The organism is Streptomyces sp. 1114.5, from assembly GCF_003635085.1.
GTDB lineage: Bacteria > Actinomycetota > Actinomycetes > Streptomycetales > Streptomycetaceae > Kitasatospora.
Genome location: NZ_RBXE01000001.1, coordinates 3933312 through 4048654, shown reverse-complemented (window position 1 = coordinate 4048654; position 115343 = coordinate 3933312). Strand labels below are relative to the sequence as shown.

At 71.7% G+C, this 115343-nt stretch carries 94 protein-coding genes and 1 pseudogene (2 of these 95 cut by a window edge); 35 read left to right on the top strand and 60 right to left on the bottom strand.

The window, feature by feature from the left end; all coding sequences use genetic code 11:
• The 3 genes from BX285_RS18145 to BX285_RS18135 all read left to right on the top strand — a co-directional run.
• On the top strand, window positions 1-465 hold the final stretch of the coding sequence (locus BX285_RS18145; RefSeq protein WP_121175700.1) for an FtsX-like permease family protein. It extends 2277 nt beyond the left edge of the window; the window shows 465 of its 2742 coding nt (coding positions 2278-2742); its start codon lies off the left edge, out of view; it ends in the stop codon at window positions 463-465.
• A gap of 271 nt (window positions 466-736) precedes the next feature.
• Complete coding sequence (locus tag BX285_RS18140) at window positions 737-1072, top strand: BlaI/MecI/CopY family transcriptional regulator (RefSeq protein WP_259470728.1); 336 nt, start codon at window positions 737-739, stop codon at window positions 1070-1072.
• Window positions 1069-1974, top strand: a complete 906-nt coding sequence (locus BX285_RS18135) for a M56 family metallopeptidase (RefSeq protein WP_121175698.1) — start codon at window positions 1069-1071, stop codon at window positions 1972-1974. The genes BX285_RS18140 and BX285_RS18135 overlap by 4 nt, the downstream gene beginning before the upstream one ends.
• Window positions 1975-2069: 95 nt before the next feature.
• On the opposite strand, the gene BX285_RS18130 is transcribed toward BX285_RS18135, so the two are convergent.
• Window positions 2070-3155, bottom strand: a complete 1086-nt coding sequence (locus tag BX285_RS18130) for an NlpC/P60 family protein (RefSeq protein ID WP_097238930.1) — start codon at window positions 3153-3155, stop codon at window positions 2070-2072.
• Between the two features lie 406 nt (window positions 3156-3561).
• Between BX285_RS18130 and BX285_RS18125 the strand changes: the two genes are divergently transcribed.
• The 3 genes from BX285_RS18125 to meaB are packed head-to-tail and all read left to right on the top strand — an operon-like array spanning window position 3562 to window position 8642.
• On the top strand, window positions 3562-5442 hold the full coding sequence (locus BX285_RS18125) for a methylmalonyl-CoA mutase subunit beta (RefSeq protein WP_121175697.1): 1881 nt from the start codon (window positions 3562-3564) through the stop codon (window positions 5440-5442).
• Complete coding sequence (gene scpA, locus BX285_RS18120; protein WP_121175696.1) at window positions 5439-7643, top strand: methylmalonyl-CoA mutase; 2205 nt, start codon at window positions 5439-5441, stop codon at window positions 7641-7643. Before BX285_RS18125 ends, scpA begins: the two co-directional genes overlap by 4 nt.
• A 12-nt stretch (window positions 7644-7655) precedes the next feature.
• The gene (meaB, locus tag BX285_RS18115) at window positions 7656-8642 is read left to right on the top strand and encodes a methylmalonyl Co-A mutase-associated GTPase MeaB (RefSeq protein ID WP_121175695.1); all 987 of its coding nucleotides are present in this window, start codon (window positions 7656-7658) and stop codon (window positions 8640-8642) included.
• Between the two features lie 204 nt (window positions 8643-8846).
• On the opposite strand, the gene BX285_RS18110 is transcribed toward meaB, so the two are convergent.
• The 4 genes from BX285_RS18110 to BX285_RS18095 all read right to left on the bottom strand — a co-directional run bounded on the left by BX285_RS18110 (window position 8847) and on the right by BX285_RS18095 (window position 11257).
• On the bottom strand, window positions 8847-9377 hold the full coding sequence (locus BX285_RS18110) for a GNAT family N-acetyltransferase (RefSeq protein ID WP_183107095.1): 531 nt from the start codon (window positions 9375-9377) through the stop codon (window positions 8847-8849).
• Entirely contained in the window at window positions 9374-9853 is a 480-nt protein-coding gene (locus BX285_RS38465; RefSeq protein ID WP_259470569.1) for a hypothetical protein, read from the bottom strand. Before BX285_RS38465 ends, BX285_RS18110 begins: the two co-directional genes overlap by 4 nt.
• 325 nt (window positions 9854-10178) lie before the next feature.
• On the bottom strand, window positions 10179-10748 hold the full coding sequence (locus tag BX285_RS18100; RefSeq protein ID WP_310794219.1) for a hypothetical protein: 570 nt from the start codon (window positions 10746-10748) through the stop codon (window positions 10179-10181).
• A gap of 83 nt (window positions 10749-10831) precedes the next feature.
• The gene (locus BX285_RS18095) at window positions 10832-11257 is read right to left on the bottom strand and encodes a hypothetical protein (protein ID WP_259470568.1); all 426 of its coding nucleotides are present in this window, start codon (window positions 11255-11257) and stop codon (window positions 10832-10834) included.
• Between the two features lie 211 nt (window positions 11258-11468).
• Here BX285_RS18095 and BX285_RS18090 point away from each other — a divergent pair, with 211 nt between their 5' ends.
• The gene (locus BX285_RS18090; protein ID WP_121174976.1) at window positions 11469-12710 is read left to right on the top strand and encodes an IS4 family transposase; all 1242 of its coding nucleotides are present in this window, start codon (window positions 11469-11471) and stop codon (window positions 12708-12710) included.
• A 197-nt stretch (window positions 12711-12907) separates the two neighbouring features.
• Here BX285_RS18090 and BX285_RS18085 read toward each other — a convergent pair whose 3' ends face one another.
• From BX285_RS18085 to BX285_RS18065, 5 genes are all read right to left on the bottom strand, one after another.
• Window positions 12908-13861, bottom strand: a complete 954-nt coding sequence (locus BX285_RS18085; RefSeq protein ID WP_121175694.1) for an IS481 family transposase — start codon at window positions 13859-13861, stop codon at window positions 12908-12910.
• Between the two features lie 484 nt (window positions 13862-14345).
• Window positions 14346-15194 (bottom strand): helix-turn-helix transcriptional regulator, encoded by an 849-nt coding sequence (locus tag BX285_RS18080; RefSeq protein WP_121175693.1) that lies wholly within the window; start codon window positions 15192-15194, stop codon window positions 14346-14348.
• Window positions 15195-15203: 9 nt separating this feature from the next.
• Window positions 15204-15404: a DUF6879 family protein gene (locus BX285_RS18075; protein ID WP_183107093.1), complete on the bottom strand. Its 201-nt coding sequence runs from the start codon at window positions 15402-15404 to the stop codon at window positions 15204-15206.
• Window positions 15405-15492: 88 nt separating this feature from the next.
• Entirely contained in the window at window positions 15493-16344 is an 852-nt protein-coding gene (locus BX285_RS18070) for a polysaccharide deacetylase family protein (protein ID WP_097238922.1), read from the bottom strand.
• 166 nt (window positions 16345-16510) lie between these two features.
• A complete protein-coding gene (locus BX285_RS18065; protein WP_097238921.1) occupies window positions 16511-17113 on the bottom strand; it encodes a superoxide dismutase in 603 nt (200 codons plus the stop codon).
• A gap of 260 nt (window positions 17114-17373) precedes the next feature.
• Here BX285_RS18065 and BX285_RS18060 point away from each other — a divergent pair, with 260 nt between their 5' ends.
• Complete coding sequence (locus BX285_RS18060; protein WP_121175692.1) at window positions 17374-19632, top strand: M9 family metallopeptidase; 2259 nt, start codon at window positions 17374-17376, stop codon at window positions 19630-19632.
• A gap of 94 nt (window positions 19633-19726) precedes the next feature.
• Here BX285_RS18060 and BX285_RS18055 read toward each other — a convergent pair whose 3' ends face one another.
• Window positions 19727-21724 carry an ABC transporter ATP-binding protein gene (locus tag BX285_RS18055; RefSeq protein ID WP_259470567.1) on the bottom strand — a complete coding sequence of 666 codons (1998 nt, stop codon included), beginning with the start codon at window positions 21722-21724 and terminating at the stop codon, window positions 19727-19729.
• Window positions 21725-22068: 344 nt separating this feature from the next.
• On the opposite strand from BX285_RS18055, the gene BX285_RS18050 reads away from it, so the two are divergent.
• On the top strand, window positions 22069-22617 hold the full coding sequence (locus BX285_RS18050) for a hypothetical protein (protein ID WP_121175691.1): 549 nt from the start codon (window positions 22069-22071) through the stop codon (window positions 22615-22617).
• Between the two features lie 58 nt (window positions 22618-22675).
• Here BX285_RS18050 and BX285_RS18045 read toward each other — a convergent pair whose 3' ends face one another.
• On the bottom strand, window positions 22676-25114 hold the full coding sequence (locus BX285_RS18045; RefSeq protein WP_121175690.1) for an ABC transporter permease: 2439 nt from the start codon (window positions 25112-25114) through the stop codon (window positions 22676-22678).
• Complete coding sequence (locus BX285_RS18040) at window positions 25111-25845, bottom strand: ABC transporter ATP-binding protein (RefSeq protein ID WP_097238917.1); 735 nt, start codon at window positions 25843-25845, stop codon at window positions 25111-25113. The genes BX285_RS18045 and BX285_RS18040 overlap by 4 nt, the downstream gene beginning before the upstream one ends.
• 225 nt (window positions 25846-26070) lie before the next feature.
• Between BX285_RS18040 and BX285_RS37365 the strand changes: the two genes are divergently transcribed.
• Together BX285_RS37365 and BX285_RS18030 are read left to right on the top strand one after the other, a co-directional pair.
• Window positions 26071-27315, top strand: coding sequence for a sensor histidine kinase (locus tag BX285_RS37365; protein ID WP_183107092.1), 1245 nt, complete (start codon window positions 26071-26073; stop codon window positions 27313-27315).
• Window positions 27312-28043 carry a response regulator transcription factor gene (locus BX285_RS18030; protein ID WP_121175689.1) on the top strand — a complete coding sequence of 244 codons (732 nt, stop codon included), beginning with the start codon at window positions 27312-27314 and terminating at the stop codon, window positions 28041-28043. Before BX285_RS37365 ends, BX285_RS18030 begins: the two co-directional genes overlap by 4 nt.
• Window positions 28044-28104: 61 nt before the next feature.
• Here BX285_RS18030 and katG read toward each other — a convergent pair whose 3' ends face one another.
• Window positions 28105-30321 (bottom strand): catalase/peroxidase HPI, encoded by a 2217-nt coding sequence (katG, locus tag BX285_RS18025; protein WP_121175688.1) that lies wholly within the window; start codon window positions 30319-30321, stop codon window positions 28105-28107.
• Between the two features lie 213 nt (window positions 30322-30534).
• Here katG and BX285_RS18020 point away from each other — a divergent pair, with 213 nt between their 5' ends.
• Complete coding sequence (locus BX285_RS18020; RefSeq protein WP_121175687.1) at window positions 30535-30948, top strand: Fur family transcriptional regulator; 414 nt, start codon at window positions 30535-30537, stop codon at window positions 30946-30948.
• 15 nt (window positions 30949-30963) lie between these two features.
• Here the strand turns inward: BX285_RS18020 and BX285_RS18015 are convergent, their stop codons facing one another.
• From BX285_RS18015 to stsA, 6 genes are all read right to left on the bottom strand, one after another.
• Complete coding sequence (locus BX285_RS18015; protein ID WP_259470566.1) at window positions 30964-31845, bottom strand: ABC transporter permease; 882 nt, start codon at window positions 31843-31845, stop codon at window positions 30964-30966.
• Window positions 31835-32779, bottom strand: coding sequence for an ABC transporter ATP-binding protein (locus tag BX285_RS18010; RefSeq protein WP_121175686.1), 945 nt, complete (start codon window positions 32777-32779; stop codon window positions 31835-31837). The genes BX285_RS18015 and BX285_RS18010 overlap by 11 nt, the downstream gene beginning before the upstream one ends.
• Window positions 32776-33702 carry a S24/S26 family peptidase gene (locus BX285_RS18005; protein WP_121175685.1) on the bottom strand — a complete coding sequence of 309 codons (927 nt, stop codon included), beginning with the start codon at window positions 33700-33702 and terminating at the stop codon, window positions 32776-32778. Before BX285_RS18005 ends, BX285_RS18010 begins: the two co-directional genes overlap by 4 nt.
• Window positions 33686-33976 (bottom strand): PqqD family protein, encoded by a 291-nt coding sequence (locus BX285_RS18000; protein ID WP_097238910.1) that lies wholly within the window; start codon window positions 33974-33976, stop codon window positions 33686-33688. Before BX285_RS18000 ends, BX285_RS18005 begins: the two co-directional genes overlap by 17 nt.
• A 12-nt stretch (window positions 33977-33988) precedes the next feature.
• The gene (stsB, locus tag BX285_RS17995; protein ID WP_121175684.1) at window positions 33989-35410 is read right to left on the bottom strand and encodes a StsB family radical SAM/SPASM domain sactipeptide maturase; all 1422 of its coding nucleotides are present in this window, start codon (window positions 35408-35410) and stop codon (window positions 33989-33991) included.
• A 168-nt stretch (window positions 35411-35578) separates the two neighbouring features.
• Window positions 35579-35698 (bottom strand): StsA family sactipeptide RiPP, encoded by a 120-nt coding sequence (gene stsA / locus BX285_RS39495; RefSeq protein ID WP_373560528.1) that lies wholly within the window; start codon window positions 35696-35698, stop codon window positions 35579-35581.
• Window positions 35699-36003: 305 nt separating this feature from the next.
• Between stsA and BX285_RS17990 the strand changes: the two genes are divergently transcribed.
• From BX285_RS17990 to BX285_RS17980, 3 genes are all read left to right on the top strand, one after another.
• The gene (locus tag BX285_RS17990) at window positions 36004-36435 is read left to right on the top strand and encodes a helix-turn-helix domain-containing protein (protein WP_097238908.1); all 432 of its coding nucleotides are present in this window, start codon (window positions 36004-36006) and stop codon (window positions 36433-36435) included.
• An 85-nt stretch (window positions 36436-36520) separates the two neighbouring features.
• Entirely contained in the window at window positions 36521-37186 is a 666-nt protein-coding gene (locus BX285_RS17985) for an ImmA/IrrE family metallo-endopeptidase (RefSeq protein WP_183107091.1), read from the top strand.
• Entirely contained in the window at window positions 37183-38418 is a 1236-nt protein-coding gene (locus tag BX285_RS17980) for an MAB_1171c family putative transporter (protein WP_121175683.1), read from the top strand. Before BX285_RS17985 ends, BX285_RS17980 begins: the two co-directional genes overlap by 4 nt.
• A 4-nt stretch (window positions 38419-38422) precedes the next feature.
• Here the strand turns inward: BX285_RS17980 and BX285_RS17975 are convergent, their stop codons facing one another.
• The gene (locus BX285_RS17975) at window positions 38423-39733 is read right to left on the bottom strand and encodes a cytochrome P450 (protein ID WP_259470565.1); all 1311 of its coding nucleotides are present in this window, start codon (window positions 39731-39733) and stop codon (window positions 38423-38425) included.
• An 88-nt stretch (window positions 39734-39821) separates the two neighbouring features.
• Between BX285_RS17975 and BX285_RS17970 the strand changes: the two genes are divergently transcribed.
• Window positions 39822-42644, top strand: a complete 2823-nt coding sequence (locus BX285_RS17970) for a tetratricopeptide repeat protein (protein WP_147465186.1) — start codon at window positions 39822-39824, stop codon at window positions 42642-42644.
• A gap of 9 nt (window positions 42645-42653) precedes the next feature.
• Here the strand turns inward: BX285_RS17970 and BX285_RS17965 are convergent, their stop codons facing one another.
• Both BX285_RS17965 and BX285_RS17960 read right to left on the bottom strand, forming a co-directional pair.
• The gene (locus BX285_RS17965; protein WP_121175681.1) at window positions 42654-43493 is read right to left on the bottom strand and encodes a helix-turn-helix transcriptional regulator; all 840 of its coding nucleotides are present in this window, start codon (window positions 43491-43493) and stop codon (window positions 42654-42656) included.
• An 82-nt stretch (window positions 43494-43575) separates the two neighbouring features.
• On the bottom strand, window positions 43576-44355 hold the full coding sequence (locus BX285_RS17960; RefSeq protein WP_121175680.1) for an SDR family NAD(P)-dependent oxidoreductase: 780 nt from the start codon (window positions 44353-44355) through the stop codon (window positions 43576-43578).
• On the opposite strand from BX285_RS17960, the gene BX285_RS17955 reads away from it, so the two are divergent.
• The gene (locus tag BX285_RS17955) at window positions 44240-45211 is read left to right on the top strand and encodes an NAD(P)-binding domain-containing protein (protein ID WP_310794218.1); all 972 of its coding nucleotides are present in this window, start codon (window positions 44240-44242) and stop codon (window positions 45209-45211) included. The two genes, BX285_RS17960 and BX285_RS17955, sit on opposite strands and share 116 nt — an antisense overlap.
• A gap of 70 nt (window positions 45212-45281) precedes the next feature.
• On the opposite strand, the gene galK is transcribed toward BX285_RS17955, so the two are convergent.
• Together galK and galT are read right to left on the bottom strand one after the other, a co-directional pair.
• Window positions 45282-46472: a galactokinase gene (galK, locus tag BX285_RS17950; RefSeq protein WP_121175679.1), complete on the bottom strand. Its 1191-nt coding sequence runs from the start codon at window positions 46470-46472 to the stop codon at window positions 45282-45284.
• Entirely contained in the window at window positions 46469-47620 is a 1152-nt protein-coding gene (gene galT, locus BX285_RS17945) for a galactose-1-phosphate uridylyltransferase (protein ID WP_121175678.1), read from the bottom strand. Before galT ends, galK begins: the two co-directional genes overlap by 4 nt.
• 138 nt (window positions 47621-47758) lie before the next feature.
• Here galT and BX285_RS17940 point away from each other — a divergent pair, with 138 nt between their 5' ends.
• Complete coding sequence (locus BX285_RS17940; protein ID WP_121175677.1) at window positions 47759-48568, top strand: DeoR/GlpR family DNA-binding transcription regulator; 810 nt, start codon at window positions 47759-47761, stop codon at window positions 48566-48568.
• Here the strand turns inward: BX285_RS17940 and BX285_RS17935 are convergent.
• The 6 genes from BX285_RS17935 to BX285_RS17910 form a co-directional block, all read right to left on the bottom strand.
• Window positions 48554-49735 carry a LacI family DNA-binding transcriptional regulator gene (locus BX285_RS17935; RefSeq protein ID WP_121175676.1) on the bottom strand — a complete coding sequence of 394 codons (1182 nt, stop codon included), beginning with the start codon at window positions 49733-49735 and terminating at the stop codon, window positions 48554-48556. The two genes, BX285_RS17940 and BX285_RS17935, sit on opposite strands and share 15 nt — an antisense overlap.
• Before the next feature lie 85 nt (window positions 49736-49820).
• On the bottom strand, window positions 49821-51593 hold the full coding sequence (locus BX285_RS17930; RefSeq protein WP_121177612.1) for a glycoside hydrolase family 36 protein: 1773 nt from the start codon (window positions 51591-51593) through the stop codon (window positions 49821-49823).
• Between the two features lie 5 nt (window positions 51594-51598).
• Window positions 51599-52426 (bottom strand): carbohydrate ABC transporter permease, encoded by an 828-nt coding sequence (locus tag BX285_RS17925; RefSeq protein ID WP_121175675.1) that lies wholly within the window; start codon window positions 52424-52426, stop codon window positions 51599-51601.
• A complete protein-coding gene (locus BX285_RS17920) occupies window positions 52423-53394 on the bottom strand; it encodes a carbohydrate ABC transporter permease (protein ID WP_121175674.1) in 972 nt (323 codons plus the stop codon). Before BX285_RS17920 ends, BX285_RS17925 begins: the two co-directional genes overlap by 4 nt.
• On the bottom strand, window positions 53391-54734 hold the full coding sequence (locus tag BX285_RS17915; RefSeq protein ID WP_121175673.1) for an extracellular solute-binding protein: 1344 nt from the start codon (window positions 54732-54734) through the stop codon (window positions 53391-53393). Before BX285_RS17915 ends, BX285_RS17920 begins: the two co-directional genes overlap by 4 nt.
• Before the next feature lie 354 nt (window positions 54735-55088).
• Window positions 55089-56000: a S41 family peptidase gene (locus BX285_RS17910; RefSeq protein WP_121175672.1), complete on the bottom strand. Its 912-nt coding sequence runs from the start codon at window positions 55998-56000 to the stop codon at window positions 55089-55091.
• A gap of 57 nt (window positions 56001-56057) precedes the next feature.
• On the opposite strand from BX285_RS17910, the gene BX285_RS17905 reads away from it, so the two are divergent.
• Window positions 56058-56564, top strand: coding sequence for a winged helix-turn-helix domain-containing protein (locus BX285_RS17905; protein ID WP_257032883.1), 507 nt, complete (start codon window positions 56058-56060; stop codon window positions 56562-56564).
• Window positions 56565-56624: 60 nt separating this feature from the next.
• Here BX285_RS17905 and BX285_RS17900 read toward each other — a convergent pair.
• The 3 genes and pseudogenes from BX285_RS17900 to BX285_RS17890 form a co-directional block, all read right to left on the bottom strand.
• Window positions 56625-57044: pseudogene (locus BX285_RS17900) on the bottom strand (amino acid ABC transporter substrate-binding protein); the annotation flags it as partial.
• A 23-nt stretch (window positions 57045-57067) separates the two neighbouring features.
• Entirely contained in the window at window positions 57068-58441 is a 1374-nt protein-coding gene (gene lysA / locus BX285_RS17895; RefSeq protein WP_121175671.1) for a diaminopimelate decarboxylase, read from the bottom strand.
• 37 nt (window positions 58442-58478) lie between these two features.
• On the bottom strand, window positions 58479-58673 hold the full coding sequence (locus BX285_RS17890) for a hypothetical protein (protein WP_121175670.1): 195 nt from the start codon (window positions 58671-58673) through the stop codon (window positions 58479-58481).
• Between the two features lie 464 nt (window positions 58674-59137).
• Here BX285_RS17890 and BX285_RS17885 point away from each other — a divergent pair, with 464 nt between their 5' ends.
• Together BX285_RS17885 and BX285_RS17880 are read left to right on the top strand one after the other, a co-directional pair.
• Window positions 59138-59623: a universal stress protein gene (locus BX285_RS17885; RefSeq protein ID WP_097238891.1), complete on the top strand. Its 486-nt coding sequence runs from the start codon at window positions 59138-59140 to the stop codon at window positions 59621-59623.
• 403 nt (window positions 59624-60026) lie between these two features.
• The gene (locus BX285_RS17880) at window positions 60027-60503 is read left to right on the top strand and encodes a hypothetical protein (protein WP_121175669.1); all 477 of its coding nucleotides are present in this window, start codon (window positions 60027-60029) and stop codon (window positions 60501-60503) included.
• A 58-nt stretch (window positions 60504-60561) separates the two neighbouring features.
• On the opposite strand, the gene BX285_RS17870 is transcribed toward BX285_RS17880, so the two are convergent.
• The 7 genes from BX285_RS17870 to BX285_RS17840 form a co-directional block, all read right to left on the bottom strand.
• Window positions 60562-64383 carry an ATP-binding protein gene (locus BX285_RS17870; protein ID WP_121175668.1) on the bottom strand — a complete coding sequence of 1274 codons (3822 nt, stop codon included), beginning with the start codon at window positions 64381-64383 and terminating at the stop codon, window positions 60562-60564.
• Between the two features lie 51 nt (window positions 64384-64434).
• Window positions 64435-64890, bottom strand: coding sequence for a hypothetical protein (locus BX285_RS17865; protein ID WP_121175667.1), 456 nt, complete (start codon window positions 64888-64890; stop codon window positions 64435-64437).
• 152 nt (window positions 64891-65042) lie between these two features.
• Complete coding sequence (locus BX285_RS17860) at window positions 65043-66380, bottom strand: NarK/NasA family nitrate transporter (protein WP_121175666.1); 1338 nt, start codon at window positions 66378-66380, stop codon at window positions 65043-65045.
• Window positions 66377-66736, bottom strand: coding sequence for a nitrite reductase small subunit NirD (nirD, locus tag BX285_RS17855; RefSeq protein WP_121175665.1), 360 nt, complete (start codon window positions 66734-66736; stop codon window positions 66377-66379). The genes BX285_RS17860 and nirD overlap by 4 nt, the downstream gene beginning before the upstream one ends.
• Window positions 66733-69288 carry a nitrite reductase large subunit NirB gene (gene nirB / locus BX285_RS17850; protein ID WP_183107184.1) on the bottom strand — a complete coding sequence of 852 codons (2556 nt, stop codon included), beginning with the start codon at window positions 69286-69288 and terminating at the stop codon, window positions 66733-66735. Before nirB ends, nirD begins: the two co-directional genes overlap by 4 nt.
• A 47-nt stretch (window positions 69289-69335) precedes the next feature.
• A complete protein-coding gene (locus tag BX285_RS17845; RefSeq protein WP_121175663.1) occupies window positions 69336-70580 on the bottom strand; it encodes an NAD(P)/FAD-dependent oxidoreductase in 1245 nt (414 codons plus the stop codon).
• The gene (locus tag BX285_RS17840) at window positions 70577-72730 is read right to left on the bottom strand and encodes a molybdopterin oxidoreductase family protein (RefSeq protein WP_121177608.1); all 2154 of its coding nucleotides are present in this window, start codon (window positions 72728-72730) and stop codon (window positions 70577-70579) included. The genes BX285_RS17845 and BX285_RS17840 overlap by 4 nt, the downstream gene beginning before the upstream one ends.
• A 192-nt stretch (window positions 72731-72922) precedes the next feature.
• Between BX285_RS17840 and BX285_RS17835 the strand changes: the two genes are divergently transcribed.
• Together BX285_RS17835 and BX285_RS17830 are read left to right on the top strand one after the other, a co-directional pair.
• Window positions 72923-74047: a uroporphyrinogen-III synthase gene (locus BX285_RS17835; protein ID WP_097238884.1), complete on the top strand. Its 1125-nt coding sequence runs from the start codon at window positions 72923-72925 to the stop codon at window positions 74045-74047.
• A complete protein-coding gene (locus tag BX285_RS17830; RefSeq protein WP_121175662.1) occupies window positions 74047-74742 on the top strand; it encodes a sirohydrochlorin chelatase in 696 nt (231 codons plus the stop codon). Before BX285_RS17835 ends, BX285_RS17830 begins: the two co-directional genes overlap by 1 nt.
• 6 nt (window positions 74743-74748) lie before the next feature.
• On the opposite strand, the gene BX285_RS17825 is transcribed toward BX285_RS17830, so the two are convergent.
• Window positions 74749-74946: a DUF397 domain-containing protein gene (locus BX285_RS17825; protein WP_121175661.1), complete on the bottom strand. Its 198-nt coding sequence runs from the start codon at window positions 74944-74946 to the stop codon at window positions 74749-74751.
• Between the two features lie 13 nt (window positions 74947-74959).
• Window positions 74960-75811, bottom strand: coding sequence for a helix-turn-helix transcriptional regulator (locus BX285_RS17820; RefSeq protein WP_121175660.1), 852 nt, complete (start codon window positions 75809-75811; stop codon window positions 74960-74962).
• 151 nt (window positions 75812-75962) lie between these two features.
• On the opposite strand from BX285_RS17820, the gene BX285_RS17815 reads away from it, so the two are divergent.
• From BX285_RS17815 to BX285_RS17795, 5 genes are all read left to right on the top strand, one after another.
• Complete coding sequence (locus BX285_RS17815; RefSeq protein ID WP_259470564.1) at window positions 75963-76316, top strand: hypothetical protein; 354 nt, start codon at window positions 75963-75965, stop codon at window positions 76314-76316.
• A gap of 175 nt (window positions 76317-76491) precedes the next feature.
• Window positions 76492-76905: a peptidase inhibitor family I36 protein gene (locus BX285_RS17810; protein WP_121175659.1), complete on the top strand. Its 414-nt coding sequence runs from the start codon at window positions 76492-76494 to the stop codon at window positions 76903-76905.
• Window positions 76906-77122: 217 nt separating this feature from the next.
• Window positions 77123-77440, top strand: coding sequence for a type VII secretion target (locus BX285_RS17805; RefSeq protein WP_121175658.1), 318 nt, complete (start codon window positions 77123-77125; stop codon window positions 77438-77440).
• Window positions 77440-78768 carry a hypothetical protein gene (locus BX285_RS17800; protein ID WP_121175657.1) on the top strand — a complete coding sequence of 443 codons (1329 nt, stop codon included), beginning with the start codon at window positions 77440-77442 and terminating at the stop codon, window positions 78766-78768. Before BX285_RS17805 ends, BX285_RS17800 begins: the two co-directional genes overlap by 1 nt.
• Before the next feature lie 163 nt (window positions 78769-78931).
• Window positions 78932-79282: a hypothetical protein gene (locus BX285_RS17795; protein WP_147465185.1), complete on the top strand. Its 351-nt coding sequence runs from the start codon at window positions 78932-78934 to the stop codon at window positions 79280-79282.
• 51 nt (window positions 79283-79333) lie between these two features.
• Here BX285_RS17795 and BX285_RS17790 read toward each other — a convergent pair whose 3' ends face one another.
• From BX285_RS17790 to BX285_RS17760, 7 genes are all read right to left on the bottom strand, one after another.
• Window positions 79334-80266, bottom strand: coding sequence for a hypothetical protein (locus tag BX285_RS17790; RefSeq protein WP_121175655.1), 933 nt, complete (start codon window positions 80264-80266; stop codon window positions 79334-79336).
• A gap of 607 nt (window positions 80267-80873) precedes the next feature.
• A complete protein-coding gene (locus BX285_RS17785) occupies window positions 80874-81278 on the bottom strand; it encodes a hypothetical protein (RefSeq protein ID WP_121175654.1) in 405 nt (134 codons plus the stop codon).
• A complete protein-coding gene (locus BX285_RS39490; RefSeq protein ID WP_398900974.1) occupies window positions 81263-81709 on the bottom strand; it encodes a hypothetical protein in 447 nt (148 codons plus the stop codon). Before BX285_RS39490 ends, BX285_RS17785 begins: the two co-directional genes overlap by 16 nt.
• 45 nt (window positions 81710-81754) lie before the next feature.
• Complete coding sequence (locus BX285_RS36855) at window positions 81755-82345, bottom strand: hypothetical protein (protein WP_147465184.1); 591 nt, start codon at window positions 82343-82345, stop codon at window positions 81755-81757.
• Window positions 82346-82963: 618 nt separating this feature from the next.
• Window positions 82964-83368, bottom strand: a complete 405-nt coding sequence (locus BX285_RS17770; RefSeq protein ID WP_045932145.1) for a type II toxin-antitoxin system VapC family toxin — start codon at window positions 83366-83368, stop codon at window positions 82964-82966.
• A gap of 9 nt (window positions 83369-83377) precedes the next feature.
• Window positions 83378-83575, bottom strand: coding sequence for a hypothetical protein (locus BX285_RS17765; protein WP_121175651.1), 198 nt, complete (start codon window positions 83573-83575; stop codon window positions 83378-83380).
• A 649-nt stretch (window positions 83576-84224) separates the two neighbouring features.
• On the bottom strand, window positions 84225-84611 hold the full coding sequence (locus tag BX285_RS17760; RefSeq protein ID WP_259470563.1) for a winged helix-turn-helix domain-containing protein: 387 nt from the start codon (window positions 84609-84611) through the stop codon (window positions 84225-84227).
• Between the two features lie 328 nt (window positions 84612-84939).
• On the opposite strand from BX285_RS17760, the gene BX285_RS17755 reads away from it, so the two are divergent.
• The 3 genes from BX285_RS17755 to BX285_RS17745 are packed head-to-tail and all read left to right on the top strand — an operon-like array spanning window position 84940 to window position 88105.
• Window positions 84940-86616 carry a replication initiator gene (locus BX285_RS17755; protein WP_183107090.1) on the top strand — a complete coding sequence of 559 codons (1677 nt, stop codon included), beginning with the start codon at window positions 84940-84942 and terminating at the stop codon, window positions 86614-86616.
• Complete coding sequence (locus BX285_RS17750) at window positions 86613-86798, top strand: helix-turn-helix domain-containing protein (RefSeq protein WP_121175649.1); 186 nt, start codon at window positions 86613-86615, stop codon at window positions 86796-86798. Before BX285_RS17755 ends, BX285_RS17750 begins: the two co-directional genes overlap by 4 nt.
• The gene (locus tag BX285_RS17745; RefSeq protein WP_121175648.1) at window positions 86798-88105 is read left to right on the top strand and encodes a site-specific integrase; all 1308 of its coding nucleotides are present in this window, start codon (window positions 86798-86800) and stop codon (window positions 88103-88105) included. Before BX285_RS17750 ends, BX285_RS17745 begins: the two co-directional genes overlap by 1 nt.
• Before the next feature lie 78 nt (window positions 88106-88183).
• Here the strand turns inward: BX285_RS17745 and BX285_RS17740 are convergent, their stop codons facing one another.
• The 3 genes from BX285_RS17740 to BX285_RS38460 form a co-directional block, all read right to left on the bottom strand.
• Entirely contained in the window at window positions 88184-88306 is a 123-nt protein-coding gene (locus BX285_RS17740) for an Imm1 family immunity protein (RefSeq protein WP_398900972.1), read from the bottom strand.
• A gap of 111 nt (window positions 88307-88417) precedes the next feature.
• Complete coding sequence (locus BX285_RS36850; protein WP_147465183.1) at window positions 88418-88831, bottom strand: hypothetical protein; 414 nt, start codon at window positions 88829-88831, stop codon at window positions 88418-88420.
• Window positions 88832-88901: 70 nt separating this feature from the next.
• Window positions 88902-96992 (bottom strand): RHS repeat-associated core domain-containing protein, encoded by an 8091-nt coding sequence (locus tag BX285_RS38460; RefSeq protein ID WP_259470727.1) that lies wholly within the window; start codon window positions 96990-96992, stop codon window positions 88902-88904.
• A gap of 602 nt (window positions 96993-97594) precedes the next feature.
• Between BX285_RS38460 and BX285_RS17730 the strand changes: the two genes are divergently transcribed.
• Window positions 97595-101173: an RICIN domain-containing protein gene (locus BX285_RS17730; RefSeq protein ID WP_121175646.1), complete on the top strand. Its 3579-nt coding sequence runs from the start codon at window positions 97595-97597 to the stop codon at window positions 101171-101173.
• A 107-nt stretch (window positions 101174-101280) separates the two neighbouring features.
• Here the strand turns inward: BX285_RS17730 and BX285_RS17725 are convergent, their stop codons facing one another.
• The gene (locus tag BX285_RS17725) at window positions 101281-102891 is read right to left on the bottom strand and encodes a metallophosphoesterase family protein (protein WP_147465182.1); all 1611 of its coding nucleotides are present in this window, start codon (window positions 102889-102891) and stop codon (window positions 101281-101283) included.
• A 291-nt stretch (window positions 102892-103182) separates the two neighbouring features.
• Here BX285_RS17725 and BX285_RS39235 point away from each other — a divergent pair, with 291 nt between their 5' ends.
• A complete protein-coding gene (locus BX285_RS39235) occupies window positions 103183-103899 on the top strand; it encodes a transglycosylase family protein (protein WP_121175644.1) in 717 nt (238 codons plus the stop codon).
• A gap of 147 nt (window positions 103900-104046) precedes the next feature.
• Here the strand turns inward: BX285_RS39235 and BX285_RS17715 are convergent, their stop codons facing one another.
• The 3 genes from BX285_RS17715 to BX285_RS17705 all read right to left on the bottom strand — a co-directional run bounded on the left by BX285_RS17715 (window position 104047) and on the right by BX285_RS17705 (window position 108637).
• Window positions 104047-106008 (bottom strand): APC family permease, encoded by a 1962-nt coding sequence (locus BX285_RS17715; RefSeq protein ID WP_259470726.1) that lies wholly within the window; start codon window positions 106006-106008, stop codon window positions 104047-104049.
• Window positions 106009-106312: 304 nt separating this feature from the next.
• Window positions 106313-108028: a multicopper oxidase family protein gene (locus BX285_RS17710; protein WP_121175642.1), complete on the bottom strand. Its 1716-nt coding sequence runs from the start codon at window positions 108026-108028 to the stop codon at window positions 106313-106315.
• A 108-nt stretch (window positions 108029-108136) separates the two neighbouring features.
• Window positions 108137-108637, bottom strand: coding sequence for a hypothetical protein (locus BX285_RS17705; RefSeq protein ID WP_121175641.1), 501 nt, complete (start codon window positions 108635-108637; stop codon window positions 108137-108139).
• Between the two features lie 253 nt (window positions 108638-108890).
• Here BX285_RS17705 and BX285_RS17700 point away from each other — a divergent pair, with 253 nt between their 5' ends.
• The gene (locus BX285_RS17700; protein ID WP_259470562.1) at window positions 108891-111320 is read left to right on the top strand and encodes a collagenase; all 2430 of its coding nucleotides are present in this window, start codon (window positions 108891-108893) and stop codon (window positions 111318-111320) included.
• A 75-nt stretch (window positions 111321-111395) separates the two neighbouring features.
• On the opposite strand, the gene BX285_RS17695 is transcribed toward BX285_RS17700, so the two are convergent.
• Window positions 111396-112049, bottom strand: a complete 654-nt coding sequence (locus tag BX285_RS17695) for a LysR substrate-binding domain-containing protein (protein ID WP_121175639.1) — start codon at window positions 112047-112049, stop codon at window positions 111396-111398.
• Between the two features lie 35 nt (window positions 112050-112084).
• Between BX285_RS17695 and BX285_RS17690 the strand changes: the two genes are divergently transcribed.
• Window positions 112085-112687, top strand: coding sequence for a hypothetical protein (locus BX285_RS17690; RefSeq protein WP_121175638.1), 603 nt, complete (start codon window positions 112085-112087; stop codon window positions 112685-112687).
• 204 nt (window positions 112688-112891) lie between these two features.
• Here BX285_RS17690 and aspA read toward each other — a convergent pair whose 3' ends face one another.
• Together aspA and BX285_RS17680 are read right to left on the bottom strand one after the other, a co-directional pair.
• Complete coding sequence (gene aspA, locus BX285_RS17685) at window positions 112892-114301, bottom strand: aspartate ammonia-lyase (RefSeq protein ID WP_097238866.1); 1410 nt, start codon at window positions 114299-114301, stop codon at window positions 112892-112894.
• A 46-nt stretch (window positions 114302-114347) separates the two neighbouring features.
• Window positions 114348-115343 carry the 3' portion of an asparaginase gene (locus BX285_RS17680; RefSeq protein ID WP_121175637.1) on the bottom strand. Its footprint extends 21 nt past the window's final position, so the window shows 996 of its 1017 coding nt (coding positions 22-1017); its start codon lies off the right edge, out of view; it ends in the stop codon at window positions 114348-114350.

Below are 115343 nucleotides of genomic sequence, written 5' to 3'. Positions count from 1 at the left end.
CGCGCCGAGGCGGCCACGATCCGGGTCGACCGCTTCTCCACCCTGGACATCGAACGCGGCTACCAGCCGAAGAGCGACGCCCTCACCCTGGCGCTCACCGGCTTCGCCGGGCTGGTCGTGCTCGGCGCGGCCGGGATCGCCACCGGCCTCGCCGCCGCCGACTCCCGGCAGGACCAGGCCACCCTGGCCGCCGTCGGCGCACCGCCGCGGATCCGGCGGACCATGGCGGGCCTGCAGTGCGCACTGATCGCCCTGCTCGGGGCGCTGCTCGGGGCGGCCAACGGGTTCGTGCCGGCGGTGGGGCTGCTCAAGTCCCGGGCCAGCGGGTTCGGCGCCCGGCCGGCGATGATCACCGCGCCGTGGGGCGAGCTGCTGCTGGTCGTGCTGGTGCTGCCGGTGGTGGCGGGGCTGCTGGCGGCGCTGTTCACCAAGTCCCGGATCCCGCTGGGGCGGCGGCTGTCCTGAGCGCTGGTCGGACACTGTTCGATCACTCCCTGACATCACCGGACACCACGTGGACACCGAACGGAACACGCCGGGCGTCCGCCTCCGCAGGCCGGAGGCGGGCGCCCGGCGCTCGCCGTACCATGGGCGGCGCTCCGGCGGGCAGAGGACGCGCCGGTTCGTAGGCTCAGTAGGTTCAGCGGTCCGTAGGGTCAGCGGTTCGTAGGGTCAGCGGTTCGGCAAGGGAGACAAGGCGGTGCTACGGGGGTTCGGCGACCTGGAGGCCGAGATCATGGACCGGCTCTGGTCCTGGGGCCGGCCGGCCACGGTGCGCGAGGTGGTGGACGACCTGCAGCAGCAGCGGGCGGTCGCGTACACCACCGTCACCACGGTCGCCGACATCCTGCACACCAAGGGCTGGCTGCGCCGCGACAAGGTCGGCCGCGCCTGGGTGTACGAACCGACCTGCACCCGCGAGGAGTACACCGCCCGGCTGATGCACCAGGCCCTGGACACCACCTCCGACCGGGCCGGAGCACTGCTCCGGTTCATCGACCGGATCAGCGAGGACGAGGCCACCGCCCTGCTCGCCGCCCTCGAACAGGTGAAGGCCCGGGACGCGCAGTGACCCTCGCGCTGCTCCTGCTCTACCTGGTGGCGGCCGGCGTCCTGCTGCCCCGCCGGCTGGCCGGCTCCGCGCGGTTGCAGGCCCGCCCGGCGGCGGGCGCGGCGCTCTGGCTCGCGCTGATGGCCTCGTTCACCGTGGCTGCGGCGCTCACGGCGCACCACGCGCTGGAGCCCTTCGCCCACGAGCCGGCCGGGCTGCTCGGTCTGCTCCCGCACGCCGAGCCGGCCGGGCCCGTCCTCCCGCACACCCACGACTGGTGGCTCCTGACCGCCGCCGGCGCCGCGGTCGCCGTCCTGGTGGCCGCCGTCGGCCTGCGCACCGGGCGGGCCCGGCGGCGGCACCGGGCGATGCTCGACCTGGTCGCCGTACGGGACGGGCGCTGGGGCGCGCTGGTGCTGGAGCACGCGCACCCGACCGTCTACTGCCTGCCCGGGCGGCGCGCCCGGGTCGTCCTGTCGAGCGGGGCACTGCGGCTGCTGGACGAACGGCAGCTCGCCGCAGCCGTCGCCCACGAACACGGGCACATCCGGGGACGCCACCACCTGTTCCGGCTGCCGGCGGACACCTTCGCGCTGCTCCTCGGGCCGCTGCCGCTGGCCCGCACGGGGCGCTCGGAGGTGGCGCTGCTGCTGGAGATGGCCGCCGACGACGCGGCGCTGGCCCGGGTGTCGCGGGGCGAACTCGCCTCGGCGCTCTGCAGCTTGGCGACCTTCGGGGCCTCGCCCGCTCCGGCCGGCGAGGCACCCGGGGAGGCGCTCGCCGCGGCCTCCACCGGAACGCTGGCCCGGGTGCGTCGGCTGGCCCGCCCGGGCGGCGGCCGTCGGCGGCAACGCGCCTGGCAGTTCGGCCTGTTGGCGCTGCCGGTGCTGCCGTACCTGCTGGCCTGCGCACCACACCCGTAATGCACCACACCCGTAACGCACCACACCCGTAACGCACCGCAGCCGTAGCGGGGCCGGACCGGACCGCCATGGATGCGGGCGCGGACGGGCGCCGGTCAGGCCGGGCGGACGGCGCCCTTGTACGGCATCACCGAGATCGGCAGCACCTCGATGTTCTTGCCGGTGCGCGGCGCGTGGATCATCTTGCCGTCGCCGATGTACAGCCCGACGTGGTGGATGTCGTCGTAGAAGAAGACGAGGTCGCCGGGCTGGAGGTTGGCGCGGTCGACGTGCGGGCCGTCGTTCCACTGGTCCTGGGACATCCGGGAGATCCTGACGCCCGCCGCCTTGTACGCCATGCTGGTGAGGCCGGAGCAGTCGAAGCTGTCGGGGCCGGTCCTGCTCCAGCCGTACGGCTTGCCGAGCTGGGCCTGGGCGAAGGCGATGATGGTCGCGGCCCGGCCGCTCGCGGCCGGCACCGGGGCGCCCGGGTCGGGGCGGTCGGCGGAGCGGGAGGCCCGGTCGGCCGCGGCGGCTGCGGCGGCCTGCTTGGCCTCGGCCTTGGCCTTCTCCGCGGACTGCTGGGCGTTGATCTTGGCGCGGTCCTCGGCGCTGAGCTTGTTGAGCATCTCCTGCGACTTGGCCAGCTTGGTCTGGATGTCGTTCTTCTGCTCCGCCAGCTGCTTGCCGACCGAGTCGAGCGCGGCCAGGGTCGCGGTGGCCTCGGCGCGGTCCTGGTCGAGCCTGCGCTGCTCGTCCTGGGCCTGCTTGAGCAGGCCCGCCTGGGTCTCGGAGACCTGGTTCTGCACCGCGGCGCGCTCCAGGTAGCCGGCCGGGTCGGAGTCGAGCATCAGCTGGACGGACGGGTCGATGCCGTTGTTGCGGTACTGGTCGGCGGCGACCGAACCGAGCCGGGTGCGCAGCTCGTTCATCGCCTCCTGTCCGCGGACGACCTTCTCCTGGATCCGGTTGGCCTCGCCCTGGAGGTTCTGCTGCTTGGCCTGGAAGCCGTTGAAGCGCTCGATCGCCTGCTCGGCCTCCTCGTTGAGCTGGTCCACCTGCTCTTTGACGGAGGCGAGGGTCGGCGTGGGCTCGGCGTGGGCGGTGCCGGAGGCGAGGACCGCGCCACCGGCCGCCATGGCCGTGGTGAGGACCGCCATGCGGGCCCGGCTCGGGGGGCTGGGCTTGCGGCGCTTTCCCATGGGCGGTCGGCTCTCCTTCGGGGGAATTCCGCAGAGGCCGGGGACGGCTTCGCGGGGGGCCGGGGCAGGCGAAGGCAGGCAGGACCGACAACGGGGGGATGCCGCCCCGCCCACCTTCTTCGAAGTAACTTAATAGATGAGTGGCATGGTTCCGCAATCCCCCTGATCATGGCTTTACGGGCCATGACGGGGCGGATCGCCTTCCGCCTCAACGATGTTGACTACGGACACCGCCGGGGTTCCGGTTCAACCGCCGTCCGCACCCCGCCGGACCCGCCGACCGCCGCCCGGGGCACCGCCCGCGACACCGTCTGCCGCACGGAGTGCCAAGGCCCTGCCAAATCGAGGGAAACGTCACACGCGCCTCCCCTCCTGCGGCTCTGCGAACGGGCGCTAACCTGCGGACATGAAGGTCCCGCCCGAAGGGCTCCCCCTCGCCGCCGAGTTTCCGGCCGCGCACCGTGAGCAGTGGCAGCAGCTCGTGCAGGGCGTGCTGCGCAAGTCCGGTGCCCAGCCCGAGGACGGCGCCGCCGCCGAGCAGGTACTCGCCACGACCCTCCAGGACGGGCTCGCCGCCCGGCCGCTGTACACCGCCGAGGACACCGCGGTCGACCCCGGGTACCCGGGCTTCCCGCCCTTCGTCCGCGGCGGCCGCCCCCAGGGCTCGGCCGTCGCCGGCTGGGACGTACGCCAGCGGCACACCGACCCGGACCGGCAGCGCACCAACGAGGCCGTCCTGGCCGACCTGGAGAACGGCGTCGGCTCGCTCTGGCTGGAACTCGGCGGCGAGGGCCTGCCGGTGGACGCCCTGCCCGAGGCGCTGACCGGGGTGTACCTGGACCTGGCCGCCGTGGCGCTCGACGCCGGACCCGAATTCACCGACGCCGCCGAGCAGTTGTTCAAGCTCTACGAGCAGCGCGAGGTCTCCCCCGGCGCGGCCGCCGGCAACCTCGGCGCCGACCCGCTGGGCCTGCAGGCGCGCACCGGCGACACCGCCCGCACCGACGCCCTGCTCGCCGAGGCCACTGCCCTGGCCGCCCGCTGCGCCGCCGGCTACCCCGGCGTCCGGGCGCTGACCGTCGACGCCCTGCCGTACCACGAGGCCGGCGCCTCCCCCGCCCAGGAACTCGGCTGCTCGCTCGCCACCGGCGTCGCCTACCTGCGCGCGCTCACCGCGGCCGGACTCTCCGTGGACGCCGCACTCGGCCAGCTGGAGTTCCGCTACGCGGCCGACGCCGACCAGTTCCTGACGATCGCCAAGTTCCGTGCCGCGCGCCGCCTCTGGGCCCGCGTCGCCGAGGTGTCCGGCGCCTCCGGCAAGGCCTCGGCGCAGCGTCAGCACGCCGTCACCTCCCGGGTGATGATGACCGCCCGCGACCCGTGGGTGAACATGCTGCGCACCACCATCGCCTGCCTGGCCGCCGGGGTCGGCGGCGCCGACGCCGTCACCGTGCTGCCCTTCGACAGCGCGCTCGGCCTGCCCGACGCCTTCGCCCGCCGGATCGCCCGCAACACCCAGTCGATCCTGCTGGAGGAGTCCCACCTGGCCCGGGTGGTCGACCCGGCCGGCGGCTCCTGGTACGTCGAGCAGCTGGGCGAGGAGCTGGCGCAGGCCGCCTGGGCCTGGTTCCAGGAGATCGAGCGGGCCGGCGGACAGCAGGCCGCCCTCGGGTCCGGACTGGTCGGCGAGCGGATCGCCGCCACCTGGGCCGAGCGCTCCGTCAAGCTCGCCAAGCGGCGCGAACCCGTCACCGGTGTCAGCGAGTTCCCGCACCTCGACGAGCAGCCGCTGGTCCGCGAGGCCGCGCCGGCCGGGCGCACGGGCGGCCTGCCGCAGGTGCGCCGCGCCGAGGCCTACGAGGCGTTGCGGGACCGCTCCGACGCCCTCCTCGCCGCCACCGGGCAGCGGCCGAAGCTGTTCCTGGCCTCGATCGGCACCGCCGCCGCGCACACCGCGCGCACCACCTTCGCGGCCAACCTGTTCCAGGCGGGCGGCATCGCGACGGCCTCGACCGAGTCCGTCGATCCGGCCGCGTTCGCCGAGGCGTTCCGCGCCTCCGGCGCCACCGTCGCCTGTCTCTGCTCCAGCGACGCCCTGTACGGCGAGCACGCCCCGGCCGTCGCCGCGGCCCTGCGGGCGGCCGGCGCCCGGCGGGTGCTGCTGGCCGGTCGGCTCGGCGAACTGCCGGACGGCGTCGACCAGTTCATCCACGCGGGCGGGGACGCGGTCGCGACCCTGACCGGTCTGCTCAACCTGATCACCGACGAGAGCGAGGCGGCCCGATGATCCCCGACTTCACCGGAATCGGGCTGGACGGCGGCACCCGCGGACCGGTCACCGACGCCCAGTGGCAGGCCGCCTGGCGGGAGTCCACCGGCAAGGACGTCGACGAGCAGGTCTGGGACACCCCCGAGGGCATCGGCGTCAAGCCGCTGTACACCGCGGCCGACCTCGCCGGGCTGGACTTCCTGGAGACCTACCCCGGGATCGCCCCGTACCTGCGCGGGCCGTACCCGACCATGTACGTCAACCAGCCGTGGACCGTCCGCCAGTACGCGGGCTTCTCCACCGCCGAGGAGTCCAACGCCTTCTACCGCCGCAACCTCGCGGCCGGCCAGAAGGGCCTCTCCGTCGCCTTCGACCTGCCGACCCACCGCGGCTACGACAGCGACCACCCGCGCGTCACCGGGGACGTCGGCATGGCGGGCGTCGCCATCGACTCGATCTACGACATGCGCCAGCTCTTCGACGGCATCCCGCTCGACCGGATGTCGGTGTCGATGACCATGAACGGCGCCGTGCTGCCCGTCCTGGCGCTGTACATCGTCGCCGCCGAGGAACAGGGCGTGCCCGCCGAGAAGCTGGCCGGGACCATCCAGAACGACATCCTCAAGGAGTTCATGGTCCGCAACACCTACATCTACCCGCCGCAGCCGTCGATGCGGATCATCTCGGACATCTTCGCGTACACCTCGCAGAAGATGCCCCGGTACAACTCGATCTCCATCTCCGGCTACCACATCCAGGAGGCCGGTGCCACGGCCGACCTGGAGCTGGCCTACACCCTCGCCGACGGGGTCGAGTACCTGCGCGCGGGCCTGGACGTGGGCCTGGACGTGGACGCCTTCGCGCCGCGGCTGTCGTTCTTCTGGGCGATCGGCATGAACTTCTTCATGGAGGTCGCCAAGCTGCGCGCCGCCCGGCTGCTCTGGGCCAAGCTGGTCAAGCAGTTCGACCCGAAGAACGCCAAGTCGCTGTCGCTGCGCACCCATTCGCAGACCTCCGGCTGGTCCCTCACCGCTCAGGACGTGTTCAACAACGTCACCCGCACCTGTGTGGAGGCGATGGCCGCCACCCAGGGCCACACCCAGTCGCTGCACACCAACGCCCTCGACGAGGCGCTCGCGCTGCCCACCGACTTCTCCGCGCGCATCGCCCGCAACACCCAGCTGCTGCTGCAGCAGGAGTCCGGCACCTGCCGGGTCATCGACCCGTGGGGCGGCTCTGCCTACGTCGAGAAGCTGACCAACGACCTGGCGGCCCGCGCCTGGCAGCACATCCAGGAGGTCGAGGCGGCCGGCGGCATGGCCAAGGCCATCGACGCCGGCATCCCCAAGATGCGCGTCGAGGAGGCCGCCGCCCGCACCCAGGCGCGCATCGACTCCGGCCGCCAGCCGGTCATCGGCGTCAACAAGTACCGGGTGGAGAGCGACGAGCAGATCGACGTGCTCAAGGTCGACAACTCCTCGGTGCGGGCCCGGCAGATCGAGAAGCTGCGCCGACTGCGCGAGGAGCGCGACGAGGCCGTCTGCCAGGACGCCCTGCGCGCCCTGACGGCCGCCGCCGAGGCCGGCCCGCAGCGCGACGGCTCCCTCGACGGCAACCTGCTGCACCTAGCCGTCAACGCGGCCCGGGCCATGGCCACCGTCGGCGAGATCTCCGACGCCCTGGAGAAGGTGTACGGCCGTCACTCCGGCCAGATCCGTACCATCTCCGGTGTGTACCGAGACGAAGCGGGCCCCTCGGCCTCCCTCCAGCGCACCCGCGACCTGGTCGAGCAGTTCGAGCAGGCCGAAGGCCGCCGACCGCGCATCCTCGTCGCCAAGATGGGCCAGGACGGCCACGACCGCGGCCAGAAGGTCATCGCCACCGCCTTCGCCGACCTCGGCTTCACCGTGGACGTCGGCCCGCTGTTCCAGACCCCGGCCGAGGTCGCCCGCCAGGCCGTCGAGGCCGACGTGCACATCGTCGGCGTCTCCTCGCTGGCCGCCGGACACCTCACCCTGGTGCCCGCGCTGCGCGCCGAACTCGCCGCGGCCGGGCGGGAGGACATCACCATCGTGGTCGGCGGAGTCATCCCCCCGCAGGACTTCGACGCCCTGTTCGAGGCGGGCGCGGCGGCGGTCTTCCCGCCCGGGACGGTCATCCCGGACGCGGCGTACGACCTGCTGAAGTCCCTGGCGGCCGACCTCGGCCACGAGCTGTAGGTCTTCGATCGCATGCCTCCTCGGACGATCGACCTCGACAGCTACGCGACGGGCGTGCTGGACGGCTCGCGCGCCTGGATCGCGCGCGCCGTCACCCTCGTCGAATCCACCCGGCCCGACCACCGCGCACTCGCGCAGCAACTGCTCCAGCGGCTGCTGCCGCACGCGGGCGGGGCGGTCCGGGTCGGCATCACCGGGGTGCCGGGTGTCGGCAAGTCGACCTTCATCGACTCCTTCGGCACCATGCTGACGGGGCTGGGGCATCGCGTCGCCGTCCTCGCCGTCGACCCGACGTCCAGCCGGACGGGCGGCTCCATCCTGGGCGACAAGACCCGGATGGAGCGCCTGGCCGTCGACCCTGCCGCTTTCGTCCGGCCGTCCCCGACCTCGGGGACGCTGGGCGGAGTCGCCAAGGCCACCCGGGAATCCATGGTGGTCATGGAAGCGGCCGGCTACGACGTCGTGCTGATCGAGACGGTGGGCGTCGGCCAGTCCGAGACCGCCGTCGCCGGAATGGTCGACACCTTCCTGCTGCTCAGCCTCGCCCGCACCGGCGACCAGTTGCAGGGCATCAAGAAGGGCGTCCTGGAACTGGCCGACGTCATCGCCGTCAACAAGGCCGACGGCCCGCACGAACGCGACGCCAAAGCCGCCGCCCGCGAACTCGCCGGCGCCCTAAGGCTGTTGCAGGCCCCGGACGCCGCCTGGACCCCGCCGGTGCTGACCTGCAGCGGCCGCGACGGCGCCGGGCTCGACGTGCTGTGGGAGCGGCTGCAGCAGCACCGCAAGGTCCTGGACGCCACCGGCGCCCTCGCCGCCAAGCGCCGCGACCAGCAGGTGGAGTGGACCTGGGCCATGGTCCACGACCAGCTGTACGCGCGGTTGCACGAGCACCCCGAAGTGCGGCGCCTCGCTCCCGAGTTGGAGGCCGGCGTACGATCCGGAACCCTGCCGGCCGGCCTCGCCGCCCAGCAGATCCTGGACAGCTTCTTCGGCTGACCGCCCGCCCGACAACGAAGCGCCGTGCCCCCACACCCTGCATGGGTCACGGCGCTTCGTCGGCTCCGGGGTACTCGAACCACACCACCTTCCCCGCCCCCGCCGGGCACCACCCCCACGCGTGCGCCAGCACGGCATCGTCCGCCAGCGGGACACCCCACTCCAGCGGGACCGGAAACCGGGCGTTCCTCCATGGACCGGCCATCAGAGTTGCCCGGTACCCCCCTCCTGGCCGACCGTCAGGCGACCTTCCCGGTTGTGCGGAACGAACAGACCAGACGCGGACTGGATGGCATAGGTGCGGAATCCTCCGGCCACGCCGGTGGGTGTGAACCCGGCCTTGAGGAGTACGCGGCCCGACGCTGGGTTTTCAGGGTGGTGTTTGGCGTGGACCTCTGGCAGTCCGAGGTGGCCGAAGGCGAGGACGAGGATCTTGCGGACCCCCTCGGTGGCGTGACCCATGCCCCAGGCGTTGGGTCGCAGGATGTAGCTGATCGCGGCGACGGGCCGGTCAAGGTGGAGCTTGACGACTCCGAGGAGGTCATCGCTTACGGTGAGTCCGAGCGTGTACAGGGCGCGTGGGGTCGATGCTGCGGAGGCTTCGGCGGTTCGGGCATAGGACCGGGCGGCGGCGGCGTCCATCGGGGCCCTTCCCAGGTATTTCGTCGCCTCAGCGCTGTAGATGCGAAGTAGGGCGTCAGCGTCGCCGGGAACCAGCTCCCGCAGTTCGATCACGCGTCCGCGGCTTTCACGAGTCTCGTCAACTCGGCGGCGGTCGGGCGGTCGTCGGGTGCGGCCAGGAGGACGTGCCGCAGGCGGGCTTGGAGGGACGGCCAGGGCAAGGTGGTGGACAGCGGGACGGCGCGGTGGGCGATGGCGTTGCGCAGGACGTCCAGTGGCGTCCCCTTGCCGAGTCCGGCGGTCTCGTAGTCCAGTGGCCAGGTGCCGGTGACGCAGGTCCACAGGGTTCCGGCAAGGGCGTAGACGTCGGCGGTCTGCGTGGTGTCGACGGGTTGGGGCCCGTTGATGATCCGGGCGGCCAGCTCCGGCGCAGTGAGGTGGATCATCGTGCCGTCGAACGTCGTCCACGGCGTGGTGCCGAGCGGCCGGGACCACGCGAAGTCGAGGAGACGGACGCCCTGCTCGGTGTGGATGCCGTGCTGGGGCTGGAGGTCCCCGTGCACCCAACCGGCTTCGTGCAGATCTGCCACGGCACGGCACAGACCGACCGCAGCGGCGAGGGCTTCGGCCTTCCCCCCGACGCCTTGCGCACGCTGCGGAAGACGTCCCAGGTGGACGGCCCGGCCTGCCACGGGGTGACGTACCAGACGCCGTCGGCAAAGCGGCCGACGGTCACGGTGTACTCGGGGAGCTGGTCCAGCACGGCAGCCTCGCGGGCGGTGACCTCGGCGGCGTCGCCGGTACCGAGCTTGATGCTCACCACGCCCTGGGGGCCGCTGGCCTTCCACACCGCCGAGCCGCGCCGGTTGCTGATTTCCTCCAGTTCGAACGGCCCGCAGACGGCCTCCGCTGCCGTCAGCGCCGCTGCGGCCTCGGAAGTGAACGTGCCCATTCTCGTACTGCCTTCCACTCGCAAGGGATGTGCTCGAAGACGTCCCGGCCGTCGTCGGCCGCTACGGGAAGCGCTGCGGCAAGGTCGGGTGTCGCCTCCAGGAACATCGGGTCCAGCGGCCGGACGCCCGCCCGTGCCGGAAGGAACGACAAGGGTGGCGGCGGGATGCTCTGCCCGCGCCGGCCAGTCTCGGCAGCACCCTGGGCGAACTTGCCGAACATGATCCCGACCGGGACGTAGAGGTGTTTGAGCGCCCAGTGCGGCCAGGCCATCAGCTCCCGATGGTCAGCGCCTTCGCAGTGCCCAAGCAACACCACGTTCTCGCACGCGAGAACACCGTAGGGCCGACCCATCAGCGGGCGGATCCATTCCGCGGCCTGGACCCCGGCGTAGAACAACTCGGCTTCCACGGCGTACTGGTGGCTACCCGGTGTGATCTCGTAGACGGTCCAGCCGGTCATGCCCCGGCGGATGGACGGCCGCAGGAACGGGCAGTGCTCGTACAGGTCGGCGAGGTAGCCGCTCACGTCCACGGTGACGGGGTTCTCCGTCCGGGCCTCGGTGAGGCGGAGCGCCCCGGCGGTCGGCCGGGACGCTCCGTCGGATGGTGCAGTGATCACCGGGTGGTCTTCTCCGGGGCCACGACGCCGTCGTCCCCGTCTCCGCCGGCGGGCGAGCAGTCCCACTCGGCGTAGACCTCGCCCGTGTCCCGGTAGTGGGCCAAGGCCTCGGTGTTGACCGTGCCGTTGGCGTCGGTGAACCAGATCTCCGGCAGGGGGCCGTACGCCTCCTCGTAGGCACTCACCCAGGCGATGTGGCCGTTGCCCGAGCTCTCGACGTGGGCCAGCTTGCGGCCGGCGTGCCGGAGCGCGAACGCGTCGTGCGCGACGGGGTCGCCGACGAGCTGGTGCCACGCGGAGTCGATGGCGGCGGAGAACATCTCCGGAGCGGTCTGGCCCGCGTCGATCCGGCGCGCGGCGATCGTGAAGAACTTGCCCAGCTCGTCCAGCTCGGTGCTGGGCTCGGTGGTGGCGGTGCTCACGTGCCTCTCCAATCGGGTTGGCTCTGCCCTCCCGGGGACGGGCGAGCAGTTGTGCGTGGTGGTGCAGCCCGGCCCATCAGACCCTTTCCGACGGGCCGGGAGGCTGTGGGCGCCCGAAGGCGCGGGGGCCGGCAGGAGGAAGCCGAAGCGCCCGCAGATGCCCTAGGTGCAATACCGGTGACTTTGGTGCGATTCAGTCGTTGGTTGGGTTGTGCCAAGGCCTGGACAGGTGAAGTCGCCGGTGAGTGACCGGCTCTCGGATCGGATCGCGTTGGGGGTGCTGACGCGGGCTTATCCGCCCGAGTTGATCGATGAGGTGGTCGCCGAGTGCGGTCGGGTCGAACAGCGGCATCGATTGCTGCCGGCACGGGTGGTGGTCTATTTCGTCCTGGCGATGTGCCTGTTCTTCGGGCAGGGCTATGAGGAGGTCGCCCGGCTGCTCGTCCAGGGGCTGGAGCGCGATGGCCGGTGGGCTCGGGCCTGGCGAGTGCCGACGACGGCGGCGATCGGCCGGGCGCGTCTTCGGCTCGGGCCCGAGCCGTTGCGGGTCCTGTTCACCCGGGTCTGCCGGCCGGTGGCAGTCCGTGAGACACAGGGCGCCTGGTATCGGCGGTGGCGGCTGGTCGCGGTGGACGGCACCGTTTTCGACCTGCCGGACACGACAGCGAACGCCGGGTTCTTCGGGAGGCCGGGCAGCAGTCGCGGTCAGGGCCGCAGCGCGTATCCGCAGGCAAGGGTCGCGGCCCTGGCCGAGTGCGGCACTCACGCCGTGTTCGCCGCCGAGATCGGACCGCTGTCCGTCCACGAGGCCGTCCTGGCCGAGCGGCTGTTCCCCGCGCTGGTCGAAGGCATGCTCGTGCTCGCCGACCGCGGATTCTGCGGCCTGGACCTGTGGCGGGCGGCGAGGGCGGGCGGCGCCGATCTGCTGTGGCGGGTGCGGAGCGTGGTCGTGCTGCCGGTGGTCGAGATGCTCGACGACGGCTCCTACCTTTCGGAGATCGTCACGGCGCGGGACCACTACCGGCGGGCGGATCCGGAGCGGGTACGGGTCGTCGAGTACACACTCGGCCCGCACGGCGGCGACGGCACCGTCTATCGACTGATCACCAGCATCCTGGATCCCGCCCGGGCCCCGGCCCCGGAGCTCGCCGCCCTCTACGCCCAACGGTGGGAGATCGAGAACACACTCGATGAGATCAAGAACCACCAGGGCGGCCCCGGGCTCGTCCTGCGCTCCCAGCACCCGCACGGGGTCGAACAGGAGATCTTCGCGTTCCTGCTGGTCCACCACGCCCTGCGAGACCTGATGCACCAGGCCGCCCTGCGAGACGGGCACGATCCCGACCGGATCTCCTTCACCCGCACCCTGCGCATCGTCCGCCGCCACGTCACCGGGCAGGCGGCGCTTTCCCCCCTCCCGACTCAACCGGGCTACCGTCCGGAGCCTGCGTGAGATAACCGAACGGCTCCTGCCCCCAAGGCGGTTGCGCTCCAACCCTCGCGTGATCAAACGCAAGATGTCGAACTGGGCACTCAAGCGCGCCGAGTACTCCAACCAACCGCGACCCGACGCACCAACAGTCCGACTGGTCGGGCCGACCCGAGCCACCTCAACCAGCCGGAAAACTACCTAAATCAGCAGTATTGGCCCTAGGTGTTCTGTCCCGTGAGGTTGGGGATGCGGCTGGCGGGTGGCTTGCCTGCGAGTGCGGTGTGTCCGCGGTGGTGATTGTAGGTGTGGAGCCAGGCGGGGTAGGCGTCGCGGCGTTCTTGCTCGGTTTGGTAGGGCCTGGCGTAGGCCCATTCGTCGAGCAGGGTGCGGTTGAAGCGTTCGACCTTGCCGTTGGTCTGCGGCCGGTAGGGCCGGGTTCGCTTGTGGGTGATCCTGGCCTGGGCCAGGACGTCGCGCCATGGGTGGGACTTGTAGCAGGCGCCGTTGTCGGTCAGCACGCGCTGGACGGTGATCCCGGCCTGGGCGAAGAAGTCCTGGGCGCGGGTCCAGAATGCGGCGGCGGTGTCCTTGCGTTCGTCGGGCAGGATCTCGCTGTAGGCCAGGCGGGAGTGGTCGTCGACGGCGTTGTGGAGGTAGCTGTATCCGGTCCCGGAGCGGGTCCTGCGGCCGGCCTGGCGGCTGAGCACCCTGTGGCCGCCGCCGTGGGGAATGTTGCCGAGCTTCTTGATGTCGACGTGCACCAGCTCGCCGGGCGCGGAGTGCTCGTAGCGTCGGATGACGCGGCCGGTGGCGCGGTCGAGGTGGGTCAGGCGGGCGAGGCGGTAGCGGGTCAGGACCCGGTGCACGGTGGCCGGGTTGAGTCGCAGCAGGTAGGCGATGCGTGCCGGGCCCCAGCGGCGCAGGACGCGGACCTTGATGATCCGACGCTCGGTGCGGGTCGGGGTCCGGCGCGGGCTGTGGTGAGGGCGGCTGGAGCGGTCTCTCATGCCCGCCTCGCCGTGGGCGCGGTAGCGGTCGGCCCAGCGCTTGGCCGTGGTCGGTGAGACTTGGAAGCGTTCGGCGGCCCGCCGTAGTGGCCAGCCGTCCTCGACGACGCAGCGGGCCAGGCGCAGGCGTCCGGTCTCGGTCAACGGTGCATTAGAGTGCGGCATGAGGGCCTTTCTGGCGCTGGGGTAGATGTCGCAATCCACACCTGGCCAGATGGCCCTCACTCATTTCAAGATCACCTGACCGTGAGCCCCGTCACCAACCTCCGTGGTCAATACACCTAGGGCCTGTCCGGCGGATCTTGTCGGATCAGCGCGCGGCGTCGGGCGCCCGTCTGGGCGTGCGCCCGAATCGCCCTCGTACTGGGTGTACTTGGACGATTCGGGCGTGCGTCCAGGCGGGATGATCCGGCGTCGTGCGCCCGGCAAGATCCGCCGGACAGGCCCTAGCCCCAGGTGTCGTCGGCAGACGACTGGGACTCGTACGCCGTGGCTCGGTTCAACTCGGCCTTGCTCGGACCGATGACGACTTGGGGGTGCGTCTCGCCATCGGTCTGTCCTCCTTCGCCGTGGCGGTGGCGGGTGCGTGATAGACCGTAGGAGTTTCAGTCAGACGCTCTCCAGCAAGTTGCACGCAGTTGCACAGCAGTCACCCGAGAGAGTCAATCGCCTCTGTGATCAGGGCACGAGCGGCAGCGCCGTGCACGGCATCTGCGGCCAGTTCCCCGAACCGGCTGACGTACATGGCTACCTCGGAGGGCTGCGTGATCTGGAGGTAGCCGGAGACGAGTTCGACGTTGGCCTGGGCCGAGTCGTAGAGCGAGAACGCTTCGACCTGCATCGAGTGACGCGAATAGCCCCGAGGAACGATTCCCAGGCTCACGTTCGCCAGGGATGCGACAGCGACCAGGTGGGCGAGTTGGTCGGCGGCTACCTCCGTGCCGCCAAGGCCGTGGTACAGGCATGCCTCTTCGATGATGAAGGCGAAGGTCTTCCCGTGGTCTCTCAGGATCTCTTGTCGCTCCATGCGCACCTGCACGGCCACTTCCACGTCGTCCACGGCAACACGACGGCGTTGGGTGGCTTGGAGTACCGAGCGGGTGTAGTCCCGGGTCTGGAGAAGACCGTGCAGGATGCCAGGTGTGTACGCCCGGAACCGTGTGGTCCGCTCGTACAACGGCAGGACAATCTCTTGGGCGCGCTTGAGCCCGCTCCGCTCCATTCGTCGCCACTCGGTGAACATGGTCTCTACTGAGCGGAGGGAAGCCACCAGGTCCGCGGCTTGGTCGTCGGCTCCGCAGGCGCGGCACCAATCCCTGACATCCTGCTCGGACGGTGCGGTGATCGCGTTCTCGATGCGGGAGCACTTCGACTTGCTCCAGCCGCAGGCGAGGGCGAGAGCAGGCCCGGTGAGCCCGGAGTCCTTGCGGATCTCCTTGAGCCGTTCGGCTAGGGCTTTCCGGGCCTGCTGAACGCTCGATGAGCGAGAGGTACGCATCTCGTTCGGTTACTTGAGCACGTAGTCCTCGTGTGGAGTCGCCCGGTGCCACACGGTCTCGAAGGCGTTCTTCACGAGCTGAACGACGGCAGGTTCGGTCGTCCACTCCCGGTCCACCACGTCCCCGTCGCCCGAGAAGAAGGTGAACATGATCTTGGAGTCATCGAACATCCACAGGTCGGTCCCGGGCAGAGCAATGTCTGCCGCCAACCGGCGCACCTGGCGCGTGCACGATCGACCTGTCAGGCGTTTCCATGTCTGATGAACTGCCAGCTCGGCGGGGGCCGGGGCCGGCGCGTCAGGGGGTGGTCTGGACGGGGAAGCCGGTGGGGCGGCCTTGGGACTTCAGCCAGGTGAGGACCTGGTCGAGGGCTTCGACCGTCTGTTGGCGGTCGCCGCCGCCGTCGTGGAAGAGGATGGTCGGGCCGAGGTGCATTTCCTTCTTGACCGTGTCCACGATGGCGGCGGTGCCGGGCTTGTTGAAGTCCTTGGAGTCGACGTTCCAGCCGAGCGGGCGCATGCCGTTCGCCGCGGCGATGCGGCGGCTGTCGGGGGTGAAGGAGCCGCCGGGGGCCCGGTAGTAGAGGACCTTGGCGCCGCCCGCGGCGTCCTCGATCATCTTCTTGGCGTCCAGGATCTCCTTCTCCTGGTAGGCGACGGGCTTCTTGTCCATCGAGGTGTCGTGGTGCACGGAGTGGTCGCAGAGCCGGTGGCCGGCCGCGACGACCTGCTTGACCAGGTCGGGGTGGGCCTTGGCCTGCGGTCCGATCATGCAGAAGGTCGCCGTCACGCCGTGGCGCTTGAGGACGTCGAGGACCCTCGGGGTCCAGGTGGGGTCGGGGCCGTCGTCGATGGTGATGTTGACGGCGTTGCCTCCGCTCTCGGAGGCGTGGGCTATGCCGTCGGGTATCCCGCTCGGCTGCTGCGTGCCGCCGTCGCCGGCGCCGTCGGAGCCGTCGCCGCCCTTGCTGCCGTCGCCGCCACTGCCGTCGGAGGACGTGTCGTGCTCCTGCGCGACGTTCTGCTGCGGAGTGCCGTCCGAGTCGGTCAGGGCCGCCACTCCCCAGGCGCTCGCCGTCAGGACGACGGCCGCCACCGCGAGCGCCACCCGGCTGCCGGCCAGATTCTTCACACGTGCGTTGAGGTCCATCGGCTGTCTGCTCCCCCAGCTGTCTTCGAGCGTTCCGAGGTTCATGACGTGAACCGGCTCGAACGGGTTCCCGGATTCCCGCGTTCTTGCAGGTGGGGACGAGGGTGGGCAGGGGGCAGGCCCCGGACCGCCCGACCGGGCCGGGGCCTGCTGCACCTGACGGCTGTCAGGCGGTGGTGGCGGCCGCGAAGCGGGCCGAGACGTCCTGCCAGTTGACGACGTCCCACAGGCGGGTGACGTAGTCGGGGCGGACGTTGCGGTACTGGAGGTAGTAGGCGTGCTCCCAGGCGTCGAAGGCGAGGAGCGGGGTGGTGCCCTGGCCGACGTTGCCGTGGTGGTCGTAGACCTGCTCGACGATCAGACGCTTGCCGAGCGGCTCCCAGGAGAGGATGCCCCAGCCGGAGCCCTGGACGCCGGTGGTGGCGGTCGTGAGCTGCTTCTTGAAGGCCTCGAAGCTGCCGAAGTGCTCGGTGATGGCGTCGGCCAGCTCGCCCTCGGGGCGGTCGCCGCCCTCCGGGGAGAGGTTCTGCCAGAACAGCGAGTGCAGCACGTGGCCGGACAGGTGGAAGGCGAAGGTCTTCTGCAGGCCGACCAGGCCGCCGAACTGCTCCTTGTCGCGCGCCTCGGCGAGCTGCTCCAGGGTGTCGTTCGCGCCCTTGACGTAGGCGGCGTGGTGCTTGGAGTGGTGCAGCTCCAGGATCTCGGCGGACATGGCCCGCTCAAGCGCGGAGTAGTCGTACGGGAGGTCGGGAAGCGAGTAGGTGCCCATCAGGACACGGCCCCTTTCGGCGGGTTGAACGATGCTGATCGTGCCGGGACAACACTATTGCGTATGAGTTGCAGGAACGACCCATAGGCTCCTGCTTATTCCGCACGTCACACACATCTCGTCAGGTGATGACTTTTTCGCTCCCGGGGGCTTCCCGCGCTTGACCTTGGTGTGACATTTTACATGTCACACATTGGAGCGGCCGTGTCCCCAACCACACGGCCACTACCGGCCCCTAACGGCCCGGAGGCCCCCACCTCATGCGTCCCTTCCGGATAGCGAAGGCGCACGCGCGCAGAGTCCCTGCGCTCGGCGCCGCCTTCTTCCTCGCCCTCGGCCTCTTCGCGCCGCAGGCGCACGCGGCCGACACCCCGTCAGCCCCCGCCGCCAAGACCGTGAACACAACCGCGCCCCGGGCGATCCCCGTGCCCAAGTCGCCGGACACGCCCAAGGACGCCCGCCCGCTCGCCGCGGACCACCAGGCCAAGCCCGCCGCCCCGACGGGGGGCAGCTCCGTCGGCGCCGCCAGGACGGCGAAGCAACTCACCGCCGCCGCCTGCACCGTGTCCGCCTTCACCGGCAACTCCGGTGCCGCGCTGGTCCAGCAGGTCAAGTCGGCCGGCCTCGACTGCGTCAACTCGCTGTTCACGCTCACCGGCAACGACGCCAAGGGCGCCTTCAACGAGGCGCAGATGGTCACCGTCGCCAACGCACTGCGCGACGTCTCCGCCGCGTACCCCGGCGACGACTCCACCTCGGCCGGCCAGCTGGTGCTCTTCCTGCGCGCCGGCTACTACGTCCAGTGGAACAACAAGGACGTCGTCGGCCCGTACGGCACCGCCCTGCAGACCGCCATCCGCGGTGCGCTGGACGCCTTCTACGCCGCCCCGCACAGCAGCGACGTCACCGAGGCCAACGGCGCCACCCTCGCCGAGGCCGTCACCCTGATCGACAGCGCCCAGGAGAACGCCCGCTACGCCGGCGTCGTCAAGCGGCTGCTGGACGGCTACACCAGCGCCTGGACCGGCTCGATGGCCACCGCCGTCGCCAACACCGAGACCGTCATCGAGCGCGGCTACGACCTGCCGGCCTTCACCGCCGCCCTGCAGGCCGACCCGTCCTTCGCCACCAGCATGGCGGGCTTCGTCACCCGCAACAGCTCCCAGCTCACCGGCTCGGACCCGGTGACGAGCATCGGCATCCAGATCGGCAACCTGCTCGCCAACGACGCGCTGCGCGCCCAGGGCCGCCCGATCGTCAAGGACCTGATCAACCGCTACCCGCTGGTCGGCAACACCGCCCCGCTCACCATGAACCTGGTCTGGTTCGCGGAGAACAAGGACAGCGGCAACTGCGCCTACTACGGCACCTGCGACCTGCCCACCCGGCTCGTCCCGCTCGTGCTCACCGTCGACCACACCTGCAGCGCCACCCTGCGCATCCGAGCCCAGGACATGACCGCGCAGCAGCTCGCCGACACCTGCACCAGCCTGATCAACCAGGACGCGTACTTCCACCGGGTGGTCAAGGACAACGGCCCGGTCGCCGACGACGACAACACCAGCCTGGAGGTCGTCGTCTTCGACGACTACTACAACTACAGCCTCTACGCCTGGGAGATGTACCACATCGCCGTCGACAACGGCGGCATGTACGAGGAGGGCAAGCCGAACGCGGCCGGCAACCAGGCCCGCTTCATCGCCCACGAGGCCTCCTGGCTGCGCCCCCAGTTCCAGATCTGGAACCTCAACCACGAGTACACCCACTACCTCGACGGCCGCTACGACTTCTACGGCGACTTCGACGCCGGCATGACCACCCCGACCGTCTGGTGGGTCGAGGGCCTGGCCGAGTACATCTCGTACAGCTACCGCGGCGTCCACTACGACGACGCGGTCGCCCAGGCCGGCAAGGGCACGTACGCGCTGAGCACCCTGTTCGACAGCACCTACGCCAATGCCGACTCCACCCGGATCTACAACTGGGGCTACCTGGCCGTCCGTTACATGCTCCAGTCGCACCCGCAGGACGTCGACGCGCTGCTCGCCAAGTACCGCGTGGGCGACTGGAACGGCGCCCGCGCCCTGCTGAAGAACACCATCGGCACCGCGTACGACGCCGACTTCGCCACCTGGCTCAAGGCCTGCGCCGCCGACAACTGCGGCTCGCTGCCCGCCACCCAGGCCCCGCTGTGCACCGCCGCCGACACCCGGCAGTACGACAAGAACTGCCGCCGCGACGGCGTGGCCGCCACCACCGGGAACTACAGCTACGCCTTCCTGTACCTGCCGGCCGGCGTGAAGCAGCTGACCGTCACCACCGGCGGCGGCACCGGCAACGCCGACCTGTACTACAACGGCGGCGCCTGGGCCACCACCGGCTCGTACCTCGCCAAGTCCACCAGCGGCGGCAACGGCGAGACGCTCACCATCGCCAACCCGCCGTCCGGCTGGGTGTACTTCAGCCTCTACGCCCAACAGGGCTTCGGCGGCGTCACGGTCACCACGACCTACAACTGACCACCGGCCACTGCCCGTTCCCTCGGAGGGCCCCGCGATCCTGCGGGGCCCTCCGCCGTTCCGCCGTCGCGACAAGGCCCCGCTCAGTCCCGGGTCAGCTCTCCTCCCCCGCCGCGCGCTGGGCCGGGACGGTACGGTCGCGCTGCAGGTCGAGCAGTTCGCGGAACAGGCCGTCGGGCCGTTCCGCCAGCTCGGCCCAAGTGCCGGTCTGCACGATCCGACCCTTGTCCATCACGATCACCCGGTCCGCCACCGCCGCGTTGGCGATGTTGTGGGTGACCAGGAGGGTGATGCGCCCCGGGGCGAGGGCGCGCAGGGCGTGCAGGATGCGGTGTTCGGCGCGCGGGTCGAGGTCGGAGGTCGGCTCGTCCAGGATCAGCAGGCCCGGGCAGCGCGCCGTGCGGTACAGCGCCCGGGCGACGGCCGCGCGCTGCCAGCCGCCGCCGGACAGTTCGGCGCCACCCCACCAGCCCTGGGCGAGCAGGGTGCGCCAGCCGGAGCGCAGCCGGTCCACGATCTCGTCGAAGCCGGTCCGGGCGGCCGCCCGCTCGACGTCGGCCATCACCTGGTCGGTGAGGTGGCCGAGGTGGATGTTCTCGGCGGCGCCGAGCGGCCAGCGGGCGAACTCCTGCGGCACCCGGGCGACCCGGGACCACATGCCCTCGGCGTCCAGTTCCTCCACCGGCACGCCGTCCCAGGTGATCCGGCCGGACTGCGGCAGGTAGAGGCCGGAGAGCAGCTTGAGCAGGGTCGACTTGCCGCTGCCGTTCTGCCCGATCACGGCCACCACCTCGCCCTCCCGCAGGCTCATGCTCACCCCGCGCAGGGCGGGCTCCTGCTGCTCGCCGGGGTAGGCGTGGACCAGGTCGGTCACCTCGACCAGCCGCGGGGCGGCGGGGATCCGGTGGCCCCGACGGATCCGGTGGCCGCCGGCCTCGTCGAGGAAGGTGAAGTAGTCGTCCAGGTAGAGGCCCATCCGGTACAGCCGGGCGCCGTTGCCGACCAGGCCCTGCAGGCCGGAGGAGGCGGTGCGCAGCGCGAAGGTGGCGGTGCCGGCCGCGGCGAGGTCGATCCGGCCGCTCGCCACCAGGTAGAGCAGGGTGCCCCAGATCAGGGCACTGCCGGCGCCGGTGCCGAGCGCGGCCAGCAGGGACACCTTCGCCGCCTCCCGGGTCGCCCGGTCGGTGGCGGCGACGATCTTGGCTTCGGCGCGGCGGTACTTGGCCATCAGGAAGGGCGTGACCTGGTCCGAACGGACCTGGTCGGCGCGGGTCTTGTCGATCAGGAACCAGCGGTACACGCGCAACGCCCCGCGGTCCTCGTTGGTGGTGACGGCCGCCAGGTAGTGGATCCGGGCGGTCCGGACGGCGGCCACCGCGGTCGGCACCGAGCCGAGCAGCAGCAGCGGTACGAGCCAGGGGTGCAGAGCCGCGAGGACGCCCGCGGCGGCGGCGAGCGAGACGGTGGAGGCGATCACGTCCTGGGCGTTGGAGAGCAGGTCGGGCGTGGTCGAGGCGCCCCGGTCGGCGGCCTCCCACTGCTCGTTGTAGGTGGGCTCGTCGTACGCCTTCAGCTCGGCGGCGCACCCGGCCGCGATCAGCGCCAGCTCCGCCTCTCGGGTGATCCGCGGCGACACCCGGCCGGACAGACCGACCACGGCGATGCCCAGGACGGCGCGCAGGGCGGCCGAGAGGGTCAGCAGGAGCAGCGAGGGCGCGGCGGTGCGCAGGTGCTCGGTGACCGGGCCGGGGACCAGCAGCGCGGCCAGCGTGCCGGTGGTGGCGTACAGCGCGAGCGCCCCGAACACCCCCGCCAGCGCCTGGCAGACCAGCAGCAGCACGGTGGAGGTCCGGTCCGCCGCCCAGGCCAGCGTCATCGCCCGGCGCACCAGGTGGGGCAGGCGGCGCAGCATGGCAGTCGCGGACATCGACGCGCCGGCCTGGGCGCGGCGGTCGCCGGGGAAGCGGAGCCGCAGTTCCTCGTCGTGCTCCTGCTCGGGGTGCTCGTCGTACTGCTCGCGGTGCTCCCGCTCGGGGTGCTCGTCGTCGGGGGTGGTGGCGGGTTTCCCGGGTTCCACGACCTGCTCGGACACAGTGCTCCCTGTTCCCTGGTAGGGCGGCCCCGCGGCCGCGGTGGATCCGCGCCCGGGCAGCCCTCGACGCCGGGTGGGCGTGCGGGGTCGACAGCGGTGCCTGCGGACCCTGCGCGGGGTCGGCCTGCCGGTGCGGACCCCGATCCTGGCAGCGGCCCGCGGGGCTCTCCGGCGTGTCCCGGCGGGTCTCACTCGATCCGGGCAATTCCGTGTCGGCGACGGCGAGTTGGTGGCGAACGATCACCGCGGGAGTACGCGATGTCCGGTTCTCCTGTGGCAGTGCCCTGCGGCGCGGGTCAGGATGAAAGCCCGGCCGACGCCGGTCCCGGCCCGATCGGAGTGCGATGAGCGAGCAGCACAACGCCGTCCTGCTGACCTTTCCCGGCCCCGCCGGCTGGCGCCCCGCCTTCGACGAGGCGGAGCACCTGCCGGGTCTGCGGGTGGCGGCCGCGCTGGAGCGCGGCACGGACGGCGTGCTGGAGGTCAAGGACACCTTCACCCGGGGCGCGGGCGTGGCCACCGTCGGCTCCGGCGTGCTCGGCGGACTGGTCGGGCTGGTCGGCGGGCCGATCGGCGTCCTGCTGGGCTTCACCGCGGGGGCGGCCCTCGGCAACGCGGCGGAGGAGCGCTTCGCGAGCGAGACCGGCGCCGCGCTGATCGTGCTCTCGGCCCGGGTGCCGGACGGCGGCGCGCTGATCGCCCTGGACGTCCGGGAGGCCTCCCCCGACCCGGCCGACGAGCTGGCCGCCCGGCACGGCGCGACGGTCGAGCGGATCGACGCGCACACCTTCACCGAGCAGGTCCGGGCGGCGGAGAAGAAGGCCGAGGAGCGCACGGGCGAGGAGCCGACCGCGGCGGAGCGGATGGCCGCGGGGCCGGACGGCGAGGCCTGAGCCGCGTCGTCCGGCCCCGCGCGGAACCCCCGCCGCAGCCCCCGCCCTCACTCCGCCGTCACTCCGCCCGCAGGGCGTCCACCGTCCGCGAGCGCGCCGCCCGTACGGCCGGGAGGAGCGCGCCGAGGACCGCGATCAGCACCCCGCCGAGCCCGAGCAACACCAGCGCCGGGGTGCCGAGGACGTCCACCGCCGGGGCGGGGAAGTGCAGCCCTGCGGCCCGGCCCATCGCGGGCACCGTCGCCCGGTGCAGCAGCACCCCCACCGGCAGTCCGGCCGCGCCGCCGGCCGCACCGACCAGCAGGACGGAGGCGAGCACCACGCCGACCGACTGCGCCGGGGTCATGCCGATCGCCTTGGCGACGCCGGTGTCCCGCCGCCGCTCGCGGATCTCCAGGACGACGGTGTTGAGCACCCCCAGCCCGGCGACCGCCACCAGCAGCCCGGTCAGCGTCGCGGTGAGCGACCGCAGCGCGAGGATCGTGCCGCTGCTGCCCTGCGGCTCGGCGGACCGGACGATCAGGTGTGCCGGGGCGAGCGCGGCACCGAGGGCGGCGGTGTAGCCGGTGCGGTCGGTGCCGGGCTTCAGCCTGACGGTCCAGGAGTCCGGCCGCGGGGCCGTGCCGGGCAGGTAGCCGGCGGCGTCGGTGAGGAGTTCATTGGTCTGCACGTGCGGGTCGAAGACCTCGCCGACGATCCGGACGGTGACCTCCTGCCCGTGGCTGGTGAAGGTCACCCGGTCGCCGACCGCGATCGAGGCTTCGGTCAGGAAGGTGGCGGGGGCGACGGCCTCGCCCGGGCCCCGGTACCAGCGCCCGGAGACCATCCGGTAGCCCGCCCAGGAGGAGTCGCCGTCGAAGGCGGTCACCGTGGTGCTCCCGGACACTCCGGGGACGGTGACCTCCTCGGTGCCGGTGCCGAAGTACGCGGCGGTGCCCGGCTGCGCGTCCAGCGCGGCGGTCACCTCGGCCCGGTCGGCCCGGTCGGCCCGGTCGGGCCCGGCCGCGGGGCCCGCCGCGGGGCCCGCCGCGGGCGGGCCGTCCGGGCGCGCCGGGGGGCCCGCCGCGGGCGGGCCGTCCGGGCGCGCCGGGTGCACCACGACGTCCCCGGCCCGGTGGGCCTTGGCCTCCTGCACCCAGGTCATCGTCCCGCCGATGCCGACCGCGAAGACCGCCGCCGCCGTGCCGAACAGCACCGCCGCGAACATGCCGGCGGCCCGGGCCGGGCGGGCGAAGGGCTGGGCGAGGCCGAGGCTCAGCGGCCGGGGCAGCGGCAGCCGGGCGGCCAGGGCGGCGGCGCGGGCGGCCAGGGCGTCCCGCCGGGTGGTGCCGGCCGTGCGGCCGACGGCCAGCGCATCCACGGTGCGCAGCCGTCCGGCGCGGGCGGCGGCCGCCCACGCGACCAGGGCGACGGCGGCCGGCGTGCCGCCGGCCACCGCGACGTCCACCCAGGGGGCGAGGCCGGAACTGCTGGTGCCGTAGAGCTGCCCGGTGGTGGCGAGCACGGGGACGGTCAGCAGGTTACCGACGAGCACACCGAGCAGGGTGCCGGCGGTGGCCGGGATCAGCGCCTGGGCGACGTACGCCCGCATCACCTGGGCGGGGGTGCACCCGAGCGCCTTGAGCACGCCGATCCGCCGGGTGGCGCTGCCGACCGCGCCGGCCACCACGGTCCCGGTGACCAGGACCGACAGCGCGATGCCGAGCAGCCCGAAGGCGACCAGGAAGGGCAGGAACAGCGCGGTGTTGCGGTCCGAACCCTGCTCGCCGGTGAGCCAGGACTGGGCACCGGTCAGCGCGTCGGCCGGGACGGCGGCGGCCAGGGCGGCCCGGTCGGCGGCCACCTCGTCGGCGCTGCCGGCCCGGGCGAAGCGGTAGAGCATCCGGTAGCCGGGGGTGCTCCCGGGCGCGGTGAGGGCGTCGATGGCGTCGGGCGTCACCCAGGCGTCGGAGGTACGGCTGACGGACCGGGCGGAGCCGACGACCTTCAGCGTCGGCGCTCCCGGCAGACCGGGCAGGCGCAGGGCGCCGCCGACCCCCACCTCCTGGTCGTGGTAGCCGGAGTCGAGCACCACCTCGTCCGGGTGGGCCGGCCAGCTCCCCCGCAGCAGTTCGACGGCGTCGACGCCATCGGCGGCCGGTACGCGCCCGGTGACGGTCATCGGCGCCATGGTCACCCCGGCCGGGGCGTCCGAGCCCGGGCCCGGCTCCGGGTCGACGGTGACGGTCCGGAACGGTCCGGCGGCCGCCGTCACGCCCGGGAGGTGCGCGGTGGCGGCGAGCCGGTCGGCGCTCGCCCGGGTGCCGTCGTAGCGCGCCGTCAGGTGTGCGCCGTGCTGCCGGGCGAAGGCCTGGTCGAAGGGCGCCCGGGAGGCGACCAGGAGCGACCCGCCGAGGACGGAACAGGTGGTGGCCACCAGCGCGGCCAGCCCGATCGCGACCGACTGCGTCCGGCGCCTGCGGACGCCTGCCCGTACCACGCTTCCGAGCGAGGTCATGCCGCCACCGCCGAGTCCGCCTCGATCCGGCCGTCCCGCATCCGGACCGTGCGGGTGGCGCAGTCCTCGGCCAGCCGCAGGTCGTGGGTGACGATCAGGACGGTCTGGCCGTCCCGGTGCAGCTCCCGGAACAGCTCCTTGACGTCCTCGCCGGAGGCCGAGTCCAGCGCACCGGTCGGCTCGTCGGCCAGCAGCAATGTCGGCCGGTTCATCAACGCCCGTGCCACGGCTACACGTTGACGCTCGCCGCCGGAGAGCCGGCCGGGGTGGGCACGGGCGTGCCGGTCGATGCCGAGCGCCGCCAGCAGCTCGGCGGCCCGCCGCCGGGCCTCGGCGCGCGGGGCTCCGGCCAACTCCCCCGCCAGCACCACGTTGTCGACCACGGTGAGGTCGTCCAGCAGGTTGAAGAACTGGAACACCATGCCGATCGTGCCGCGCCGGTAGCGGGCCGAGCCCGCCTCACCGAGCCGGTCCACCCGCACCCCGGCCACGGTGACCGTCCCCTCGCTCGGCCGGTCCAGCCCGGCCACCAGGTTCAGCAGTGTGGACTTCCCGCTGCCGGAAGGGCCGAGCACGGCCACCGACTCCCCCGTCCGCACGCTCAGCGTCACCCCGTCCAGCGCCGCCCGGGCGCCCTCGTAGCGGCGGCTCACCCCGCTCAGCTCGACCACCGGTTCTCCGCCCGTCCCCGCGCCGTTCGTTCCCGCGCTGTCGATCCCCGCGATGCTCATCCCCGCTCCTCGCGCCTCGTCGGCCGTTCCCGACCGCCCCCGTCTGGTGGACGGCACGACGGTACGGACGGGCCGCGTGCCCCGGCGTCCGCCGCCCGCGGCAACTTCCGTACCGCGCCGGGAGGACGGCCGTCGGCGTCATCCTTCCGAGGTAGTCGCCGGGTGTACCGGCCGCCGCCGCCCGCGGGGCTGTCCCGCCGGGCGGCTGGGCCCCACAATGTCCCGGTGATCAACCATCCGACGGTGCGTCGGCTTCGCGCGGCGGCGACCCGGCCGGGCGCGGGGCCCGACGCCGCTCCCCCGTCCCGGCCGACCCGGCGCGGCCAGGCCTTCGACCTGGCATTGGCCCTTCTCCTGGCCTTCGCCTGCGGCCGCTACGCCACGCTCGCCGACACCCTCGACACTTCCGCCCCGCACGGGCTGTTGCCGCTCGTCCCGCTCGTCCCGCTGCCGCTGGCGCTGCGCCGCCGCCACCCGCTGGCGGTGCTGTGGACGGTGCTGCCGGCCGCGCTGCTGGTCCGGCACCTGTCGCAGGACATCGCGTACGGGGCCGGCGTGGCGGTGGTCGTCGCCGCGTACAGCGCGGCCGCGTACGGGCGGCGGCCGCGGGCCGTACTGCTGAGCCTGCCGGCCGCGACCGCCGCGCTGGTGCTGCTGTTCACCGAGGCGAAGCTGCCGCACTTCCCCAACGGGGTGATCGCCGTGCTGGTCCTGGTGCCGGTGTTCGCGGTCGCCTACGAGCTGCGGATGTGGCGCCGCCGGGTGGACGAGGGCCGCGAGCGGCTCTCCGCCCTGGAGCGGGAGCAGCTGGCCGCGCTCGACCGCGCGGTGGAGCTCGAACGGGCCCGCATCGCCCGGGAGCTGCACGACGTCGTGACCCACAACGTGAGCATGATGACGATCCAGGCCGGGGCCGCCCGCAAGATCCTGGACACCGCCCCGGACAAGGCCCGCGAGGCGATGGCCGCGGTGGAGTCCGGCGGGCGCGCGGCGATGACCGAACTGCGGCACGTCATGGGCCTGTTGACCATCGACTCGGAGAGCGGCGAGGACCCGGCCGGCGGGGCCGACCTCAGTCCGCAGCCCGGCCTCGGCCGGCTGGACGCGCTGGTCGAGGGCGTGCGGCGGGCCGGACTGCCGGTCGAACTGAGCGTCCGCGGTGAACGCCGGGCCGTGCCGCCGGGGGTCGAGCTGGCCGCCTACCGGGTCGTCCAGGAGGCGCTCACCAACACCGTCAAGCACGCGGGCGGCGCCGACGCCGCGGTGACCGTCGAGTACGCCCCGGACCACCTGCGGGTGGACGTCACCGACACCGGCGGGCGCCCCACCGGCGCCGCCGCCACCGGCGACGGACGCGGGCTGCTCGGCCTGCGCGAGCGCCTGGCCGTCTACGGCGGCACCCTGCAGACCGGCCCCCGGCCGCGCGGCGGCTACCGCGTCACGGCCCTGATACCGCTGGAGAGTTCATGAACGCGCAGCCCGTGCGGGTGGTGGTCGCCGACGACCAGGCCCTGGTCCGCACCGGGTTCCGGCTGATCCTGGAGTCCGAGGGAATCGAGGTGGTCGCCGAGGCGGAGGACGGCGAGCAGGCCGTCGCCGCCGTCCGCCGGACGGTGCCGGACGTCGTCCTGATGGACATCCGGATGCCCGGTCTGGACGGGCTGGAGGCGGCCCGCCGGATCCTCGCCGCCGACCCGACGCCGCAGGCGCAGTCGCCGCCGCCGCCGTCGCAGCCGCAGCCGCAGCGGCCGCGGATCATCATGCTGACCACCTTCGACCTCGACCACTACGTCTACGCGGCGATGGCCGCCGGGGCGAGCGGCTTCCTGCTGAAGGACGTCACGCCGGAGCACCTGGCCGCCGCCGTCCGGCTGGTCCGCACCGGGGACGCGCTGCTCGCGCCCGCCATCACCCGCCGCCTGGTCGAGCGCTTCGCCCGCCCGGACGCGCCCTCGGCGGCGGCGCCGCACCGCGAGCTGGGCACGCTCACCCCGCGCGAGCTGGAGGTGATGGCGTTGCTCGCCCGCGGGCTCAGCAACGCCGAACTCGCCGCCCGGCTGGGGCTGTCCGAGGCGACCGTGAAGACGCACGTGGCCCGGATCCTCGGCAAGCTGGGCCTGCGGGACCGGGCCCAGGTGGTGGTCGCGGCGTACGAGACCGGGCTGGTCAGCGTGGGGTCCACCCCTCAGGTGCCGTGACGACTGGCGGGAGCCCGGGGGTTGACGCCCCCGGGCTCCCGCTCTCACCAGCAGATACGGATCAGACCAGGTCGAAGCGGTCCGCGTTCATGACCTTGACCCAGGCCGCGACGAAGTCCGTCACGAACTTCTCCTTGGCGTCGTCGCTCGCGTACACCTCGGCGACGGCCCGCAGTTCGGCGTTGGAGCCGAAGACCAGGTCGGCCCGGGTGCCGGTCCAGGTGACCTTGCCGGCGGCGTCCCGCGCCTCGAAGGTGTGCGAGTCCTCCGAGGTGGGCGCCCAACGGGTGTCCAGGTTCAGCAGGTTGACGAAGAAGTCGTTCGTCAGCACGCCGGGGGTCGCGGTGAGCACGCCGTGCGTGGACCCGCCGTGGTTGGCGCCGAGCACGCGCAGGCCGCCGACCAGGACGGTCAGCTCGGGGGCGCTCAGGCCCAGCAGGTTCGCCTTGTCGAGCAGCAGGTACTCGGCCGGCAGCCGGTTGCCCTTGCCGACCCAGTTGCGGAAGCCGTCGGCCTTCGGCTCCAGCGCGGCGAAGGACTCGGTGTCGGTCTGCTCCTGCGAGGCGTCCACCCGGCCGGGCGCGAACGGCACCTCGACGGCGAGGCCGGCCGCCTTGGCCGCCTGCTCGACGCCGACGCCGCCGGCCAGCACCACGAGGTCGGCCAGCGAGACCTGCTTGCCACCGCCCTGCGCGTTGAAGTCCTTCTGCACGCCCTCCAGGGTGCGCAGCACCGAGGCGAGCCGGTCGGGCTCGTTGACCTCCCAGCCGATCTGCGGCTGCAGCCGGATGCGGCCGCCGTTGGCGCCGCCGCGCTTGTCGCTGGAGCGGAAGGAGGAGGCCGCCGCCCAGGCGGTGGAGACCAGTTCGGCCACCGACAGGCCGGTGGCGCTGATCCGCCGCTTGAGGTCGGCGACGTCGGCCGCCTCGACCTGCTGGTAGGAGGCCTGCGGCAGCGGGTCCTGCCAGAGAAGGTGCTCGCTCGGGACCTCGGGGCCGAGGTAGCGGACGACCGGGCCCATGTCGCGGTGGGTGAGCTTGTACCAGGCGCGGGCGAAGGCGTCCGCGAACTGGTCCGGGTTCTCCAGGAAGCGCCGGGAGATCGGCTCGTAGACCGGGTCGAACCGCAGCGACAGGTCGGTGGTCAGCATGATCGGGACGTGCCGCTTGCTCGGGTCGTGGGCGTCCGGGACGGTGCCCTCGCCGGCGCCGTCCTTCGGCTTCCACTGGTGGGCACCGGCCGGGCTCTTGGTGAGCTCCCACTCGTAGCCGAACAGGGTCTCGAAGAAGCTGTTGTCCCAGGTGACCGGGGTGGGCGTCCAGGCGCCCTCCAGGCCGCTGGTGATCGCGTCGACACCGACGCCGGTGCCGAAGGCGCTCTTCCAGCCGAGGCCCTGCTGCTCGATCGGGGCGGCCTCCGGGTCCGGGCCGACGTTGTCGGCCGGGCCGGCGCCGTGGGTCTTGCCGAACGTGTGGCCGCCGGCGATCAGCGCGACGGTCTCCTCGTCGTTCATCGCCATCCGGTAGAAGGTCTCGCGGATGTCGCGGGCGGCGGCGATCGGGTCCGGGTTGCCGTTGGGGCCCTCGGGGTTGACGTAGATGAGGCCCATCTGGACGGCGGCGAGCGGGTTCTCCAGCTCGCGGTCGCCGGTGTAGCGCTCGTCGCCGAGCCAGGTGGTCTCCGGGCCCCAGTAGACGTCCTCGTCGGGCTCCCACTCGTCGACCCGGCCGCCGCCGAACCCGAAGGTCCGGAAGCCCATGCCCTCCAGGGCGACGTTGCCGGCGAGGATCATCAGGTCGGCCCAGGAGAGGCTGCGGCCGTACTTCTTCTTCACCGGCCACAGCAGGCGGCGGGCCTTGTCCAGGCTGGCGTTGTCGGGCCAGCTGTTCAGCGGGGCGAAGCGCTGCTGGCCGCCGCCGGCGCCGCCGCGGCCGTCGCTGATCCGGTAGGTGCCGGCACTGTGCCAGGCCATCCGGATCATGAACGGGCCGTAGTTGCCGTAGTCGGCCGGCCACCAGTCCTGGGAGCGGGTGAGGACCTCCTGGATGTCCCGCTTGACGGCGGGGAGGTCGAGCGCGCTGAAGGCCGCCGCGTAGTCGAAGTCCGCACCGAGCGGATTGGCCACGGCGGGGTTCTTGGCAAGGATCTTCAGGTTGAGCCGTTCCGGCCACCACTGGCGGTTCCCGCCGCCCTGGGTGGGGTGCGGCGCACGCCCGTGGTTCACCGGGCAGCCCTCCGCCTTCGCCTCTACGCCAGTTGCATCGTGGATGTCAGACATGGGAATCCTTCCCTCACAAGGCGGATCACGGTGTCTTCTGTGCTACCTACGGCATGTCGTGCTGGTACCTAGGCTAGCGCCGGAGCCGATCCTACGATGGACCGAATCCAAGTCAAGAAAGACACCAAACCCATATCCGATCGGGATCCGGATACCTCAGGATGTGTATTGGTAAACTCCGGTCTTCCCCTTGACCTGAATAGGTGAACCGATATGAGTGACCTGCTGGAGCGGCTGCGCGGGCGCGGCTGGCGCCTCACGTCCCAGCGGCGTGTCGTGGCCGAGGTCCTGGACGGCGAGCACGTGCACCTGACCGCGGACGAGGTGCACGCCCGGGCGGCCGAGCGCCTCCCGGAGATCTCCCGGGCGACGGTCTACAACACCCTCGGCGAGCTGGTCACGCTCGGCGAGGTCATCGAGGTCTCCACCGACGGCCGCGCCAAGCGCTACGACCCCAACGCCCACCGCCCGCACCAGCACCTGATCTGCACCGGCTGCGGCGCCATCCGGGACGTCCACCCGCTCGGCAACCCGCTCGCCGACCTCCCGGCGGAGCAGCGCTTCGGATTCACCGTCTCGCAGGCCGAGGTCACCTACCGGGGGCTCTGCCCGCACTGCGCGGGCTGACCGCGGGGGCCGGAGTCAGAGGCGGCGGGCCTGCCGCACCATCGAACGGGTGATCAGCGCACCGGTGGCCAGCGCGATGCCGGCCAGCACCAGCATCCACGGCCAGGCAGTCCCGAACCCGAACAGGGCCGCGTCCCGCAGGCAGCGGATGCCGTAGGTGACCGGGTCGGCCCAGGACAGCCAGCGCAGCAGCGGGGCCATCTGTTCCACCGGGTAGAACGACGGGGCGGCGAAGAGCAGCACGGGCGCCAGGACGTTGATGGTGACCGTGAACCGCTGGAAGTCCTTGAAGGCCGTCGCCAGCAGGAGGTAGAGACCATTGAAGGCGACCGAGGCCAGCACGGTCGCCAGCAGCAGCGCCGCCCAGTGGTCGGCCGGCCAGCGGAAGGAGAACAGGACACCGGCCAGGGCCAGCGCCGCCAGGGTCTGGGCCAGGACGAGCACGGCTCCGGCCGTGAGTTTGGCCGTGATGTAGCTGCCGCGCCGCAGCGGGTACGACCACAGCTCGACGTCCATGTTCCCCATCCGCTCCTGGAACAGCGAGGCACCGGCCGTGGTCGCCGCGGCCAGCATCGAGGAGAGCAGCAGGGCCGGGACGGTGAACTCGGCGTAGCCGAAGGGCCGCCCCTGGTACCGGACGTCGCCGATCAGCCGCGACAGCGAGGTGGCGAACAGCAGCAGGTAGACGGCGCTGGGGGTGATGGCGAGGAGCAGGTTGGTCCGGTTGCGGGTGAGCAGGCAGTACTCCCGGTAGAGCACCGCGAGGACGTCGTGCTGCCAGGTCCTCCGCCCCGCCTCGGTCTGCCGTGCTACGGCGGTGGCGGGAGCGTCCCTGGTGGTCGCAGCGGCGTCAGGGGTCTCGGTGGTCTCGGCGGTCTCAGGGATCTCAACGGTCACGGCGGTTCTCCACGAGCTCCAGGAAGGCGTCTTCCAGCGACGGTGTGCGGAACTCCACCGGGGCGCTCCGGCCCTCCGGCGAACCGAGCCGGGCCATGACACCCGGCAGCAGGTCGCGGACCCCGCGCCCGGTGATCCGCACCGCGCCGTCCGCGGCGACGGCCCTGAGTCCGGCCTGTTCGGCCAGGCCGGCCAGGCGCGCCGAGTCCTCCGGATCGACGGGCCGCACCAGGGCCGTCTGGTGGCCGAAGCGCTCGGCGAGGTCCGCCGGTGAGCCGTGCTCCAGCAGTCGGCCACGGTCGACGATCAGCACCCGGGCGCAGTTGCGCTCCAGTTCCTCGACGTAGTGGCTGGTCCACAGCACGGTCGTGCCGTCCTGCTCCCGCAGTTCGCGCAGCAGCTCCCAGATCCGGCGGCGGCCGCTGACGTCCAGTCCGGCGGAGGGTTCGTCGAGCAGCAGCAGCCGGGGGCGGCCGAGCAGGGCCCGGACGACCTGGAGCCGGCGCTTCTCTCCGCCGGAGAGGGTGAAGACCAGCTGGGAGAGCGCGTCCTTGAGGCCGAGGGCGTCGAGCAGTTCGTAGCAGGCCGGTCGGGCGTTGCGCCAGCGAACTCCCTTGAGGACGGCGGTGATCCGCAGGTTGTCCAGGACGGTCAGCATCATGTCGAAGGGCGCGGACTGGTGGACGACCCCGATGTCGAGCTTGGCCCGCCCGCCGTGCGCCGAGGGCCCGGCACCGAACACGGTGATCCGGCCCCCGGTGGGGACGGCGGCGCCGCAGAGCAACTTGGTGAGCGTGGTCTTCCCCGCGCCGTTCGGTCCGAGGAGTCCGACGACCGCCCCCGGTTCGATGCTGAAGGAGAGTCCGTCGACGGCGTTGCGCTGCATGCCCTCGTACCGCTTGACGAGGTTCTCGGCGTGTACGGCGGCGGTCATCGGGGGCACCCTCCGTGGGTGTCGGTCAGCGGGGTGGCGGCGGCCAGCGCGGCAGCGGCGGTCCGGGCGGCCGCGGCCAGCGCGGCGGCGACCGGCGGGGCGGCGACCGGCGGCGTGGTCGCGGCCGGCCGGGCGACGGCAGGCGGGGCGACGGCAGGCGGGGTGGGCCGCAGGGCGCGGACGCGGTCGGCCGCGAAGTCCAGCGTGGCGGCCAGGCCGGGCGGGTCGAGCGGGCTGCCGAAGCGGACGTGCAGGTCGGCGCTGTCGGGCGGCAGCAGCGGCCGTCCGCCGTCGGCCGCCTGCGGGTAGCCGAAGGAGTACCCCACCAGGAGGGTGAGGTCGCGACCTCCGGCGGCGCGCAGCACGGTGTCCAGCGTCTCGGGCGGCAGGGCGCCGAACGGGGAGATCCCGATCACCGGCCCGGCGAGGCACCCGGGGCGCTCGGGGCGCTCGCACTGTCGGACGTCCAGGCCCGTCGACCGGTGTCCGGCCACCGGGCCGGGGACCAACAGCCGGGTACGGCCCGGGCCGTCGTCGTGCTGGTGGTCGCGCGGAGGCGGCCCGAGCGCCGAGAGGTCGGGCTGCCGCGGCGGCACCGCGGCGCGGTACTCGGGCACCACGCCCAGGTAGCCGTCCGGCCCCACCACGGGGTCGAGCAGCGGAAGGTTGTCGCCCGCGGTCAGCAGGACGTCCGGGGCGGTCGCCACCACCCGGTGCACGATGATCCGTGCGCCGACGGCGGCGGCGACCACGTCGCCCGGGACGACCCGGGGCAGCGGCAGGGCTTCCACGGTGACGACCGTCCCCGGCGCGATGGCCGGCAGCATGCTCTCGCCGCGGGTCCGCAGTCTCGCCCTCCCGGCGGCGGCGAGCACGGCGCGCAGCACGATCGCCTCCGACGGCCCCTCAGGCGTGTGCCGCACCGGACTCCTCCTGGACCAGCCCCTCCGCGACCAGCCGGCCCACGAACTCCTGGATGTCACGGGTGATCAGCGCCTGCTGCGCGGGGCTGGTGGCGCCGTACCGCCGGATGAGTTCGGCGGTGGCGTCCTCCGCCGAGCGGTCCTCGGAGAGCAGGATCCAGATCTCGGCGGCAGTGCTGTTGAGGGTCTGGAACTCGCCGATCCGGGCGGAGTAGAGCCGCACTTCGCCGTCGGAGGGGGTCCACACGACCTCGGGGTCGATCCGGTAACGCATCGGTCGGTCCTCTCAGTTGGCGAGCGGCAGCAGGCGGCGCTCTGCGGTCTTCCAGTCGTCGTGCACGGGGTGGACGGAGTCGTCCAGGACCAGCCGGGGGGTCATCATCGTTTCCTGCTCGGCCTTCAGCCGTGCTCCGGGGACGCCGGTGGACTCCCAGATGCTGGCGATCATGGACCGGCGCAGGATCCGGCAGAGGTGGCGGCCGTTGCGGTGGATGTCCCCGGTCTCCGCCATGTGGTACGCGCGGCAGCCGCCGCCGCAGGCGCCCCGGATGTAGCAGCGGCGGCAGTCCTGGAGGTTCTCGCCCGCGTAGACGCTGTTGCGCCGCAGGTCGGCGAGGACGGGCGCCGCGAAAATCTCCGCGAGCGGCTTGCGGCGGACGTTGCCGGCCAGGTGCTGCTTCTCGGTGACGAGCTTGCAGGGGTACACGTTGCCCAGCGAGTTGATGTAGATCTCGTTGCCGCCCATGCCGCAGTTGCCCCTGATCGAGCAGGGCTTGCTCGCCTTCGGGCCCTCCGGCAGCAGGTTCTTGGTGAGCGGGTTGGTCCACATGAAGTCGAGGATCTTCTGGTACTCGCCCCAGCCGAAGTCGTAGCCGTCGGTCGCGGCCCGGCCGAGGTCGGAGTGGTTCATCAGCCGTACCCGGGCGATGTCGAGGCCGCCGACGAACTCGGCGAGCCGGTCGAGCAGGTCGACGTTCTCCGGGGTGACCACGTGGTTGATCACCGGCACGACACCGGCTTCGTTCAGCAGCCGCAGTCCGTTGGCGGTGCGGGCGAACGTGCCCTTCCCGCGGGTGCGTTCGTGCATCTCCGCGGTGCCGCCGTCGACGCTGACGGTGACCAGGTTGAAGAGCTCGGCGATCTGCCGGGCGGTCTCCGGGCGGCGGATGACCGTCCCGTTGGTGATCATGTTGACGGCCAGCCCGCGGTCCCGCGCGTGGCGGGCGATCCGGAACAGGTCCTTGCGCAGCATCGGCTCGCCGCCGGTGAAGATCAGGTGCCCGACCTTCATGTCGGCGATCTGGTCGACCAGATCGAGCGACTCGGCGGTGTCGAGCTCCCCGGGCAGCGCCTTCTCGGAGGAGGCGTAGCAGTAGGGGCAGCGCAGGTTGCAGCCGTCCGTGATGGCGTAGTACACGGTGGTCAGCGGCGGCTCGGGCTCGCGGATCGCGGGCCGTCTGCCGGGGAGGTAGACCAGCCAGTTGAGCACCAGCTTGGCCAGGGCCCGTTCCGCCGCGTCGGTGTCCTCGGTGGCCGGCGCGGGCCGGGGCCGGCGGCGGGCCAGCGCCTGGAGCACCCGGGTCTCCGGCTCGGAGAGGATGCACCAGGCCGCCAGCTCGGGGTTGGTGACCAACCGGTCCCCGTCGTTCGCGAAGTACACCAGGTCGTCGGGGACGAGGAGGTCGTCCCACAGGTCCAGCAGCTTCATCCTTGACCTCGCCAGTGAGTGAGGGGTGGTGCCCGAGCAGGAGCCCCGGGCACCACCTGGTGTTCTGATGGCGGAGCAGCCGGCGGCGGACCCCGGCGTTCAGGCCTCGGCCGGCTGCGGACCCCGGCGTTCAGGCCTCGGCCGGTGGCGGACCCGGCCGGCCGGCGGTCAGGAGTCGGACTGGCCGCTGCCGGAACCGGCCAGGGCGCCGCAGGCGCAGGCGCAGCCCATCTCCGCGTCGAAGTCGACCGGGGCGATCTCCGGCTTGATCCAGGCGCTCTCGTGCATGGTGCTTCCCTTCTGTCGGTGGAACGCGGACACAACCGGGACGAAGGACGGGGGGTCATTCATCTCAGCTGATGCGGAGGAATCTATCTCAACTGAAATGCATGTCAATGGAGTGCGCGGAACGCCCAGGCCGCGCGAGGACGCCCCGCGGGCGCCCCGCGGAGCCCCGCGGGCGTCGCCGTGGTCATCGCCGTGGACGTCGCCGTGGACGTCGCCGAAGCTTCCGGGCCGGACCGGGCCCGCCGTCACCGCCCCGTCCGGCGCACTACGATGGCCGTCCACGACATTCCGACCGAGGAGGCGCAGTGGCACCCGAGCCGGGCGCACCCGCACCGACGCTCGCCGAACGGATCGACCGGCTGTTCCAGACCATCCGCCGGCCCAGCCACGAGCCGTACAGCAACGAAGAGGTCGCGCGGGCCTGCCGGGAGGCCAGCGGGGAGAGCTTTTCGGCCACCTACCTGTGGCAGCTGCGCACCGGGCGGCGGGACAACCCGACCAAGCGTCATCTCGAAGCGCTGGCACAGTTCTTCCAGGTCCCGCCCGCGTACTTCTTCGACGACGGGCTGAGCGAGCAGATCGCGGAGGAGCTGGCGCTGCTCGGCGCGCTCCGCGACGCCGGGGTGCGCGAGGTCGCGCTGCGGGCCGTCACGCTGTCGCCCGAAGGGCTCGGCACGATCAGCGACATGATCGAGGCGATCGCACGCAGAGAGGCCAGATCCCAGCGTTCTGACTGATTCCGCCGGCGTGCCGCGCCCCTCTACGATCTAGCGATCAACAGCGGACCGGACGGCGGATCCGGCGGACGAGGGGGCAGCGCTCGTGGTTGTTGGCTGGCAGCGCACGGTCGGTGGCCGACAGCAGCGGGAGCTGTGGCGGCGATGTCGCAGCATCGCGGCCACCCTGCCCGTCCGGGAGACCTTCGACCCGGACGCCCTCGCGGCCGACCTGTCGGCCCGGCTCGGACGGCCGGTGGAACTCCTGCCGCTGGCCTGGCCCCCCACCTCCGGGCCCTGCGGGCTGCTGGTGAGCACCGACCGGGCGGACTACATCGGCTACCCCCGCGACACCACCCCCCTGCACCAGCGGCACATCGTGCTGCACGAGGTCGGGCACCTGCTCTGCGGCCACCGCGGCGGGCCGGACGGGCTCGCCGGGGCGACTGCCGAAACCCTGCTGCCGAGTCTGTCGGGCGAGCTGATCAGACGGGTGCTCGGCAGGACGGGGTACACCGAGACCGAGGAACGCGAGGCAGAACTGTTCGCGTCCCTGGTGCTCCACCGGGCGGCCCGGCAGGAGCGGGCACTCTCGGCCGCCGCCGGTGGTCCGGAGGCCTCGGAGACCGCCGCCCGGCTCGGTTCCGTCTTCGGCGCCACCGCGGCGGGGAACGCTCCGGCGGCAGGGAGCGCCCCCGCGGCCGGGAGCTCCATGGCAGACCGTGCGGCACCGACAAGACCCGTGGCCGCCCCCGGGCGCGGCCCCCGGTGACCGAGCTCGTGGCCTACCTGGCCGGCGCGGTCGCCCTCCTCAGCGCGGGCCACCGGATCCGGCTGATCTGGGGACACCGGGCGGATGCCGGGGCCCGGTACCTGATCGGCCTCGGACTCAGCGTCGGCCTGTCCCTGGTCCTCCTCTCGCGCTCGGCCTCCCAGGCGGTCCGGCCGCCGCTGACCGACCTGCTCCCCCTGCTCGGTGGAGAGGCGAAGCTCGCCGCCGCGTACTTCCTCGCCCTCATGGCGCACTCGGTGCGGCCGGGAGACCGGGCCCGGCAGTGGGCGCGCCGCCAGAGCGCCCTCTCGCTCACGGTGATGGTGATCGCCGCGGCGGCGTACCTGGCGGCCGGAGTACGGGCCGGCGACGGCGAGTTCACCGTGTCCGACAGCGGACGGGCCGCGCTCACCGTCTACAACGCCCTCTTCACCGCGCACAGCCTCGCCTGCGTGGGCCTGTTCACGGTGGTCGTCCACCGGTCCGCCCGGCACGTCGGGCCCGGCCTGCTCAGGACCGGCCTGCGGGTGGTCGTGGCGGGCGGCGTCTCGGCCTTCGTGTGGTCGGCACTCGGCCTGTTCCCGCTGGTCGTCGCACTCAGGACCGGCCACCGGGCGACCGCCGAGGCGTCCTGGTCGGTTCCCTTCGCCCTGCTCTCGTCCGCGCTCGGCATCGGCGGCGCCACCCTGCCCGGCTGGGGCGCCCGGCTCGCCGGGCCCGCGCGGCGGCTGCGCGCCTGGCGCAGCTACCGCAGGATCGGACCGCTCTGGTCGGCCCTGCACGCCGCCCACCCGCAGATCGCGCTCGACGCCGGCACACCCGGCGGGATGCTCTCCGTCCCGCTGCGCAACGCCGAGTTCGCGCTCTACCGCCGGGTCATCGAGATCCACGACGGCCGGCTCGCGCTGCGGGCGCACGTCCACCCGCAGGTGCCGGACTGGGCCGCCGCGGCCTGCGCGGGCCTGCCGGCCGGCCCCCCGCGGGCCGCGACCGTCGAGGCCGCCGTCATCGCCGCAGCCATCGAGGCCGCCGCGGCCGGCCGCCGCTTCCGGGTTCCCGCCGTCAGCCCCGCCCCGCACCCGGACCCGTGCGACCTGGCGGCCGAGGTCGGCTGGCTGACCGAGGTCTCGGACGCCTTCGCCCACTCCGCCGCCGTCGAACGGATCCGCCGCCGGGTCCGTACGGACCTCTGCGGGAACCTGACCACCAGGGGTGCCGCGCCCGCGGAATGACGGGTCAGCTGCGCGGCTGCCAGCGGACCTGCAGGTGCTTGAGGCCGTTCTGGAAGTTCGACACCAGGCGGTCGGGCGCCGCGCCGGGAACCAGGGCCAGCCCCGGCAGTTCGGCGAGGACCCGGCGGAGCATCGCCGTCATCTGCAGGCGCGCCAGCTGGGCGCCGACGCAGAAGTGCGGGCCGAAGCCGAGGCTGACGTGGTCGTTCGGGGTCCGCGTCACGTCGAAACGGTCCGGGTCCGGGAACACGGTCTCGTCCCGGTTGGCGGAGGCGTGGTAGACCACCACCTTCTCCCCCCGGCGGATCAGCCGGCCGCCCAACTCCACGTCCTGGGCGGCGGTCCGCCGGAAGTCCACCACGGGCGGCCAGTAGCGCAACATCTCCTCCACCGCCGAAGGCACCAACTCCGGCCGATCGCACAGCAGTCGGTACTGCTCGGGATGGCTGAGCAGCGCAAGCACGCCGCCCGGCAGGGCGTTGCGCACCGTCTCGTTGCCGGCGACCGCGAAGAGGAAGAACATCGTCTCGAACTCCGCGGTGTCCAGGCCGCCCTCCCGCATCCGGGCCAACATGCTGCCGGGGCGCGGCCGTTCGGCGAGCGCGTGGGCGTAGGCGAACATGTCGGCGAGGGCGGCCCGCGAGCGCGGATTCACCGGACGGCCGTCCGCGGTGGTCCGGGCGGTGGGTCGGTGGGCGAGCGCCGCCCGGCCGATGTCGCTGAGGCCGGCCGGGCCGGCTGTGCCGGAGTGGGCGTAGTCGGCGTCCTGGTAGCCGATCACCCGGTTCGCCCAGTCCTGCAGCAACTGCCGGTCCTGCTCCGGCACTCCCATGATCCAGGCCAGCGTCCGCACCGGCAGATCGGCGACCAGCCCGACGAAGTCCGCCTCCCCCCGCGCCCGTACCTCCCGGACCGCGTCCGCGGCATGCCGCTCGATGCCCGCCGCCAACTCCCCCAGCGCACGCGGCGTGAACGCCCCCGCGACGATCCGGCGCAGCCGCGAGTGGTCCGGCGGATCCTGGTTGAGCATCATCGCCCGCGCGAACTCCAGGTCCGCGGCCGTATCCGGATCCCGGATCTGCGTCGCCCCCGACTGCGAGGAGAACACGGCCGGATTGCGCAGTACGTGCTTCACATCACCGTGCCGCAACACCGCCCAATAGCCGGGCCCGGACGGCCACTCCCCCACCGCCGGCTCCTCCACCCACCACACCGGCGCCGTCGCCCGTAACTCCCGGAAGATCCCGTACGGGACGCCGCCGGCATAGGTGGCCGGCAGGAAGATCTGGTTCACGTAGGCCTGGTCGAGGGTCACGTGGAGGGACGCTACGGCAGAGCCTCCGAGTTGTCCGGCGGTTCCATAATGGAGGCCATTCGACACGCCGGGTGGTGGGGGCGCACAGGTGCAGGAACAGCAGGGCCGGCTGGTCAGGAACGGCATCGACAACAGCACGATCAACGGCAACACCTTCCAGGCGGGCGAGATGACCGTCAACCTGCCGCCGGCTCCGGCCGGTACGCAGTGGCCGGTGGTGGTCGGGCGGATCCCGCCCAGGGCGAGTGCCTTCCAGCCGCGCGCGGAACTGCGGCAGGCGATCGACGCGGCCCGGGAGCAGTACGGCACGGTCGTGCTCAGCCAGGTGCTGGCGGGCGGCGGAGGCGTCGGGAAGTCCCAGCTGGCCGCCCACTACGCACGGGAAGCCCTCGCTGCGGGGACCGAGTTGGTGGCGTGGGTGAACGCCGCCGAGCCCGCCGCCGTCACCGACGCCTACGCGAGGGCCGCCGCGCTGGTGCGGGTGCCGGGGGCGAGCGGCGCAGTCGCGGACGTCGAACGGGACGCGGAGCGGTTCCTGGACTGGCTCGCGGCCACCGAGCGGTCCTGGCTGATCGTCCTCGACAACACCACCGACGCGACCCCCGAGGACCTGTGGCCGACCGCCTCCCAGAGCGGCCGCGGGCGGGTCATCGCCACCACCCGGCACCGGGGCGCCGCGAGCACCGGCAGCGACCGGGCCCTGGTGGACGTCAGCACGTACTCCCCCGCCGAGTCCGCCGCCTACCTGCGGGAGCGGATGGACCGCGCCGGCTGCGCCCACCTCCTCGACGAGCACGCCGTCGAACTCGCCGACGCCCTCGGCCGTCTCCCGCTGGCGCTGGCCCACGCCGCCGCCTACATGATCAACACGCGGCGCAGCAGCGGCCGTTACCTCGAACTCCTCCGCAACCGCAGTCGCACGCTCGATCAGGTGCTGCCCGCACGATCCGGCGCCGACGGCTACCGGGGCCCGGTGGCGACGGCCCTGCTGCTCTCGGTGGACGCCGCTCAGCAGGAGGATCCGGTCGGGCTCGCCCTGCCCGCCCTGCGGCTCGTCGCGCTGCTCGACCCGGCGGGCCACCCGCAGGACCTCTGGGCGACCGAGTCCGTACTGGGCCGGCTCAGCGCCGCGGCCGGCACGCCGGTCGAGGCGGACGATGCCCGGGACGCCCTCGCCGTCCTGCACGCGTACAACCTGGTCACCCTGACCGAGGCCCCGCACCGGGAGGTGACCGTCCACGCCCTCACCGCCCGGGCCGCGCGCGACGCCACGCCCGGGGACGAGCGCCCGAACCGGACGGCCGCCGACGCCCTGATCGAGCTGTGGCCCGAGGAGGAGCACACCGACCGGGAGCTCGCGGCCGTACTCCGCGGCAACGGTGCCGTGCTGGCCGAACACGCGGGGGACGAACTGCTGGACCCTGCCGGCGGATCCCACCCCCTGCTCCACCAGCTCGGCATCAGCTTCCTCGCGGCGGGTCTCCACACGGCCGCCCTCCGGCACTGGGAGCAGTTGGCCTCCTGCTGCGAGCGCGTCGCCGGCGCCCACCACCGCGACACCCTCGCCGCCCGCAACAGCCTCGCGGCCGGCTACCACTCCGAAGGTCGCTACAACGAGGCCCTCGGCCTCCTGGAAGTCGTCGTCGCCGATCACGAACGCGTCCTCGGCTCCGACCACCCCACCACGCTGCTGCCCCGGGCCAACCTCGCTGCCTGTTACCGGGAAACGGGACGCACGGCAGAGGCCATCTCCCTCGGCGAGCGTGTGCTCGCCGACTTCGAACGTCTCCTCGGCCCGGACAGCCGCAATGCCCTCACCACCTGCGCCAACCTGGCCGGGGCCTACCAGGAGGCCGGACGCACCGAGGAGGCCATCCGGCTGCGTGAACGCGTGCTCGCCGCCCGCGAGCGCCTGCTGGCACCGGACCACCCCGACACGCTGCTCGCCCGCTCCGAACTGGCCATCTCCTACTCCAAGGGCGGGCTCGTCAACAAGGTGATCGACATCGAGGAGAAGGTCCTTGCCGACACCGAGCGCACCCTCGGCAGCGACCACCCGCGGACCCTCACGGCCCGTGCCAACCTCGCCGCCTCCTACACCGAGGTGGGGCGCACCGGGGAGGCCATCTCCCTGTTGGAACTGCTCGACACGGATGCCGAACGCATCCTCGGCCCGGACCACCCCAAGAGTGTCAACATCCGTGCCCAACTCGCCATCGCCTACCTGGATGCCGCCCGTACCCGTGAGGCCATCGAACTGAACAAGCGCGTCCTCGCCGACCGCACCCGCCTCCTCGGCCCGGACCACCCCGACACCCTGACCGTCCGGTCCCACCTCGCGAACTGCTACTGGTACGCGGGGCGCACCGCCGCAGCCACGCAGCTCCACGAGCGCGTCCTCGCCGACCGCGAACGCATCCTCGGCCCCGACCACCCCGACACCCACACCGCTCGCTCGAACATCGCCGGCTGCTACCGGGTGACGGGCCGGGTCCACGAAGCCGTCGCCATCGAGGAGCAGACGCTCGCCGACCGTTTGCGCCTGTTGGGCCCGCACCACCAGGACACCGTCGTCACCCGGATCAACCTCTCCGCCGGTTACCGCGACACCGGGCGGCTCAACGAGGCGATCACGGTCCTGGAGCAGGTCGGGACCAAGACCGAGCACCGCCTCGGTCGTGATCACCCGTACCTCGTGATGGCCCGGGGTTGTCTCGCCACCCTGTACCGGATCGCCGGGCGGCGGGCGGATGCGCAGCGTCTGATGCGGGCGGCCCTGGCCGACCACGTGCGCGTCTTCGGGCCCGACCACCCGACCACGGTCGCCCTCCGGGAGACCTCCGTGCGGTTGGCGATCGATCCGGTCCCGCCGGCCCCGTCGCAGCGGCCGCAGCAGCGCGGGCGCCGCTGAGGCCGGTGGTCAGCGCGAGGCGGACCAGGACAGCAGCAGGCGGAGGGCGTCGTCGGAGGGGGTTCCGGGGTCTGCGGTGTAGGTGATGAGGGCTTGGCCGGGGTCGTCGGCGGGGCGGAGGGTGTCGTAGGCGAGGTCGATGGGGCCGGCGAGGGGGTGGTGGAAGAGTTTGCGTCCCGAGGTCTTGTCGGCGACCGGGTGTTCGGCCCAGAAGTGCTGGAACTCCGGGCTGGTGATGCAGAGTTGGCCGACGAGTTCGGCGAGCAGGGGGTCGTCGGGGCGGCGGCCCGCCTCCAGGTGGAGGAAGGCGACGTTCTCGCGTGCGCAGTCGGCCCAGTCACCGTAGAGGTCGCGTGAGGCGGGGTCGAGGAAGGTGATGCGGGCGATGTTGCGTTCTTCGACGGGCAGGGCGCCGTAGTCGCCGAACAGGGCGGTGGCGGCGCGGTTCCAGGCGAGGATGTCCATGCGGTGGCCCATCACCACGGCCGGGGTGTGGTCGAGTCGGTCGAGCAGGCGCAGCAGGGAGGGGCGGGGCTGCTGGCGGGTGGTGGGGCGGCGGCGGGGGCGGTCTGCGGGGCGGGCGAGGCGGTGGAGGTGGCCGGATTCGTCGGGGGCGAGGCGCAGGGCGCGGGCGACGGCGTCGAGGACGGTTTCGGAGGGGTTGCCGACGCGGCCCTGTTCGAGGCGGGTGTAGTAGTCGACGCTGACGCCGGCGAGGTGGGCGAGTTCCTCGCGGCGCAGGCCGGCGACGCGGCGGCGGCCGCCGTAGTCGGGGAGGTCGACGTCCTCGGGCTGCAGCCGGGCTCGGCGGGTGCGGAGGAATTCGCTCAGGGCGCTGCTCGGGTTCACGGAGGGGATTCTCACCCGAAGGGGTGTGTTCGTGCCTGGTCCTGGCAGGACCAGGCACGAGTGCACGGGGAGGTGTGGAGGTTCAGCCGGTGAGGGAGGGGAAGGCCGGGACGAGCCCGCCGTCGATGGCGAGGTCCTGTCCGGTGATGTAGGCGGCCCGCTCGGAGAGCAGGAAGGCCACGGTCTCGGCGACGTCCTGCGCCGTGCCGAGGCGGCCGAGCGGGACGCCGGCGCGGATCGGTTCGTGGTCGGCCGGGTCCGGGATGGCGGCGTGGAACATCTCGGTGACGATGTAGCCGGGGCTGACGGAGTTGACCCGGATGCCGCGCCCGGCGAGTTCGGCGCCGAGGGTGCGGGCGAGGCTGAGGACGGCCGCCTTGGTGGCCGCGTAGACGGCGGCGCCGGGCAGGCCGCGGTGCGGGGTCCAGGAGGCGTTGAGGACGACGGATCCGCCGCCGGCGGCGTCCAGCAGGGGCAGGGTGTGCCGGACGGTGAAGAGGACGCCCTTGAGGTTGACGCCCACGGTCCGGTCGAACTCGGCCTCGGTGACCGCCTCCAGCGGCTGGAAGCTCGCCACGCCGGCGTTGGCGAAGACGCCGTCGAGTTTGCCGTACCGCTCGCGCACGGTTTCGGCGAGGCGGACGAGGTCGGCGGGGAGGGCGGCGTCGGCGCGGACGGTGAGCAGTCGGTCGCCGGCGTCGAGCTGCCGGGCGGCGTGGGCAAGGCGGGTGTCGTCGCGGCCGGTGATGACGACCCGGGTGCCGGCGGCGAGGAGGCGGTGGGCGGTGGCGAGGCCCATGCCGCTGGTGCCGCCGGTGATGAGGACGGTGCGGTCGGAGGAGGGCGCGTGGTGCGTGTTCATGCGCCCCACCTTCGCGGCGCGCGCCGGGGCGGTACCAGGCCTGCCTCGACCCTGGGTCCGGGAGGACCACCCTGCGTTCGGGACGACCGCCCTGCGGCGGGAATCGATGCGCTCCGGGTGTGGTTGGGCCAAGGCGACGAGCCATTTGGCGACGAGCCATTTGCAGCAGCACTCGCAGACGAGGGGCTTTCACATGAAGATCGGCATCATCGGCGCGGGCAACATCGGCGGCAACCTGACCCGCCGGCTGACGGCGCTGGGGCACGAGGTCTCGGTGGCCAACTCGCGTGGCCCGGAGACGCTCAAGGCCCTGGTGGAGGAGACCGGCGCGAAGGCGGTGACGGTCTCCGAGGCGGCGCGCGGCGCGCAGGTCGTGGTGGTGACCGTCCCGCTGAAGAACGTGCCGGACCTGCCCGCCGGGCTGTTCGACGAGGCCGCGGAGGGCGTGGCCGTGATCGACACCGGCAACTACTACCCGAAGGAGCGGGACGGGCGGATCGACGCGATCGAGGACGGCGGCCTCACCGAGAGCCGCTGGACGGAGCAGCACCTCGGGCACCCGGTGGTGAAGGTGTTCAACGGCACCTACGCGCAGGACCTGTTGGACCGCCCGCTGCCCGCGGGAGACCCGGCGCGGCTCGCCGTGCCGGTGGCGGGGGACGACGAGGCGGCCAAGCGGGTGGTGCGGGCGCTGGTGGACGAGTTGGGCTTCGACACGGTGGACGCGGGCGGGATCGACGAGTCCTGGCGCCAGCAGCCGGCCACCCCGGTGTACGGGCTGCGCGCCGGGGTGGCGGCCGTGACCCGGGCGCTCGCGGAGGCGTCCCCGGAGCGCCCGGAGGCCCATCGGGCGTGATCAGCGGACTTCGAGCCGGATTCCGAGCCGGATTCCGAGCAGCGTGGCCGGCGGATGCCGAGCGGTGTGATCAGCCGATCCGGCGCGCCCCCTCGGCCGGGACGGCGGTGAGGGTGCGCGGCTTGGCGTAGCCGGCGGTGCGGAACGCGGCGGTGACCTCGGCGGCGACGTGTTCGGCCTCGGCGGCGTCGACCAGGGCGATGACGGAGCCGCCGAAGCCGCCGCCGGTCATCCGCGCGCCGTGGGCCCCGGCGGCGACGGCGGCTTCGACGGCCAGGTCGGTCTCCGGGCAGGAGACCCGGAAGTCGTCGCGCAGCGAGGCGTGGCCGGCGGTGAGGATCGGGCCGAGCGCGGGGAGGTCGCCGGCGTCCAGGTGGGCGACGGCGGCCTCGACGCGTGCGTTCTCGGTGACGACGTGGCGCACCAAGGGGCGTAGCTCCGTGGGGAGTCGGTCCAGGGCGGCGGCAAGCCCGGAGGGGTCCAGCGAGCGGAGTGCGGGCAGCCCGAGCAGCGCGGCCGCCCGTTCGCAGCCGGCCCGCAGGGCGGCGTACGCGCCGTCTCCGAGGTCGTGCTTCACCCGGGTGTCCAGGACGAGCAGCGCGAGGCCCGCGCCCGCGAGGTCGACCGGTACCTGACGAGACGTCAGGTCACGGCTGTCCAGGAACAGGGCGGCGCCCGGGCGGCAGCACATCGAGGCCATCTGGTCCATGATTCCGCACGGCACGCCGACGAAGGCGTTCTCGGCGCGCTGCGCGAGCAGGGCGAGTTCCGGTGCGGTGCGGCCCAGTTCGTACAGGTCGTTGTACGCGGCGGCGACGACGCACTCCAGGGCCGCGGAGGAGGAGAGCCCGGCGCCGCTGGGGACGTCGCTGTCCAGGCGGATGTCCGCGCCGCCGACCTGGTGTCCGGCTTCGCGCAGCGCCCAGACCACGCCGGCCGGGTAGCCGGCCCAGCCGGGGACCGTGCCCGGAGCCAACTCCTCGACCCGGAGCACTTCCAGCTCCCGGCCCTGGGCGGACCAGAGCCGCAGCAGCCCGTCCTCGCGCCGGGCCGCCTGGGCGCGGACGGTCTGCGGCAGGGCGATCGGCAGCACGAATCCCAGGTTGTAGTCGGTGTGTTCACCGATCAGGTTCACCCGGCCGGGGGCGGCCCACTCCCCGTCGTACGGACGGCCGTAGAGCTCGGTGAAACCGGAGGCCACGGCGAGCTCGGCGGGCTCGGCGGGCTCGGCGGACCGGGGCGACTCGGAGAAGGTGTTCATGCGGCGGCCTCCCGCAGCCGGCGGGCCGCGTCCTCGGGGGTGATGTCGTTGACGAAGGCGTCCATGCCGGATTCCACGCCGGCCAGGTACTTGAGCTTGTCGGCGGCGCGCCGGATGGTGAACAGCTGCAGGTGCAGGGCGAGTTCGTCCCGGTGTCCGGCGGGCGCCTGGTGCCAGGCGGAGATGTACGGGGTGCGGCCGGCGGGGCCGAAGAGCCGGTCGAAGCGGCGCAGCAAGTCCAGGTAGAGGGTGGGGAATTCGGCGCGCTGCGCTTCGTCCAGGGCGGTCAGGTCGGGCACCCTGCGGTGCGGATGGAGGTGGACCTCGTACGGCCAGCGGGCGGCGAAGGGGACGAAGGCCGTCCAGTGTTCGCCGGCGAGCACGATCCTTTCGCCGTGGGCGCGTTCGGCGGCGAGGAGGTCCTCGAAGAGGTTGCGGCCGGTGGCGGCGCGGTGTTCGGTGGCGCGGGCGGCCATCCGGGCGGTGCGCGGGGTGGTGAAGGGGAAGGCGTAGATCTGGCCGTGCGGGTGGGCGAGGGTGACGCCGATCTCGGCGCCCCGGTTCTCGAAGCAGTAGACCTGCTCGACGCCGGGCAGGGCGGAGAGTTCGGCGGTGCGGTCGGTCCAGGCGTCCAGGACGAGGCGGGCCCGTTCGGGGGTGAGGTCGGCGAAGGAGGCGTCGTGGTCGGCGGTGAAGCAGACCACCTCGCAGCGGCCGGCACCGGGCCCGCTGGTCCAGAGGCCGGCGGCCTCCCCGGTGAGAGCGGCGGCCTCCCCGGTGAGAGCGGCGGCTTCCCCGGTGAGCGTGGCGGGCGGGCCGGCCAGCGAGGGGAAGCGGTTCTCGAATACGGCGACCTGGTAGTCCTCGGCGGGGATCTCGCTGAGCCGGCCGTCGCGGGACGGGCAGAGCGGGCATTCCTCGGCCGGGGGCTGGTAGGTGCGGGCCTGCCGGTGGGCGGCGATGGTGACCCAGTCGCCGGTGGCGGGGTCGAGCCGGATCCGGGAACCGGGTGCCTGCGCGTCGAGGGGGCGCTGGTCGACGGCGGTGCGGGGGGTAACGGTGCCGCGGTCGTAGTAGATCAGCTGTCGATCGTCCGCGAGGGTGGTCACTGTCCTGACGGTGGGCTGGGTCAGGGTCGTCCCGGGCATGGCGTTCTTCCTCTGAGTGGCGTCATGTGAGTGGCGTCATTGGAATCAACAGAAAGCTACAATCTCAAACATTATCCACCAGCATTCCACATCCAGAGCCAAGCACCCACCCCCGAGGTGGTCGAAGGAGGCCTCCCGATGGCTGACAGCGCCCAACCGCTGGCCGAACAGCGCCGCGTGCTGATCCTGGAGCAGGTCCGCGCCCGCGGCGGAGTCCGGGTGACCGAGCTGGTCAGGGACCTCGACGTGTCCGACATGACGGTCCGCCGCGACCTGGACGCGCTGGCCCGCCGCGGCCTGGTGCAGAAGGTGCACGGCGGTGCGGTCCGGGTCGAGGCGCCGTCCAGCGGCGAACCCGGCTTCGAGACCAAGGCGACCTGGGAGCTGCCGGCCAAGCAGGCCATCGCCCGGGCGGCCGCCGCGCTGGTGCCGCCCGGCTCGGCGGTCGGACTTTCCGCCGGGACGACCACCTACGCCGTCGCCCGACACCTGCGCGCGGTCGAGGGCCTGACCGTGGTGACCAACTCGCTGCGGATCGCCGACCTGCTCGAACAGCCCGACGAGGACGGCACCCCCGCCACGGCGACGGTGATCCGCACCGGCGGCGTCCGGACGCCCTCGGACGCCCTGGTCGGACCGGTCGCCGACCAGGCCATCCGCTCGCTGCACGTCAACCTGCTGATCCTCGGCTGCCACGGCCTCTCCCCCGAGACCGGGCTGACCACGCCCAACCTCGCCGAGGCCGAGACCAACCGCACCTTCCTGCAGTCGGCCCGCCGGGTCGTCGTGGTGGCCGACCACACCAAGTGGAACGCGGTCGGCCTGGCCTCCTTCGCCGCCCTGGCGCAGCTGGACGTCCTGGTCACCGACGACACCCTGCCCGCCGAGCAGCGGGCGGCGGCGGCCGGACTGGTCGGCGAGCTGATCGTCGCGTCATCCGGCGACTGAGTCGGGTCCGAGGCCGGGCGGTCCGCTGCTCGGCTGCCCGCTGCCCGGCTGTCCGCCACCGGGTTGCCCGCTGCTGGCCCGTACCACCAGCTCCGTCGGCAGCTCGGCCCCGGCCGTCGGCGCCGCCTCCCCGCGCACCTGGGCGAGCAGCCGGGCGAGCAGCACGGCGGCGATCGGCCGCAGCGGCAGCCGGACGGAGGTGAGCGCGGGGTGCAGGTGGCGGCAGAGCGGCGTGTCGTGGAAGCCGGTGACGGCCACCCCGCCCGGGCCGACCGTGAGCCCTTCGGCCCGGACTGCCTCGTACACGTCCAGCGCCAGCAGGTCGCTGCCCGCCGCGAAGGCGGTCGGCCGGTCGGGGCCGCGCAGCAGCGCCCGGACGGCGTCGACGGCCGTGCTCGGCGGGGCACCGGCCGAACCGACGGCCGTACCCGCCGTAACGGCCGTACCCGCCCCACCCGCCGTGACCGCCGTGACGGCCGTGAGTCCCAGCCGGCGGGACTCGGCGAGGAAGCCCGCCCGGCGCGCCGCCATCCACGGCAGCTCCTCGGCGGCCCCGAGGTAGCCGATCCGGCGGTGGCCGAGCGCCGCGAGGTGCCGCACCACCGTGGCCATCGCCGCGTCGTTGGCGATGTCCACCCAGTGCTGCGGCTCCCCCGGCCCGGTGCGGCCGAAGCTGACGAAGGGGACGCCGAGCCGGGCGACGTGCGCGATCCGGGCGTCCTCGGCCAGCACGTCCGCGAGCACCAGGCCGTCCACCTGACGGGCCGCCACCAGCTCGTCGATCGCGGCCGCCGCGTCCCCCGAGGTCGCCGACGTCGCCGAGGTCGCCGAGGGCCGGAACAGCAGCACCCGCTGGCCCTCGGCCCCGGCCGCGTCGACCAGCGCCTCCAGGAAGCCGGCCATCAGCGGGTTGGGGTCGAGCGGGTCGTCCACCGGGGCGAGGTAGCCGATCGTGCGCCGGGCCCCGCTGCGCAGGGAGCGGGCCGACTGGTCGGGCTGGTAGCCGAGTCCGCGGATCGCGGCGGTGACGCGCTCCAGGGTGTCCGGGCGGACCCGGTGCGGGGCGTTGAGCGCATTGGAGACGGTCTGCCGGGAGACCCCGGCCGCGCGGGCGACCTCCTCGATCGTGGCGGCGCCGCGGCGCGGTCGGTGTGGCCCCTCGGGCATCCGGTCCTCCAAGCGTGGTCGGGGGCGGCTCGTGGTCGGGCGACTCGGAGCCGCCGGTCGGCGGTGACCCGTCAACGACAGCCCGTCAGGGGCGGCGCAGGGTGAGCAGCCCGCCGCGCGGGACCGGGATCACGTCCGCCCCGGCCAGCTCGACCTCGCCCTGCCGGACGATACGCCCTCGGGCGTCCTGCACGGTCACCGAGGCCGTGCCCCGGCCGCCGGTGAGCCGGACGTCCGGGTCGGCGTCGGCGTTGGCGACCAGCAGGGTGCGCCAGCCGTCGCCGGAGGCGTTCACCGGCAGCGCGGCGTAGCGGGCGACGGCGACGACGTCGGCGCCGCGGGCGGTGACCATCGGGTAGCCGAGGTCCGGGCGGGCGGGCAGCAGTTCGCCGAGTTGCAGGGTGGCGGTGTGCTCGCGGAAGACGCCGAGCCAGAAGGCGATGGCCTCGCGCTGCCCGGCGTCCTGCGCGGCGAGGTCGACGGAGATCTGCGGGACCGAGAACAACACGTTGATCAGGTGGCAGGCGATCTGCTCCGGCGGTTCGGCCGGGTGCCACATCAGCATGTCGGCGTGGACCGGGACGGGCCCGGCGGCGAGCCGCACGTCGATCGTCCGCTGGCGGTTCTCCTGCGGGCTGAGCGGGCAGTCGGTGGCGCGGATCATGGTGACGTACGGCCACAGGCCCGGGCTGACGTACGGCTGGCGGTGCTCGATCATCGCCTCCGGGTCGGCAGCGGTGATCCGGCGGCGGATCTCGGCGAGCAGCCGTTCCACGCCCTCGTCCACGCTCGTGCAGTCCGCCTCGGGCCCGGCCTCCGGGGTGTCGGCGGCGGCGCGGGCGAACCAGTCGACGAAGTCGACCTTGAGGCCGTCCATGCCCCACTCCTCGACGGCGCGGGCGAGCCGGTCGGTGAGGAAGGCGCGGACCTCGGGGTAGCGCGGGTCGGCGACGATCGCCCCCATGTGGGCGGCGTCGGCGAGGGCGTAGCGGCCGATCCGCTCGTACGCGGCGCTGTCCTTGCCGATGAACGGCAGTGCGTACCAGAGCAGGTAGCGCATGCCGAGGTCGTGGACGCGGCACACGTGGGCGGCCGTGTCGGGCAGCGAGATCGGCTCCCAGTCGCCGCAGTGGGCGTAGCCGCGGGTGCGGTCGGCGGTCATCCAGCCGTCGTCCACGATGATGACGTCCATGCCGAGCTGCTTGCCGAGCGCGGCCTGGGTCTCGACGGCCTTCGGCGAGATGTCCTGGTGCATCGAGTACCAGGTGGAATAGGCGGGGCGGCGGGCGGCCTCGGGGATGGCGATCGTACGGCCGGAGGCGGCGTGGCCGGAGGCGGCGTGACCGGACGCCGTGTGGCCGGTGCCCCACCAGTCGGCGAGGTCGGCGAGGCTGCGGGCGTAGTGCCGGCGCGAGGTGTCGATGCGCACGGTGAGCCGGTCGGCGGCCTGGGCCCAGCAGCGGAACTCGCCGGTCTCCTCGACCACTCCGGCGCCGGCCAGGACGTCCGGGCGCCCGGCGGCGAAGGCGCAGAGCGCGACGTCCCCGGTGCCGACGAGGGCGGCGATCGGGGCACCGACGGTGAGGCCGGTGCGGCGCGGGGCGCTCCAGGCGGCGGGCAGCCAGCCGGTGCCGCGCGGTTCGGGCGTCCAGAAGGCGGTGGCGTCGGTGCAGGGCACCCGCCACTCGATCCGCACCTCGCCCGTGCCCTCGGCGCTCACCTCCACCACCCCGTCGGCGAGTTCCCGGACGGTGGCCGTGCCGCTCGCCCGCAGGTCCAGCTCGCCCGGCCCGGGTGCGTGCAGCGGGCGCAGGGCGCCGGTGGCGGTGGGGGCGTGCGGCTCCCAGATGTCGGTCACGGTCGTCATCCCTTCGTGGCGCCGGCCAGCAGGCCGGAGATGAACTGCCGTTGGAGGACCAGGAAGAGGACCATCATCGGCAGGGTGGACAGCGCGGTGCCGGAGAGGATCGCGCCGTAGTCGGTGGTGCTCTGGTTGCCGTGCAGGGTGGCCAGGGCGACGGGCAGGGTGTGCATCCCGGGGCTGCGCAGGGCGATCAGCGGCCAGACGAACTGGTTCCAGGAGCCCAGGAAGAGGAAGATCGAGAGGGCTGCCAACACGGGCCGCATGACCGGCACGACGACGCTCCACAGCACCCGGAACTCGCCGGCGCCGTCGACCCTTGCCGCGTCCAGGAGTTCGTCCGGCAGGCCGGCCAGCGACTGGCGCATCAGGAAGATCGCGAAGGGCACGCACAGGCCGGGCAGGATGAGCGCCTGGTAGGTGTCCAGCAGGCCGAAGCTCATCATCATCTTGAACAGCGGTACCAGCATGACCTGTTCGGGCACCACCAGGGTGGAGAGCAGCAGCGCGAAGAGCAGGGTCCGGCCGCGGAAGCGGAACTTGGCGAAGGCGTAGCCCGCGAGCAGCGCGACGACGAGGGCTCCCAGCGTCTGGATCCCCGCCACCAGCAGGGAGTTGCCGACCACCCGGAGCAGGCCGATCCTCCGGTCGAGCCGGTCGAGGTTGTCCCCGAGGTGTCCGCCGGGCAGCAGCGACGGCGGCCAGTCGAAGATCTCGGTGTCCTTGCGGGTGGTGGCCGTCACCAGCCAGTAGAACGGGCCGACGGAGAGCCCGGTGATCGCGGCGAGCAGGAAGGTCAGCGGCCAGCCGCGCAGCTTCTTGAGGTTCATCGGTCACGCTCCCCCATCAGGCGCATCTGCACCGCACCGAGCACCGACACCAGCAGGGTGAGCGCGTAGGCGATGGCGGAGGCGTAGCCGAAGTCGAAGTACCGGAAGCCGTTCTGGTACAGGTACATGGAGACGGTCAGGGTCGCGTTGTCCGGGCCACCGCCGGTCAACACGTAGGGCTCGTCGAAGAGTTGCAGCGTTCCGATGGTGGACAGCACGATCGTGAACAGCAGCACCGGGCGCAGCGCGGGGACGGTGATCGCGGTGAAGCGGCGGACGGGGCCGGCGCCGTCGACCATCGCGGCCTCGTACAACTCCTTGGGGATGGACTGAAGTCCGGCGAGGTAGATGACGGCGTTGTAGCCGGTGTAGTGCCAGGTGAGCACCAGGACGACGGCCATCCGGGCCCAGAACGGCTGCCCGAGCCAGTCGACGCCGGACAGACCGACCGCCTGCAGCAGCCGGTTGACCGCGCCGTTGTCGGTGTTGAGCAGGAAGCTGAACATCACCCCGGTGGCGACCAGGCCGGTGACGGCGGGCATGAAGACGCCGAGCCGCCACACCGTACGCCAGCGCACGAGTGCCGAGTTGATGCCGACGGCCATCAGCAGGGCCAGTCCGAGCATCAGCGGGACCTGCACGACCAGGATCTCGCCGGTGTTGCGCAGGGCCGTCCAGAACAGCGGATCGTCCAGCAGGCGGCGGTAGTTGGCGAGTCCGGCGGCGCGGGTGGCGGTGCCGGAGCCGGTGGTGAAGGAGAGCAGCAGGGAGGAGACGACGGGGTAGGCCTTGAAGATCCCGAAGGTGATCAGGGCGGGGGCGAGCAGCAGGTACGGCAGGGCGGTGCGGCGCCGGCGGGAACGGCGGGGGGCGGAGCGGCGGGCTCGTACGGTGGCGGACTTGACGAAGGCCGGCCCCGGGGCGGCGGCGGATGGTCCTGCGGTGGACGGGGTGGTGGCGGCGGTCATGCGATCGTGCGTCCGGTCTGCTGGGCGAGCTGCTTGGCGGCGTCCTGGAGGACGGCGGCCGGGTCGCCGTCCTTGAGGAAGACCTTGGTCTGGGCGTCGCTGGCGAGCTTGAGGGCACGGGCGTAGTCGCCGGAGTAGTTGGTGGGGTCGCCGCCGTCGGTGGCGAGTTCGGCGAAGGTCCTCAGCGGGGAGTCGCCGCCGAAGTAGGCGCTGGGCTTGGCGTACGTCGGGTCGGTGTAGGCCGCGGTGAGGGCGGGGAAGACGCCGCCGGCGGTGAACATGGCGTTGACGGAGGCGGGGCGGGTGAGGGCGTACTCGACGAACTTCCAGGCGGCGCGGCGGCGCGGGCTGGAGGCGGCGACGGCCAGGTGGGTGGAGTTGACCAGGGCGGTGCGCTTGCCGCCGGGGGTGACGGCCGGGGGCTTGGTGAGACGCCAGTTGCCGCTCTGGTCGGCGAACTTGGTCTCCAGGTAGTGCGCGGCCCAGGCGGGCATCGGGGCGACGGCGAGCTTGCCGGCCTTCATCAGGTTGCGCCAGCCCTGGTCGCCGGAGGCGTCGCCGACCAGTCCGGCCTCGTGCAGGCGCTTGACGATGGTCAGGGCGCGCACGTCCGGCTCGGAGGCGAGGGTGACCTTCCCCTGGAGGTCGAAGTAGAAGGCGCCCTGGAGCTGCATCAGGGACTGCAGGAAGTCGAGGTCGGGGTCGGGGTTGGCGGTCTTGTTGATGCCGATGAGGTAGGTGCCGGGGTTGGCGGCCTTGAACCGGTCGGCGGCGGCGATCAGGTCGTCCCAGGTGGCGAGGGAGGCGGGGTCGATGCCCGCCTTGTCGAAGTAGTCCTTGCGGTAGAAGAAGCCGAGCGGGTTGACCTCCCAGGGCAGGGCGTAGGCGTGGCCGTCCTTGCCGGTGACGACCGGCCACAGGCCCTTGGCGAACTTGTCCTTGTGGGCGTCGGCACCGAGCGCGGAGAGGTCGGCCAGGCCTCCCGGGAACTTCTCCAGGTAGCCGGGCAGGTAGTCGCAGCCGATGTGCAGGACGTCGCCGAGGCCCTGGCCGCCGGCCGCCAGACCGACGGTGATCTTGTCCCAGATGGCGGGGTTGCCGATGTCCTGGACGTCGATCTTGATGCCGGGGTTGTCCTGCTCGAAGGCCGGGACGATCCCGCGCAGGGCCTCGGCGGCCGTCGCCCAGGACCAGACGGTGACCGTCCCGGTCTCGGCGTCCCCGCCCGAGGCGCCGCCGGAGCCGGAGTCGCCGCAGGCCGCGAGGGTGCCGCCGGCGGCGAGGGCCAGCAGGCCGGCTCCGGAGGCGCGGAGCAGGTCGCGTCGGGAAAGGTGTGACATTGCATTCCTCTCGATGGGGCGGTGGCGCTGGCGGGCTTGAGGGGCGCGGGCGCTGGGGTCGGCGTCGTTTTGAACGTTCAAATACACAAAACAAACCAGAACCAAACAGGTTCCAACGAGCGGGACACAGCAAACGCCCGTCCTCCTCGTGCCGTCAAGACCTGGGCACGGGAAGGACGGGCGCCGCAACCGTTCCGTTATCCGGCAGCCACGATCGACGTGCCCGTCAGGTCCACGCCCGGGGCTGCCGTCCGCCTGAACAGCACTGCGCGAGAAGTCGGCCGGACCGACTTCTCGCGCTTCACACCGCCGGCATCCTCGTCCGGTCAGCCCGTTGGACCCCGAGGAGGCAACTCAGGCCAGGCGCGCCACGGCCAGCTCCAGCGCGCGGTCGAGTGCCGCCCCGGCGTCGCACGGGACGTCGGGGCGGACGCCGGTACCCTCCCAGTTGGTGCCCGAGACCGGGTTGACCGCGCGGGCGACGGGCACGCTGAGCTCCAGGTGCGGGTGCACCGTCCAGCCCTCGCGCGGGTGGGCGCCGCCCCGGGTGGGCTCGCCGACGATCTCGGCGCGCCCGAGCTGCTGCAGGTCGTACGCGAGTTCCTCGCCCGCGGAGAAGGTGGTTCCGCTGGTCAGCACGTAGACCGGCTTGTCCGCGCCGAAGCGGGCACCCGGGACGAACGGGGGCGTCCAGGACTGCTCGGCCACCTCCCCCTGCCGCGAGACCAGGGTGTTGAGGTGGGTGCGGCCGTCCAGCAGGTACCCGCAGATGAAGGCCACCGTGTTCGGATCGCCACCGGCGTTGCGGCGCAGGTCCAGGATGAGGGCTCGGGCGGGGGCCACCAGGGACAGCGCCGCGGCCAGCGGCTGCGCCGCCCAGTCCAGCGGGAACGTCTTGGGCCCGATCTCCAGGACCGCGACGCCGCCGTCGAGGAGTTCCACCCGCGGCACACCGCCCAGCGAGGCATCGAACTCCCTGCGCATCGCGGCGAGCACCGCCGCGCCCCGCTCGCTCGGCACCGGCACCTCGTGGTGCTTCAGAGCCAGGTGCAGATCGCCGTTGACGGACCGCAGGTCGGCCGTGACCGCATCGGCCAACTCCTGCGCGGACTCGGTCCGGTAGGAGCCCTCGGCGCTGCGGCGCCGCAGCAGGTCGGCCAGCTGCCGGGCGGCATCGGGGAAGACGTAGTTCTCGCAGACCAGGTCGGCGATCGAGTCGACAACGACGGCGGCGTCCAGCGCGGAGGGCGATGTGGTGGAAGTCATGGGAGGGAGTAGACCAGCGACTTGCCAAAGCGTCAACCGTACTTAACGCTTGATCAGGTGAGTCATCAACCAGACGAAGACGTGCAGCGGATCAGCACGCCGCTGCAGCACACCGCACTCGCCCACCCGGTGCGCCAGCGCCTGCTCTTCGCCCTGAGCGCCCGGCCGTCCACGATCAGCCGACTCGCCGCACAGCTGGGGGTGAACAAGGGCAGCGTGTCCCATCACCTGAAGGTGCTGTGCGAGGCCGGGCTGGTCCAGGACGCGGGAACGCGAACGGTGCGCGGCGGCACCGAGAAGTACTACCGGCGGACCGCCGAACGACTCCTCGTCCCCGAACCGCAGGCCGAGGGCACGGCCGCGCTGTTCGGCGCCATCGCCCAGGAGTTGGACCGCTCACCCGTCGACCACCTCCTGGCGCTGCGCCACGTCCGGCTCAGCCCGGCCAAGGCGGCGCGGCTCGCCGAGGCGCTGGCCGCACTGGTCGACGAGACGGAGGAGGATCCGGAGGGCGAGCCGGTGCACGGCCTGCTGGTGACGCTCTACCAGCAGGCCGGCGCGTAGTGGGTCCGGCGCGAACCGCGGGCACGACGGCGTGGGAGCGCGCCGCTTCAGGAAGGCGGCTCAGCCGTTCCAGAGGCTCCGGAAGCGGTCGGGGGCCGCCGGATCGCGGTCGGCCGCCTGGACCGGTGGCCAGGCCCACTGCCGGACGCTGGTGCCCGGCACGCGGGAGAACCGGATCGTGCCCCGGGTGCCTTCGACCGCGATGCTCGGCCGGGCCTCGGCGATGCGACCCCGGTCCACGCCCTGTGAGCGCAGCGCCTCGGCGAGGACGGCGATCGTGTCGTAGCCCTCGAAGGCGACGAACGACGGCGCTGCGGCCAGCCGTTCGCGCAGTGCCGCCTCGACGCGTGCGCCGAGGGGGTCGAGGCGTTCGGGCAGGTAGCGCAGGAAGGGGATCGCGGCGCCGTCGCGGCCCAGCAGCGACGCCCACTCGGTGAACTCCGGCTGCCCGGCCGGGGCGCCGACCAGGACCCCGGCGAGATTGACCGTTCGTGCGTGCCGACCTACCGGCCGACCTCCCGCAGGCGGAGGTCCTCGACCGTCTCCCGCCTGATCAGCAGCCGGGCCCGGCCGTCCCGCACCGCCGCCACCGCCGGGCGGCCGACCAGGTTGTAGCCGGAGGCCATCGAGAGCTGGTACGCCCCGGCCGCCGGCACGGCCAGCAGGTCGCCAGGTCGCAGGTCGGCGGGCAGGGCGGCGTCGCGCACCAGGACGTCGCCGGCCTCGCAGTGCCGGCCGACCACGTCCACCCGGGCCGAGCCCGCCTCCGACCGCCGGCCCACCAGGCGGACGCTGTACGGCGATCCGTACAGCGCCGGGCGCGGGTTGTCGCTCATCCCGCCGTCCACGGCGACGAAGCAGCGGCCGTCCGCCGTGTGCTTGACCGACAGCACCCGGTACACCGCCACCGCCGACGGGCCGGCCACCGCGCGGCCGGGCTCCACCACCAGGCGCGGCACCGCCAGCCCGGTCTCGGCGCAGCGCACCGCCAGCCGGTCGGTGACCCGGACGGCGAACTCGGCGAGGTCCAGCTCCTCGTCGTCGGGCAGGTACTTGATGCCGTGGCCGCCGCCGAGGTCCAGCTCGGGCAGCTCGACGCCGTGCCGGTCCCGGACCTGCGCCAGCAGGCCGGCCAGCGCGTCCACCGCCCGTAGGTACGGCTCCACCTGGGTGATCTGTGATCCCAAGTGGCAGTGCAGACCGGCGAGTTCGAGGCCCGGCTGATCGAGCACCCGGGCGATGGCGTCCGCGGCGTCGCCGCCCTCGATCGGGAAGCCGAACTTCTGTCCGCCGACGCCGGTCCGCACCGCCGCGTGGTGCCCGGCCGCGATGCCCGGGACGACCCGCACCAGCACCTTCTGCGGGGTGTCGGCAGCCACCAGCGCGGCCAGCCGGGCGATCTCCGCCGGGCCGTCGATGACGATCCGCCCGACCCGCAGCCGCCGGGCCAGCCGCAGCTCCTCCGGGGACTTGGCGTTGCCGTGCAGCAGGATCCGCTGCGCCGGGAAGCCCGCCGAGACGGCCAGCCGGAGTTCGCCGGCGGAGCAGACGTCCAGGCCAAGGCCCTCGTCGGCCACCCAGTCGGCCATGGCGCTGCACAGGAAGGCCTTGGCCGCGTACAGCACGTCGGCGTGCGGCAGTGCCCGCCGGTAGGCCCGGGCGCGGGCCCGGACCTCGCCCTCGTCCAGCACGTACAGCGGGGTGCCGAACCGCTCGGCGGCCTCGGCCAGCCCGACCCCGCCGACCAGCAGGTCGCCGCTCCGGCCGGGCCGCGCCGAGGCCGGCCAGGGGCCGCCGAGCACGTCGGCGGGGGCGTCGGCCGCGGGGGCATCAGTGGTCGGGGTTGCGGTGGCGGGGCGGGCGATGAGCTGGGACATGGGGTGCTCCTGGGAAGGGGTCGGGGCGGCGGCCGGTTCAGTCCTCGAAGTGCATCGCGGTGCGGCAGTGCGCCGGGCGGGTGCGGATGCGGTCGCGGTCGGCCGGGGCCGGTTCCGGCGGCTCCGCGTGGGCGGTCCGCGACAGCAGACGGATCGTCCGCACCGGCGATTCGCCGGCCTCGACGGCCCCGTTGACGCCGAGAACGCCGATGGCGGTGGTGGCAGTGGTCATGGCGGGGATCCCTTCGGGCGGCGGGCCGTACGGCCGGACCCCTCCAGTGGAGACCCTGCGCACACCGACCGCACCCGTCCTTGACGCATGGCCTACGCCCCCGCCCCCGTCCTTGACGCCCCCCTGACAGCGGCCCGTTGACGGTGTCAGGGAGTCGTCAAGGACGGCCCGCACGCCGCCAAGGCCTCGTCAATGCGGGCATGGCGCGCCGGGCCCGGTGGTGTTCGTGCCGGGGCCGGGCTGCGCGGCATCCGCGCGCCGTCGGCGGACCGCCACGGCTGTCAGCAGGCCGTCAAGATGCGTCCCGGAGCCGTCATGACGGCGTCATGACGGCTCCGGCGGCGGTACGGACGGACCGGTTCCGCGGTTCACTGGAGTCATCCGAAGCAAGGAGTGCCTGACCGGGAGAACTCCACCGGGAGACCGCCGGGGAGACCCCACCCGAGAAACGGAGGCGAACGGCCATGACCGGGACCACCCGAGTGATCGTCGGCCTGAGCGGATCACTGAGCAGTCTGGCCGCCCTCTACCACGCCGTCGGCGAAGCGGCCCGGTACCGGGCGGTGCTGGTGCCCGTCGCAGCCTGGAGCGCCGACGGGCGGGACGACCTGCGCCCGCTCTCCGAACTGGAGCACGCCGCTCGCCGGCGCCTGGACATCGCCTTCGAGCAGGCCTACGGCGGCTACCCGTCCGGCCTGGTCATCCACCCGCTGGTGGTCAACACCGACCCCGGGCCCGCCCTGGTCGGCGCCGTCACCGGCCCGGACGACCTGCTCGTCCTCGGCGCCGCCACCCGCCGCCGCCTGGACCGGCTGCGCCACGGCTCGGTCGCCCGGCACTGCCGCCACCGGGCCGGCTGCCGCGTGGTCGAGGTCTCCCCCTCCGCCCTCCTCACCCGCCTCGAACTCACCGCCCGCACCGGCGCCCCGCTGCCCCTCCTGGCGCGCTGAGGCCGACTGAGGCCCCGCTGAGGCCGGCTGCCGCCCCACGTCCCGTGCCCCACGGCTCCCCGGCTCCCCGGCTCCCCGGCTGCCAACTTCGACAGGGCTGTCGAAGTTGGCATGCTCAGGCTATGCTGGTACGAGGTCCGACCCCTCCGAACCCGAGCTCCCCACCCCGTCGACGAACGTGCCCCACGGCACGCCCGACCGGAAGAAGGCGAGACCCGAGGCGTCCACGTGGCGACCAATCAGCCGACCAAGCAAGTGATCTGACGGTACGTCAACTCCGATCCGGCGTTTCACCGCCCGGCCCGCCCAAGCGTGCCCCGGACCGCCCGCCGCCGTTGTACGGAAGGTGAATCGCCGCACCCGCCCCGAAGCCCCGGCCACCCCGCCGAGGAAGAGGTTCCGCATGACGACGTCCCGGCTCCACCCGCGCCCCGGCGAGGCCGCGGTCCTCCTCACCGTGCTCGGCCTGCTCGTCCTGGAGGAAATCGCCCTGGGCATGGCCGAGGAGGACGACCGCCCCGTCATCGGCGGCATCCTGATCGGCGCCTCCGGCACCGGCCTGCTCGTCGTCGGCGCCGTCCTCCTCAGCCGCTGGCTCGACACCCGCCGCCCGCTCCCGCTGCCCCCGGTCGGCCCCAACGGCCGCGAATACAGCGCCCGCGCCCTCGAAGGCTTCCCGATGGAAGCCGTCCGCCCGCTGCTGCTCACCGAGAACGCACCCCAACTCGGCCAGCTCTACTCCGCGTGGATGCTCGCCCGCGCCGGCCGCCCCGCCCCCTGGATCGCCCGCCGCCTCGACATCCCGCTCGACGCCGCCCACCTCCTCGCCGACGCCGCCCGCTCACGGAAACCCGACCCCAGACTCGATCAACGCCACTGACCCGCCGCCGCGCCCCCGACGCCCGCTCCCGCGCCGGCACATCCACCGGAATCCGCGCCTACGAGGGATCCTCCACCGGCACCCGGGCGAGGGCGGCACGGACGACGTCCGCAAGGTCTCGATCGACCACGCCCCACTCATGAAGCCACGAGTGGATCTGCCGGGCGGACCTTCCGAGTCGATCTTCCTCTCTCAGCAACAGGGCCAACGAGGACGGCCTACTGGACGATCTCGCGAAGGACCGAACCAAATCCTCCGCCTCCCGCAGGGAGACATCGGCCGGGAGCGTCTCCGTCGACACCGGGATCCCGCACGCCTTGAGGCGAGCCACGAGCTCTTCCGGGTTCCGCCCCGTCGCGCTCGCCGCCATGATCAGGTCGGCGAACGGCACGACACTGCCGACCTCCGTGTTCGGCCACTTCATCGGGCCGTGGCCGGAGAGCAGTTGGAAGTCCAGGAGGGAATTCACCTCCGGCGCATTCATGGGAACGTGGAATCCATAGGTCCGATACCGATCGATCGCCTCCTGCAGCGTGAACACACCACGTCCGACAACCGCGAAGAGGCGTCCATAGGAAAGGCTGTCAAACCACCGGAACCCGCCCGTCTTGTCCCTGAAGAGCTCCACGTCCTCGGCACTGGCGTCCGCGGGCAACGACGGAACCGGGATTCCCACAGCCGTCAGCCGATCGATGACGTCAGCCACACCGATCGACTCGGTCGCCGCGGCTTGCAGCACGTGGACCACGGACGCCGTCTTCGAGCGGTTGAGCCAGGGGCTCGTGCCGTTGAGGCGTACGCTGAGCGACCTCACGTCATCACTGGACGGGAAGTCCGGAAGTCCTGTGGCATCAGCCGCGATTCCGTACTTGGCAAAGGCAGCACAGGCCTCAGAAGTCGAAATCCCGAGCACCGAACTCGCCTTCGCCAGATGCCCTGGCGCAACCGAGCCATCCTGCTCGAACGGCGTTCCGAACACCGACATGCCCTTGAGGCCTCCCCGCAGGAGCACCGGATCGGCCACCATCGCCGCAGCCGTCTTCGACACCTCGGCGGAAACGACCACGCCACGGCTGGTCAGACGTTCGACGACATCCTCCATCGGCTCACTTCCGAACATCGAGAGCTGGACCAGCACGGCTACACCGATCGGCCGATCGAATCCGCCACCACCGGACGGTGAGGCTCTCCCGTCGCCATCTTCAAGCCCGAGCGCAGCAGCCCGTTCACGCACCTCCTCATGAGTCAGGCCCAACTCGGCGGCCACCTCGGCGAGCCAGCTCTCGGATACCGACTCCCTCCAGGTCCGTGCCTGGCGGCGAGAACCTCGCGTGATCAGGAGGGCCGAGTCGGAAGGCTTCGCCAATCGGATGTCTCGGGTTGCGAGAGCCTCTGCGGGCACACCTGCCAACCGTTCCAGTCGGTCTGTCCTCCCGTGCGCCATCAGCCTCCAGAGGAGCACGTGATCCGATGGCGTCGCGCTCTCCTGGTTCCTCCGGTTCTCCTCCGGGTCGAGTCCGATCCCGACGTAGCCAAGAATCCTCCGGTCTGCGGGGAAGAGTCCCGCTCTTCCCAGGTCGAACGCGATCCCTTGTGACGTCAGCCGGCAGCCCTGACGTACCGCCTCCGCTGCCACCAGATCGGCGAGCTGAATGCAGTCGTCAGTGAGCCGACCGACCCATTCCATTCCGAACAATCCCGAATCGGACCTGACGAGTTCACCGGCCCCTTCGGCCAACAACGCGCCGACCGTTCCCGACGTGTCGTCGATGACCCGTCGCCGATCCACCGACATCTTCCCCGGCGCGAAGCGGCCGGAGAGGTTCACCACGGCACCCGCAAGGCTGTCTTTCCACGGCGAGAAAACTCCTCGCCTCACCTCCGGTTCGACCAGCAGGCCGTCGACCAACAGCGCTCCGCCTTCCTCGCACCAGACCACGTGCGCACCTTCCGGAGCGTCCTTCCACGAAACCGTCACGCCGTGCGCGTCGAGGCCGAAGGTCTCGTTCTCAGGCGCCGACCGGGGCCTGAATACTCCCGGTTCCCAGACCGATCCGCGCTCGCCATGGACGACGGTGGTGCGGAACTCCGCTACTCCCAGCAGGCGTTCGAGGACGTCGAGGGCGGACCAGGTCTCCTCCAGGTCGATGTCGTCCCGCAGGTACAGGCGGACGGTGGTGCCGGGCTTGCGGCAGCTGTCCTCGCGTTCGGTGATGCGGAAGAGGTGGCTGGGGCCGTAGATGGAGACCTCCAGCCGCGGGCCGATCCGGCCGGTGGCGTCCATGCGGCAGGTGGTGACCTGGATCTCGTCCGCGAGCATGAAGTAGCTCAGCACGCCGATGCCGAAGCGGCTGTTGGGGTACAGCTCGACGGGCGGATCAGCCTTGCGCCATTCGGCGCGTTCGAGTTTGAAGTCCAGTTGCTCCGCGAAGCGGGCACCGGCGTTGGAGAACACTCCCCGCAGCTCGGATTCGCCCATGCCGACGCCGTTGTCCTCGCACTCCAGGTAGGCGCGGCCGTCATGGTCCACACTCTGGCGGAAGTCGATGCGGCCGTCGTAGGTGAACCTGGCGCCGAGGGTGTTGGTGCGGTCCAGGTACTCCGTCCTGGCCCGGCGGTAGCGGCAGGCGTCGAGGGCATTCTGGTAGAGCTCGCGGACTGCCAGGTCCCGGTCCCGGTAGAGCTCCACGCCCATCAGCAGGCTGCGTACCCGGCGTTCGTCCAACCGGAACCTCGCCCAGCCGGTGAAGGCACCGGCGGCGGGGGCGGCCTCGTCGGAGGTGAGACGGGTGGGGAGCGGGTGCCCCACCAGCACGCGGCGGACGGCGTGGAGGAGTTCGTCGGCCCTGGCCGTGTACTCGCGCAGGCCTTCGACCACCGCCTCGTGCCGGCACTCCGCTCGCAGCACCGGCAGGTCGTAGGAGCCGCCCCAGACCGCCAGTTCGAGGGTCTCCCGCAGGTCGGCGAGGTCGACTTCGTGCGGGATGCCGAGATGTTCGGCGACGATGTCGGGCAGGGCCGTCATCTCGATGGCGGTGCCGTAGGCAAGGGCGAGAATGAGCGCCAACCTCGGTTCCCGGACGTGCTGTTCGCCGGGGGCGCGCAGGTGGTCGTCCTCGCGGAGGCCCGCGAGGTAGTCGCGGTTGGTGACGTCGGGGCCTCGGCGGAGGCCGTGCAGGAGGGCGCAGATCCGCTTGAGCGCGAAGGTCTCGCCGAGTTCGTCCAGCACCGGCAGTCGGTCGAGGATTTCGCGGACACCCTCGGGATCGGCCAGGTCCTCGTGCTGGTCGAGCCAGCGGTGGTAGAGCCACCAGCCGATGGGGGCGGCGGAGTCGGGGCGGGTGCGGGTGCGGTGGGTGAGCAGGTCGTAGGACTCGATGAACTGCTCGTACGCCGCCCGGTCGCCCTCGGGGGCCGCCGTGGGCCGGAGGTCGGTCGGGCGTACGGTCGTCCGGGCGGCGGCCAGCTGCAGGGAGCGGACCCGGTAGAGGAAGGGGACGACCGCCAGCAGCGCCGCCTCGGCCGGGTAGAGGTCGAGCGAGCCGTCCCCGAGCAGCCAGCCGACGCGCGAGGCGAAGCGGACGGCGATACCGGGGTCCTGCCAGGGGTCGTCCGCGAGGTCGTCCGCCCGGTCCACCGCGTCGCGCAGCCGGGCGAGTCGGCGGACGGCCGCGAGTGCGGCCCGCCGGTACGTCTCGGCATCCCGACCGGCCCGTACGTGCTGCCAGGCGCGGGATTCCGCGGCGCCTCGCACCCACGGGTCGTCCCCGTCCTTCACGGCCGGCGGACGCCGCCCGTCCAGGTAGACGTTGCCGATGTACCCGGCCTGGACGGCGTCCCCGTGCACCGTGCCGTTCATCGTGTTCGAGCTGTCGACCACCGCTCGTGCCCCTCCCCGCGTGCAGGGCACGAGCGTAGGGCAAACCCGGGGTCAGGGTGCGGTGGTGAGCGTGACCCGCTTGGCGTCGGCCGCGGCCGCCGGGGTGGCGCCGATGTTGGTGACGGTGGCGGTCAGGACGGCGTCGGTGTCGGGGATCCAGTTGAAGGTCTTGGACTGGACGATGAACTGCCGTTGCTGCGGCGTCCCGTCGCAGATCACGTCCTTCTCGGCGGTCCGGCTGGAGCCGAAGCCGATCGCGGAGGAGTCCTGCGGGTCCTTCTGCTCGACGGAGACGGTGAGGGAGCGGGCTTCGGCCGCCACCGTGCAGAGGTAGCTGACGTCGACGCGGACCCTCCCCGGCTGTTTCGGGTCGATCTTGGCGCCACCGAGCGTCACCGTGGTGGTGGCGGCGGCGGGGGCGGGGTCGGTGGTGCCGGCGGCCCCGGCGGGGGCGGCGAGGCCGGCGAGGGACGAGGTGAGTACCGTCAGGACGATCCAACGATGCACTGCAGCCTCCCTGAACCGAGGACGTGGTGCGGCCGACGCTAATCGCCCGGCCGGACCACCGCGCGCCGAGGACGTCCGGCCGTCATACCAACAGCCGAGTCCCGCGCCCCCGAGCCGGGCGCCGCACCCCTCGCCACCTCATCCCCGCCACCTCACCTCCGCCGCAGCCAGACCGCCCAGGTCAGCACCGAGCAGAACACGTACGCCCCCAGGAACCCCAGGTACGCCGCGTCCCCGTTGTGGCTGGCGAGGAAGGACTGCCGGAAGGCCAGGTTCACCAGCACCCCGCCGAACGCCCCGATCGCCCCCGCGAGCCCGATCAGCGCGGCTGACCGGCGGCGGGAGTCGGCCTCGGCGGTCGCCGGGTCGGCGCCGGCCGCGACCGCCGAGCGGGCGAGGGCCTGGTAGTGCGCCGGGATCATCTTGTACGTGGAGCCGTTGCCGATGCCGCTGAGCACGAAGAGGGCGATGAAGCCGGCCAGGAACAGCGGCAGCGAGCCCGCCCGGGACGCGGCCAGGACGACGGCCGTCCCGGCGCCCATGGCGAGGAAGGTGCCCAGGGTGACGACCGCCCCGCCGTAGCGGTCGGCGAGCCGTCCGCCGACCGGCCGCAGCAGCGAGCCGAGCAGCGGCCCGAGGAAGGTGAGCGCCGCCGCCTTGACCGGGGTGTCGAAGCGCTCGTGGAACTGCACCTGGAGTACCTGCCCGAAGGCGAAGCCGAAGCCGATGAACGAGCCGAAGGTCCCGATGTACAGCGTGGAGACGGCCCAGCCGTACGGGTCGCGGGCGACCTCGCGCAGCGCCCGCCCCTCCCCCGAACGGGGGCCCGCCACCGCCAGGTTGTCCATCCGCCGCCACGCCCCGGCCGCCGCGAGCACGATCAGCGGCAGGTAGAGCAGCGGCAGCAGCCGGGGGTGGGTGGCGCCGGCGGTGGCCAGCACCAGCAGGCCCAGCAGTTGCACGGCCGGGACGCCGAGGTTGCCGCCGCCCGCGTTGATGCCGAGTGCCCAGCCCTTGAGCCGGTGCGGGTAGAAGGCGTTGATGTTGGCCATCGAGGAGGCGAAGTTGCCGCCGCCGACGCCCGCCACGCAGGCCACGGCCAGCAACGTCCCGTACGGGACCCCGGGTTGCAGCACGAGGGCCGCGAGCCCGGTGGGGACGAGCAGCAGCAGGGCGCTGATCACCGTCCAGGTGCGGCCGCCGAAGCGGGCGACGGCGAAGGTGTACGGCAGGCGCAGCAGGGCGCCGAGGGCGGTCGGCAGGGCGGTGAGGGTGAACTTGCCCGCGGTGTCGATGTGGTACTCGGGGCCGAGGAAGAGGACGAGCACCGACCAGAGGCTCCACACCGAGAAGCCGATGTGTTCGGAGAGCACGGAGAAGACCAGGTTGCGGCGGGCGACCCGGGCGCCGGTGCGCTCCCAGAACTCCTCGTCCTCCGGGTCCCAACTCTCCAGCGGGGAGGGCGTTCTCGTGTCGAGGACGGTGGTCATGCGGCGCTCTCCTCGGGGTGGATCCGGACCGGCCAGCGCCGGAGCACGGCGGGGGTGCCGTCGGGGGTGGTGTCCTCGTCCAGGCAGCGTCCGTCGGTGAGGTCGTAGACCTGCTTGTACATGGGGGAGATGAGGGTGGGCCGGTCACCGCGGTTGCCGAGCAGGCCTCGGGAGAGGACGGGGGCGCCGCTGAACGGGTCGAGGTTGTCGACGGCGTGGAGGGTTCCGGCGCGGTCGCGGAACAGCGCGACCTGGTCGTGGTCGGGCAGCAACACGGCGACGCCGCGGCCGGGTTGGAGGTCGGCGAGGGTGCAGACGGTCTGCCAGTCGCTGCCGTCGTGGATCTGTACGGTCACGGGGTGAGCACCTCCGGTCGGGCCCCGGCGACGAGCACCGGGGAGGCGAGGGTGTGGCCGGCCTCGCCGGGGCGGGCGGGGCGGATCTGGCCGCGTTCGGGGACGAAGGTCACGGCGGGGTCGGGGGTGCCGGGCGCGTTGACGAAGGAGGCGAAGCGGCGCAGCCGTTCGGGGTCGGCGAGGGTTTCGGCCCATTCGTCCCGATAGCCACCGACGTGACGCTCCATCAGGTCGTCGAGCTCGGCGGCGATGCCGAGGGAGTCGTCCAGGACTACGGCCCGCAGGTGGTCCAGGCCGCCCTCCAGCCGCTCCAGCCAGACCGAGGTGCGCTCCAGGCGGTCGGCGGTGCGGATGTAGAACATCAGGTAGCGGTCGATGGTGCGGATGAGGGTGTCGCGGTCGAGGTCGGCGGCGAGCAGGTCGGCGTGGCGGGGGGTCATGCCGCCGTTGCCGCCCACGTAGAGGTTCCAGCCGGCCGAGGTGGCGATGATGCCGAAGTCCTTGCTCTGTGCCTCGGCGCACTCGCGGGCGCAGCCGGAGACGGCGGCCTTGAGCTTGTGCGGGGAGCGCAGTCCCCGGTAGCGCAGCTCCAGTTCGATGGCGAGGGTGGTGGAGTCCTGGACGCCGAAGCGGCACCAGGTCTCGCCGACGCAGGACTTCACGGTGCGCAGCGATTTGCCGTAGGCGTGTCCGGACTCGAAGCCGGCGTCGACCAACCTGCGCCAGATGGCCGGGAGTTGGTCGACGGTCGCGCCGAACATGTCGATCCGCTGGCCGCCGGTGATCTTGGTGTAGAGGCCGTGGTCGCGGGCGATCTCGCCGATGGTGATCAGGCCCGCGGGGGTGATCTCGCCGCCGGGCACCCGGGGGACGACCGAGTAGGAGCCGTTGCGCTGGAGGTTGGCGAGGAAGTGGTCGTTGGAGTCCTGCAACGCGCCCTGTTCGCCGTCCAGGATGTGGCCGTTGCCGAGGCTGGCCAGGATGGAGGCGACGGTCGGCTTGCAGATCTCGCAGCCCTCGCCGCCGGTGCCGTACCGGGCGAGCAGTTCGGAGAAGCCGGCCACCCCGGTCACCCGGACGATCTCGTACAACTCGGCCCGGGTGTGCGTGAAGTGCTCGCACAGGCCGGTGCTGGTGCTGACTCCGGCGGCCGCCAACTCCTCCTTCACGACGGTGCCGAGCTGTTTGAGGCAGCTGCCGCAGCCGGTGCCGGCCCGGGTGCACTTCTTGACGGCGGCGACGCTGTCGGCGCCCTGGTCGCGGACGGCGGCGCGCACCGCGCCCTGGGTGACGTTGTGGCAGGAGCAGAGCACCGCGTCGTCGGGCAGGACGACCGGTCCGGCGATCCCCGCGAATCCGGCGGGCAGGACGAGCTGTTCGGGGGCGACGGTGAGCGGCTTGCCGGCGACGGCGAGCGGGCGCAGGGTGCCGTAGCCCTCGGTGTCGCCGACCAGGACGCCGCCGAGCAGGGCGCCGTCGGCGCCGATGACGAGCTTGCGGTAGACGCCGCTGCGGCTGTCGCTGTAGAGCACGTCGAGGGCGCCTTCGGCGGTGCCGTGGGGGTCGCCGAAGCTGGCGACGTCCACGCCGAGCAGCTTGAGCTTGGTGGAGGTGTCGGCGCCGGTGAAGCCTTCGCCCCTCGGGGTGGCTCCGTCGGGCTGCGCGATGGTGCGGGCCGCCGTCTCGGCCATCTGGTAGCCGGGGGCGACCAGGCCGTAGACCCGGCCGTCGGCGGCCTGGGCGCACTCGCCGATGGCGAGGATCGCCGGGTCCTCGGTGCGGCAGTGCGCGTCGACCACCACGCCGCCGCGCGGGCCGACGGGCAGTGCGCAGTCCCGGGCCAGCTGGTCGCGGGCGCGCACGCCGGCCGAGAACACCACGAGGTCGGCGGGGAGTTCACGTCCGTCGGAGAGCGCGAGGGCGCGGACCCGGCCGTCCGGGCCGGTGAGCACGCCGCCGGCACCGGCGCCGGTGTGGACGCTGACGCCCAGGTCCTCGATCTTGCGGCGCAGCGCCGCGCCGCCACCGTCGTCGACCTGGACGGCCATCAGCCGGGGCGCGAACTCCACGACGTGGGTGTCCAGTCCGCCGGCCCGCAGGGCGCCGGCCGCCTCCAGGCCGAGCAGTCCGCCGCCGACCACCACGCCCGTTCGGGCGGTCTCGGCCTGGGCGCGGATGGCGTCGACGTCCTCGATGGTCCGGTAGACGTGGCAGCCGGGGGCGTCCGCGCCGGGCACCGGCGGCACGGAGGGCACCGAACCGGTGGCCAGCACCAGGACGTCGTACCGGACGTGGGTGCCGGACCGGGTGCGCACCAGCTGCCGCTCCCGGTCGATCGCGGTGGCCGGGTCGCCCAGGCGCAGGTCGATGCCGTGCTCGGCGAGGAAGCCGTCCGGGCAGAGCGCGAGGTCGTCGGCGGTGCTGCCGGAGAACAGTGCGCTGAGGTGGACCCGGTCGTAGGCGGGCCGGGGTTCCTCGGCGAGGACGGTGACCCGCCAGCCGCGGGCGGCCGGCTGTTCGGTCCAGGCCTCCAGGAAGCGCTGGCCGACCATGCCGTGGCCGACCAGGACGAGGTCCCGGGTACTGCGGTGGTCAGTGGTCAACGCATGTCTCCAGTCATCGCAGTTCCTTGGGTGAGCAGGTGCAGGGGGTGGCCGGCGAGTGCGCCGTCGTCGGCGAAGGCGCCGGCCAGCGCGTCCACGGTGGCCAGGTCGCCGAGCAGGATGGCGCCGACCAGGCGGTCGCCGCGCAGGACGAGCTTCTTGTAGCTGCCGCGGGTGGCGTCGGTGAGCCGCAGCACGTCCAGGCCCGGGTCGAGGGTTTCGTCCACGGTGCCGAAGGCCGCGTACTCCAGGCCGCCGGTGCTGAGCCGGGCGCGCGGGCGGGTGCCGGGGTAGCGGGCGTCCGGTTCGGCGCCGGAGAGGCGGCGGGCGAGGACGTCGGCCTGTTCCCAGGCGGGGCCGGCCAATCCGTGGACGGTGCCGCGGTGTTCGGCGCAGTCACCGACGGCGTGCACGTGCGGGGCGACCGCCAGGGCGTCGTCCACCAGCACGCCGGTGGCGACGGGCAGTCCGGCGGCGTGCGCGAGCGCGGTGCGCGGGCGGGTGCCGCAGGCCAGCACGACCAGGTCGCAGTCGAGCCGGTAGCCGCCGGCCAGCTCCACCGCCCCGACCCTCTCGCCGCCGTGGACGGCCCGGGCCCGGTTGCCGGTGTAGCACTCGACGCCGAGCGCCCGCAGCCGCTCCCGCAGCACCTCGGCCGCCTCACCGTCGAGTTGACGTTCGATCAGATGCGGTGCCTGGTGGACGATTTCGGTGCGCACGCCGAGCGCCGCCAGCGCCCGGGCGGCGCTCACCCCGAGCACCCCGCCGCCGATCACCACGGCCCGCTTGGCGCCGACGGCCTCCTCGGCGAGGCGGGCGCAGTCCTCCACGGTGCGCAGCGTGTGCACGCCCTCGATCAGCGTGTGCCCGCCCCCGGCCGGCCCGTGCCGGTCGGCGCGGCGCAGTCCGCGGACGGGCGGCAGCACCGGGTTGGCGCCGGTGGCCAGCACCAGTTCGTCCCAGGCCTCGGTGCTGCCGTCGGCCAGCCGAAGCGTCCGGACCCGCGGGTCGAGCGCCACCACCTCGCACCCGGGCCGGGCCGTCGCCCCGCCGAGCGGCAGCGCGATCGACTCGGCGTCGTAGCGCCCCGTCAGCACCTCGGCGAGCAGCACCCGGTTGTACGGGGCGCGCGGCTCGGCGCCGTACACGGTGACGGTGCCGGGCCCGCCGAGCGCGCCGTACCGTTCGGCGAAGCGGGCGGCCGCCATGCCGCCGCCGACCACGGCGATCCTCGGGGTCACGTCGTCACCTCTTTCAGGACCGGCTCCACCCGCACCGCGCAGAGCTTGAACTCCGGCATCCGCGACACCGGGTCGAGCGCCGGATTGGTGAGGCTGTTGGCCCTGCCGGCGCCCGCCCAGTGGAAGGGCATGAACACGGTGTCCGGCCGGATGGCGTCGGTGACCCGCGCCGGGGCGACGGCCCGGCCGCGCCGGCTGGTGACCGCGACCGGCTCGCCGTCCGCGATCCCGAGCCGTTCGGCGAGCCGGGGGTGCAGTTCGACGTACGGGCCGGGCGCGGCCGCGTTGAGCTCGGCGACCCGGCGGGTCTGCGCGCCGCTCTGGTACTGGGAGAGCACCCGGCCGGTGGTCAGGTACAGCGGGTACGCCGCGTCCGGCTCCTCGCCGGCCGGGCGGTGGGTGACGGCGGCGAAGCGGGCCCGGCCGTCCGGGGTGGCGAAGCGGTCCAGGAACAGCCGCCGGGTGCCCGGGTGGTCGGCGGACGGGCAGGGCCAGAACACCCCGTCCTCGGCGGCGATCCGGGCGTAGCTGATGCCTGCGTAGTCGGCGTCGCCGCCGGCCGAGGCACGGCGCAGCTCGTCGAAGGCCCGCTCGGCCTCGACCGGGAAGCCGTCCGCCGGGAAGCCCGCCGGCACGCCGAGCCGGGCGGCCAGCTCGCGCAGCACCCACAGTTCGCTGCGCACGCCCTCCGGCGGGTCGAGGGCGCGTCGGCGCAGGATCACCCTCCCCTCCAGGTTGGTGGTGGTGCCGTCCTCCTCGGCCCACTGGGTGACGGGCAGGACGACGTCGGCGAGCCGGGCGGTCTCGGAGAGCACCAGGTCGGCGACGACCAGCAGGTCCAGGGAGCGCAGCCGCTCGGTGACGTGCCCGGCGTTCGGCGCGGACACCGCCGGGTTGGAGCCGGCCAGCAGCAGCGCCCGGACGCCGTCGGGCCGGCCGAGGCCGTCCAGCAGCTCGTACGCGGACCTGCCCGGGCCGGGGATCGTCGCGGGGTCGACGCCCCAGACGGCGGCGACGTGGGCGCGCGCCGCCGGGTCCTCGATCGAGCGGTAGCCGGGCAGTTGGTCGGCCTTCTGGCCGTGCTCGCGCCCGCCCTGGCCGTTGCCCTGGCCGGTCAGGCAGCCGTAACCGCTGTACGGGCGGCCGGAGTTGCCGGTGGCCAGGCACAGATCGATCCAGGCGCCGACGGTGTCGGTGCCCTTGCTGTGCTGCTCGGGGCCGCGCGCGGTGAGCACCATGCCGGTCTCCGCCTCGCCGAACATCCGGGCCGCCTCGCGGAGCCGGTGGGCGGGGACACCGGTGATCCGCTCCACCCGGTCCGGCCAGTGGGCCATCGCCGCGGCGCGGGCCTGCTCGAAGCCGGTGGTCCGCTCGGCGACGAACTCCTCGTCCACCAGGCCGTCCGCGATCACCAGGTGGAGCAGGCCGAGGGCCAGCGCCAGGTCCCCGCCGGGGCGCGGCTGCAGGTGCAGGTCGGCGAGTTCGGCGGTGCAGGTGCGGCGCGGGTCGACCACGATCAACCGGCCGCCGTTCTCCCGCAGTTCGCGGAAGTAGCGGACGGCCGGCGGCATCGTCTCGGCCGGGTTGGCGCCGACCAGGATCAGGCAGCCGGTGTGCGGGATGTCCTCCAGCGGGAACGGCAGCCCGCGGTCCAGGCCGAAGGCCCGGCGGTGCGCGGCGGCGGCCGAGGACATGCAGAACCGGCCGTTGTAGTCGATGTTGGCGGTGCCCAGCACCACCCGGGCGAACTTGCCCAGCAGGTACGCCTTCTCGTTGGTCAGCCCGCCGCCGCCGAACACACCCACCGCGTCCGGCCCGTGCTCGGCCCGCACCCGCGCCAGCCCGTCGGCGACCCGGTCCAGCGCCTCCGGCCACCCGGCCGAGCGCAGCGGCCCGCCGGGGCGGTCGCGCAACAGCGGGCCGGTCAGCCGGACGTCCCGGGCCAGCAGGGCGGGCGCCGAACGGCCCTTACCGCAGAGCGCGCCCCGGTTCACCGGGAAGTCCGGGCGCTCCAGCACCTCGACTCCTCCGCTGCCTCCGGTCACACCGGTCGCCAGCCGCATGCCGCACTGCAGCGAGCAGTACGGGCAGTGCGTGTCGGTGGCCGCGGCGGGGGCCGTGGCGGGGGCGGCGGTGCTGGTCGGCGTCATGCCGAGAAAGGTGACGGCCCGCTGTTTCACGACCGGGTCACGGATGTTGCGGCCGCGGTACGCCTCGCTCACGACATTCCGGCACCGGGGTGCACGGCCGGACATCTGCCGTAACCGGAGCGGCACTTTCGCTTACCGTCGGGTGACGGCCGGGCAACGCCCCCGAAACACCCTCGCCGCAGGCTGACCCGCATGGCAGCAACCCTCACCCAGCCCGGACCGCTCACCGGCTTCACCATCGGGGTCACCGCCGCCCGCCGCCGCGAGGAGCTCACCGCCCTGCTCGCCCGGCGCGGCGCCCAGGTGGTCGAGGCGCCGGTGCTGCGCATCCTGCCGCTCGCCGACGACCTCGCCCTGCGCGAGGCCACCGACCGCTGCCTGACGGGCCCGCTCGACTACGTGGTGGCCACCACGGGCGTCGGCTGGCGCGGCTGGATGAGCGCGGCCGAGGGCTGGGACCGCGGCGCCGCCCTCGCCGAGGCCTGCCGCGGCGCAGTGGTGCTCAGCCGCGGCCCCAAGGCCACCGGCGCCGTCCGGGCCAGCGGGCTGAACGAGGGCTACTCCCCCGGCACCGAGGCCACCGACGAACTGCTCACCTGGTTGCTCGCCCGCCCCCTGGCCGGGCGCCGGATCGCCGTCCAGGAGCACGGGGTCCGCCTCGACGCCTTCGCGGCCGCGCTGCGCGAACGCGGCGCCGAGGTGATCTCCGTCCCGGTCTACCGCTGGGCGCCCCCGGAGGACCCGGGCGCGGTACGAAGACTCCTCGACCAGACCGTCCGCCGCCAGGTGCACGCCCTCACCTTCACCAGCGCGCCCGCGATCACCGCACTGCTGGCCGCCGCCGAGAGCGAGGGGCTGTACGAGGCGCTGATCGACGCCCTGCGCGCCGACGTCCTGCCGGTGTGCGTGGGAAGCCTGTGCGCCCGCCCGCTCACCGACCTGGGACTGCCCGCCGTCCACCCCGAACGCGGCCGGCTCGGCTCCCTCGTCCGACTGCTCGCCGAGGTCCTGCCGGTCCGCACCAGACGTGAAGTCGACCTCGCCGGGCAGCGGTTGACCCTCCAGGGGAACGCCGCCCTGGTCGACGGCGAAAGCCACTGGCTCAGCCCGCGCGGCGCCGCCGTGCTCCGCGCCCTCGCCGAACGCCCCGGCCGGGTCCTCAGCCGCGCCGAACTCCTGCGCGCCGCCTGGCCGGACGCCACCGCCGACGAACACGCCGTCGAAGCGGCGGTCGGGCGCCTGCGCGCCGCCCTCGGGCCGCACGCGGCGCTGATCCGCACCGTTCCCAAGCGGGGCTATCGGCTGGCGGCGGGCTGATGCTGCTCGCCGTCGCTCATGGAAGCCGAGACCCGGCAGCGGTCACCTCGGTACGGGCGCTGCTGCGGGTGGTGCGCACCCTGCGCCCCGAACTGCCCGTCCGCTGCTGCTTCCTGGACCTCGCACGCCCCTCGCTTGAGGACGCCCTCGCCCAACTCGCAGGCCGCCAGCCGATCCTGGTCCCCCTGCTCCTCGGCACCGGCTACCACCTGCGGGTCGACCTCCCCGCCGCCCTCGCAGCGGCCGGCCTCCCCCGCACCCACCTCGCCCCCGCCCTCGGCCCCCACCCCCTGCTCGCCGAAGCCCTGGCCGACCGCCTGACCGAGAGCGGAGCCCCGCCCCAGGCCCCAGTGGTGCTGGCCGGCGCCGGCTCCTCCGACCCCACCGCCCTCGCCGACACCGAGCGAATGGCCCACCTCCTCGCCACCCGCCTCGGCCGCGACGTCACCCCGGCCCACCTCTCCGCAGCCACCCCCACCCCCCGCCAGGCAGTCGCCACCCTCCAAGCCGCCGGCCACCCCGCCGTCGCCCTCGCCACCTACCTCCTCTCCCCCGGCTTCTTCGCCCGCCGCGCCACCGGTACCGGAGCAGCCTGGACCACCGCCCCCCTGGCCGCCCACCCCGCCGTGGCCCGGCTGGTCCTCCACCGCTATGACCAAGCCCGAGCGGCAATACCCCTGAGGTCCGCCGCCTGAGCCGCCCTACGCCGTCAGGTGGTCGAACTCGCCCGCCTTGACGCCGCCAAGGAAGCCCCGAAGCGCGTCAGGAGTGGTGGTGATGATGGTGCCGGGGTCATCACTCTCACGGAGCTTGATGGCGCGGTCAGGAGCTGCGGCAAGGTAGATGCAGTTGGCCGACTCAGAGCTGTAACTGGACTTCTGCCAGTTGAGGCGTTCCATGGCGCGCTTCCTCTCAGGTGTCCTTCTCGATGCGGGCAATGAGATCACGTGACTTCACGGGGTCGAGGGCGAAGGCTTCCATGATGTCCAGGACCTTCCGGTACCTCACCAGTTGCGCATGGGCATCAAGGAACTCGGAGCCGTGATACGTGTCAAGCTGCACGGTGTCGAGTTGCTGCACTGTTGCGGAGCAGTAGACGATGGACTGCCCGGAACCCGGGAACGTGCCTGCACCGAAGGGAATTACGAGAACCGAGACGTTTTCGTGCGTGCTCGCCTCGATGAGATGCCTGAGCTGTTCCCGCGCAACGGCCGGGCCGCCGAAGGCCATCCGCAGGGCCGCTTCATGGACAATCGCCGTGAGCGGGATAGCCCGCTGGCCATAGAGGACGACCTGCCGTTTGATCCGGTACGACACCCGGTGTTCCACCTCGTGCGGCACCAGAGGCGGTACGAGGTTGCCGGCGAGCACACGCGCCTGGTCAGCCGTCTGCAGGAGACCAGGAATATGAACTACTGAGGCGATGCGCATCGCCGTCGCGTGGTGTTCCATCTCGGCAAGATCGAGCATGCTCGGCGGCAGGATGTCACGATACTCCTCCCACCACCCCCGAGTCCGCCTACCGGTCATCCCGGCCAGAGCGTCGATCAGGTTCTGGTCCGTGCACGTGTACGCGCGAGCGAACGCGCGTACACGATCCGCACTCACGGCGTAGCGGCCGGCTTCGATTCGGCTCATGTGGGCCTGACTCACACCGACGAGAGCTGCGGCGGCAGTTGAGCTGAGCCCAGCGTTCTCGCGAAGTTTGCGCAGCTCAACGCCGAGACGTTGCTGACGCAACGTCGGGGCATCGCTCGATGCCATCGCGATCCTCCCGTTCACTAGCCGGAGTGAAATAGCAAGTCTTCAATGGACTACATGGAAAGTATGCCACGCTGGCGCTACCGTATGGCGTGGATCACTTACCAAGAGTGCTGTCCGGTAGCTCACCCATGCCTTGAGGCAGGAGACTTCCATGACCGCTACGCCCTCACCAAACCCGCACCCGGTCACGCCTGAACTGGTGGTCGACCAGGCCTTCGAACAGGAGCTGTGCGAGCTGGTGCTCGACACCGCACCCCGGCTGTTCGCCGTCGTCCAGGTGTCCGACGAAGGCCTTGCGGACGCCGACGGGTGGGTGGTGGCCTGGGGATTCGCCAACGGTGACGGGTCAGCGCACGTGATCGGCATCGACGGGCGGGCCCGATTGACCCTCTCCTCCCCCGACCGGGCCGTCCGGCACTTCGCCGGGCGGCCCGGGATCACCTCCCGGCTGATCTGGCTCGCCCAGCCGGGTGCCGCCACCACCAGCCGGGCCGAGGCCGCCTGAGCCCTCCGAAACCGGTGCCGCCGTCTCCGGATGTGTCCACAAGCGGAACCGTGCGAAACCATGGCGCCAACGAGACTGCCGTGCCAGCCTGTTCGAGGCCTCGAACGGGCACCGGTCGACATCGGACCGCACCCACCGGCCTTCCTGCACTGTCGACTTGGGACGGGAGTACGGAATGCGCATCACGATCAAACCGCGTGCGGCCAGGCTCGCAGCGGTAGCGGCACTGACGGCCGGCGCGGTGGCCATGGCCACCGGCAGCGCCTACGCCGCAGGTCCGGGCGGGGTGGAGACTTGCCCCAACGGAACCGTCTGCCTGTACTACAACTCTCCCGGGGTCGGCTGGGGTTCGTTCGAGAACTGGTCCCCGGGCCAGAACGTCGACCTGCACAACTTCACCTTCGCCCACTGGGCGAACGGCTCCGGCTACGGCCAGACCATCTACCAGAACGCCGCCTCGATCGTGAACAACACCGACCACACGGTGTGGGTCGACAAGATCAGCGACGGCTTCTGGCTGTCCTACCCGGCCGGCTACGCCGGATCCCTCAACGGCGCGGCCAACAACGACGCCCGCCTGCTCTCCTGACAGACCATCCGAGGGAAACCGCAGGGCCTCCACCTCACGTGGAGGCCCTGCGGGCTTCCTGAACCGCCATCCGTCAACACACCCGTCCGGATGGCACGCCGGCCGACGAAGGCATGGGTCGGGCTCCCTCACGGGTCATCCCGTTCACCTGCGCCCGCCGCTGCCCTCTCGTTAGCGTGAGAACCAGGAGTGTTACCCAAGCTTGGGGAGGCACGGGATGGGTGGGTACATATCGGAGCCGGAGCGGCTCCCCGTAGCGGCTGCCAAGGTGGATGAGGGAGCAGACAAGGTCGCACAGTCCGACACCGGCTTCGGTGAGTCGGCGGCGGCTGCAACCCGACACAGCGATTGGACCATCGGATCGTCCCTCAGCGCGTGCACCAGCCACTGGTCCGCGGAGACCAGCAGGATCACCGACGCGATGAGGAAGCTCGCTGAGGGGCTTCGGATCACGGCGGCCAACTACTATCGACAGGAAGCCGCCGTTGCCGAGCAACTGCAGAACGCCGCTTCCTTGTTGGATGGCAAGAACTGATGCCGTCCGTCTACGACGAGGCTCCGGACGGCCGCCGTAAGGTCGCCGAACCCGTTCACGAGCGTCACTTCGCGAAGCCAGTCACACTGCAGCAGATTCGGTCCTGTGACCCCGAGGCATTCCATCGGGCAGCAGAAGAGTGGGACAAGGTCGGGACCGCCCTTGGCTCCGCGCGCTATCTCGCCGTCGACGTGCTCTCCACGCTTCAGGAGGGCTGGAGCGGCGACGCCGCCGACCTGGGGCGCCGGGTGCTGTCCGACCTGCTTGACGAATTGTCCATCGCCGAGCAGGAGATGGAAGCTGCTCGGCTCACCCTGGTGAATGCCGCCGCAGGTCTGGCCCTGGCTCGCCGGTGGGTGTTCGAGGCGGACGATCTCGCTCATGCCAACGACCTCACGATCAAGGACGACGGCGACATCGGCTATCCGGCTTGGTTGAGCGGGAGCAACGACCCGGAGAGCCTGGGTGAGTCCCGTCGCCTGGCCGCGGTTGCCGGAGACATCCGTAACCTGTTGACGGCTGCCAAGAAGTACGCGGCCGATGTCAGCAACACGGCGGGGCAGGAGCTGGATCGCATTGACGACGCAGTGGCCTACCGCCACCTCGATGACTGGACGAAGCGGGTGGTGAGTGAGGATCTGGCCGCGGCACGCGCCCTACCGAAGGTCTTCGGGGGTGAGGGCGGGGTGCTGCTGCCGCCCGATCCCTACGACCGGGGCGCAGGTGACTACAACACCGAGAGCCCGACCGACAAGGACCACAAGCTGGCAGCCACGCTGGGGGCCGGAATCGCCGCCATGCCATTCGCGGCCGGTGGCACACATGCCAGCGCCAACATGGCGCACTACCTCTCCGGCACGGGCGAGCCGCTGGACCTGAACGTCGAGGACATGCTGAAGGACATCCCCGACTTCCAGCAGAGCGTGAACACCACGCTGGACGGAAACCTCAGCGGCTGGGAGGCAGAGGCCCTGGCGGAGTACCGACGAACGGGCAAACCCGTCGCGCTGGTCCAGCAGACCGGTTGGCAACCCATGTCCGCAACGCCGGACAGCAGCAAGGACTGGTTCTACGCGGTTGGTTCCTTCCACTACAACACCGAAGCGAAGGTCGAGGTCAAGCCGACGTCGCCCGGCGCTCCACCCGAGGTGACCGTCACTTACAGGACGAACGTCCGCGACCGGTACAACTGGGACAACGGGAAGAGCACCGATGTGCCAGGGGTGGGACGGGTGACGGACCAGGACATCCAGCGCCTCCACCGCACCGGACTGGCCCGGGAGTTCGACATGGGGGGAACCAGCAAGACCAGGAGCAGGAAGCTCTGACATGACATACAGCCGGCCCGATCGCAGGCCGTTGCGGCGTGGAGTCCTGGGCGCGTTCCTCGGGCTCTGCATCCTGGTCACCGTGGGATGCCTCTGGTGGGGGGCGACCGGGTTCCTCCGGTTCGGCGATCAGCCTGAGACCGACAGCGACCGTGCGGAGCGGGTGGCGGGGCTGCATCACGACCAGCATCCCAAGAAGGGGCGGTACTACGTGCCGGCGGAGGCCGTGCTCGCCCGGACCGTTGGCGGGGTGCCGGTCGCGTACCTGCACTACGGGATCGACGGCGGGGACGACGTCAACGTCGACGACTTCCTCAGCACGTACGACCTGCCGCAGCCTGGCACTGCCGCCCCGCTGCCGGAGGACCTGAGGGCGGCGCTCCCCGGCGACGAGCCGGCGGAGGGCGCGCTGGTTCCGGAGGGGCAGGCCGGGCGGCAGGTCTTCGTGGTGCGCCGGCCCGGCGGCCGCCGGGGGGCGGCGGACGTCTACGTTCGAGCCACGGGCGGCACGTGAGGACGGCCCGCCGCGCGGAGTGGCGCGGCGGGCCCGGGTCGTCGTCGAATCTCAGGAGGCGGCGAGCCAGGCGGCGGGGCCACCGACCTGGGTCCAGTCGGTGCCGCCCTGCCACTGGAAGACGCCGCTGCGGTCGGAGCTGAGGCCGTACACGTGGCCGGCACCGTCGATGGTGAACTCGGCGCCGGGGCCACCGATCCGGGACCAGCTCCCGCCGCTGTAGCGCCAGACGTCCCCGGTGGTGGGGTTGGTGGCGAGCAGGGTGCCACCACCACCCGCGACGATGCTGCCGGCCGGGCCGCCGACCTGGGTCCAGTCGGTACCGCCCTGCCACTGGAAGACGCCGCTGCGGTCGGGGCTGAGGCCGTAGACGCGGCCCGCGTCGTCCACGGCGAACTGGGCGCCAGGGCCACCGATCCGGGACCATCCGGTGCCGTCGTAGCGCCAGACGTCCCCGGTGCTGGGGTTGGTGGCGATCAGGGTGTTGCCGCCGGCGGCGATGCTGCTTGCCGGGCCGCCGATCTGGTTCCAGTTGGTGCCGCCCATCCAGACGAAAACACCGCTGCCGTCGGGGCTGAGCCCGAAGACGTGGCGGCTGCCGTCCAGGGCGAACTGCTTGCCCGGCCCGCCGATCCTGGACCAGCTGTTGGGGCTCCCGTTGTAGACGTAGAGGTCCCCGCTGGTCGGGTTGGTGGCGACCAGCCCGCCGCCGCCGGAGACGATGGTGGCGGCCGGGCCGCCGACCTGGGTCCAGGTGGCGCCGTTCCAGTTGAAGACACCGCTCCGGTCGGGGGAGAGCGCGAACAAGGCGGTCGACACGGAGATTCGGGCGCCCGGCAGGGCGACGGACGCGGCCGCGCTCACCGGTGCGAGAGCGACCGTAGAGGTGGTGGCCTGGGCCGGGACGGCCAGCAACGGGGCGGCGCCGAGGGCGAGCGCCAGGCCGGCGAGGAGGAGTTTGCGGGTCGTGGCACGGAGGTGCATCGCTTCCAACCTTCTGGTGGTGTGGGAGTGCGAATGGCGCGTGCTGTTGATCCGAGCGGCAGAGCAGAACTGCCGGTGATCCGCATGGACATGCAGAAGACAGTCTTGCCCGCGGGCCCCTGGCCTGTCTTACGACGAACTGCGGATTGTCCGCCACACCCGGGTGCGCTACAAGCACCCGGGGGCCGCGAAGATCCGCCCGCCGGGGCCGTGGTGCCGTCGGTCGACGACAAGTTGCAGATCCAGGCCTTGAACCGATCCCAGCCGGTGTACTGCTCATGATGCCAGGTCAGTAGAACCGGTCGCGATCAAGGAGCTGTTGGGGCCACGCCCGCATCGGTGTCACCGCCACCGTGTACGCCCACGTCCCGCCTCCGACGCGACGCCATCGACCTCCTCGGCCGTACCCTCGGCAAGGCCTATGAGGCCGCCCCTGACCCCAACGACGGCGCCGACCCACCGCTTGGTGCAGCACCCGTCCGCTGACGTTGCCGTCAACTATTGCCGTCAAAACCGCCAGTGGCCCCACCGGAATATGCTCCGCCGGGGCCACTGGCGGTTTTAAAAAATCCCCTTCAGTACCGTTGGGAACGACCCTTGACTCCCGCTACTTAGAGATCTTGAAAAACTTGAGCACCGCGATCCGTTGATCCTCGACGCTCGCCACTTCTGAGATATCTGCCGGCGCAAAGATATCGACGACATCATCTTCCGAAAGCGGCACGTCAGGCTGCAAGTGATAGGCGAATCTTCCGAGGTTCATCTGCTGCAACATGCCGGACGGAAAGACGTCGGGCCTGGCGCCCTGGCAGCACAGGAAAAATCCTCCAGCCTCCAAGGTGAGACGGGCTTCAAGCAGGCAATTGAACCAATTGGACGCCTGGAATTCCTGCCACACAGAGTCGGCCACTTTCATGCGAAGCGTGGTCGGCATCTGATCGGAGAGCTCAAGGCTCAGCTGCATGGACCTACCATCAGGTCCTCCAGCCAGAAGACTCACGAGCTCGCCCATTGTGTCACTCCTTGAAGTTCGGATTCAGAAACCCATGTCCCATCCCGGAGTCGGCATCCGACAATACAGCTGGTGTCAATCTCATGCGGAACGGCTATCTCGCGCTCATGTGAGAGTGGATTGTCCGAGATATCCTTGTTTACATCCCTGCCTGTGACACCGCGAATGGTGTAGACGTTCCCACCACGACTGATCACACGTGCCTCTGATGTGGTTGTTGACACGAATCCGGAGGGAGGGGTGTAGGTGCCGGATACACCTGCCACACGCTCAGGGAGATCCATATTATCGCCCAGTGCCTTGAACCCGTTCTGGAAAATCTCCGAGGGATCCCGCGTGTCACTCCGGAAGAGGTCCCCTCCGCAATTGTGCACGAGGATCGGCGTGGCCCCTGTCAGCACATAGTACGTATGGAGCTGACTAACAGTCAGGTTCCAGATCTGTAATCTGGCGGGGCTTCTGGCACTAAATCGAAGCTAGCTCGTTCGATCGATCAAGGCGTCGATATGGCATATGAGTTCGAGCCATTCCTTCGCCGTGGTTGCGAGTTGTAGATCTTTTATCCGCGGCACGGCCCATTCCAGTTCCAGCCTGACCGACCTCATGGCCGACCATGTGTCCAGATCTAGCCCGATGCCGGCCTCTCGCTGGCGCCCTTCAATGCGCAGTCGCTCGGCAAGTTTGGATGCCTCGGATCGCTCCAGCGGAAGGCATGCCAGAATGCGCCGCCCGAAGTTGTCCGGACTGAGTTTCGAATGCTCAATGGTCCAGCCAAACCGATCAGCTGTCGTTACATAGACGCCCAGCCAGTTGACTCCCATGAACGCCGGAATTCGCCCGGATTCAATGCCGGCGATCACAAATTCGACGGCACGGTCGAAATCCCCCCGCGGGTGATTATCGGGATCAGCCAGCGCGTATATTGCGTCCGTCTTCAGCAAATCATTGACTGCACCCCATGCCTGAAGGTGTGTGTCTGCGGGCACGTTCGCGGCTATCCATGCGCGATAGTCCGCCGGACTATCTGCACGTAGCCGCTCATACAGCTCTAGCGGTTCGGTCATCACGGCCTCGGTTCTCCTCCGAGATTAAACGTTACGCTGTCTGGAACATGAACGCCCGCATTCCTGAACGCGTCCACGCCATTCTGCAATGCCTGAGCCGCCTGATCTTCAAAAGGAAGATAGTGACCTGTCCTGTTGTCGAGGTGTATTATCTGCCCGTTCGAGACGCGGACGCCTCCAGCGCCGACAACGTCAGCCCTCCTGTGAGCACGGTATGGTTGAAGCCCCCCTCAATGATCCTAAGCTTGCCAGCCGTATCGACCGACCAGATGTAATTCCCGCTCCCGGCCATGGCCGCGCCGAACTCAGAAGAACCAGCCTCCAACGGGGCAGCGCCGACCAGTTTCATCAAACCTATCTCGCCCTCAAGTCGCTCCGGATAGCGGTTGGAAAATACTGGACCACAATTGTGAACTAGGACCGGCGTCGATCCGGCGAGCACATAGTACGTGTGCTACGCGACCCCTCCCCACCTGCGTTTATGCAGGTCAACGGCGATTTGGTGCTCTGCTGGCGTCCGTGAAAGTGCCCTGGCGTGCGTGGTTGTTGCCGTCAGCGCTGCCGTCAGAGGTATAGACCATTGGTGCGGTTCGGATGACGCGTCGGCGTTCGCCGCGTCGGCTACTCGGTGCCGAGGATGCGCAGGCCGTGGTGGGTCTGGAAGTCCTCGTAGTCCTTGAGGTTGAGGGTGGCCAGCGGCAGGTCGTAGGTGAGCGCGCAGGCGGCGATCCACATGTCGTTGATCGGGCGCGGGCGTCCGCGTTGGATGCCGGCGGCGGACAGTCGGCCCCACATCGCCGCGACGGGTTCGTCGCCGGGCAGGATCGGGATGCCGGAGAGCCAGTCGGCCAGTTCCTGGCGGCTGCGGGTGCCCCAGTGACGGATCTCGGTCCACTTGGTCAGCTCGCCGAAGGTGACGAAGGTGATCAGCGGACGGCGGCCGATCAGGCGGGTGGCCAGCGGACCGGTGAGCTTGCGCTTGTGGGTCAGCGAGGCAACGTCGGTGTCGAGGATGACGGGCTGCACGGCGGCGGCTCAGGCCACGTCGCGGTGACGCTCGGCGTACGTGAAGGCCAGGAACTCCTCCAGCTCCTGATCCGACTCGAAAGTGTCGGCGGCGAGATCGTCCAGGGAGTGGATCGGCTGGGTGTTCTTGGCCGCGAGCAGTTCCTCGACCGAGAGGCGGGGCCTGATCGGCGGGTAGGCGGGGTGGTCCGCGTTGGGTGTGCTCATCGGGACCTCCACCGGGGCATGCTGCGGGCTGACAGGCTCAGCATACGGGGCGGGGCTCTCGGGGACACCGGGCTTTCACTCGACCGTGCCGCCACCCGAACAGCCGTCCATCCGCCCGTGGTCAGCGCTCACAGGAAGGCTCCCGGCTTGGCGGCGCGGAGGCGCGGAGGCCGGGCCGGGAGGGGATCCGCCGGGAGCTTCGCTCCCCGCCGGAGGCGACGCGAGCCCCGCCCCCGGTGAGCCCGGCGGCGCGCGTCGAGGGTCGGCCCCCTGGTCGACCCTGTGCCCGCGATCCGGCCGTAGGGCGGTCGCAGGCGACACCTTGCTCCGCGGCGCGGGCAAGGAGTCCATAGGGCACAACTTGCTCCGGCTGGCCGGGGCTCGGGGTAAGCAACGCTTACCGCACAACTTGCTGCACCAGCAGCCCGGTTACGGTCAGCCTGGCGACCAGCCGGGTGCGCTCCCGCAGCCCCGGATCATGCCCCAGCCGCCGGGGCGACTCGCCACCTCCAGCTTGGCTGACTGCCCGCAGTGAACGGCGGGCTCGTCGGCGACGGCGGCCCGCTCCGGCGAGCGGGGCCCGCCTTGAACCTCGTAGAGAAAATCTGGACGCACAGCTCCAGCCCCTGGCCGTCCTGGGGCTGGAGGGTCAGCGGCCTCGTTCGGTGCTGCCTGCTTCAAGGGCGTCGACGCGGGCACGCAGGGCGGTGAGCTGATCAAGCATCTCGGCCAGTGCCAGCTCCAGCGCCTCGACGCGGGCCGCCGTCCCACCGACGGGCGTGTTCCCCGCCTCCGCGTCACCTGAGTCACCGTCGGCGTCAGCGTCGGGGTGGGCGACGAAGGCTCCCTTGCCGGGCCGGGAGATCGCGTAGCCGTCCTGCTTCAGCAGGGCCATGGCCTTCTGCACGGACAGGCTGGAAGCCCCGTACTCCGCCATCAACACGGCCTGCGTCGGCAACGCGTCCCCCGGCTTCAGCCCACCGGAGCGGATCCGCTCCCGCAGCGCCTCGGCGATGACCTCGAACGTCAGCAGCACCGTGCCGCCCGCCGGTCTACGCCCCCGCCGCCCCACCGTCACCGCAGGTCACCCCGCCCTCTCTGCGCCACTACCACCGAAACCCGGCCCGTCCAAACCGGAAAACCAGGCCACAGTACCCGCATCCGAACCACCCACCGAAACAGATGAGGAGGGATGCACTTGAATGCGCACTTGAAGCGATGCTACCTTCACGCACCGCCGGTGAACACCACCGCTGACCAGGCCAGACGCCCCCGGCCCACCGCCCGCGCCCGCCGTTCCCTCGCGCGCCGGCCACTCGGTTCACCTCTCCTCTTCTCTCGACTCCTGCCGGAGGTCTGTCCCCATGCCCGCACAGCTCCAACTCCTCTCCCCCGCAACCACCTCCGCTCCGGCTGACGGGGCGTCCGCCGCACCGTCGCTCGTTAGGGGCGCCGACACGTCCGCGAACAGGGACTCGGCGCTGGAACGCCGGGCGCGGCTGACGGCCCGGTTGGCCAAGCTCGCCGCCACCGGTTACCTCGCGCCCCTGGCTCGGCAGATCGGCTCGCTGGGCGGTTGCGCCCGCCCGATCCGGATGGCCGGACACCGCACCCGCCTGGACACCGCCACCGGCCAGATCCTGGAGCACCTCGACACCCGCCACCTGCCCGCCGGCGAACTCCTGCAGCGCTGCGGCAACCGCCGCGCCACCCGCTGCCCGTCCTGCTCGAACGTCTACCGCTATGACACCTATCAGCTCATCGCCGCCGGACTGCGCGGCGGCAAGACCGTCCCCACCAGCGTCTCCGCCCATCCCCGGGTCTTCGCCACGCTCACCGCCCCCGGCTTCGGCCCTGTCCACAACCAGCCCGGTGCCGCCCCCTGCACCTGCGGCACCCGGCACGCCGACGGTGACCCGCTCCTCGGCACCCCGTTGAACCCGGATCGATACGACTACGCCGGCGCGGTGCTGTGGAACGCCCACGCGCCCGCTCTGTGGGCCCGCTTCACGACCCACCTGCGGCGTGAGATCGCCAACGCCGCCGGGCTGACGCAGCGCACCCTGCGCCACCACGCGACCCTGTCCTATGCCAAGGTCGCCGAGTACCAGAAGCGCGGCCAGATCCACTTCCACACCGTCATCCGCATCGACGGACCCACCGGCCCCGCCAGTGCCCCGCCTGCCTGGGCCACCACCGCGCTCCTCGACCACGCCGTCCGCGCCGCCGCGAAGCGGGCCCGCGTCCGGCACCAGCACCGGGCCGGGGCAGGGGAGGCCGAGCCCGCACAGTCGCCGACGCCGACGGTGTTTCGGTTCGGTCGGCAGATCGACGTCCGCGCGATCCGCAGTACCGACTTCACCGGCGACGGCCCCGTCACCGATCGGCACGTCGCCGCCTACATCGCCAAGTACGCCACCAAGGGCGCCGAGACCACCACCGGCACCCTCGACCGCCGACTGCGCTTCCTGGCCGAACTCGCCCAGCACGACCTCACCGACCACGCCCGCCGCATGATCCACACCGCCTGGCACCTCGGAGCCCAACTCCAGCACGCCCACCTCCGCCTGCGGCAGTGGGCCCACATGCTCGGCTTCCGAGGCCACTTCTCTACCCGCACCCGTCGCTACTCCACCACCCTCACCCAACTCCGCGCCGAACGCACCAACTGGCGCACCCGTCAAGACGACGCCCAGGAGCGGGCTGGCGAGGGGCGGTCGGTCACTGACCAGCAGAGTGACCGCAGTGACCGCGCTGACCTGACCGCCGGTCACACCGACCCCGACTCCGGTCACCGCGCCGGTCAGCGCACAAGGAGCGGGCGGCGCGTCGGCACGGACACGACCCTGGTGATCTCGCACTGGCAGTACACCGGAAGCGGCCTCCTGCCCGAACTCGCGCACCTCACCGACCTCCTGGCCGCCGCACCGAAGCCCCGACCCGAGCAATCAGCCCGTCCCCGGCAGGCGCAACGCCCCGTTGACCGGACCGGCCACTCCGCCGACCCGCTGACCGCCGCCCCGGCGGAGGTGACCGAGTGACCGCCGACGCCGAGCTCCTGACCGTCCCCGAGGTCATGGCGCGCCTGAAGATCAGCCGCTCCACCGTCCACGACCTCATCCGCACCCGACAGCTCGCCTCCATCACCATCGGCCGCGCCCGCCGCATCCCCACCCACGCCCTGACCGCCCTCGTCCACCACCAACTCGAACAGGCAGCCTGATGATCACCCCCGACGCCAGCACCAGCTCACGCAGGGTCCGCGCCAACGGCGACGGCACCGTCTACCAGCGCAAGGACGGCCGCTGGGAAGCCGCCGGATACGTCCTCGCCCCCGGCAACACCAGCAAGCGCGTCAGCGTCTACGGCGCCACTCGCAAGGACGCCCTCGCCAAGCTCACCGAGAAGATCGCGGCGAGCAACCGCGGCGTCCCCGTCGTCACTGCCCAGGGCAGCCTGGCCGCCTATCTGACGTACTGGCTGGAGAACGTCGCCGTCCACCAGCTCCGCGAGAACACCCACACCCGCTACACCACCTGCACCAACCGCTACCTCGTCCCCGGTCTCGGCAAAAAGAAGCTCGCCAAACTCACCGCGAAGGACGTCCGCACCTGGCTGAACGGGCTCCGGACCACCTGCCAGTGCTGCGCACGCGGCCTCGACGCCGCCCGCGACCAGCCCCGCTGCTGCGCGACTGGCACGTGCTGCGGCAAGCGGCTCTCCCCGCTGACGCTCGCCTACATCCACTCCGTGCTCAAGTCCGCCCTGGAGCACGCAGTCCGCGAGGAAGAGATCCCGCGCAACGTCGCCCGCAACGTCCGCACCGGCACACCCCGGCCCCGTCGCTTCGAACCCCTCACCGCCGACGAAGCCCGCACCTTCCTCACCGCTACCCAGGGCCACCGCCTCCACGCCCTGTTCGAACTCGCCCTCCGCACCGGACTCCGCAAGGGCGAACTCCTCGGCCTGCGCTGGGAAGACCTCGACCACGACAGTGGCACCGCCAGCATCCGCCGCACCCTCCAGCGCACCCGAACCGGCGGCCTCACCACCCTCCCCACCAAGACAATCAGCTCCGAACGCCGCATCGCCCTACCGACCCCCTGCCTGCTCTCACTCCGCGCCCACCGGGGGCAGCAGGCCCAGGAGAAAGAGAAGGCCGGCGCGAGCTGGGTGGACAGCGGCCACGTCTTCACCCGGCCCGACGGTCACCCCATCGAACCCGCCACCCTCACCCGCCACTTCAACGCAATCCTCCTCCGCGCGCACCTCCGCCAGATCCGCTTCCACGACCTGAGGCACTCGACTGCGACCCTCCTCCTGGAACAGGGCGTCGAACTCGTCATCATCAAGGAACTCCTCGGCCACGCCCACATCGGCGTCACCGCCACCGTGTACGCACACGTCCGCCTCCGCCTCCAGCGCGACGCCATCGACCTCCTCGGCCGCACCCTCGGCAAGTCCTCCGAAGCCGTCGCCAACCCCGACGACGGCGACGACCCACCGCTTTGTGCAACACCCGTCCGCTGACGTTGCCGTCAGCTACTGCCGTCAAGACGCCAAGTGGCCCCACCGGAAACGATTCGGTGGGGCCACTTCCGTTTGCCACTAACGTTCGTATAGGCGATATCCGTTCATGTATCCGCAGACCCAGCGAATGCACTCTGGACGGTTGCCCGTGCCCATTCGACAGAATTCTTCAAGAGCTGCGCGCACCTCGGGCACCGGCAGACAGCTTCTCGGGTCGTGAAACCTTGGTTCACCCGGATCTGATACAGCCCGCGGATCAAGGATCGGCGAAGCTAAAAAATCAGCTCCAGGAGTTGATTGCGAGCCAGATTCCTACGCGAAGGAATCATCGATATCATGCGGCCAATGCCACCATTCCCATCGAGGATTATCGCGATCAATCCGAGCAATAAATTCGCCACCGGATACCACGTCGCCAAAATTTGTATCAATGACAGTAGTCGCCTTAGCGGAAATCTCTCTAACGATTGACTCCATGAGCAAAGGATCTCGGTAGTCAACCGAGAAGGCCGCAAACGGCCCCTTGGGGATCAGTGCCTCGGGCCAATCTTCAAAGAGGCCGTCCTCCTGCGGATCCATAACACACACGTAGGCACTGGAGGTCGCCTGCGAGACCTCAAGGTACCTATCGTCTACCAAGGAGACTTGATGCGAGGACTCCAGCGCATTTGCGACCGCTTGAAGACCCCAGCCTTCTGCGGCGATAACAATTACAAGCGTCTCCATCGACTGCACTCCTTTGAAACGACTGCGCGCCGGCCGATGATTCTTATCCTCGACCGACGCGCAGCGGTGGTTATCCGCCAGCCGCCCAGGCCACGAGGTCTTCCATCCTCCTGAAGACAGGTACGCCTAGCTCTTCAATTCCTCGCGCAACATGGCCGCCCATCTTTGGGCCATATACCGCGACACGGGCCCCGCCAGCTGTAGGCAAGACTCGGTCCCGGATTTGCGCAGTCTTGCCGGACCCCTTTCCACTGGCTACCTCAATAACGAAGTCGTCTCCGTAGACATCGTGATCTGACCAGGTTGTTCCATCCTCGCGAAGCGTCTTCCGCCCCATACCCTTCACGAGATCCGGGTGAGCGTCCTCGATGGCATTAGCCACGAAATCCTCAAGAGGGTGCTCACCCTGGCCTGTCCATTTCCCGCAATTGTGAACCAGGACCGGCGTGGTCCCCGCGAGCACATAGTACGTGTGGAGGTCAGCGACGGTGAGGTCGTAGGCGGTCTGAGGGGCGGTGTCGTAGTTCCATACCGTCAGGACGGTGAGGGTTCGGCCATCCGCTGTGCGTACCTCGTCGCCGGGGTGGAGTTCTGAGGCGTTTGTCCAGCGGCGGGTGGTTTCGTCCCAGAAGGGGTGGTGCTGGGTGCTGGTGAGGTTCTCTGCCTGCTGGGATGCGTAGCCGGGGTCGTTGGCCTGCAGGGTCAGGTCGGTGAAGTGCTCATCGTCCGGCGTGCGTATCGTGCGGATGACGGCCTTGGGCTGAGTGTCCCCGGTTACCGGGTCTGTTGCCTGGACCTGATCGCCAACCTGGAGGTCCTCAATGGCTTGAGTCGTACCGTTGGCCAAAAGCACCCGTGTGCCCGAGGGGAAGCTGTGTGTCGCGCCCGCAAGGGCGCACGCCTCGGTTATGGCGCTTTCGGCTTCCTGTACGGCCTTTTCTGCCTTGCCTGCCTTGCCTGCGAGTTGTGCGGCCTTTCCTACGAGGCGCTCGCCGGGGATGAGGCCTGCGAGGTTCAGGGCGGCGCTAGCGTAGTCGCCGTGGTAGACGTCCTTGGCGGCGTCCGTTACGGCTCCAACGGGGGTGAGGCTTACGGCGAGGTCTACGCCCTCCAAGAAGCGTTGCCACTTGGTCTTTTTACCCCTTGTGATCAGCGACCAGTCGTTGCCGGCGTGAAGGGGGTGCTTGGAGTCGCTGAGGACGTTGTCCCAGTAGTCGACGTTCCAGCCGCCCGTGTCATTGGGGTGCCAGGCCTCGTGGATGATGTCGTGTTGGGGGCTTTCACAGGTGCCGAATCCGCCGCAGACTCCTTCGGGGTGGAGCCCGCTGGGGTCGGAAAGGTTGACGGGGTTGTTGTTGCTGTAGGCGTAGCCGTTCCACTGCTGCGGATTGGCGGCGTCGAGGATGGGGTCGGGGTTGATGAAGCGGCCGGTGGTGGGGTCGTATTGGCGGGCGCCGAGGTTGGTGAGGCCGGTGGTGTCGTCCTTGGTGCCGCCGACGAAGCCCTTGGTGCCGGCCCACTGGCCGGCGGTGGGCTGGGTGCCGCGGAGGTTGCCGAAGGGGTCCGTGTCCCGGCGGGTGACCGTTTGGGCGGCGTCGGTGTTGATCTGGACGCTGTTGGTGCCGTGCGGGTCTGCGGCCTGGATGAGGACGGTGCCGCCGCCGATGGGGGCGGTGACGCGGGTGAAGGTGAGGCCGCCTCCTGCGCTGATGGAGCGCACGTTGCTCATGGAGCCGGTGGCGGTGTCGAGGGTGAGTTCGTCGGTGGGCAGGAACAGGGTGGTCTTGCCAGGGCTCCGGCGGATCAGCGGGTTGCCGTCGGCGTCGTAGAGGTAGGTGGTGGCACCGGCCTGGCCGGTCCTGGCGTAGGAGGCGAGCTTGTCCTCGCCGTTCCAGGCCAGGGTGGCGGTGCCGCCGGTGTCGGTGATGGCGGTGGTGCGGCCCTTGGCGTCGTACTGGTAGCTGACGGCCTTGGACCCGGTGGGAGTTGTGGTGGTGGAGCTAAGCAGCGCGTGGGGCCCGCCTGTTCCACCGCCGGTGTTGGGTGCAGCGGTCGGGGTGTTGGTGCTCCCCATCGGTCGGAAGGCCTGGGTTGTGCTGCTGCCCGTGCCGTTTCCGGTGGCGACCGTCGACCAGGCCGCCCACTTGCCGGTGGTCCCGTCCCTCGTGGTCTCGCTGAGCTTGCCGGCCCCAGCGACCGTGACGTTGAGGCCGACCCCGGCCCCCGCAGCGCCGACGGTGGTCAGCGGGGCGATCTGGCCGGCCACACCGGTGACATCGGCCCACTGGGACCAGGACCCCGCGCTGTTGCGCACCACGTGCCATGGCTTGCCCTGGGCGAGTGCGACGACCTGGAGCCCGTCGTCGGTGTTGGCGAGGGTGAGCTGACCCTGGCCGGTCTGAGCACCGCTCAGGACGCCGGTGACACTGTAGACGTCGCCCCAGCCCTGTTCCTGCCAGGTACCGTCGGGCCGACGGACGGTGTGCCAGAGCTTGCCGCCCGCGCCGACCGCGATCTCCAGACCGGAGGCGGTGGCGGACGCTGCGATCTGTGTGGCGGACGACAGCGGGCCGACGACGCTGTAGACGTCGCCCCAGCCCTGTGCTTGCCAAGTGCCGTCCGGCCGACGGACGGTGTGCCAGAGCTTTCCGCCCGAGAAGGTGAGGACCTCAAGCCCGGAGGCGGTGGCGGTCAGGGCGAGTTGGCTGGGGTCCGGAAGGACGCCGACGACGGAGAAGACGTCGCCCCACTTCTGCCAGCTGCCGTCGTCCTGCCGAACGGTGTGCCAGACCTTTCCACCCGCGACGGCCATCACCTGGAGCTGGCCGTTGCTCACCGCAGCCGACACGGCGGTCACGGTCGGCAGGGCGCCGGCCTGGGCCATCAGGTCGGTGTACGGCGAGGTCGACCCGTCCTTGGCCTGGGAACCGAGCCAGAGCGCGCCGTTCGCCAGGGCGACGGACCACGTCCGGGTGCTGTCCGCGGCGCTCGCGACCTGGGTGATCCTGGTCGTGTCGAGTGCCGTCGGCGAGGCCGACCCGTGCTGGGTGAGGCCGGTGCGGTTCCCGGTCGCGTCGTAGGTGTAGTCCTGCCAGTACGGCGACGGACCCCCGAAGGTGTCCGTGCCCGGTCCGGTCGAGGCCGGGCCGGTGGCGTTGTCACAGCCACCGATTCCGGGCACCTTGTCGGAGCTCCCGGTTCCTTGCTGTGTCCCGTTGCTGTCGGTCCAGTCCGCGGTGGTGTGAGTGCCACCCGTGTCGGTCCAAGCCCGCGTGAGGCGCCCGAGGTAGTCGTACGTGAAGCACTGGGTGTCGCGGGCTGTCGCGTTCTGCAGGTTGGTGACCGAGGTGATGCGACCGGACGGTGTGTAGGTGTAGCTCGTCTGGTCGAGCGCGGTCGTCCCGGTCTGGCGGTCGATGAAGGAGTTGATGACCCGGCCGGTGGCCCCGTCGTACTGCTGGCGGGAGACCACCTGCTGGCCGTAGTGGCCCACCGTCGTGCTGACGGGCCTGGCGTACGCGTCGTAGTTCACCTGGGCCGTGATCGCCGTCTTGAGGCTGCTGCCGACGTAGGTGATCAGGCCGGTGATCGTGTACTGGTAGCCGACGGACTCCGCCGGCAGTCCGCCGGCGGCGGGGATGTCGATCTGCTCCAGGGCCCCGATGACCGGCCGGTAGGTGTTGGTGGTGGTGTAGGTCGTACCGAGCGGGTCCTCGGCCGCCGGGACCGTGCCGGGCCGCGTCGGGTCGCTCTTGGGGATGGTGACGGAGGTGCCGAGAGGGCGGTACATGGTGTCGTAGCCGGTCACGGCCTTGACGTACGCCGCGCCACCGGCTCCGCCGACGTAGCGGGTGGAGGAGGTCAGCTGACCGTTGACCAGCGTGTCGTACGTCCACGCCGCCAGCTGGTTCGCGGGAGCGACGCTCCCGTTGTACAGACCGGTCTTGCGGCCGAGCAGGTCGTAGGAGTAGGCCAGGGTGCTGCCGTTGGCGTCGGTGGTGTGGTCGATGCGCGAGTTGACGTCGAAGGACGTCCGGGTCACGCCCGTGTCCGGGTCGGACGCCGACACCTGCCGTCCGCGCAGGTCGTACTCGTAGGTCCAGCTGTTGCCACTGCTGTCGGTCCGCCTGGAGGCGAGTCCGCCCGGCGTGTAGCCGTAGGTGGTGACGTCCGCGTCCGCGGGGTTGCCGGTGGCCGTGGCGGTCCGGTACTGCCACGCGGCGGTGGTGCGGCCTCGGGCGTCGGTCACGGTCGAGGTCGGTGTCGAACCGGCGGGCGGCGTGACATCGGTGCGGTCGGCACCCGGGTAGGCCGTGGTGGTGGACCATTGGACGTTTCCGTAGGACCGGAAGTCCGACCGGACGGCGCGACCCATTCCGTCGTAGGAGGTCGCCGTCTGGCTGGGGATCTGGCCGTCCTGCACGGCGCCCGCGGGCGACGCTACGAAGACCGACTGGCTCGGGAACGAGCTCGCCTCGTAGTAGGGAGCGTTGGTCTTGACGACCCAGCCGTGCGAGTCGTAGACGGTGTCGGTGATCAGACGCCCGACCGGACGGGCGGCGCTGGTGCTCTGCGTCTGACGGGGCCTACCCAGGCCGTCGAGGATGTCGATGGTGGCCGAGTAGGTGCCGCCGTCGTCGTTGAGCGATTCCGTCTTGACGGCGGACGGCTTGTCACTGTTCAGGAAGTAGCTGAACCTCTTGCTCGGCTCGCCACCGGTCGGCCGGTCGGGCGCCCAGACTGCCGTGATGCGGCCCAGGGCGTCGTACTGCGCGGTGGTGACCCTGCCGTTGATGTCCTTGCTGGTCAGTGGTGAGCCACGGGCCGGGTCCTGGGTGACGCTGGTCGTCCAGGCGGCGCCCATCGGGCCGGTCGTGCGGACCTCGGTGGGCAGAGCGCCGGAGGCCGGGCTGAGGGCGCTCGTGGTGACCGCGGGGGTGACCGACGGGCCGGTCAGCTGGGTGCCGTCGCCGCCGTAGGTCGACCCGTCGGTGGTCGACGTCGCCAGGCTCCGTCCGTAGGCATCGAAGGTCGAGCTGCCGCCGTGGACGTAGACGGGGTTGCCGCCCTGGTCGAAGTGGTCGAGGACCTGACCAGTGGTCGGATCGCCGACGGTACCGGCTTTGCCGAAGGCCTTGCCGTCGTAGAGGGTGCGGGTGCCGGAGACCGTGTTGGCAGCGGCGGGTGAGGAGCCGCAGGGGCCCTGGATGGTGACTCGCTCCGCCACGAGGTTGAGCAGCTGCTTGTTGTCGCTGTCGGCGTACCTGGTGGTCGTACAGGTCTCGGGGGTGGCGGCGGTGCCGTCCCCCTTGTCGTCGACCGTGATCACGCGGTTGCCGCGAGCGGGCTCGGTGGTGGTGACGACGGTGGTCGTTCGTGAGCCGCCGTCGGCCAGTCTGGCCGTGGAGAGCGCGGTCGTCCGGGAGTCCGCGTACCGCGCGTAGATGTTCGGGGCGCCGGCGCTTTGGGCGTGGGTGGAACTGATCTGCTGAGCGTCGGGATCGGGGGTGGGAGTGCTCCCGGAAACCGTCTGTACGGTGCCGCCGGCCTTGTCGAACACCTCGGTGGCGAGGACCTGGCCGCTTCGCCAGTCGCTGTCGGTGACCGTTCCCCCCAGCGGGTTGGCGACCTGCACGCCACGCCGGCTCTTGTCGGCGAGATAGTCACCGTCCATGCCGCGCAGGTAGGTGACCTTCTGCTGGGTCTTCGGCGCCTCGCCCGTGAACTCACTGCCGGTGGTGACGGTCACCGACTGGTAGCCGCGGAACTGGTCCCAGGTACGGGTCTTGGGGTCGGTGAACTCGGCGTCGTTGCGGTGCCAGGCGGCCCCGGCCGCGTCGTACGTGTACTCGGTGGTCTTGGCGAGCGGGGAGGCACCGGTGGTGTCCTGCTCGGTGACGGTCCTGACCAGGTACTTGTTGAACCAGTCGTCGACCGGGTCCGGGGAAGACTGACCCGGCAGGTACCACTTGACCGGCATGCAGGCCATCGTGTTCCGGTCCTCGGAGACCGGCATGTGGTTGTTGTCGCGCGAGCACTCGACGTCGCCGTAAATGACGTTGGTCCGCCCGCCGGTCTCGGTCGTCAGCCCGGTGAGGCGCGGCCGCTTGTACCGCAGGCCGGTCAGCTTGTTGCCGTCGACGCGGTTGTCCTTGAACTCGTACTTGAACGTCACCGCCGGAAGGTTGGTGATTTCCGCCTGGCCGTTGCTCGGAATGCGCTGGACGGAGTCGAGCTGCAGCAGCCGGCCCGTCATGTCGCCCGGGTCGGCCAGGGTCTGGTTCAGCTTCCAGGTGTCGACGGTGCGGTAGTCGGAGTTCACCAGCACCTGGGTGGCGATCTGGGACAGGCGCTTGGTCGTGAAGAAGGTCGGTGCGGAGGTCGCACAGGAGCTGCTGTCACATATCTGATCGACCGGGACGTCGGGCCAGGCGGTCGGATGGGTGGCGCGCTGGTCGGCGCTGCAGCTCGGGGTCAGCGAGGGATCACAGCGTTCCTCTTCCTGGAAGAGGATCTTGGCTGCGGGCTTGAGAACCCCCTTGGCGGCCTTCTGGTCGTCCAGGCGCTGGCCGTAACCGATCTCCTTGATGTAGCCGGCCCGCTGATAGTCCGTGGCGGTGCCGCCGGTGTTGCCGCTCTGCCCGCGGCCCCGGCCGTACTTGTTGCCCTCGGTCGCGTACTTGTAGGTGGTCAGGTTGCCGCGGGTGTCGACCACGTAGTCGAGCTGCCAGCGCCAGGCCATCTGGCACCACGAACCGTTCCCCGTAGCCGAGTTGAAGCACGGATCGCCGCTGTTCGGCGAGTACACCGGCGTGGTCAGAACGGAGTTGGCGGCCGGGTCGCTGCCGTCCCCGCCGGGAAGGTGGTTGCGCCCGAAGTAGTACTGGATACCGTCCGGGGTGGTGATCCGCCAGTACTCCATGTCCCGGTAGTCGGTGTCACCGGCGGACTTCGGCGCTCCGGTGAGCTGTTCGACCGTGGAACCGTCGTCGTCCTGCAGGTGCCAGACACCGTCCTTGTCGCCGCGCACGATGGTGCCGGAATGGCCGCCGAAGGACACGGTGGCGTTCTGACCGCCCCAGCACTGGTCGGCGGAGCCGGGGATGCCGGCCTTGTCGCAGCCTCGGTAGGAGCGCTCGATGAAGCCGGGCTCGTAGCCCCAGCCATCGCCGATCCACGACGGCTGGGAGTTCGTCGCCGAGGTCTTGCCGTCGACCGCCGCCGAGTTGTAGCTCAGGCCCACGGCCGGCGCGGCGCCGCCCAGGGGCGGCGGGACCTGGATCGGGTAGGTGTAGGTGAAGTTCCCCACGTTCGTGCCCGAACCCCATGCCGCGGAGGGCGAGAGCGGGGTTGCGGAGTAGTTGCCCAGGGGACCGTTCGGTGCGGGGTCCGCGCCGAGCAGCAGCGCCTGGCTCTGCGCAGCATCCGCCGCTCCGGCGGAGGCGCGGTCAGCCGTGAACCCGGCCTTCACCGTGCCGTTCTGGTTTGCGGTGGTCGCACGCACGGTCGTGGCCGGCAGCACGACATCGGCCGTGATCTGGCCGTCGCCGTCGAGCTTGGAGGGCACCGGCGTCTTGGTGCGGCACTCGGGCCGCTCCGGGGTTGTCAGACCACAGGCGGGGAGAGCGACGAGAACGGCGCGGTCCGACCAGTCGGCGGCCTGAAGGGCGTTGAGGTCCAGCGTCACCCTGGCCGTACGGTTGCCCTTGTCGGAGGGTGCTTCGGCATCGGACAGGGCGACGACCGGGGTGGTGACGCCGGCCGCCTTGGACTTCTCCTGGGCCGTCACCTGGACGGTGACCTTGTGCGCGCTCTCGCCTGCGCCGGTCCCGGGCGCGACCCGCACCGCCAGGGCTCCCGCCGTGGCGCCGCTATCCCCGCCCGAGGCGGGCGAGGCCCCGCCGGTCGCGGAGCGCGCGGCCTTCGCTTCGGCGCCGTCGGCACCGACCGTGACCGTCTCGGTCCCCGTGACCAGGGGCTTCGCGATCTTCGACGGCTTCGAGGGCGGTTGAGGGGCCGACTGGCGGGCAGGCGTCGCCAGATCGTGACCCTTGACCGGGACGGTGTCGCCGCCGTGCGGACCGTTCGGCGGGGTCCAGACCTTCTCGTCCGGCTTGGGGAAGGTCCATGCCGCTGCCGGCGGTACGGCGACTCCCGTCATCGCCAAGGCGACCGCCGTCGCCACCAAGGGAGACCGCCAGCGGCCTCCTGGTCGTCTCCCAGCCCGTGTGCGGGCAGGCCAAAGCCCCACTGAGACAGCACCTCATTCAATGTCGACACAACGTCATATGGACAGACTCGTCCGATGATCGAGGTGACGATAGGTGACGAATCAACTGCGCTGCCAGACCGTTCGACCACCATGCATGAGATTTTTGTGAACTCGTGACCTGGTGGCCCGGCCGAATCCCGACATGTCCGTGCAAGGCGTCAACTGGTTTGACGCTCTTGCTCAACAGGGCCCATCGTTCCGACCCGAACGTCATCCCGATGACGGGACCTCGACGCGGGAAGGACCACAGAATCGATATGTCCGTCATTTCGCACCCGATAGTGCACACACTCCCTCCCCCCAAACGCCGGCGCGGCGCGGGGCTGACCGCGCTCGGAGCGAGTCTCGCCGTGGGCCTCAGCCTGCTGGCCGCACCGGTCGCCTCCGCAACGGGCGCAACCCCGCCGCCCACCACCCACGGGCCGACCGGCGGAATCCCGAAACTCGTGCCGTCATCCCCTGCGCCGCCGCGAACTCCGGTTCAGCAGGCGATGATCGACGCCGTTGCCAAGGCCAAGTCGACCGGACAGCCTGTTGTCGTCGACGCGATGACCGACGAGGCGTCGAAGACCGTCGCGAATCCCAACGGCACCCTGACCACCGTCGACAACTCCCAGCCGGTTCGGACCAAGCGCGACAACACCTGGACCGATCTCGACCCGACGCTGAAGCCGAACGCCGACGGCAGCGTCAGCCCCGCTGTAGCGAGCATTCCGGTGTGGTTCTCCGGCGGCGGAACCGGGCCGATGGCCACCATCTCCACCACGGACGGCAAGAAGCTCTCGGTGGGCGCCCCCTTCGCCCTGCCCAAACCGGTGCTGAACGGCGCGACCGCGACCTACCAGAACGTGCTGCCCGAGGTCGACCTCCAGCTGACCGCCCTGCCGGTCGGCGGCTGGCGTGACGTGATCGTCGTTCGTACCCCGCAGGCCGCTGCCAACCCGGCCCTGAAGAGCCTGCGCTTTCCGATCACGGCTCAGGGGCTGACCGCCGGCTCCGGCGAGCACGGACAGATCGACGTGAAGGACGACACCGGTGCCGTGCGGTTCCGTTCGCCGGCGCCGCTGCAGTGGGACTCCTCCACATCGGCCTCCGGTGCCAAGGTCGCCGTCCCGCAAGGCACCAAGGTCGCCGCATTCGCGGCGGCACCGGCAGCGGACCCGACGGCTTCCGCCGACGCGCCGTCCACTGCGGAGGCGCCCGGGGACGGCGCCATCGTGGCGGCGATAGGCAGCCGCGTGTCCGGCGGCGCGATCGAACTGACCCCGGACCAGAACGCCCTCGGATCCGGCACGGGGCCCTGGTATCTCGACCCGACGCTCACCGCAGTGACCAGCTACACCGAGGCGTCGGTCGAGGTCCAGGAGAACCATCCGACCGCGCCGAACCTCAACAAGAAGTCCAACCTCTCCACCGGATTCTGCGGTTACCGGAGCAGCGACCCGAACCTGGACTGCAATCCCTTCGGCCGTCAGCGCGCCTACTTCCAGTTCAAGGTCAATGCGGCGATCTACACCAAGGTCCCCGGCGCGGAGTACCCGCCCACCGTCTTCACCTCCACCCTCAACGCCCAGGTCAGCAGCGCCGCCAGTCCCAGCACCCCGACCGAGCTCGGCGTCTACTGGGCCCCGACCGGCATCGGCGAGGGCACGACCTGGAACGCGCAGCCGTGCGGCACGAACGGCAATGTCATCATGGACGGCTGCTCCTTCGTCGGCAGTCAGACCATCACCGGGACAGGTCCGTTGACCGTCGATGTCACCGACGTCATGAAGCGGGCGGCGTCCGGCACCTGGCCGACGTGGACCATCGCGATCGCCCCTCGCGCCACCGAGTGGGAGAAGCTCTACCGCCACGCCATCGCCAGCAACCCGGGCATCGTCACCACCTACGACATCACTCCCACCGTCTGGTACCCGCGTACCAGCCCCGCACCCGGCTTCGCCGACACCGGGACCACGGCCGAGTGCAACAGCGGCGGTGCCAATCCCTGGGACAACCCGGGCTGGGTCGGCAACAACCTGAACCTCTACCTCACGGCCAACAGCTACTCCCCGGCCGGGCAGTCCCTCTACACCGGCTACATCATGTGGGACGACAACGACTCCAACTTCCGGATCGAGCAAGGAAACTGGGGCGGGTCCTACAACGACCCCGCGCCTTCGATCGCGGTCGGTTCGCTGTCCGACGGCCACCAGTACGGCTGGCTCGCCCGGTCCACCGACACCATCCTCACCTCGCCCGACAGCGCCTGGTGCTACTTCCGGGTGGACCGGACCAACCCGCGCGTCAGCATCAGCTCCACCGACTTCCCTCCGTCCGGAACCCCCAACCCCAGCCCCACCAAGTACATGAACGACGAGGGGTCGTTCACGATCAACGCGGAGGATCCGGCGCCCGGACCGGGCCTGCAGGCCTCCGGCATCGCCTGTGTACGCGTGAGCACCGATCCGACCCCGGTCGTGGGCTGGCAGTGCAAGCGGGGCGAGACCTGGACCCCTGGTGACGGCCCCTACAAGTACCAACCCCGCCAGTGGGGGACCAACACGCTCTACGTCCAGGCCATGGACATCGCCGGCAACTACAGCCAGCCGGCCGTCTACAACTTCTACGTCCCCTGGAAGCCGGGCACCCAGCCGGTGTTCGGCGACATCGACAACGATCAGAAGCCCGACATCCTCACCGCCGACAAGTACGGCGACCTTCGGATCATCGGCGGCATCGCAGACCCCGCATCCTCCCTCGCGGCCCCGGCCTCGTCGGCTCCCGGCAAGAGCGAGGGCAACACGACCTGGTCCGACTTCCAGATCAGCCACCACGGCGCGCTCCCGACAGATCAGGCCGTCGACCAGCTCGTCGCCCACTACACCAAGGACGCGGTACCCAGGCTCAAGGACTTCCTCTACCTGGTCCACAACGACGGCGCAGGCCGTTTCGACAGGACCCCGGCCACCTCGCTGGATCGCCCGGGAAGCTGCATCAGCTACGGCACCGGGAGTCCGTGTCCCAGCTACACCGGCGGCGTATGGAGGAACGTCTCCCAGGCGGTGGCCATCGGCAGTCCGGAAGGAGAGGCCATCGGCGGGGCGGCCTCCGATCCGAACCGCAAGATCATGACGTCCCAGACCTCCATCCTCACGGTGGAGACGGACAACCCCGCCGCGGGGCCGAGCCTCTACCTCTTCCGGCCCAACGCGACGGGCGCCAAGCTCGACGGCACGGCAACGCTCATCCCCACGCTGAGCGGCAGCTGGGCCGACTACGAACTCCTCACCCCGGGAGCCGCCAACGGCGCAACCACCAGCCCCAACCCCGGCTCCTCACCCGTCAACCAGACGACCGTCTGGGCCAGGCACCGCACGAACGGCAACATCTACGCCTACGCACTCGGCTGGAAGCCCGACGGAACGGTCGACTACTCCGCCCTCAGCCACCCCGATGCCGGATTCCTCATCCTCTCCGGGGCCAACTGGACCACCGCGGACCAGCCCCGGGTCGGTGCCGCCGATCTCAACAACGACGGCTACCCCGACGTCTGGGCCATCGACAACAACAACGTCATCACCGTCTACCCCGGTGTGAGCACCAGCGGTACCCCCAACAAGGTCGACGGCTTCAGGCCGATGCAGCTCCTCGGCTCCGCCGACGCCAGCGTCTCCATCCGCTCCAACCAGACGGGGTACTGTGCCGACGTCGAGGGCGGCCCACGCAGTGGCGCGGAGGTGACGGTCTACGGTTGCTGGCAGAGCGTCAACCAGCGCTTCAACCTCGCATCCGACGGCACGGTTCGGGCCGGGGGCTACTGCCTCTCCACCAAGGACAACGCTCTCCTCGACGGAACCCGCGTCATCCTCGCCGACTGCGACGGCAGGACCGGCCAGAGGTGGACCGTGCGTCCCGACGGTCGCATCTACCTCCCCGCCACCATCGACCCTGCCACCAGCCCCTCCGGCAGGTGCCTGGAGGTCCCCAACGGGGCGACTGATCAGGGCGCTCGCCTCGACATCTCCAACTGCCCCGGGCTCCAGGCGAACCAGCAGTGGACCCTGAACCCCGAACGCACCCCGTGACGTGCCGACCGAGGTGACGTAGCAGCGGGAAGCCGGGTCGCGGTAGCGCGACCCGGCTTCCCGGCCAACTGCGCGGCGGCCCGGGAAGTTGGGGTGTGCGGACGGGATCAGCGGGCGGCGGCGGCGTTCCGGGAGTCGCGGTTCTCGTCCTGGTCCTGGTCGTCGTCGTCCCAGCCGTCGCTGCGGTCGCGGTAGAGGGTGAAGCGGTCGTAGAGGACCGGCGTCGGGAGGGGGTTGGCGGCGGTGGCCGGGACGGAGTGGTAGTAGCTGACGGTGATGGTGGTGCGGCCGCCCGGGAGCAGGCCCGGGTCGACGTCGAACACCGCGACGCCGTACGGGAAGTGGGTGTCCGGGTCGGTCACGGCCGACCAGTGGGCCTTCTCCTTGGCGTCGGGGTCGGCCTTGAAGGTGAGCCGCTGGGTGCGGACCGAGGCCTGCCGCACGCCGTCCGGGTCGGCGGGCAGGTAGACGTCGTCGTGTCCGGCCGTGCCTCCGCCGCCGAGGATGAGGTGGACGGTGCCCTGCGAGGTGTCGATCTGCCGCAGGTCGTCGTCGGCGACGGCCGGGGTGAGCAGGCCGCCCGGTTCGGTGCCGCGCACCGGGTGGGTGCGCTCGTAGTCGTGGTCGTGGCCGGCCAGGACCAGGTCGACGGAGTAGCGGTCGAGCAGCGGCAACAGCTTCTCGCGGATGCCCATGTCGCCGCCGTGGCTGGCGGCCGAGGAGGACATCGCGAACTGGTGCAGGTAGACCACGATCCAGTCCACCGAGGACCCGCCCCGGGCGCGCGACAAAAGCCGCTCCAGCCAGCGCAGTTGGGCGCCCTCGCTGTAGTCGCTGATGTAGATGGAGTGCCCGGTGGCCGGGTCGATGCTGGCGTCGTCCTCGACCGCGATCTCGTTGCCGTCCAGGCTGACGAACAGCACCGAACCGACCTGGAAGCCGTACCAGTTGCCGCAGTGGTCGCGGGTGCCGTTGTCCGGCAGCTCGAAGCGGGTCAGGTAGGAGGCGTACCCGAGGTCCCCGCCGCCGGCCTCGACCTCGTGGTTGCCGGGTGTGGGCATCCACGGGCGGTTGGCGGCCGACTTCGCCATGTTGTTCATGAACGCGTTCCAGGCCTGCGGCTGGAGCTGCGGGTTGTTGTTGGCGTACGCGAGGTCGCCGTTGAGCAGGTGGAACAGCGGGTCGAACTGCTCGACCTGCCGGACGGCGGCCGCGCCGTGGATCGAGGACTTGGCGAATACGTTGTCGCCCGTGCCCAGGTCCCCGAAGCTGGTGAAGCGGAACGCGGCCCGGCCGCGCGCCGGCGCCGTGCGGAAGGTGCCACGCACCGGCTCGGCACCGTCGTGCAGCACCTCGTAGACGTAGGTGGTGTCGGGGCGCAGGCCGTTCAGCCGGGCGTGGTGGGTGAAGGTCTCGACCTTGTTAAGGCCGTCCACGTAGCTGCGGCTGCGCGCGCCGACCGTACGGCCCGCGCCCTCGCGCGGCGTCCCGATCCGCACCCGGGGGCGGTTGACGCTCGCCGCCGTCGCCCAGGAGACGGTCATCTCGCGGGACGGCTCGTTGCCCCACTGGAGGTGGACCTGCTCCGGCCCGGGGGTGCCGGCCACCGCGGGCTGGGTCCACAGCAGGGTGGACGCGGGCAGCGCGGCGAGCGTGCCGACCGCCGTGGCGGTGCGAAGGACGCTCCTGCGCGAGGGATGTGCCGAAGGGTGTGCCACCACTGCCGCCTCCTGGGCTCCGGGAATCGCCGAGGAGGCTCCCAGTCCCACCGCACGCCCGGGCGACTTCGGACGGTTCCCACGGCGAACGGCAGTTGAACGACCGTGACGACCGTGACGACCGCGCGGCACGTACGGCCGGTTGGCCGCGGGCCGCCGGGGTGGTCCGGGCCTGCCGTACGGGTGACCCCACGGACGTGTCGGCGGCGGGGCGCCCGGCCGGTCGTGCGTCGGTGGGAGGGCGCCGACTTCGGACGGCGCAGGCCCTGTCCCCGAACCTGAGAGCCGCCCATGCCTGCCACCGGTTGTCTCCGCCGCCTCGTCCCCGCCGCGCTCTGCGCCCTCACCGTGGCCCTCGCCGCCGCCCCCGCGGCCCACGCCGCACCCCCGGGCCGCAGCACCGGCTCCGACCCAGGCCGGGCGGAGGACAGCCGGGCGAAGGAGAGCCGGCCGCAGGACAGCCGGCCCCAGGACGGCCGGTACGACTGGGACAACGTGGCGGCCTGCGAGAGCAGCGGCAACTGGCGCGTCAACACCGGCAACGGCTACTACGGCGGGCTCCAGTTCGACCAGGCCACCTGGCGCGAGAACGGCGGCCTCGGGTACGCCCCGCGCGCCGACCTCGCCACCCGCGAGCAGCAGATCGCCGTCGCCGAGCACCTCGCCGAGCACCGCGGCCTCTCCCCCTGGCCCGTCTGCGGCGCCCGCGCCACCCGCAGCCACGACCGCGACGCCGCCGTCCTCCCGCCGCCGGCCGTCGCGCCGAAACACTCCACGACGCCGAAACCCGCCGCCGTCCTCCCGCCGTCCTCTGCCGCGTCCTCCGCCGCGCCGACCGCCGCCGAGGACGGCACCTGGACCGTCCGCGACGGCGACACCCTCACCGACCTCGCCGAACGCCTCCGTGTCCCGGGCGGCTGGCCCGCCCTCTACGCCCTCAACCGCAGCACCATCGGCGAGGACCCGGACCTCATCCAGCCGGGCACGGTCCTGGACCTCCCCGCCTGAGGCCCCGCCCCCTCCGAGCCGCCGCCCACGCCCTCCCCTCCCGGGCGTGGGCGGCGCCATTCGGTCCCGTACCGCCGGAAGGCACCGGGAACGCCGACGGCCCGCCCGCTCACGAGGAGCGGGCGGGCCGTCGCCCGGAAGGACCCGTCAGCCGACGTGGACGCGCGGGCGGCGCGAGCGGTCCGGTTCGGCCTCGCGCAGCACCTCGCGCGTCACCGGCGCGACCTCGCCCTGCCCGAACAGGAAGAACCGCAGGAACTGGGCGAACGGGTTGCCCTCGGTCCACTCGAAGTACAGGTGCGGCCGCTGCCCGGTGCGGTCCCGGACGGTGAGCGCCAGCGCCGCGATCGCGTTGGGGATGCTGGAGCTCTCCAGGGTGAGCACCCGGTAGCGCCCGTGCAGGACCTCGCCCCGGACGGTCAGCTCGGACTCGAAGTCCGACGCGTCGTCGACCGTCACCTCGACGAAGACCAGGTCGTCCTCGCCCGGGATGTCGTTGTCGGCCCGGATCTGCCGGATCTTGTCGCGGTACTCGGCGACGTCCCGCTTGGTCGGCTCGTTGGCGATCAGGCGCAGCGGGCGGTGGGCGTAGTCGCGGATGAACCGCTCGGCCGTCTCGTCCAGCACGACGGCCGTGACGCGCAGCTCGAAGGCGCGCTTGAGGCGGGAGAGCAGCGAGACCAGGATGATGCCGGCGATGAAGCAGGCACCGATCTTGACGCCGTCCGGGCGCTCCATGGTGTTCAGCACGGTGGTGTAGAGGAAGACCGCCGCGATGATCCCGAAGGCGATGGTCCAGCCGCGCTGGCGCTTCTTGTAGGCGGCGATGGTGACGGCGATGGCCGCCGAGCTGATCAGGACCAGCACGCCGGTGGCGTAGGCGCCGCCCTGGGCGTCGACGTTCGCGTCGAACAGCCAGGTGATCAGGAAGCCGATCATCGTCAGCACGATCACCATCGGGCGCACGGCGCGGGCCCAGTGCGGGGCCATGCCGTAGCGCGGCAGGTAGCGGGGCAGCAGGTTGAGCATGCCCGCCATGGCCGAGGCGCCGGCGAACCACAGGATGGCGATGGTGGACAGGTCGTAGACGCTGCCGAAGGTGCCGCCCAGGTACTCGTGCGCCAGGTAGGCGAGGGCGCGGCCGTTGGCGTCGCCGCCGGTCTCGAACTCCTTGGCCGGGATGAGCAGGGTGCAGATGAAGCTGGTGGCGATCAGGAAGGAGCTCATGATCACGGCGGCGGTGGTGAGCAGCTTGCGGGTGCCGCGGATCCGGCCCACCGGGCTCGCCTCCGTGTCGCCGGCATCGCCCTTGATGTGCGGCATCACGGCGACGCCGGTCTCGAAGCCGGACATGCCGAGCGCGAGCTTCGGGAAGACGACGAGCGAGACGCCGATCATCACGAAGATGTTGCCGTGCTCGGCGGTCAGCGCGTTGGACCAGTCGGTGACGACGTGCGGCGCCTGGACGATCTTCCAGATGCCGACCGCGACGACGACCACGTTGAGCGCCAGGTAGATCCCGACGAGCCCCACGGCCAGGCCGATCGCCTCGCTGAAGCCCTTGAGGAAGACCGCGCCCAGCAGGGCGACCAGGATCAGCGTGATCACCATCTGCTTGCCGCCGAGCACGCTGGTCAGGTGCGGGTTCTCGACCAGGTGGGCGCTGGCGTCGGCGGCCGAGAGCGTGATCGTGATGATGAAGTCCGTCGCCGCGAAGCCGAGCAGTGCGAGGACGAACAGCTTGCCCTTCCAGAACGGCAGCAGCCGCTCCAGCATCGCGATCGAGCCCTCGCCGCGCGGGCTCTCCTTGGCGACCCGACGGTAGACCGGCAGTGCGCCCAGCAGGGTGACCAGCACGAGCACGATCGTGGCGATCGGCGACAGCAGGCCGGCCGCGAGGGCGGCGATGCCCGGCTGGTAGCCGAGCGTCGAGAAGTAGTCCAGGCCGGTCAGGCACATCACGCGCCACCACGGCTGGCCCGTGTGCGCAGAGTGACCAGGGTGATCGGCGGAGCCCCCCGGCTCCCCGCCTTCACCGTCCTGCTGCGCCTGCGCCTGCGCCTGTGCCCGCTCGGCGTCGGCCTTCTGGGCGGCCTTCTCCGGGGACATGTCCTCCAGCAGCCAGCTGCGGAGCCGTATTCGCGCCGAGGACGGATCCTCCGTCGCCGTCTCCGTCGAACCCGACGAAACCACCTTGCACCTCTTGTTCAAGACCCCGTAAAGCGCCGTCGGGCGACGGCAGTGCGCCAGGCTATGCGACAGGCGTCAAGGAGTCGTCATCGGCCCGCGTTAAGAAAACGTCATGACGGCGCAGGTCGGGAAGGGTGACCCGGCGCGGCGGGTGGCGCACCGGGGTCGGGCGCCGGGGCGGGAATCATGATCCCCGCCCCGGCGTCTCGGCATGCGGACGGGGTTACGCCCGGTAACCGAGGACGGTCATCATGCCCGTCTCCGCGTGGTACACGTTGTGGCAGTGCACCATCCACAGCCCCGGGTTGTCGGCGTCGAAGTCGACGGCCAGGGTCGCGCCCGGCAGGACGATCGCGGTGTCCTTGCGCGGGCCGCCGTCCGGCAGCGCGAAGCTGTGGCCGTGCAGGTGGACCGGGTGCCACATGGCGCTGCTGTTGCGGAACTCCAGCCGCACCCGCTCGCCCGCCGCCACCGGGTAGCGCTGCGCCGGGTCGTACGGGCGGCCGTTGAACGCCCAGTCGGCCTTCGCCATGCCGCCGGTGAGCTCCAACTGCACAGTCCGGTCAGGTGACTTGACGGACAGTCGGACACTCGGGTCGGCCTTCAGCTGCGCGGCGGTGACCAGCTTGCCGTCCAGTTCGGCCGGGCGTGCCGAGGCGTCAGGCGCGACGCCGCCGCCGGTGCGCAGCACGGCCAGTGCGGTGGCGTTCTTGCCCTCGGCGAGCGCGGTCAGCGGGAAGGCGCCGTCCTTGGCGGTGACCAGGACGTCGTAGCGCTCGCCCATGCCGAGCAGCAGCGCCTGGGTGGTGGCCTGCTCGACCGGGAAGCCGTCGGTGTGGGTGACGGTCAGCTCGTGGCCGCCGAGGGCGACCCGGTAGGCGGTGTCGCCGCCCGCGTTGATCAGGCGGATCCGGATCCGGTCGCCGGGCTTGGCGGTGAAGGTCTCGGGGGCGGTTGCGAGACGGCCGTTGACCAGGTGGAAGGGGTGGGCGACGTCACCGGCGTCGCCGCCGAGCAGCGGGCTGGTGGCGCCCATCAGCATCCGGGCCGGGCCGCCGGGCGTGCCGGCCGTGCCGGGCGTGCTCGGTGCGCTCGGTGCGCTCGGTGCGCTCCCCATCCCGGGCATCCCCGACATGTCGTGGCCGGAGTGGTCCATGCCGCCCGTCGAGCCGGCATCGGCGCCCGTGCCAGCCGTGCCGCCCATGCCCTTGGCGAGTTCGGCCAGGACGGCGTCCGGGGTGCTGCCGTCGATGCCGTCCACCCAGTCGTCCAGGACGACGACCCATTCCTTGTCGTAGCGCAGCGGCTCCTTCGGGTCCTCCACGATCAGCGGCGCGTACAGGCCGCGGTCCTGCTGGACGCCGGAGTGCGGGTGGAGCCAGTACGTGCCCGGGTGGCCGAGCGCGAAGCGGTAGTAGAAGGAGGCGCCGGCCCTGACGGCGGCCTGCGTCAGGCCCGGCACACCGTCCATGTCGTTGCGCAGCGCGAGGCCGTGCCAGTGCAGCGAGGTCGGCTGCGGCAGGTGGTTGGCGAGGGTGAGGGCGAGCGTGTCGCCGACGGTGGCGCGGACCTCCCGGCCGGGCAGACGGTCGCCGTACGCCCAGGTGCGGACGGTGCGGCCGCCGAGGTCCAGGGTCGTCTCGGTGGCGGTGAGCGCGACCTTGCGCTCCGGGCCGGGATTGCGCCGGGCCTCGGCGGCCGCGACCTCGGGGCCGTTCGGGGAGAGGTAGCCGGCGGGGGCGGTGGGGTTCGTCGAGGCGGTGGGGTTCGTCGAGGAGTGGTTCATGGACGAGTGGTCCATGCCCTTCATCGAGCCCGAGCCCGAGCCCGAGCCCGAGCCGGAGCCGGAGCCGGAGTCGGAGGAGCAGGCGGTGAGCAGGCCGGTCCCGGCGGCGGCGAGCGCGGCGCCGAGGACGGTACGACGGGTGGGTGTGCGCATGGCGGAGTGCACCTCGTGCGGTGGGTGTGGGTGTGCAGGACCTCGCGTCGGCCGTTCCGCGCGCGGGCGCCTTGCGGAGCACGCGGGCACGGGACGGCGGGCGCTCGCCTACTGACGCAGCACCGACAGCCGGTTGAGGAGGATCCGCCCGCCCCCGGGCGGGGGCTGCGCGCGAACGGCCCTCAGCAGGCGGGCCCGTACGTCGGCGGCGGCGTCGCCGCTACGGCGCAGCAGCGGGCCGGCGGCGGCGAGGAGCACCAGGGTCCAGCCGGCGAGGACGGCGAGGCAGACCGTCATCGGGTCCATGCCCTCGTCGGCGGCTGGCTCGGCAACCGCGGCAGCGGGTTCGGCGAACGTGGCAGCGGCCTCGGCGAACGTGGCGGCGGCCTCGGCGAGCGCGGCAGGGGACTCGGCCTCGGCCGCACCAGTCATCGGTACGCCCGCCGCGTGGTGCCCCGGCAGTTGCCGGGCTGCCACCTCACGCCCCCCGTGACCGCCGGTCGGATGGCCGAGCGTGTGCATCGTCACGATGCCCAGCAGCAGCGCGGCGAGGAGCAGCAGGCGCAGGGCCCGGGGCAGCGAAGGGCCGAACGGTCGCAGCTGCGCCATCGTTCGCCTCCCCACCGTCTCCGTCCGCACCGTACCCCCGCAGGGTATCCCGAAGTGCGGCGGACGATCCGAGTCGGGGTCAACCCCGTTCACCCTCTTGGCAGGTGCAATTTCACATTGCTATGTTACGGCTCACTCGGCGGCGGTCACGACCCCACAGCGCCCGCCCCGACGCTCCCCCGGCAGTCCCGGGCCGGAACCCATGGCACTGCCGCCTCGCACCGCCCTGCTACTTCCCCCTCCAGGAGATTCGGTGTCAACTTCCCGCGTTGCCAGGCGAGTTCTGCTCGCCGCCGCGACGGCAGCCACGCTCACGCTGCCCACCCTGCAGACCGCCCAGGCTGTCACCCCACCCACCCCGACCACGTCCGCCACCGCGCCGACGACCGCCCAGGCCGGCCCCGCCAAGGCCGCACCCACCCCCGCCGGTTCCACCCCCAACGACCCCGACCAGCGCACCGCCTACGACGACGCCGACCACCTCGGCACCGACGCCGCCAAGCCCGGCGCACCCGCCCCGGCCCCCGGCGGCGGCTCGCTCGGCAGCACTCTCGTCCCCGGCCTGCTGCCCGACCACGTCGGCGCCCCCGCACCCACCGCCGACCAGGTCGCCGCCGCGCCCGGCGCCACCGCGCCCAGCACCGCCGCCGGCGTGCCCTGTACCGTCGACGGCTTCACCGGCCTGTCCGCCGCCCAGCTGACCGCCTTCCTCACCGACCCGGCCGTCACCGCCGACGGCTGTCTGCGCACCGTCATCTGGACCTGGGACGCCCGCTTCGCCACCACCATGGACAACGCCCACGTCCAGGCCGTCGCCAACCGGATCACCCAGCTGTCCGCGACCGACGACGGCACCGGCAGCTCACACCTCTACGAGCTGTGGACGTACCTGCACGCGACCGTCTACCACGCTTTCAGTCACCACGAGTTGAACATCGGCGACCCGGCCACGCTCAACGCGATCCAGCAGGCGATCACGGCGTACGCGGGCAGCGCGCACGCCTTCGACCGCACCGACCTCGCCGCGAACACCCTGCGCGAGACCGCCATCACCGCCGGCGCCGACGGCCTGCGCCAGCACAACCTCGGCCTCGCCCGCCGGATCCTGGGCGCGCTCGCCCCCGGCACCACCGTCGCCGACAGCGCGGCCTGGGGCAACGCCGTCCTCCAGGCGCTCAACCTCAACTACCTGGGCATCTACAACCAGGACCCGGCCTTCCTCTCCGCCGTCGCCGCCGACGCCGACTACCGGGCCGCGTTCCGCGCCTACGCCTCCTGGGGGCACCTCAAGGGCACCAAGAACGCCTGGGCCGCCCGCGACGCCGTCGGCGAGTACGGCCGCTTCGGACAGGTCCCTGCCCTGCACGACGCCACCGTCGCCGACCTCGGCCCGGTGATCGACGCCACCAAGGCCGCCTTCGGCGAGTGGTCCGACCCGTGGGCCAAGGCCATCGGCTGGGCCAACACCTACGGCGTCTGCAAGCAGTACGGCGTCTGCATCGCCGACCTGGAGGCGAAGCTCTTCCCGAACACCTTCACCTACGACAACGGCGCCATCGAGGTCCGCACCGCCCTCGACAAGGCCACCGTCGACCAGATGTACTACGCGAGCAAGCAGGTCAAGACCCAGTACTTCCGCGTCCTCGGCACCGACCAGCCGCTCGCCGGGGACGTCAACTCCACGCTGCACATCCACCTCTACGCCTCGCGCGCCGACTACGAGGTCTACCAGCCGATCCTCACCGGCTACAGCACCAGCAACGGCGGCATCTACATCGAGCGCGGCGCCACCTTCTACACCTACCAGCGGCGCGTCCCGCAGGACTCCACGCTCACCCTCGAAGAACTCTTCCGCCACGAGTACGTGCACTACCTCAACGGCCGGTGGGCGGTGCCGGGTTACTTCGGCGACCCGCGCTGGTACGCCGACGACAAGACCACCGCGATGGACGAGGGCACCGCCGAGTTCTTCGACGGCTCCACCCGCGACCAGGGCATCCTGGTGCGCAAGTCGCTGGTCCGCAAGCTCGCCTCCGACGAGGCCGCCGGCATACCCCGGATGACCGTCGCCCAGCTCCTGCACGCCAAGTACACCGACACCCCGGCGTTCCACTTCTACAACTACGCCGGCACCTTCTTCGAGTTCCTCTGGCAGCAGCACCCCTCGCTGCTCCGCGAGATGTACGGCTACCAGCGCGCCGACGACCCGGCCGGCTTCGACGCCTGGCGCGACCGCCTCGGCGCCGACACGGCCCTGCAGAGCCAGTACTTCGCCTTCCTCGACGCGCAGATCAAGAACGTCGACAAGCTGTACGTCCCGTCGACGACCTTCACGCCCAACGCCTCCCTCGACCTCGCCTGGGCGGACGACGTCCAGGAGGAGTTCGCCGCCGCCACCGGCTCCACGCCGAACTGCAAGGACAACGGCGACTGGGCCAACAAGCCGATGCGGTTCGTCTGCACCGGCCGGATCACCGCCAACCTCTCCGACGCCAAGAACCCGGACAAGGTCTTCAAGGACATGTCCGACACCGTCGACTACTTCATCCTCACCCGCACCAGGAACGTCGAAGGGGCGAACAACCTCAACGACATGAACTGCAGCTTCGGCAAGGTCGACATCTGGACCACCGGCAAGGCCGGCACCTCCGACTACACCTGCGAGGGCCCGCTGCGCCGCTGACGTTCAACCCCCGGGCGCGGTAAGGACTGTGGGGTCCGTACCGCGCCCGGTGCTGTTTCGTCGCCGTGCCCAGGGCTACTCGCTCCGCGCCTGCCGGACGGCGGCCGCCAGGTGCTCGCGGAACCAACGATGGCCTGGGTCGGCCGAGTTGCGCGGATGCCAGGCCATTCCCAGCTCCAGCTGGGCGAGTTCGAGCGGAATCGGGAAGGTCCGCAGGCCCAGCGCGCCGAGGGTCTGCGGCAGCCAGTCCGCCAGGCCGAGCGAGACGAGGCCACTGTCCCGGGCCAGCAGCATCGCGCTGGTGTGGCTGGGCACCACCACCGCCACCCGGCGCCGCAGCCCGCGCTCGGCCAGCGCGGTGTCGATCGGGCCGAGCTGCTTGCCCCGGCGGGAGATGCCGATGTGGTCGGCGGCGGCGAAACGCCGGGCGGTGATCCGCCCCTCGAAGAGCGGATGGCCGCCGCGGGCCACACCCACCACCGGCGCCGGCACCACGTCACTGGTCTGCACGGTGAAGGTCCGCTCCAGGTGCACGGGGTCGAAACCCGCACCGGGCCGCAGCACGTTCTCGCAGCCGCGCAGCAACTCGCCCACCTCCTCGCGCAGTTCGACCGCCCGCGGAGTCGGCACCAGCCCCTGCCCGGCCCGCACCAGCCGCGGATCGCCGACCGCGCGGCGCGCGGCCCGCACCGCGCCCGGAGTCTTGCCGCCGTCCGGGGCGGGGCGCATTCTGGGTCCCACTCGGCGATTCGGGGGGAGGCACGGTGGGACGCGGCTTCGGGGTGCTCTGTTCGACGGTGGCGCTGGTGACGGTGCTGGCCGCGGCCACCGCGTGCGAGCCGGTCCTCGTCCCGGCCCGCCGGCCCGTGCTGCTTCCGGAGCCGGCCCCGGCGTCCGCGCAGTGGATCGTGGACCTCGTCGCCGCGCTCAACCTCCCGCCCCAGTGCCCCGAACCGACGCGTTCGACCATGACGGTGCTCGACACCGACGGCCAGGACCGGGCGGTGGCGTTCTGGATGGTGGACAGCCTCGACGTCTGCTACGCGATCATCAACCACAGGGACGTCGCGCCGACCACCATCTGGTTCGCCGCCGTCGAGGACCTGCTCACCCGCACCCCCATGCCGGCCGACACCACGGCGGGCCTGGACTCCTACGCCTTCACGGCCTACCGCGGCCGGGTGGCGCAGATCGAGGTGTCCGGCGACCCCGACCACCTGGTCAGTCCCGTGCGCCTCCGCACCATCGACCTCGGCGCCGCCGACCTCGTCACCTTCGCCGCATACCACTACCGGATCCCGGCCACCGGCAGGCCCCTCTCCCTCTCCCTCTGCACCCCCGCCGGGGCCTGCCGCGACGCCCACTGACTTCTCCACGCCCACTGACCGGGTGACGTCATGTCGATCCGGCCAAGGAGGAGGCCTCAAGATCATCACCAACCTCCGTGGTCAGTACACCTAGGGCCCCGACCGGTCCGGCCGGTCGGGGCCTCCGTGCATGCGGGCTCGGCGGACCCGGAGCCGGACGGGAGACCGCCCGAGCAGCATCGCGGGTCCGCGCGGGGGCAGTGCTCAGACCACGGCCACGCCGGTGCCGGCGAGGGCCTCGGGCCGCAGCAGGGCCGCGAGCCGCTCCGCGGGCAGGAGCCCCCGCTCCAGTACGAGTTCGGCGACGCCCCGGCCGCTGGCAAGGGCCTCCTTGGCGATGTCGGTGGCGGCCGTGTAGCCGATGTGCGGGTTGAGCGCGGTCACCAGGCCGATGGAGTTCTCGACGGTCCGGCGCAGCATTTCGGTGTTGGCGGTGATGCCGTCCACGCAGCGCTCGGCGAGGGTGAGGCAGGCCGCGCGCAGGTGGGTGATGGACTCCGACAGCGAGTGCAGGATGATCGGCTCGAAGGCGTTGAGCTGGAGCTGCCCGGCCTCGGCGGCCATGGTGACGGCGACGTCGTTGCCGATCACCTCGAAGGCGACCTGGTTGACGACTTCGGGGATCACCGGGTTGACCTTGCCGGGCATGATGCTCGAACCGGCCTGCACCGGCGGCAGGTTGATCTCGCCGAGGCCGGCGCGCGGCCCGGAGGAGAGCAGCCGCAGGTCGTTGCAGGTCTTGGACAGTTTGACGGCGACGCGCTTGAGGACGCCGGACATCTGGACGAACGCGCCGCAGTCCTGGGTGGCTTCGACGAGGTTGGCGGCGGTGACCAGGGGCAGCCCGGTGATGGCGGCGAGGTGGCTGCGGGCGGCTTCGGCGTATCCGGCGGGGGCGTTCAGGCCGGTGCCGATCGCGGTGGCGCCGAGGTTGATCTCGTGGATCAGCTCGACGGCTTCCGCGAGTCGGCTGCGGTCCTCGTCGAGCATGACGGCAAAGGCGGAGAACTCCTGGCCGAGCGTCATCGGCACGGCGTCCTGCAACTGCGTGCGGCCCATCTTCAGGACGTCGCGGAACTCGACGGCCTTGCGGGCGAAGGCGTCCTGGAGGACGGCCATCGCGTCGAGCAGGCCGCGCACGGCGGACACGGTCGCGATCCGGACGGCCGTCGGGTACACGTCGTTGGTGGACTGGCCGAGGTTGACGTCCTCGTTGGGGTGCAGGTGCCGGTACTCGCCCTTGGCGTGTCCCAGCAGCTCCAGGGCGCGGTTGGCGATGACCTCGTTGGCGTTCATGTTGGTCGAGGTGCCGGCGCCGCCCTGGATGACGTCCACGACGAACTGGTCGTGCAGCTTGCCGCCGCGGATCTCGCGGCAGGCGGTGACGATCGCGGCGGCCTTCGCGGGTTCCAGCAGGCCGAGTTCCTCGTTGGCGAGGGCTGCGGCCTCCTTCACGGCGGCCAAGGCGTCGATCAGGTGCGGGTAGGCGGAGATGGGAGTGCCGGTGATGGGGAAGTTCTCGGTGGCGCGCAGGGTGTGGATGCCCCAGTAGGCATCGGCGGGGACGTGGCGGTCCCCGAGCAGGTCGTGTTCGCTGCGGGTGGCGGCGGTCATGGGTGTGCGGGTCCTCTCGACGTGGTGGGCCGGATGGGCCCGAGGGTCAGGCGCGGGCGAGCAGGGCTGACGGGTCCAGCGCGGCCACCGGCCGTACGCCACCGACGGGCCGGCCGCCGCCGGCCGCCGGCTCCCCCGCGAATTCGGTCAGCAGTCGCGGGTCGACTCCCGCCAGCGCCAGGGCGGCTGCCGTCACCGGGACGCGCGCCCGGTTCGCCCCGTCGGCGATCTTCAGGGCGACGGCGCGGCCGTCCGCCAGCGCGGCGATCTGGACGCCCTCGAAGCCGTCCTTGGAGAGCAGCCCGGGGACCGCGTGCATCAGTCGGGCCACGTCCCGCCCCTCGCCGGAGGCCATTTCCGGGTGGCTGCGCAGTGCGTTCGCCACCCGGAATTCGGGTGTCCCGGGCGCGCCGGTGGCGATGCGCGCGGCGGCACGGGCCAGTCCGTGGAGGGACACCGCGAAGAGGGGGGTGCCGCAGCCGTCCACGGTGACGTGGGCGATGCGCTGGCCGGTGAGGTCCTCCACGGTTTCCGCGATCGTCCGTTGGAGCGGGTGCTCGGGGGCGTCGTAGTCCTGCAGCGGCCATCCGTTGAGCTTGCAGAGGTGGAGCATCGCGGCGTGTTTGCCGGAGCAGTTCTGGGCGATCCGGGAGGGCAGGCGGTCCTGCCGGATCCAGGCATCGCGGACGGCCGGGTCGTACGGCAGGTCGGGGACGTTGCGCAGGTCGTCCTCGGTGAGGCCGGCGAGTGCCAGGATCCGCCGGGTTCCGGCGAGGTGGCGTTCCTCGCCGGAATGGCTGCCCATCGCGAGGGCGAGCAGTTCGCCGTCGAGCGGCAGTCCGGCGCGGACCATGGCGACGGCCTGGAGGGGTTTGAGGGCCGAGCGCGGGAAGAAGGCGGTCTCGACGTCGCCGAGGCGGAAGCGGACGCCTCCGGCCGCGTCGAGGACGACGACGGAGCCGTAGTGGGTGCTCTCGACCACGCCGCCACGGGTGACGTGGGCGACCGGAACGTGGCGGGGCTCGCGGATCGCGGGTGCGTC

What these genes read in the sequence shown, in the direction of transcription:
- BX285_RS18140 (WP_259470728.1), top strand. Translation starts at nt 737, where the DNA reads ATGGACCGGCTCTGGTCCTGGGGCCGGCCGGCCACGGTGCGCGAGGTG.
- BX285_RS18130 (WP_097238930.1), bottom strand. Translation starts at nt 3,155, where the DNA reads ATGGGAAAGCGCCGCAAGCCCAGCCCCCCGAGCCGGGCCCGCATGGCG.
- BX285_RS18125 (WP_121175697.1), top strand. Translation starts at nt 3,562, where the DNA reads ATGAAGGTCCCGCCCGAAGGGCTCCCCCTCGCCGCCGAGTTTCCGGCC.
- scpA (WP_121175696.1), top strand. Translation starts at nt 5,439, where the DNA reads ATGATCCCCGACTTCACCGGAATCGGGCTGGACGGCGGCACCCGCGGA.
- meaB (WP_121175695.1), top strand. Translation starts at nt 7,656, where the DNA reads ATGCCTCCTCGGACGATCGACCTCGACAGCTACGCGACGGGCGTGCTG.
- BX285_RS18085 (WP_121175694.1), bottom strand. Translation starts at nt 13,861, where the DNA reads ATGCCGCACTCTAATGCACCGTTGACCGAGACCGGACGCCTGCGCCTG.
- BX285_RS18080 (WP_121175693.1), bottom strand. Translation starts at nt 15,194, where the DNA reads ATGCGTACCTCTCGCTCATCGAGCGTTCAGCAGGCCCGGAAAGCCCTA.
- BX285_RS18070 (WP_097238922.1), bottom strand. Translation starts at nt 16,344, where the DNA reads ATGGACCTCAACGCACGTGTGAAGAATCTGGCCGGCAGCCGGGTGGCG.
- BX285_RS18065 (WP_097238921.1), bottom strand. Translation starts at nt 17,113, where the DNA reads ATGGGCACCTACTCGCTTCCCGACCTCCCGTACGACTACTCCGCGCTT.
- BX285_RS18060 (WP_121175692.1), top strand. Translation starts at nt 17,374, where the DNA reads ATGCGTCCCTTCCGGATAGCGAAGGCGCACGCGCGCAGAGTCCCTGCG.
- BX285_RS18050 (WP_121175691.1), top strand. Translation starts at nt 22,069, where the DNA reads ATGAGCGAGCAGCACAACGCCGTCCTGCTGACCTTTCCCGGCCCCGCC.
- BX285_RS18045 (WP_121175690.1), bottom strand. Translation starts at nt 25,114, where the DNA reads ATGACCTCGCTCGGAAGCGTGGTACGGGCAGGCGTCCGCAGGCGCCGG.
- BX285_RS18040 (WP_097238917.1), bottom strand. Translation starts at nt 25,845, where the DNA reads ATGAGCATCGCGGGGATCGACAGCGCGGGAACGAACGGCGCGGGGACG.
- BX285_RS18030 (WP_121175689.1), top strand. Translation starts at nt 27,312, where the DNA reads ATGAACGCGCAGCCCGTGCGGGTGGTGGTCGCCGACGACCAGGCCCTG.
- katG (WP_121175688.1), bottom strand. Translation starts at nt 30,321, where the DNA reads ATGTCTGACATCCACGATGCAACTGGCGTAGAGGCGAAGGCGGAGGGC.
- BX285_RS18020 (WP_121175687.1), top strand. Translation starts at nt 30,535, where the DNA reads ATGAGTGACCTGCTGGAGCGGCTGCGCGGGCGCGGCTGGCGCCTCACG.
- BX285_RS18010 (WP_121175686.1), bottom strand. Translation starts at nt 32,779, where the DNA reads ATGACCGCCGCCGTACACGCCGAGAACCTCGTCAAGCGGTACGAGGGC.
- BX285_RS18000 (WP_097238910.1), bottom strand. Translation starts at nt 33,976, where the DNA reads ATGCGTTACCGGATCGACCCCGAGGTCGTGTGGACCCCCTCCGACGGC.
- stsB (WP_121175684.1), bottom strand. Translation starts at nt 35,410, where the DNA reads ATGAAGCTGCTGGACCTGTGGGACGACCTCCTCGTCCCCGACGACCTG.
- stsA (WP_373560528.1), bottom strand. Translation starts at nt 35,698, where the DNA reads ATGCACGAGAGCGCCTGGATCAAGCCGGAGATCGCCCCGGTCGACTTC.
- BX285_RS17955 (WP_310794218.1), top strand. Translation starts at nt 44,240, where the DNA reads ATGACGACCCGGGTGCCGGCGGCGAGGAGGCGGTGGGCGGTGGCGAGG.
- BX285_RS17960 (WP_121175680.1), bottom strand. Translation starts at nt 44,355, where the DNA reads ATGAACACGCACCACGCGCCCTCCTCCGACCGCACCGTCCTCATCACC.
- galK (WP_121175679.1), bottom strand. Translation starts at nt 46,472, where the DNA reads ATGAACACCTTCTCCGAGTCGCCCCGGTCCGCCGAGCCCGCCGAGCCC.
- galT (WP_121175678.1), bottom strand. Translation starts at nt 47,620, where the DNA reads ATGCCCGGGACGACCCTGACCCAGCCCACCGTCAGGACAGTGACCACC.
- BX285_RS17940 (WP_121175677.1), top strand. Translation starts at nt 47,759, where the DNA reads ATGGCTGACAGCGCCCAACCGCTGGCCGAACAGCGCCGCGTGCTGATC.
- BX285_RS17935 (WP_121175676.1), bottom strand. Translation starts at nt 49,735, where the DNA reads ATGCCCGAGGGGCCACACCGACCGCGCCGCGGCGCCGCCACGATCGAG.
- BX285_RS17925 (WP_121175675.1), bottom strand. Translation starts at nt 52,426, where the DNA reads ATGAACCTCAAGAAGCTGCGCGGCTGGCCGCTGACCTTCCTGCTCGCC.
- BX285_RS17920 (WP_121175674.1), bottom strand. Translation starts at nt 53,394, where the DNA reads ATGACCGCCGCCACCACCCCGTCCACCGCAGGACCATCCGCCGCCGCC.
- BX285_RS17915 (WP_121175673.1), bottom strand. Translation starts at nt 54,734, where the DNA reads ATGTCACACCTTTCCCGACGCGACCTGCTCCGCGCCTCCGGAGCCGGC.
- BX285_RS17910 (WP_121175672.1), bottom strand. Translation starts at nt 56,000, where the DNA reads ATGACTTCCACCACATCGCCCTCCGCGCTGGACGCCGCCGTCGTTGTC.
- lysA (WP_121175671.1), bottom strand. Translation starts at nt 58,441, where the DNA reads ATGTCCCAGCTCATCGCCCGCCCCGCCACCGCAACCCCGACCACTGAT.
- BX285_RS17890 (WP_121175670.1), bottom strand. Translation starts at nt 58,673, where the DNA reads ATGACCACTGCCACCACCGCCATCGGCGTTCTCGGCGTCAACGGGGCC.
- BX285_RS17885 (WP_097238891.1), top strand. Translation starts at nt 59,138, where the DNA reads ATGACCGGGACCACCCGAGTGATCGTCGGCCTGAGCGGATCACTGAGC.
- BX285_RS17880 (WP_121175669.1), top strand. Translation starts at nt 60,027, where the DNA reads ATGACGACGTCCCGGCTCCACCCGCGCCCCGGCGAGGCCGCGGTCCTC.
- BX285_RS17860 (WP_121175666.1), bottom strand. Translation starts at nt 66,380, where the DNA reads ATGACCACCGTCCTCGACACGAGAACGCCCTCCCCGCTGGAGAGTTGG.
- nirB (WP_183107184.1), bottom strand. Translation starts at nt 69,288, where the DNA reads ATGGTCGGCCAGCGCTTCCTGGAGGCCTGGACCGAACAGCCGGCCGCC.
- BX285_RS17840 (WP_121177608.1), bottom strand. Translation starts at nt 72,730, where the DNA reads ATGACGCCGACCAGCACCGCCGCCCCCGCCACGGCCCCCGCCGCGGCC.
- BX285_RS17835 (WP_097238884.1), top strand. Translation starts at nt 72,923, where the DNA reads ATGGCAGCAACCCTCACCCAGCCCGGACCGCTCACCGGCTTCACCATC.
- BX285_RS17830 (WP_121175662.1), top strand. Translation starts at nt 74,047, where the DNA reads ATGCTGCTCGCCGTCGCTCATGGAAGCCGAGACCCGGCAGCGGTCACC.
- BX285_RS17825 (WP_121175661.1), bottom strand. Translation starts at nt 74,946, where the DNA reads ATGGAACGCCTCAACTGGCAGAAGTCCAGTTACAGCTCTGAGTCGGCC.
- BX285_RS17820 (WP_121175660.1), bottom strand. Translation starts at nt 75,811, where the DNA reads ATGGCATCGAGCGATGCCCCGACGTTGCGTCAGCAACGTCTCGGCGTT.
- BX285_RS17815 (WP_259470564.1), top strand. Translation starts at nt 75,963, where the DNA reads ATGACCGCTACGCCCTCACCAAACCCGCACCCGGTCACGCCTGAACTG.
- BX285_RS17810 (WP_121175659.1), top strand. Translation starts at nt 76,492, where the DNA reads ATGCGCATCACGATCAAACCGCGTGCGGCCAGGCTCGCAGCGGTAGCG.
- BX285_RS17805 (WP_121175658.1), top strand. Translation starts at nt 77,123, where the DNA reads ATGGGTGGGTACATATCGGAGCCGGAGCGGCTCCCCGTAGCGGCTGCC.
- BX285_RS17800 (WP_121175657.1), top strand. Translation starts at nt 77,440, where the DNA reads ATGCCGTCCGTCTACGACGAGGCTCCGGACGGCCGCCGTAAGGTCGCC.
- BX285_RS17790 (WP_121175655.1), bottom strand. Translation starts at nt 80,266, where the DNA reads ATGCACCTCCGTGCCACGACCCGCAAACTCCTCCTCGCCGGCCTGGCG.
- BX285_RS17785 (WP_121175654.1), bottom strand. Translation starts at nt 81,278, where the DNA reads ATGGGCGAGCTCGTGAGTCTTCTGGCTGGAGGACCTGATGGTAGGTCC.
- BX285_RS17765 (WP_121175651.1), bottom strand. Translation starts at nt 83,575, where the DNA reads ATGAGCACACCCAACGCGGACCACCCCGCCTACCCGCCGATCAGGCCC.
- BX285_RS17755 (WP_183107090.1), top strand. Translation starts at nt 84,940, where the DNA reads ATGCCCGCACAGCTCCAACTCCTCTCCCCCGCAACCACCTCCGCTCCG.
- BX285_RS17745 (WP_121175648.1), top strand. Translation starts at nt 86,798, where the DNA reads ATGATCACCCCCGACGCCAGCACCAGCTCACGCAGGGTCCGCGCCAAC.
- BX285_RS36850 (WP_147465183.1), bottom strand. Translation starts at nt 88,831, where the DNA reads ATGGAGACGCTTGTAATTGTTATCGCCGCAGAAGGCTGGGGTCTTCAA.
- BX285_RS38460 (WP_259470727.1), bottom strand. Translation starts at nt 96,992, where the DNA reads ATGACGGGAGTCGCCGTACCGCCGGCAGCGGCATGGACCTTCCCCAAG.
- BX285_RS17730 (WP_121175646.1), top strand. Translation starts at nt 97,595, where the DNA reads ATGATCGACGCCGTTGCCAAGGCCAAGTCGACCGGACAGCCTGTTGTC.
- BX285_RS39235 (WP_121175644.1), top strand. Translation starts at nt 103,183, where the DNA reads ATGCCTGCCACCGGTTGTCTCCGCCGCCTCGTCCCCGCCGCGCTCTGC.
- BX285_RS17715 (WP_259470726.1), bottom strand. Translation starts at nt 106,008, where the DNA reads ATGTCCCCGGAGAAGGCCGCCCAGAAGGCCGACGCCGAGCGGGCACAG.
- BX285_RS17710 (WP_121175642.1), bottom strand. Translation starts at nt 108,028, where the DNA reads ATGCGCACACCCACCCGTCGTACCGTCCTCGGCGCCGCGCTCGCCGCC.
- BX285_RS17705 (WP_121175641.1), bottom strand. Translation starts at nt 108,637, where the DNA reads ATGGCGCAGCTGCGACCGTTCGGCCCTTCGCTGCCCCGGGCCCTGCGC.
- BX285_RS17695 (WP_121175639.1), bottom strand. Translation starts at nt 112,049, where the DNA reads ATGCGCCCCGCCCCGGACGGCGGCAAGACTCCGGGCGCGGTGCGGGCC.
- aspA (WP_097238866.1), bottom strand. Translation starts at nt 114,301, where the DNA reads ATGACCGCCGCCACCCGCAGCGAACACGACCTGCTCGGGGACCGCCAC.